The organism is Blastococcus sp. OS1-29 (genome assembly GCF_057628075.1).
Window position 1 is genome coordinate 1 of sequence record NZ_JBXXJK010000007.1, and the last position, 109,788, is coordinate 109,788.

Here is a 109,788-nt window from a genome sequence, read left to right on the forward strand (position 1 = left end):
TCGCCGCCAAACTCAACGGGCGCCCCCGCAAGACCCTGGGCTTCAAGACCCCAGCCGAAGTCCTCGCCCGACTACTCTCCGAAGATCAACAAGCTGGTGTTGCGACGACCAGTTGAATCCGCCCCTCTGATGACCACGACTTCGTATGACTGGACGAAGCGGACCCGGGTCCGGGCGGGGGTCAGACCCGGGCGAGCGGTGCGGCCACGGCCGCGAGCATGGTCACCAGCAGCTCGTCGAACAGCTCCACGTCCCAGGTGGGCACGTCCAGCTGGTTGGACATGAACAGCCCGTCGAACAGGGCGATCGTCAGCAGCGACATCGCGGCGGGCAGCCCGGGGTCGGCGTCGGCGCCGAGGACGTCGGCGTACCACTGCTCGGTGACCAGCCGGGCCTGGCGGCGGACGGCGACGAACCGGGTGCGCGCGGCGGGCGGGTCGGCACGCTTCAGCAGCAGGAGCAGGTGGCCCATCCGCAGGAACAGTGGCCGCTCCGCGAGGCTGCGCAGGGTCACCGAGTAGTGCTCCAGCAACGCCTCCTGCCACGTCGTGCCCGGAGCCGGGGGCCGCCACGAGGGCTGGGCCACGTACCACTGCTGGTAGGAGTGCTCGATGACGGCGGCGAGCAGGTCGTCCTTGTCCTTGAAGTGCCAGTAGAGGGAGCTGGCCGGCAGCCCCGCCCGCTCGCAGATCCGCGAGATCGAGGCGCCGTCGTACCCGCTCTCGGCCGCGATCTCGGCCGCGGCCCGGAGCAGCCGGGAGCGGCCGGAGTCGGGATCGGCGTCGACCAGGTGCGGCGCCGGTGCCGGCACGCGGCCGGACCGCGGCAGCGACTGGCCGCTGATCAGGTGACGGGCGACGGCGTCCAGGCCCACGGCGAGCAGCCGGACCGGTGGCTGGAGGTCCTCGCCGGAGTCGGACTGGTGGGCCAGGAAGAGCCCGTCCATGGCGACGAGCGTCAGCAGCGCCAGCGTCCGCGCCCGGTCGGCGCGGGTGGCCTCGTCGCCGTCGTCCTCCGTCGCGAGCGACTGCGCCCACCACCCGGACAACCGGGCCAGCGCGGCGGCCCGGACCGCCAGGAAGCGCTCGCGCGGCCCCTCGCCGACGGCGGGGCCGGTCTCCAGCGCGATCATCAGCCCCATCCGCCAGAACCCGGGTTCCTCGTCCAGCCGGCGGGAGAGGGTGCCGATCTCGTCGACCAGGGCGTCGACCCGCGGGCGGGTGGCGTCGAACTGCGACCAGGGCGGTGTGGTGTCGTCCCAGATGCGGAACCCGTGCTCGAGGGCGTCGGCGAGCAACTCGTCCTTGTTGCGGAAATGCCAGTAGACCGAGCTGGCCGGAAGACCGCTGGCCTTGGTCACCTGCGCCAGGGTGGTGCCGACGTAGCCGCGCTCCCCGGCGATGCGCAGCGTCGCGTCCAGGATGGTGCGGCGCGAGGCCTCGCCCTGCGCATGTCGTCGGTCGGTCTGCCTGGCCATGTCCTGCTTCCCGGGTGGGGTCTTGCGGTACGACGGTGGCTTCGATCTTAGTGAGCGCAGCGGCGGATCACCGGTCCCGACGGCGGAGCGCCAGGCGCAGCGCTCCCAGCAGTCCGATCCCCGCGACCGCCATGGTCAGGCCCATCGTGGGGCCGGAGGCGCCGGCGAGCGAGACCAGCGGCGGAACCGCGGCACCGAGCAGGAACGGGCTGGCGCCGAGCAGAGCGGCCGCGGCCCCGGCATCCGCGGGGTGCGGGGTGAGCGCGAGGGCCGTGCTGGTGCCCAGTGACATGCCCAGCCCCGCGAGCACGAGCCAGAGCGGGAGGACCAGCACGGCCAGCGGTGCCGAGAGCACCAGGGCTCCGCCGGAGACCACGGTCGCCGCGGTGGTGACGAGCACGCCGCAGGTCAGGGTCGCGCCGGCGCCGATGCGGCCGACCAGCCGGACGCTGACCTGGCTGCCCAGGACCAGCCCGACCCCGTTGGCGCCGAAGAGCCAGGCGTAGGCGATCGGCCCGAGCCCGTACCCCTCCTGCAGCACGAAGGCGCTCATCGAGATGTAGGTGAACAGCACGACCCCGAACAGCGCGCTCATCGCGAGGAAGCCGCGCAGGTGGGGGTCGGCCAGCAGCGAGCGCAGCGCACGGCTCCGGTGGGGGACCGCTGCGCGGGCCGCGGCCGGCCGGGTCTCGGGGACCAGCCGCCAGCACGCGAGGAGCAGCACCGCGGCGATGACGCCCAGCGTGAGGAAGATCCCGCGCCAGTCGGTGAAGGCCAGCAACTGTCCGCCCACCATCGGCCCGACGATCGGTGCCAGCCCGGTGACCAGCATCAGCTGGGAGAACACCACCGCCGCGCGCGACCCGGCGTAGACGTCACGCACCACCGCCCGGGCGATCACCATCGCGGCGGCGCCGGACAGCCCCTGCACCAGCCGGAGGACCAGCAGCAGCCGGATGTCGGACACGACCGCGCACAGCAGTGACGCGACGAGTAGCACCAGCACGCCGCAGCGCAGCGGAACCGTCCGCCCGACCCGGTCGCTGAGCGGACCCGCGACCAGCTGGCCGAGCGCGAGACCCACGAGGCAGACCGACAACGTCAGCTGCGCCAACGCCGGGGACGTGCCGAGCGACCGGGCGAGCTGGGGCAGCGCAGGCAGGTAGAGGTCGGTGACCAGCGGGGCCACCGCGGTCAGTGCCCCGAGGACGACGAGCACGTGGCGCCGCAGGGCTGCCGGCACCGGCTCCTGGGCGACAGGCGCGGCGCGCATCGTCTCGCTCACCGGCGCAGTGTTTCCGGCTCGCGACCAGGTGGTGTCCGGCCGCGGTCCACTCTGCGGCACGCATAGCTGTGTGACCGAGGCAACTGATCAGCAAGGTCTGCCTGCCGACGTCTGGCGACCGGAGCCCGGTCACCCGGCGGCGGTTCCCGCTCGTGGACCACACCTAGCGGTCGGCCAGGCCGACGGCACCGACGGAGGAACATCGATGTCACGTCAACGCACGACCGTCCGGAGGAGCGCAGCGGCCGTCGCCGCGCTCGCGACCGTGGCCCTGCTCGGGGCCTGCGCCCAGGGCAATGCCGGTAAGGCGAACACGGGTTCCTCCGGGGACAGCGCCGCCGGCATCGCCCAGGCCAAGGAGGCGGTGGCCGGCTGGAGCAAGCCGCTCACCGAGTACCCGGAGGAGCCGGCGCTGTCCAAGACGCCGGACATGAAGGGCAAGAAGGTCACCATCATCCCGCTCGGTGACAACATCCCGGTCATCCACGGCGTCGCCGTCGGCGTGCAGGACGCCTTGCAGAACGTCGGCGCCACGGGGTCGATCTGCGACGGCAAGTTCAACCCGACCGCCGTCGCCGACTGCCTCAAGCAGGCCGGCGACCAGGGTGCCGACGCGGTCGTGACCCTGTTCATCGACTACGCGATGGCCGGCACGGCGTTCGACGCCCTCGCCGACAAGGGCGTGAAGGTCCTGGTGGGCGCGGTCGCGGAAGACCCTGCGCGCAAGTCCGACGGCACCCTCGCCTTCTACGACAACACCGGCCGGGTGAGCAAGCTCTACGACGCGCTGTCGATGGCCGCGCTCGCCGACGGCGGTGAGAAGACCAACGCACTCTGGGTGCGGCTGATGGACTCCACCACCACCCGGGGGGCGAGCGAGAGCGGCGTCGCGTCGTTCAAGAAGCTCTGCCCGACCTGCGGCGTGGCGACGGCGGACTTCACCACGGCGAACCTCGACAAGCTGCCCTCGGCGGTCAGCGCGGCGCTGGTGGCGCACAAGGACACCAACGTGATGATCGTGCCGGTCGACAGCTTCGTCGGTCCCGCACTCCAGGGCCTGCAGAGTGCCGGCCTGGCGGACAAGGTGAAGATCGTCTCGTCCAGCTCCGACGTGGCCGGCCTGCAGCGGGTGAAGGACGGACAGCAGATCCACGACCTGGGCACGCCGGTGATCTACGAGGGCTGGAAGGTCACCAACGGCCTGATGCAGCTGATGGCCGGCGACCAGGTGAAGAAGGCCGACGTCCTGGTGACGCGCGACTTCAACGCCGACAACGTCGGTGAGCTGCAGCTGACCGACCAGGCCTACTTCACGATGGACTGGTTCGGCGACGACAGCTTCAAGGCCAACTTCCTCAAGGCCTGGGGCGTGAGCAAGCCGTGACGACCCCCCGGCTGGAAGCACGCGGCGCGAGCAAGACCTTCGGCTCGGTGACGGTGCTCGACGGCGCGCATCTCGTGGTCCAGCCGGGGGAGATCCACTCACTGGTGGGTCAGAACGGCTCCGGCAAGTCGACCCTGGTGAAGATCCTCACCGGCTACCACGGGCCCGACGCCGGAATGACGCTCGCCGTGGACGGGCAGGCGCTCTCCCTGCCCGTCCACTGGCGGGCCGCCCAGGCCGCCGGGGTGTCGGTGGTGCACCAGGACCTCGGCCTGCTCGACCACCTCACCGTCAGCGAGAACATCGGCATCGGCGGCTTCGTCCACTCCCGGCTCACCGGCCGGATCGACTGGCGCCGCCAGGACCGGGTGGCCGAGGCCGTGCTGCAGCGGCTGGCGATCCCGGTCTCGCCCCGGGCGCTCGTCGGCGAGCTGTCGGCCGCGCATCGGGCCGGGGTCGCGATCGCGCGCGCGCTGCGAGCCACCGTCCCCGGTGAAGGACTCATGATCCTGGACGAGGCGACCCGCGCTCTGCCGCGCGACGATCTCGCCCGGATGCACGCGCTGTTGCGGCGCGTCGTCGACTCGGGCACCTCGGTGCTGATGGTCAGCCACAACCTCGAGGAGGTGCTGTCCCTCAGCGACCGGGTCACCGTGCTGCGCGACGGGCGGGTGGCCGGCGACGGGCTGGCCACCGCCGACCTGACCGAGGCCGACCTGGCGCGGCTCATGCTCGGCAAGACCGTCGACGCCGTCGTCCGGCCGGTCGGGACCCCGCGCGAGCAGGTCGCCGCCGAGGTGCGCGGGCTCGCGCTGGACGGGCATCCGCCGCTGTCGGTGACCATCCGCAGTGGCGAGGTCGTCGGCATCACGGGGCTGCCGGGCACCGGCTTCGAGCGGGTGCCCTATCTGCTGGCCGGTGCGGTGAAGGCGCAGGCCGGCACGGTCCGCACCCCCTCGGGCCAGGTCGACCTGGCCCGCGGCGGCGTGTGCGAGGCACTGGCGGCCGGCGTCGCGCTGGTGCCTGAGCGCCGCGGGCGGGACGGCGTCGCCGTCGAGCTGAGCGTCCGAGACAACCTCGCGCTCCCCAGCCTGCGTCGCCGCGGCCGGAGCTGGCACGTCGGCCGCGGCTGGCAGCACCGGCTCACCGCCGACTCGGTCGCGAAGCTCGGGATCAAGTCCCGCTCCGGCGACGACCTGGTCAAGGAGCTCAGCGGCGGCAACCAGCAGAAGGTGCTGTTCGCCAAGTGGCTGTCCACCGACCCCGACCTGCTCGTGCTGCACGAGCCCACCCAGGCGGTCGACGTCGGGGCGCGGGCGGACCTGCTGCGGGCCGTCGGCGACGCGGCGGCCGCCGGGCGCGGCGTGCTCTTCGTCAGCACCGAGCCCAGCGACCTCGCCGAGATCTGCGACCGGGTGCTGGTCCTGCACCCCGGTCAGGAGCCGGTCGAGCTCCGCACCACCGACCCCGACGTCGTCCTCGACGCCGTCTACTCAGCCCCCCTCACCTCAGCACCGATCCCCTCCGGAGCCAGCCATGCCTGAGACCACCCAGCGCAGGACCGACGCCACCGGGTCGCCCGTCGACGTCGGGGTCGACGACGCGCAGACCCGGCAGCGACTGGTCGCCGACAGCCCCGAGGTGCCGGCCGGCAGCGAGCCGGTGGTGACCGGGGAGCAGCCCGCGCGCCGCCCCGGCGGGCTGCTGCGCGCCCTCTCCGCGAAGTACGCCCTCATCGGCGTGTGGGCGCTGATGGCGCTCTACTTCTACGCGCAGGTGCCGGCCACGTTCGGCACCTCCGGCACATTCTCCTCCATCTTCGGTTCCCAGCAGGTGCTGGTCTTCCTCGCGATGTCGGCGCTGATCACGCTCGTCGTCGGAGAGTTCGACCTCTCCGTGGCCGCGATGATGGGCATCACGGCGACCACGATCCCGGTGCTGGCCGGCGTGCACGGCATGAACATCGTGCTGGCCTGCGTCCTGGGGGTGGGCGCGGCGGTGGTCGCCGGTGCGGTGAACGCCTTCTTCGTGGTCGTGCTCGACGTCTCGTCCTTCGTGGTGACCCTCGGCATGGGCACGCTGCTCACCGGCATGGCCCAGATGGTGTCCGGGTCGACGATCGTGTCGGTGCGCAGTCGCGGGCTGGCCAAGATCTTCATCGGCGAGCTGTTCGGGCTGCCCTACGCCTTCTACTACGGCATCGTGCTCGCGCTGCTGCTCGCCTACGTGCTGGCCTGGACCCCGCTGGGTCGCGCGATGATCTTCGTCGGCGCCAACCGCGAGGTCGCCCGGCTGGCCGGCGTCCGGGTGCAGCGGATCCGCTTCGGCGCCTACGTCGTCGCCGGTCTGCTGGCGGGGCTCTCCGGCCTGATCCTGGTCGCCTCGGTGGGCGGCTTCGACTCCTCGACCGCAGCCACGTTCCTGCTGCCGGCGCTGGCCGCGGTCTTCCTCGGCACGGCCGTCGTGCACCCGGGCGCGTTCAATCCGATCGGCACCATGGTCGCCATCTACTTCCTGGCCACCGGCATCTTCGGGCTGCAGCTCCTGGGCTACGCCGGCTGGATCCAGAACGTCTTCTACGGCGCCGGCCTGGTGGTCGCGGTCGCACTGGCCAAGATCGTCCGTTCCCGCTCCCGGACGGCCTGACCCGCGCCGGCGCGGCCCCGCCGTGCCGGAGACCGGAACGCGGCCGTTGTGGCCCGGGCCACACCCTTTCTAGCCTCTCTGTAGTGATCGTCCCAGAATCGAGGAAACCAATGCACGAGGTCGTGGAGAAGGTCCACAAGGCGGCCGACGTCCTGCGCGAGGAGGCCGTGCCCAGCGACCAGCTCGGCCGGCTGACCGACCGCAGCGTCGCTGCGCTGCACGAGACCGGCCTGGTCCGGCTGCTCCAGCCGAAGGAGTGGTCTGGCTACGAGGCGCACCCCAACGACTTCCTCGAGGCCGTCATGGCGGTCGGCAACGCGGCGCCGTCCGCGGGCTGGGTCTCCGGCGTGGTCGGCGTGCACCCGTGGGAGATCGCCATGATGGACCCGCGGGTGCAGGAGGAGATCTGGGGCGAGGACCCGGACACCTGGACGGCGTCGCCGTACGCGCCCTTCGGCCGGGCCAGGAAGGTCGACGGAGGCTTCCTCTTCACCGGGCAGTGGCCGTACTCCACCGGCACCGACCACGCCAAGTGGGTGATCCTCGGCGGCATCGTCCTCGAGGACGACGGCAGCGTCGGCATGCCGCCGGACATCCGGCACTTCGTCATCCCGCGCGCGGACTACGAGATCGTCGAGGACTCCTGGAACGTGCTGGGCCTGGAGGGCACCGGCTCCAAGGACGTCCGCATGACCGACGTCTTCATCCCCGACTACCGCGTCGTCGAGGCCGCCAAGATGCTGGCGGGTGACTACGAGGGCCGCCAGGAGGGCAAGGCGCTCTACCGGCTGAAGTTCCCGCTGGTGTTCTCGGCCGCCATCGGCGCCGGCACCCAGGGCATCGCGCAGGGCGCGCTCGCGGCCTACCGCGACTACCTCTCGACGCGGGTCTCGGCCGACGGCACCGTGGGGCGCACGGACCCGACGCAGCTGGTCACCTACGGGGAGGTCGCGGCCGACATCGCGGCGAGCCGCTCGCACCTGCTCACCTCGACGGCCGAGCTCTACGACTTCGTCTCCAAGGGTGGCGAGGTGACCCGCACCCAGCGGCTGACCTTCCGCCGCGACCAGGTCCGGGCCACGCGCCGTTGCGCGGACGCCATCGACCGGCTCTACAAGCTCAGCGGCGCGGCCGGCATCCGCAAGGACTTCCCGAACGAGCGGTACTGGCGCGACCTGCAGGTCGGGCTGAGCCACATCTGCAACGTCGCGGAGAACGTCTACACCGGCTGGTCGACCGACGACCTCGGCGGCGAGGCGTCCCCGGCCCTGTTCGTCTGACCCTCACCCCGACCGAAGGAGAATGCACATGATCACGTCGCTCGCCTACCTCGGGGTGCGGTCGCCCCGGGCCGAGGACTGGCGGGAGTTCGGCACCGGCTTCCTGGGTGCCGAACTTGCCGCGGACGGCCCGGACGGCTCGGTGCGCCTGCGGGTCGACGACGCCGCCTGGCGCATCCAGATCCACCCCGCCGAGACCGACGAGGTCGCCTACTTCGGGTGGGCGGTCGACCACGAGGAGGACCTCGACCTCGCCACCGAGCGGCTCGCGGCGGCCGGGATCCAGGCCGAGCGCGGATCGGACGAGCTGGCCGCCGCCCGCGCGGTCAACCAGCTGATCACGTTCACCGACCCGTGGGGCTTCCCGCACGAGATCACCTGGGGACAGCACTTCTTCCCCTCGACCTTCCGCCCCGGCCGGGCCATCTCCGGCTTCGTCACCGGGACGCAGGGTCTCGGGCACGTGCTGCTGCTCATGCCGGACATCGAGGCGGGCCACCGGTTCTTCCACGACGTCCTGGGCTTCCAGCTGTCCGACAAGATCATCGTGCCCGGCCGGCTGAACGCGCGGTTCTACCACGTCAACCAGCGGCACCACACGCTCGCGCTGGGCCAGTGCCCGCCCGGCGTCGCCGGCTTCAACCACCTGATGCTGCAGATGAAGTCGATCGACGACGTCGGCTCGGCCTACGACATGATCGAGGAGAAGAACGTTCCCCTCACGCTGAGCCTGGGCCGGCACACCAACGACAAGACGTTCAGCTTCTACTGCGCGACGCCGTCACTGTTCAACGTCGAGGTCGGCTTCGACGGCATCGAGGTCGGGGAGGGCTGGGTGCCCTACACCTACGGCGAGGCCATGATCTGGGGCCACAAGCTCGACCCGGAGGCCAAGAACCGCCCGCCGGGCATCATGCACCCGCTGGCCGACTGAGGCCCGACGCCACTGCCCCGGACGCTCCGGCGTCCGGGGCAGTCGCGCGTCCGGGGCCCCATGATGATCAGGTTCCCTGATCATCATGGGTCCTCCCTCACGGTCGACCGCGGGGGAGGACCCGGAACGGTGGGGGAGGACGTCGGCCGGAGCCCGTTGGGCCTCCGGCGGGCACGTCCCGCTGTCAGAGCCCGCCGTCAGAGCGGGAAGTCGGCCTCGTACCAGTCGCGGTAGTCCAGCGCCCGCGCGGCGCCGGTACCCACGGCCAGGTCGCGCTCGACCGCTGCGGCGCCGGCCCGGAGGCTCTCGATCCAGGACTCCACGGTGCGCCCGGGCACGCCGGCCGGCAGCTGGGTCACCCGCAGCACCATGGCCACGGCGCCGTCCGGCCCGCGGACCGGGACGACGATCGACCCGACGTCGTAGGTCGTGTCGGGCTCCACCTCGGTGTCGGCGAACACGTGTCGGGCGCCGGCGAAGGCGGCGCGCACGGCGCGTTCCCGCGCGGGGGTCAGTTCGCCGGCCGCGTACTCGGCGAGCGCGGCGTGCATCCGGTCGTAGTCGGCACGGACGTCGGGGCCCACGAGGGTCAGTGCGACGCCGCGGCGGGCGACCGACGTCAGACGTTCGCGGTAGCAGGCGACGACCTCCGGGTCGGGCGGCGTGATCCGGCCCAGCCACCGTTCGGTCAGCTCGGGGTTGCCGGCGACATAGGCCTCGCCGAGCGGGGGGATCAGCGGGATCCGCTGGCCCAGGGGCTCGGTCATCGCGGCCTGGCCGCCGTACGCCGTGACGGCGGTGGTCAGCTCGCCGGGGCTGACCGCGACGAGCGCCGCGGCCTCGCAGCCGAGCCGCCGCGCGAGCCCCTCCACCTGGGTGCGCGCGCGGTCGCCCAGGCGGACGGCGGCGATCAGGTCGGCGTCGGCCTTGGCCGCCATGCCGCCGGGGGAGAAGCCGCCGTATCCGCCCTGGAAGAACAGCAGTGGCGTGACCGGCCGCGAGACCTCGACCGCCTCGACGGAGCACAGCACGATCCAGTGGTCGCCGGCCTCGACGGTCGACTGCTGGCGGCAGTGGACGTGGGCCACGGCGCCGGTGAGCGCGGGCGCGCCGAGTGCTGACGGCGTCCACTCCACCCCCTCGAACTTGTCCTCGCGCGGCACGGCCATCACGCGGCAGAGCCCGAGCTGGTCGTGGGCCAGCACGTTGATGCAGAAGGACGGCGCCTCGGCCAGCTGCGCCCAGGTGCGGGAACCGACCTGCGGCATGAACGCCACGAGGGGCGGGTCGAGGGAGACGCTGCTGAAGGTGCCCACGACCATGCCGACCGGCCGGCCGTCGACCATTCCGGTGACGACCGTGACGCCGGTGGGGTAGTGGCCCAGCACCTCGCGGAAGTGGCCGGGGGTCATCTCGGCCTGGACGGTCGCGGTCTCTGCTGTCGACACACCCCGAGGGTGCCGCCGGCCCGGGGCCGGGCCAAGCGGGGCATGCCGCACGACGGCACGACGGGGCCTGCCGGGGAACGATCCGACCGCCGGCTCTTGTCATCGGGGTCACACCGTGCTTCCCTTTCCTCTGTAGCGATCGATACAGGGAATCGCTGACCCAGGAGGCACCATGGACCACCGGCGTGAGCTGTCCACCGCGACCGTGCAGCGGGCAGTCGCCGCGCTGGCCGACGGAGGCATGGTGGTCGTCATCGACGACGCCGACCGGGAGAACGAGGGCGACCTCGTCGTCGCCGCCGAGAAGGTCACGCCCGAGCAGATGGCGTTCCTCGTGCGGCACACGACCGGCATCGTCTGCGCGCCCATGCCGGCGGAGCGGGCCGACGAGCTGCGACTCCCGCAGATGGTCACCCACAACACCGACGCCCACAGCACGGCGTTCACCGTCACCGTCGACGCCATCGGCACCGGAACCGGCGTCTCGGCGACCGATCGTGCCGTGACCTTCCGCGCGCTGGCCGATCCGGCCACCCGGCCGGCGGACCTGCGCCGGCCCGGTCACGTCTTCCCGCTGCGTGCCCGCGACGGCGGGGTGCTCGTGCGCGCCGGCCACACCGAGGCGGCGGTCGACCTGCTGCGCATGGCCGGCCTCTCGGGCGTCGGCGTCATCGGCGAGATCACCGCCGAGGACGGCGGCATGCGCTCGGGCGCGGACCTGCGCGCGTTCGCCGCGGCCCACGGCCTGCTCGTCCTCGACGTGGCCGACCTCGTGCGCCACCGGCGGGCGACCGAACGGCTCGTCGAGCAGGTGGCCGCCTCGGAGATGCCCACGTCGTTCGGGGAGTTCCGCGCGGTGGCCTACCGCAACGTGCTGGACGGCGTCGAGCACCTCGCGCTGGTCATGGGCGACGTCGCGGCCGCCGGCCACAGCGGGCGCGGCGTCCTCGTGCGGGTGCACAGCGAGTGCCTCACCGGCGACATCCTCGGCTCGCTGCGCTGCGACTGCGGGGCGCAGCTCGAGCAGGCGCTCGCCGAGATCGCGGCCGAGGGCTGCGGGGCCGTGGTCTACCTGCGCGGCCACGAGGGGCGGGGGATCGGCCTCGGCCACAAGATCCGGGCCTACGCGCTGCAGGAGGCGGGCCTGGACACCGTCGACGCCAACACCGCGCAGGGGCTGCCGGTGGATTCCCGCAGCTACGGCGTCGGGGCCCAGATCCTCGGCGACCTGGGGATCCGGCGGTTGCGCCTGATCACCAACAACCCCGCCAAGTACGGCGGCCTGGACGGCTACGGTCTCGACATCGTCGGCCGGGTGGCCCTGCCGGTCGTGGAGACGCCGCACAACGTGCGGTACCTGCGCACGAAGCAGGAGCGCATGCACCACGACCTGGTGCTGGCGACCGACGCCGCGGGACGGTGATCGACCGAGGTCACCGGTGGGCCGCCGTGCATCGGGTCGAAGCCGAAGTCGCCGACGAACGCCTGTTCCGCCGCATCCGGACCCTACGGCGCGGAGACGTCCTGCACAGGGCCGCGTTCGCGGGGACGTGATTGGTCTGCCGTTCGTTCGGGCATCTGACCCGTAACCGACACGAAGGAGGCGATCATGGGAATGATCAAGAAGCTCATGGCGTCCGGTATCGCCGCCAAGGTGATCCAGGAGGCCCGCAAGCCGCAGAACCAGGCCAAGATCAAGCGGGCCATCGCGGACTTCCAGGCAAAGCGCGCCAACCAGACCCGGCGTCCCGGCACCCGCTGAGCCCAGCGCACGTCCCGGCCCCCGTCCGCATCCGCGGGCGGGGGCCGTCGCGCGTCCCGACCTGGTAGACCCACCGCATGACCCGCATCGCCGTCCTCGACGACTACCAGTCCGTCGCTGCCGACTTCTGCGACTGGTCGACGGTCGCCGCGCCGGTCGACGTCACCACGTTCTCCGACACCCTGCCCGACGAGGAGACGCTCGCCGAGCGCCTGGAGCCGTTCGACGTCGTCGTCGCGATGCGTGAGCGCACCGCCTTCCCGCGCACCATGCTCGAGCGGCTGCCGAACCTGAAGCTGCTGGTCACCACCGGCATGCGCAACAAGTCCATCGACACGGCCGCGGCCGCCGAGCACGGCATCACCGTCTGCGGCACCGGGTCCCAGCCGACCGCCACGGCCGAGCTCACCTGGGCGCTGATCCTGGCGGTCACGAGGCACATCCCGCAGGAGGACGCCGGGGTCCGCGCCGGCGGCTGGCAGCAGACCATCGGCGGCGACCTCGCCGGCGCCCGGCTCGGCGTGATCGGCCTAGGCCGCCTCGGCACGCAGGTCGCGCGGATCGGGCAGGCCTTCGGCATGGACGTCGTCGCCTGGAGCCAGAACCTCACCGACGAGCGGGCCGCCGAGCACGCCGTCCGGCGGGTCGACCGGGACGAGCTCTTCGCGACGTCGGACGTCGTCACCGTGCACCTGCTGTGGTCCAGGCGCACCCGCGGCCTCATCGGCGCCGAGGACTTCGCGCTCATGAAGCACACCGCGGTGTTCGTCAACACCAGCCGCGGCCCGATCGTGCAGACCCAGGCGCTCGTCGACGCCCTGCGGGAGGACCGGATCGCCGGCGCCGGCCTCGACGTCTACGACCAGGAGCCGCTGCCGGCGGACTCGCCGATCCGGAACCTGCCCCGCACCGTGCTCACCCCGCACCTCGGCTACGTCACGCGCAACACCTACGAGGTCTTCTACGGCGAGGCTGTCGAGGACGTCGCCGCGTGGGTCGCCGGCCTGCCCATCCGTGTCATCGAACCGGGCTGAACCCCGGGATACCCACCCGTGCAGGCGGGCACCCCGGGGAGTTCTCAGGTCAGCCGGCGAGCCGAGTTGAACCCCGGCATGTAGGCGAGGTCGGTGACCGCCACCGGCTGTCCGTAGGTCGAGGCCTGGACGATCTGGCCGTTGCCGATGTACATGGCGACGTGGCTGACCGGGCTGTAGAAGAAGACCAGGTCACCCGGCTGAAGGTCGGTGTACGCCACCGGCGTCCCGATCGTCGACTGCATGCTCGACGAGTGCGGCAGGTCGACGCCCGCCGCGGCGTAGGCGTACTGCACCAGGCCCGAGCAGTCGAAGCTGTCCGGACCGGCGCCGCCCCAGACGTAGGCGTCTCCCAGCTGGGCGAGGGCGGTGTCCACCGCGACCTGCGCGGCCTGCGTGGGTGCGGCGACGGGGGCCGCCGCGACGGCTGCGGTGGTGACGCCGGTGCTGGCGAAGGCCGGCAGGGGAGCGAGGGTAACGCCGGCCGCGGTGAGCACGACGAAGGCCGCGCGACGGACCGGACCGGACGAGGGCGTGCGGGTACTGGGCACGGACGGGGATCTCCTGTTCTCCGCAGCCGCCTACCGAGTTAGCTGACGGGTTCGGGCGGGGAACGTGCGCCCGGCGCGGCCGGAGGGTCTCCGGCGCGCGCTTCACCCCACTACTGCGATGGGTCCCCGGCCCGGGCACGCACTGATGCACAGCGCCCGGTTCGGCGGCGTCCGGCCGGGGTCACACGGTGCGTGACTGAAGGGGCCGACCGGACGCGACGACGGTAGGTGCGCCCTCGAGCCCGTGCAGGTGAGGAGCTACCTGTGACCCCCGATAGCCGGTCACGATGGGTGGTCACCCCGGCCGTGCCTCGACCTGCGGCCTCGACGAGGTGCGGCCCGCGGAAGGACCGTTTTCCGGCTCCCACGGTCGCGCTGCGTGACTTCTCGAGCAGCGGCGCGGCGGCCACGCCGCGTGAGGGACGCCGCCGGCGGGCGCGGTCGGGCGCGGGCCGTCTCACGCCTCTGCGGCGCGGGCCCTTCGACCCCTCGCCCGCCCGACCGGAGCGCAATAGCGTCGGTGGAGTCGATCCCGAGGGGAGCGGTCATGGCCACCGCCGTCGTCGTCTACGAGTCCCTGTTCGGGGACGCCGAGAAGATCGCCCGTGCCATCGCCGACGGCCTGTCCGGCCACCTCCAGGTCGAGGTGATCGCCGCGCAGGACGCCCCCCGCCAGATCGGCCCCGACGTCCGGCTGCTCGTCGTCGGCGGGCCCAACCACGCGATGGGCATGCCCCGGCCGTCCACACGCAAGGGTGCGGTCGAGCAGTACGGCGCCGGAGTGGTCGCGGACCCGACGACCGGTCTGCACGAGTGGCTCGACGCAGCGGCGGTGCCCGCGGGGATCTCCGCCGCCGCCTTCGACACCCGCATGGACCATCCGTCGATCGTCACCAAGCTCGACCACGCCTCCAGGACCGAGGAGAAGCTGCTGCGCACGCTCGGCGCGACCCTCGCCGCGCCGGCCGAGCACTTCTTCGTCGTCGACGCGCGGGGACCGCTCGCCGACGGCGAGGAGGACCGCGCCCGTCAGTGGGGCGCGGCGCTGTCCGAGATCGTCACGGCCGGCTCGCGGCGCTGACCGTCAGGTCGGCAGCAGCCGCAGCTTCGGCGAGGCGTGGAGGCGCTTCTCGAGGGTCACCCGGTGCCGGCCGTCCTCGTCCTGGACGAAGTCGAGCCGGTCGACCAGCGCGCGCATGAGCACCAGGCCACGGCCGGGCTCGAGCGGGGAGCGCTCCTGCTCCATCGCCGTCGCCGCGGGGTCGAAGCCGTCGCCGTCGTCCACCACGCTGATCCGGCAGTTCTCGTCGTCGATGGCGATGTCGACCTGGTACTCCTCGTGCTCGCCGGCGTGCTGCACGACGTTCGCACACGCCTCGGTGAGGGCGAGCACGATCTCCTGGATGCCGGTCTCGGGGACGGCGAGGTACTGGAGCGCCTGCCGGAGCAGGCCCCGCACCAGCGGCACGCTCTGCGCGTCGGTCGGGAGCCGCACGCTGAAGTGCACGTTCACGGCAGCTTCCCTTCCTGTGAACCGGGTGACCTACCCTCAGTACGCCGAACGACGTGACGAGGGAGCCGATTCGTGCTGTTCGAAGTGGAACGGACGACGGTTGCCGGGCGTCCGGGGATCACCGTACGGGGTGACCTCGACATCGCGACGGCGCCGCAGTTCGCGCAGGCCGTCGACGCCCTTCTCGAGGCCGGCCACGTCGCCGTCCTCATCGATCTGACGCCGACGACGTTCCTCGACTCCTCCGGTGCCCGCGAGCTCATGCGCGTCTCGCGCAAGGCCGCGGCGGCAGACGTGACGCTGCACGTCGTCGCGCCGCGGTCGAACGGCCCGGTCCGGCTGACGGTCGATCTGCTCGATCTCGGCCGGCTCGTGCCGATCGTGACGTCGACGGCGGAGATCCCGACCGGCGTCGCCGGGTGGGACGCCGGCACGTAACGTCGCCGGGGTGAGCAGCCCGGCCGGTGGTCCCGTTCCCACCGACCCGGAAGCCCTGCTCCGCTGCGCGGACGAGCCGATCGCCATTCCCGGCGCGATCCAGCCGCACGGCGTCCTGCTCGCCCTCACCGAGCCCGACCTGGCCGTCGTCGTCGCCTCGGCCAACACGGCGGAGGTCTTCGGGCAACCGGTCGCCGCGCTCGACCAGCTCCTGTCCGACGGCGACCTGGGCCGCCTGCGCGCGGGACTGGCCGGCGACCTCGCCGAGGTCAACCCCCTGCGCGTGCAGATCGGCGGCGACGACGTCGACCTCGTCCTGCACCGCGCCGACGGGCTGCTGATCGCCGAGTTCGAGCCCGTCGCCGGCGCCGAGCAGGCGGGCGCCGCCTGGCACCGGCGGCTGCCCACCGTCCTGCAGCGGCTCTCGGCCACGGCGACGCTCGAGGACCTCACCGCGGTGCTCGCCCGCGACGTCCGCACGGTCACCGGCTTCGACCGGGTGATGGTCTACCGGTTCGACGCGGAGTGGAACGGCGAGGTCGTCGCCGAGGACCGCCGTCCTGACCTGGAGCCGTTCTTCGGCCTGCGCTACCCGGCCAGCGACATCCCGGCCCAGGCCCGGGCGCTGTACGCGACCAACTGGATGCGGATCATCCCCGACGCCACGTACACCCGGGTGCCGCTGGACCCGCCCATCGACCCCCGCACCGGCCGCCCGCTCGACCTGTCCGGCGCCATGCTGCGCAGCGTCTCGCCGGTGCACCTGGAGTACCTGGCCAACATGGGCGTGCGCTCGTCGATGTCGGTCTCGCTGATCGACCGCGGAAAGCTCTGGGGCCTGATCGCCTGCCACCACTACGCCGGCCCGCACCGCCCCTCGTATCCCGACCGGGTGGCGGCGGAGTTCCTCGGCCGGACGGCGTCGCTGCTGCTGCACACCACGGTGACCGCCGCCGAGCAGGGCGACGTCGTCGGCACCTCGCAGCGGCTGGCCTCCCTGGCCGGAGCGGTCGGGCTCAACCCGCGCGCGCTGACGGCCGCGCTGACCGACGGCGACGCCGTCCTCGGTCTGCTGCCCGCCGCCGGCGCGGCGGTGCGGATCAACGGCCAGCTGCAGCTGCTGGGCACGACGCCGCCGGCCGAGCGCGTGGTGCCGCTCGTGCGCTCGCTGCTCGACGGCGGCACCCCGGTGACCGACGCCGCCTCGCGCGTGGTCCCCGAGGCCGGTGACCTGGCCGACACCGCCAGCGGCGTGCTGGCCGTCGAGGTCGCCGGCGGGCGCGAGGACTTCCTCGCCTGGTTCCGGCCGGAGACGCTGCGCGAGGTCACCTGGGGTGGCAACCCGTACGCGTCCAAGACGGTGACGACGGACGACGGCCCGCGGCTGAGCCCCCGCCGGTCGTTCGACAGCTGGAGCGAGACGGTGCGCCGGACGTCGCGGCCGTGGCGCGAGCACGAGGTCGCCGCCGCGCGGTCGTTGGCCGCGCGCGTCACCGACGCCGCGCTCAGCCGCGCCGCCGAGGACAACCGGCTGGCGAGCACCCTGCAGCGCACGCTGCTGCTCGAGGAACTGCCGACGGTGCCCGGCGTCGCGCTCGCGGCGCGGTACCTCCCGTCGTCGGACGACGTCGTCGGCGGCGACTGGTACGACATCGTCCCGCTGCCGGGCGGGCGGGTGTCGATCGTGCTCGGGGACGTCGCCGGGCACGGGCTCGCCGCGGCCGCGATCACCGCGCAGCTGCGGCACGCCCTGCGCGCCCACCTGCTGCGGGCGGCCGGGCCCGCCGTCGCGCTCAGCGGCCTCAACCAGGTGATCTGCACGCTGCTGCCCGGCGAGATGGCGACCGCCGTGATCGCCGAGTTCGACCCGGCGACGGGTGAGGTGGTCGTCGCCAGCGCCGGGCACCTGCCCGTGCTGCACGCCGGCGCCGGGGGAGCGGACTACGTGATGGCCGGTCGCGGGCCGGCGCTCGGGGTGCTGGACGAGGCGCAGTACGCCGAGGCGCGACTGACCCCGGCCGGCGACGACCGGCTGGTGCTGTTCAGCGACGGTCTCGTCGAGCGCGGCCGGGGCGGGCTCGGGCAGGGCCTGGACGACCTGCGGACCGCGGTGGCCGCCGGGCCCGTCGACCCGCACGCGCTGCTCGACGCCGTGCTCGCCGACCTCAACCCGCCGGGCACCGACGACGTGACGCTGCTCTGCCTCGCCCGAACCTGATCAGGGTCGCTTCTCGCAGCCGATGCCGTCGCCGTCCCGGTCGAGCTTCGGGCTGTAGCCGGGGTCGCCACGGTGGACCGGAGCAGCACCGGCGGCCCAGGCCTCGGTGCAGTTGGCGAACGAGACCGACGGGGCGGGGGCAGGGGCAGGGGCTGGGGCCGGAGCGGGCGCCGGCTTGGGGGCGGGAGCCGGCTTGGGTGCCGGCGCAGGCGCGGGCGCGGGCGCGGGTGCCGCGACCGGCTCGGGGAGCTGCGCCACCACCCCGCCGGGCAGCGGCTCGTTCGGGCACGTGGCGAGGATCGTGGCGATGGCGTTCTTCTCGGCCTGGGTCATCCAGAGCCCGTAGCTCACCTTGACCGCGACCTGCCGCGCCACATAGGCGCATCGGTACGCCTTGTTCGGCGGCAGCCAGGTCGCGGCGTCGCCGTCCCCCTTCGACATGTTCAGCGGCCCGTCGACCGCCAGCAGGTTCAGCGGGTCGTTGGCGAACGCGGTCCGGCGGGCGACGTCCAGGCCCTGGGCGCCCTTCTGCCAGGCGTCCGACAGCGCGACGACGTGGTCGATCTGCACGGCTTCGCTGGTGCCCTGGCCGCGCTGGAAGCTGATCGCGCGGCCGGAGTACGGGTCGGCCAGCGAGCCGGTGAGCACGACGCAGTTGCGGGTGCCGGGCTTGAACGTCTCGCCGGTCAGGTCGCGCGCGAGGATGTCGTTGCGGGTGTCGCAGCCGTTGTGGTCGGTGTCGACCCAGCCGGCGCCGAACTGGTCGCGCGTGTAGCCGGTGCGCGGCGCGCGGCCTTTCACCTCGACGGCGGCCAGTGCCGCGAGGGCCGAGGTGCGGTCGGCCGCCGTGACGGCCGACGTGGTGGCGGCGTCGGAGAGCAGTCCCGCGGTCAGCCCGTCGGCCAGCACGGCGCTCTCGGAGGTCTCGGCCTGCTCCAGTGCCTTCTCCGCGGCATCCGCCGCGCGGGCCGCGTCTTCTGCCGACGTGTCCGGTGCGGCCGACGTTCGCGTGGGGGCCACCTCGGACGACGCGGCCGTGGGGGTGGTCGGCGGTGCCGCGATGCCACCCGCGGCCAGCGCGACGATGCCCGCCGCGGCGACGTAGGCGGCGATCCGCCGGCTACCGATGAAGGCCCACTGCGCCCGTCCCGCGATCGCGGCACCGGCGGCGATCAGCAGGGCCGCCGTCCCGAGCACGGCGAGCGCGCCCGCGATGCCCTGGCCGGCCGCGCCGGCGATCACCAGCACGAGGACGACGGCACCGACCACCCCGGGCAGGATCCAGCGTGATCGGGACGGCGACTCGGCGGCCATTGGGACTCCTCCACGGGAACGGCGACGAGCCGGAACCTAGGCGCGTGGCGAGCCGCCCGGGTGGTCCGACACGGAGCCCTTCCTCGCGCGTCCTCCCTGGCCACACGCGCATCGCAGGCACCGGCGATCCGGTCCTCAAGCTCTGGCGTGGTTGTGCCGATCAACCAAGGGACGACACGTCGAGAAGGGGGAGAGCACCGTGCTGCTCAGCTGTCGGGCAACGTCGCCCGCACCGGATTCGCAGATCGTGGCCGAGATCCAGCAGGTTCTCGACCGGCGCGGTTCGATGAAGCACGCCCCGGTGTCCGTGGCGGTGTCCGACGCCGTCGCCCTCGGGATCGCCGCCCTCTTCAGCAGCCCGACCGAGTCGGGTCAGGTGCTGGAGCGCTTCCAGCGTCGCGGTGCCATCGACAGCGCCGTCCTGCTCCAGGCCGTCGAGTTCGAGCAGGGCTACGCCTCGCCCGAGGGTCATGCCGCGCTCTACTGCCTCGCGGGCTGGATCCGCGCGCAGGTGCACAAGAGCAGCGCCGACTCCTAGATTCAGCGGCATGACCGCCCCGCAGCACGACGCCGCCGAGACGTGGTGGAGAGCGGGCGAGCGCACGGTCGCCCGCCTGGTGGATGACCTGACCGACGACGACCTCGCCGGCTCGTCAGCCCTGCCCGACTGGTCGCGCGCGCATGTCGTCGCCCATCTCGCCCGCAATGCCGACGCCCTGATCAACCTGCTCGACTGGGCGCGGACCGGCGTCGAGACGCCCATGTACCCGTCCCGCGAGGCCCGCGACGCCGGCATCGAGACGACGGCCGCGCTGCCGCCGGCCGAGCTGCGCGCCGACTACGCGGCCGCCTGCGCCCGCTTCGCCGGGGCGGTCGACGCCATGCCGGACGACGCGTGGACGGCAATCCTGCGCAACATGCAGGGTCGCGAGCTGCCGGCGTCCGGGGTGCCATGGATGCGCGCGAAGGAGATCTGGGTGCACGGCGTCGACCTCGCCGCCGGGCTCACGTTCGCCGACGTCCCCGCCGACTACTGCACCGCGCTGGTCGACGACGTCCACGGCCTCTTCGCCGCCCGCGGCGAGACGCCCGACGCGACGCTGGTGGCCACGGACGTCGACCGCACCTGGGGCTCGGGCGCAGCGCAGCTGCACGGCCCGGTGGGCGCGATCGCCGCCTGGCTGACCCGCGGCGACGCCTCGGGGCTTCGCGGTGCGGCGCCGGCGGCACCGACCTGGCTCTGAGCCGCCGTCAGCTGCCGGCGCCGTCGACCGACCGGATCAGCAGCTTGAGCTGCTCGATCTCCTCGCGCAGGGCGGTGTGCCCGGCCTTCGTCAGGCTGATCCAGGTGCGGGCGCGCTTGCCCGCGTAGCCCTTGTCGATCGTGATCAGCCCGGCGTTCTCGAGCACGCTCAGATGCTGGGAGAGGTTGCCCGCGGTGAGTTCCAGGCTGGTGCGCAGATAGCCGAACTCCACCTGTCGCGCCTCGTGCGCGACGGTCAGGATGCCGAGGCGGACCCGCTGGTGGACGACGTCGTTGAGTCCGTTGGCCGGATGACCGGTCACCGCCGGCCCTCCCGCCGCGGCCGCTGGACGAACGCGAACGCGATCGCGCCGAGCAGCAGCAGCCCGCCCTCGACCAGCAGTCGGGGGAGGAAGGCCCACACGGAGACGTGGCCGCTGATCCGGTGCAGGAACACCGCGGGCCATAGGGCGACCGCGAGGTAGGCGGCGGTCAGCACCACCAGGCCCCAGCTGCGCTCGACGCCGGCGAGGAAGAGCAGCGCCAGTCCGATGGCCGTGGCCGGACCGGCCAGCCCGGCGAAGGCGGCGAGCTGCGCACCGCGCAGCGGCAGGCCCAGGACGTTGTTGCCGATCGGCGGGTGCATGGACATCCACACGGCGGCGACACCCATCAGCAGCGCCAGGACCACGCCGGCGACGACGTACCGGATCACCCGGGTCCCGACGCCCCGGGCCTGCGCGTGACGCACGTAGAAGGTGGCGATCAGCGCGTAGGCGATCACCAGCGCCACCGGCCAGTACACGAGTCCGGCGCCTGAGTAGACCAGGCAGACCCGGGTCCCACCCTGCCCCGTCCGGCAGGTGAGGGAGGGGTGGACGTAGCGGTACACGGGGATCGCGGCGAACGTCGCGAAGGCGAAGACCACGAGGGGGAACCACGTCGCCCGCTGGGCAGCCCTCACCCGCCGGGCGAGCTGTCGGCTGTCCTCGAGGAGACGCCGCGGGCCGTCGTCCGCAGTCGCCGAGGAAGTTGCCATGGCAATCAGGTTTGCACTACAAACCGGTCGGCGCAAGAGCCGGCTCGGACGCCGAGCCGTGGCCGGAGCTCCCGGAGGAGCGCCGGCCACGACGTTCAGTTGCCCTTGACGTTCACGATCTGACGCAGGGTGTGCCGCACCTCGACGAGGTCGGCGGCGTCCGCCATGACCTGGTCGATCGGCTTGTACGCATCTGGGTGCTCGTCGAGGAACGCGTCGGAGTGACCCCACGCGATCCCGGCCATCCGCGCGTCCAGGTCCTGCCGCGTGAACCGCTTGCGCGCCGCCGTGCGCGAGAAGTTCCGTCCCGCGCCGTGCGGCGACGACATCAGCGACGGCACGTTCCCCTTGCCCACCACCACGTAGGACGCCGTCCCCATCGAGCCCGGGATCAGGCCGAGCTGGCCCTCCCGAGCCGAGATCGCGCCCTTACGCGACAGCCACACCTCGCGGCCGAAGTGCGTTTCCCGCTCGGTGTAGTTGTGATGACAGTTGACCGTCTCGTGCCGCTCGACCTCGGTGCCCACGAAGCGGCCCAGCTGGTCGACGCAGCGGTCCATCATCTCCTCGCGGTTGAGGTAGGCGAACCGCTGCGCCCACCGCAGCGCCTCGATGTAGGCGTCGAACTCCGGCTCGCCCTCGACCAGGTACGCGAGGTCGCGGTCGGGGAGCTGGATGTGCCGCCGAGCGCACTGGTCCTGCGCGACCTTGATGTGCTTCTGCGCCAGCCGGTTGCCGACACCCCGCGAGCCGGAGTGCAGGAACAGCCAGACCCGGTCCACCTCGTCGAGCGAAAGTTCGGCGAAGTGGTTGCCGGACCCGAGCGATCCCAGTTGCTGCGGCCAGTGCGCCGTCGCGGCGTCCGCCTGCTCGACTCCGGGCGTCGCGCGCAGCTCGGCGATCCGCGGCTCCGCACTCGCCCGGATCTTCTGGTTCCGGCCGCCGGCCGACAGCGGGATGGACCGCGAGATCTGCCCGTGCAGCACGTCGAGATCGCGCCCGGCCACGTCGTCGGCGGTGAACTGCGTGCGGACGGCGATCATCCCGCAGCCGATGTCGACGCCGACGGCGGCCGGGATGATCGCGCCGTCGGTCGGGATCACCGAGCCGACGGTGGCGCCCTTCCCCAGGTGTGCGTCCGGCATCAGCGCCAGGTGCGGGTAGATGAACGGCATCGAGGCAGCCCGTTCGGCCTGCTCCCGGGTCGTGTCCTCCAGGATCGACGCCCAGTTGAGCAGGCGTGCGTTGATCTTCTCCATCGTCCTTTCGATTCGTGTGGATGCGGTCAGGGGTGCTGCGCAGCCGGTGCAGTCAACACGTGCATCCGGAACCGCGCAGCTCCTTTACGCCCCGCTCGAGGAGGACGGGATCAGACGGTCAGCAGGCCGTTCGGCTGCTCGGTGAGCCGGCCGCGGTGCAGCGCCCACGTCAGCGCCGCCTCCAACGCGGGGGTGGTGGCCGGCGTCCGCCGCTTGTAACCGAACACCGCCGCGGCCGCCGTCAGCAGCTCCTCGCGCCGCATCCCGGCCGAGGAGCGACACAGCGCCGCCATCGCGTTCGCGATCTCCTCCGGCGCCACGTGGTCGATCGGCCGGTCGGTGCTCGACACCTGCCGGCGGAACCCGGTCCACGACGCGGGGTCGACGCCCTCGGGCCAGAGGTAGCCGTCGATCACCGCGGAGGGCGGCAGGGTCGACAGCAGCGCCTGCTTGCGCGCCTCGCTCGACCGGTTCAGCCCGAATGCGCCGACGGAAAGCTTCGTCAGCCGGTCGACGTGGATCGGCCCCTCCGCCTTCACGCCGGCGGTCAGCACCTTGCGCACCGCCCGCGCGGCCTTCGCCGTCGGCAGCTCGTCGAGCACCGACTTCTCACCGGCCGTCTTCGGGATCCAGGGCACGAACGCGGCCTCGCCGTCCATCGGCACGGGGCCCGAGGCCTTCTTCGGGGCCGGCGCCTTCTTCGGCGCGGGCACGGCCACCGACGTCACCGCCGAGCGCAGCGCCGCCACGCCCTTGAACGACTCGACCGCCGCCGTCGGCAGCTGGATGGGCTCGGGCACCTCGCCGGGCAGCTCGACGGGCACCGTGTCCACCGACGCCTTCAGGTGGTCGGCGATGCCCGCCGGGTCGGCCAGCCACGAGGGCAGCCACACCCGCTCGACCGCGGGCCAGCGCAGCATGTCGCCGAGCACCTCGACCGGCAGTCCGTCGCGGTCGCCCACCGTGCCGCGCCGTGCCCACGCCGGACCGTCGAGCAGCACCGCCATCACCGGCGTCTCCGGGTCCACCGGCCGCGAGATCGACAGGTCGACGCGGAACTCCGACAGGCCCACGTCGGTGCGCACCATCAGGCCGCGGGAGCGCAGGGCGTCGGCGATGTCCTCGCGGTGCCGGTCGATCACCGCGGCCGAGCGGGCGTCGCGGGGCAGCACGTCGGTGCCCTGCGCGGCCAGGTCGAGGTAGGCCCGCAGGTGCTTGATGCCGACCGAGGAGGTCTCCTCGGCCCGCAGCTGCTCCGGGTCGAACGACGAGAAGACGACGACCTGGCGTCGGGCGCGGGTGATCGCGACGTTCAGCCGCCGCTCGCCGCCCACCCGGTTCAGCGGGCCGAAGTTCAGCGGCAGGTCGCCGGCAGCGTTGGGGGAGAAGCCGGTGGAGAAGAAGACGACGTCGCGCTCGTCGCCCTGCACGTTCTCCAGGTTCTTCACGAACAGGCCCTCGCCGTCGGCCCGGTCCAGGGCCGCGGCCAGCCGGTCGTCGTCCGCGTCGCGGAGCAGCGCCTCGATGTAGGCCCGCTGCTGCGCGTTGAACGTGACGACACCGATCGACGGGACGACGTCCGACCCATCGCCGTACTTCGGCACCAGGTCGAACCGCCGGCGGATCTCCGCGACGATCGCCTTCGCCTCGATCGGGTTGGTGCGCAGCAGCCGCCCGGCGTTGGTGCGGTGGAACGTGCCGGGCACGCGCACCAGCGAGACGCCGCGGCCGTCCGGCTCGCTCGACGCCCGCCCGTGCGTGGGCGCCGGGAACGACGACAGCCGGTTCTCGTAGTACTGGTTGTTGCTGAACGCGATCAGCGACTCGTCCTGGCTGCGGTAGTGCCACGACAGCCACTGCCGCGGCACCCGCGCCTGCACGCACTCGCTGAGGATCGACTCCTCGTCCTCGACCGTGGTCTCGGGGAAGTCGTCGCTGCCGGACGACGGCTCCGCGAACGACGTCGGCGGCATCTGCTTGGAGTCACCGACCACCACCGCGGCCCGCGCGCGACCCAGCGCGCCCACCGCGTCGGCCACCCGGATCTGCGACGCCTCGTCGAAGACCACCAGGTCGAACTGCGCCGCCTTCGCGGGGAAGAAGCGGGCCACCGAGTCCGGCGACACCAGCACGCACGGCATGACCTGGGTGATCAGCTCGCCGTACTGCGCCAGCAACTGGCGGACGCCGAGCCCCCGCCGCTGCTTGGCCAGCTCCCGCTGCAGCGCGCCGACCTGACCCGAGCCGGACGCCGCGTCGAACGGCCGCGCGGCCAGCACCCGGGCCGGCAGCGCCGTCGTCAGGTGCTCACGCACCGATCGGGAGGCGGAGGTGAACCGGCGGATCGCCTTCTCGTGCACCTGCGCGTCGAACAGGTCCAGCCCGGTCGCGTCCAGCCGCTCCCGCACCGACGCGGTGGCGATGCCGCGGTCGAAGGCACGCACCGCGTCGTCGGCCCGGATCTCTCCGGTCACGAGCAGCCGGCGCGCGTCGAACAGCCCCGCGTAGCGCAGCGGCTCGAGGGTGTCGAGGAAGCTGATCCACCGGCGCAGCGACATCAGCGTCGGGCTCTCCACCCCGCGCTCCGGACGGGTCATCGACCAGCGCAGCACGAAGCCGTCGTCGCCGGCCCAGGTCGAGAGCTGCCCGGCGCTGCTGCGGCACACGGCCAGCATCGCGACGACGCCGTCCCGCAGCCGCGCGACCTCGTCGTGCGCCGCGGGCAGCCCGTGCACGATCAGCCGGCGCAGCTCGACGTGGAATGGCGTCGAGCCGTCGACGGCCGCGCCCGCCCGGCGCAGCCAGCGGACCTGGTTCTCGAGCAGCTCGGTGTGCAGGAACGGGTTCCAGCCCTCGGGCACCGTGAGACCGGGGATGGAGGCCGCCCGGACGGCGATCGCCTGCACCGCGGTCTGTACCCGCCACAGCGCCTCGACCAGCGCCGGAACCTCGGGCGGCTTGACCTTCGCCTCGGGCCGGATGAACGGTGCGAGCCGGTCGCGCACGGCGATCAGCCGGCGCCGGCGGCCCCACCACGAGGAGGCGGCCGCGGTCTGCGCGGCGACGTAGACCTCGGCGAGCGGCAGGCTCAGCGCCTCGGGCGTGCAGACGTCGAGGCCCGGGTGCCGGAACGCGGTGAAGGCCGCGATCTCGCCCATCACGGCCGACGTCATCGCCGTCCAGAGCTCGGTGAACGTCTCGTCGACGATGTCCAGCCCGACCGCCATGCCGGTGCCCGGCCCGCCCAGCACGTGCGCGAGGTCGTCGAGCTCGTCGGTGGTCCGCGCCCGCCGGAGGACGCCGGCGAGCTCCGGCACCGCCGCAGCGGCCCGCACCGCGGCGTCCACCTCGGCGGCGGCCGCCTGGGCCGCGGGCAGATCGATGGCGGGGGAGTCGACGAACGCCCACGGGTGGCACAGCGACGGGCGGGTGAGGTCGGCGATGTCGGGCAGCAGCGCGAGCGCCGTCCGCACCTGCTGGAGCACCTCGGCCGGCGCGTTGGCGACGAACGGCTCGGGCACCGGCAGCGGCTCGACGTCCGTTCCCGCCGCGAGCTCCGACGTGCGCGCCGAGTACAGCGACAGCCCGGCGGCGTTGTCGTCGTGCAGCCGGTCGGTGTAGCGGGCGAGCATCCGGCGGGCCGAGCGCAGGGTCTCGGAGTCGGCGGCCAGGCCCTGCTCGTCGACGGCGACCGCGTGCTCCAGGGCCAGCCGGATCTGCGCCCGCACCATCGAGGCGCGCGAGCCCTTGTCGTGCAGGTCGAGGGCGAACATGCCCATGCCGACGGCGTCCAGGCGGCGGGCGACGACGTCCAGGGCCGCCCGCTTCTCGGCGACGAACAGCACCTTCTTGCCCGCCGCGACCGCGTGCGCGAGCAGGTTGGTGATGGTCTGCGACTTGCCGGTGCCGGGCGGGCCCTCGAGCACGAACGTGCGGCCGGCGTCGGCCTCGGCGATCGCCCGCAGCTGCGAGGCGTCCGCCGCGGCCGGCAGCGACGCGGCGAGCTCGTCGAGGTCGGCGAAGCCGCCCGTGTCGCGCGCGGGGTCCTCGAACGCCTCGGTCGGCTCGTGCACCAGGTGGCTGACCAGCGAGTTCTCGGCGAAGTCGGCCCAGTGCTCGTCGAGGTCCTTCCACAGCCGGAACTTGGCGAACTGCAGGATCGCCAGGTCGGCGGTCGCCTCGACCCGGTAGGGAAGGCCGTGCCCGACCAGTGCCGTGCGCATCGACTCCAGCGCGGTCTCGAGGTCGAGCACGCCGTCGGCCGGCTCGGTCAGCGTCGGGACGGCGAGGCCGTGCAGCTGGCGCAACTTCTCCAGCAGGCAGTAGTTCGGGGTGCTCGAGCCCGACTCGTCGAGCGTCACCCGGTACTGCCCGGTGCGGCCCAGCGGCGCCAGGGTGACCGGGATGAGCACCAGCGGGCTGCGCAGCGGGCGGCCGTCGAGCTCCCACACCAGGCTGCCCAGCGCCAGGTAGAGATTGTTCGCGCCGGTCTCCTCCTGCACGGTCTTGGCCTTGTAGGCCAGTCCGCGCAGCCGCGGCAGGTAGCCGCCGGTGGTGACGTCGGCGTGCACCTCGCGGCGCTCGACCAGGGCGTCGGCGAGCTGCTCTTCGGGCAGTTCGCGCGCCGTGGCGATGCCGCGTTCCTTCTGGACGGCGGCCAGCTGGTCGGCCGGCAGCAGCGTGATCGGCGTCCCGTCGTGGACGAAGTTCTCCAGCGCGTCGAGGCTGGTGCCCGGGATGACCAGCGGCAGCCCCGACCGCTCGGTGTAGTTGATCAGCCGGTTGCGCAGGCTGAGGTCGAGCAGCGCGTTCTTCCACTGCTGCACCCGCGGCGGGGCGTCGGGCTTGGTGGAGGGCGCCGGCGCCGCGGGCTCGGGCTTCGCGGGCGCGCTGTGTTCGGCGGGGCGGTACTCGACCACCTGCAGCACGCCGGCGGCGTCCCGGGCCCGCGCCGGCAGCGGGAAGATGCCGTCGCGACGGGCGCGGTGCACGTCCGTGACACCGATGATCTTGTCGAGCTCACCGGACAGCCAGCCGGTGTAGGCCGGGCGGTGCAGATCGGCACCGACCTCGCCCATCGACGTGAGCAGCGTGGTCTCGACCAGGCCGATCAGGCCGAGGTCCACGAGGTTGACCAGGCTCGCCGCGTCGGTGGTGGCGGCCGATTCCGCCGACCGCTCCTCGCGCCAGTACCCCAGGAAGGCGTGGCCGTCGGCCAGCCACAGCAGCGGCCGCAGGCCGGCCTGCTCCAGGGCGGCGGCCAGGACGACGACCGTGTCCAGCGGCGTGCCCACCCGCCAGGTGAGGACGTCGCCCGGCGAGCGCACCTGCTGCCCCAGGTCGGACCAGGAGACCGGCGGCTCGCTGTAGCGGATGCCGCGAGCGTGCATGGCCTCGGCGATCGCGTGCACGACCTCGTCGACCCGCTCGGGGGTGGCCGCGTAGCCGACCAGGGCGCCGCTGCCGGTCTTCTGCTCGAGCAGGTCGGCGGCCTCGCTCACCAGCGCGGTGACCGCCGGGTGGTTCGGCATCACGTAGGCGGCGAGCATCTCCAGCGCCAGTGGCAGGGGAGTGGCCAGCCACTGCTGGGCGGCCAGTACCTGGACGACGCGGCTGCCCTCGCCGAGCACCTCGCCGTCGGCCAGCACCTCGACGTCGATGACGCCCGGGCGCTGCTCCTCGACGTGCAGCATCGCGGCGGGGTCCATGACCAGGCCGAGGTCGGTGAGCACCGTCGTCCGGCCCTCGTCGAGGTCGGCGAGCAGCTCGACGGTCCGCGCGATCGGGCCCTCGGCGTCGCGGACGCCCAGCCGGACCGTCGCGGCGCGGACGGGGCCGCCGGAGTTCGTGAGCGCCAGCCGGGAGACCACGGGCACACAGTTGTGGGCCAGCGCGTAGCTCAGCACCGGCGTGGACGTGATCTCGATGGAGACGGACGCCGGCGCAGCGACGACGTCGCCGACCTCCATGTCGGCAGTGCTCTCCATGGCACCAGTTAACCGGAGCGGACGGATCGGTCACTTCATGCTCCCCGACGGGAGGGGCGGATGTGACGGGTGCGGCGGTTCGTTGCCCGGGATCACAGGGATGGGGCCCGCCCTGCCGATCGCGAGCGCGCACACCACGGAGCGATGTGCACCCGGGGCGCATTTCGGCCCGAGGGCGCGCCCTGGGCGCACATTGCTCATCCGCGCCGGGTACGCCCGAAGGCGTGTTCTTGCGGTTTCGACCTCCCCGGGCCCCGTTTTCCGGGGTTAACGTGCGGAATGAGCACAGCCGGCCTGCCCACGATCTGGGAGCTGGTGGCCGAGGGCGCCGCGACGCTGCCTGAGCCGTTCAGCCGTGCCGCTCTCATCAACTGGGTCAGCGCGCGGCGTCCCGAGGTCGGCGTCTCCTCGATCGCCGCGCACATCCAGTTCGCCACCGCCAACGCCACCCACACCGGGCACAACCCGTTCGCCGACCGGACGCCGCTGCTGCACCGGGTCGGCCGGGGGCAGTACCTGCGCTACCGGTCCGTCGACGGCGAGGAGCTGCACGGAGACGTCGTCCGCGCCGGGCGGGTGGTCCTCGTCGGCTCCTCCGGGGCGACCGCGGACGCCCCCCGCCCCGCCGGTGAGCTGTTCGCGAGCGACGGCTTCGCGCGCGCCCGCGAGCACGCCCGCCACTCGCGGCTGCCGTGGTTCGTGCTCAGCGCCAAGCACGGGCTGCTCGATCCCGGCGAGGTGATCAGTCCGCACGGGGTCCAGATCGACGACCAGCCCGCCGGCTACCGCACCGCGTGGGGCGAGTGGGTCGTCGCCCAGCTCGCCGACCGGCTGCACCTGGACGGCGTGGTCGTCGAGGTGCACGGCGGCGTCGACTTCGCCCAGCCGCTGCGCCAGCCGCTCACCCGCCGCGGCGCCGTCCTCGAGATCCCGCTGCCGGGCACCTGGCGCGACGCCGGGCCCGGTGACCACGAGTCCGGCTCGTCGGACGCGCCCGTCCGGGCGGTGGTGGAGCGACTCCGCGGCCTCGTCGGGCGGCACGGCTCGGCCTCCTGACCTGCACGGGAGGGGCGCCTGTGACGCCTGCGCCGACCCGGTACGGGCACGGCCCCGATCTGCCGATGCCACGTGCGCGGCGGTCTAGGTTGACCGTCGACGAGCCGACGACGGAGGACGCATGACCGGGCAAGTGACGGCACTCGTGGCGCTGGCCGGCGCCGTGCTGCTGCTGGGCCTGCTCGTGTCCCTGGCGCTCGGCCGGCGCAAGCGCTCCGCCAGCCGGACCGTCGTGGCCCGCAAGCCCGCCCCCCGGGCCCAGCGCGGTGCGCTTCCGTCGGCTCCCATGCCGGTCGTCCGCGGCGCGGTGCGGGCCGAGCAGCGGCGTCCGGCCGTCCGGATCGCCGTTGCCGAGCCGGGTGTGCGCGGCCCGCTCTTCCAGTACGGCGGCGACGGCGCCGGCTTCGAGATCGACGCCCCGTTCGCGGTGGTCGGGATCGCGACCACCGGCTTCTCCCCGGCCAACGGCGACCGCGTCGTCGAGATCGCGATCGCCCGCGTCGACGCCGTGGGTGGCGTCTCCGACGAGTACTCGACGCTGGTGAACCCCGGCCGCGACGTCGGTCCCGTCTTTCTCCACGGCATCTCCAACAGCGAGGTCCGCGCCGCCCCGACGTTCGCCGACATCGCCGGGGAGCTGCTCGACCGGCTCGACGGCGCGGTCGTCGTCCTGCACGACGGCGCGTTCGTCGAGCGGTTCCTCGACGCCGAGTTCGACCGCGCCGGCGTCGGGCTGCCGCTCACCCCGGCGCTCTGCTCGCAGTGGCTGGCCCGCCGGACGCTGCGCACGCCCGACCACACGCTGCGCACGCTCGCCCGGCACGCCAGCCGCACCGTCCTCGACACGTCGTCCGCGCTGGGCGCCGTCCGCACGGTGGCCGCCCTCCTGCCGCAGATGCTCACGGTCTACGGCGAGGCGCCGCGCTACCTGTGCGGCCTGCGCCCGATGCCCGAGTTCGACATCGCCGCCGACCCGTCGTCCCGCCCGGTCGAGGTGCGCGAGAGCACCGACGCCTGGATGACGACGCTGCTCGCCCGGCGGCGGCTGCCGACCGCGGCGCCCGGCGACATCGACGCCCAGCGCTACCTCGACACGGTCATCGAGGCGCTCGCCGACGGCCGGCTGCTGGGCGGTGAGGCGCAGACGCTCGCCCGGCTGGGCGCCTCGGCCGGGCTCGGCGCCCCACAGGTCGACACGCTGCATGAGCGGCTGCTGGAGCACCTGCGTGCCGCCGCCCTCACCGACACGATTCTCACCACCGGGCAGATCCGTCAGCTCCGGACGGCGGCCGGCGCCCTGGGCCTGGCGACGTACTTCGACGAGCTGCGGCCCACCTCGCCGCAGGACCTGATCGGCGGCCGATCGGTGCCGATGCCCGCCGTGCCGCCCGCCCGCGCGACGTACTCGCGGCCGCCCTCCATGCCCGTCTGAGCGTCGGTCCCAGACGTTCCGGAAGCTCCGGCGTTCGTGCGACGATGCGGGCGTGAGTACGGGACGCGAGCTGATGCGGGTCTCCGACGCCGACCGACAGGCCGCTGCTGACCGGCTGCGCGCCGCCATGGGCGAGGGGCGCCTCGACCTGCTGGAGTACGACGCGCGGCTGGCGCAGGCGTACTCCGCGGTCACGTACGGCGAGCTCGATCAGCTGTTCACCGACCTCCCAGCCCATCCGGCCACCGCGGTGGCTGCGGCGCCGAAGCCTGCGGTGTCCCGGCCGGTCCCCGCCGTCCGCACCGGGTTCGCCGGCCTGCCGCTGGCACTGAAGATTCTCTGGACGATCTGGGTCGGCGCCGTGCTCATCAACCTCACGGTGTGGCTGCTGGTCAGCCTCGGCAACGGCCCCGCGTACTTCTGGCCGATGTGGATGGCGGTGCCGGGGGTTGCGCTGACCGGCGTGACCGCCGCGATCACCGCCGCCCGCTCGCACCGGTGAGCGACCCGCAGCGGCTCGAATCCGGCCTGATCGTCGAGGACCGCGGGCAGCTCCGCGTCCTCACCCTCGACCGGCCCGAACGCCGCAACGCGCTGTCCACCGCTCTGCAGGCCGACCTGGTCGACCAGTTCCTCAGCTGCACCGCCGACGGCGTCCGGGCCGTCGTCCTCACCGGCAACGGACCGGCGTTCTGCGCCGGGTTCGACCTCAAGGAGATCCGCGCCGCCGACGAGCGGGGCGAGCGCTTCCGGCCGCCGATGAACCGGCCCGGGCGCAACGTGTTCGAGGTGGTCACCGAGACGCCGGTGCCGGTGATCGCCGCGCTGAACGGTGCCGCCGTGGCCGGCGGGTTCGAACTCGCGCTCGCCTGCGATCTCCGCGTCGCCGCCCCGGGCATCAAGCTCGGTCTGCCCGAGGCCACGATCGGCATGGGCGCCAATTTCGGCTCCGTCGTCCTGCCCAAGCGCGTGCCGATGGGTATCGCCATGGAGATCCTGCTGACCGGTGACTACGTGACCAGCGAGTTCGCCGAGCGGTGGGGCCTGATCAACCGGATCACCGACGACGTGCTGCCCGTGGCCCTGGAGATCGCCGAGCGGATCGCCGCCAACGCGCCGATCTCGGTCCGCCGGATGAAGGAGACCGCCGTCAAGGGGCTGGAGCTGCCGCTCTGGCAGGCGCTGCGCCTGGACGTGGGCCCGAACCCGTACCTCAGCGAGGACCGCGCCGAGGGCATCGCGGCCCATCTGGAGAAGCGCCCGCCGCGGTGGACGGGCCGCTGAGCGGTCAGGTGGCGATCGCCGGCAGGTGCAGGTCGACGCCGAACAGCACCGCGGGCCAGAGCACCACGGCGATGATCAGCGACAGGATCTCCGACAGCCCGGCGACGCTGTTGTAGCCGTTGCTGAGGGCGACGACGACCCCGATCGCCAGGTAGATCAGGCCGAACAGCGAGATGCGCACCGGGAACTCCCTCGTTACAGCGACAGCAGTCAGAGCAGTGAACCCCAGCGAGCTGGGCGAACCCTGAGGGCACGCCGGGAACACCCCATCGGCGCTCAGCTGCCCGCGAACCTTCGTTCCAGTCGCTGTACCTCCGGCAGCCCGATCAGGTCGGTGAACTCGTCGAAGGCCGGCAGGCCGGGCAGCGCCGACACCGGGGTGCCCTCGGCCTTCAGCGTGGACAGCACCGCCCGCATGCCGGCGGTCGCGGCCAGCAGGGTGCCGATCGGGTAGATCACCAGCGAGAAGCCGAGCTCGGTGATGCGCTCCAGGGACAGCGGGGGAGTCCTGCCGCCCTCCGCCCAGTTGAAGACCAGCGGCGCGACCTCCCGGAGCTCCTTCGCGACCCGGGTGATGTCGTCCTCCGACGTGGGGGCCTCGACGAACAGCACGTCGGCCCCGGCGTCGGCGAACGACCGTGCCCGGGCGATCGCGTCCTCCACACCGGTCACCGCGACGGCGTCGGTCCGGGCGATGATCAGCAGGTCGGGGTCGCGCCGCGCCTCGGCGGCGGCCCGGAGCTTGCCGACCATCTCGTCGACGCCGATCAGCAGCTTGCCGCTCATGTGCCCGCACTTCTTGGGCATCACCTGGTCCTCGAGCTGGATGCCGGCGACGCCGGCCTGCTCGTAGAGCTGCACGGTGCGGACGACGTTGATCGCGTTGCCGTACCCGGTGTCGGCGTCGGCGATCACCGGGACGTCGACGGCGGAGACGATCCGGCGGGCGTTGTCGACCATCTCCGTGCCGGTCAGCAACCCGACGTCGGGCCGGCCGATCAGCGACGCGGTCGTGCCGAACCCGGTCATGTAGACGGCGTCGAAGCCGGCCTGCTCGATCAGCCGGGCGCTCAGCGCGTCGTACGCGCCGGGGGCGACCAGCGGCGCGGAGCCGCCCATCAGCTCGCGCAGCCGAGCCCTCGGTGTGCGTCCCTCGCTCAGCAGATCAGCCACCTCGCGCCCCCTTCTTGTATGCAGTCACGCGGAATTTACGCCGACCCGTTGCCTCCTGGAACCGAACAGCCCTACGTTTGCACACAATCTGCCAGGGAGTGTGACGGGTGACACGGTCTCTCACGTCGGGCGAGCGGGCGCTGGAGGCGCTGCGCGAGCTGATCCTGAGCGCACAGCTCGCGCCCGGCTCCCGGCTGGGCGAGGTGGAGCTCGCCGACCGGCTGGGAGTCAGCCGCACCCCCGTTCGCGAGGCGCTCACCCGGCTCGCCGCGGAGGGCCTGGTGGAGATCGTGGCCAACCGCGGAGCCCGCGTGGCGACCTGGACCGTCGCGGAGCTCGAGGGCGTCTTCGACCTGCGCGCCTCGCTGGAACCGCAGCTCACCGGCTTCGCCGTCCCGAACGCCACCGCCGGCGACGTCGCCGAGCTCGACGAGCTCGCGCACCGGATGCTCGACGTCGGTCGCCCCGGCCTCGGGCAGGACCTCGACGCGCTCGTGCCGCTGAACCGGGCCTTCCACGACCGGCTGATCGCGCTGGCGGCCCACCCCACGCTGGCCACGGCGCTGGCCGCCGCCATCCATCCGCCGATCGTGCGGCGGAACTTCCACGCCTACGACGAGGACTCGCTGCGCCGGAGCCTCGGCCACCACCTGGAGATCGTCGCCGCGGTGCGCGCCGGCGATCCCGCGTGGGCGCAGGCGGTCATGACCGCCCATCTCTCCAACGCCCGGGCCGTCATGGTCCGCGCCGCCACCGCACAGACCGCGCAGCACCCCAGCACTGAGGAGGCCTCATGAGTTACCGGCTCGGAGTCGACGTCGGCGGAACGTTCACCGACGTGCTGCTGGTCGAGGAGGGCAGCGGCAGCACCTGGCGCGCCAAGACCGCCTCCACGCCCGCCGACCAGGCCGTCGGCGTCATCAACGGGATCGGTCAGGTCTGCGAGGCGGCGGGGATCGAGCTGTCCGAGGTCGCCCAGGTCCTGCACGGCACCACGGTCGCGACCAACGCGATCCTCGAGGGCAAGGGTGCCGTCGTGGGGCTGGTGACCACGAAGGGCTTCCGGCAGGTCCTGCAGATCGCCCGCTCGTACGTGCCCGGTGGCTTGGCCGGCTGGATCATCTGGCCCAAGCCCGAGCCGCTGGCCGACCTGGAGAACACCGTAGAGATCGACGAGCGGATCGCCAGCGACGGTTCGGTGATCCGCCCGCTCGACGACGCCGACGTCCGGGCGCAGCTGGAGAAGCTCGCCGGCCGCGGCATCCAGGCGCTCGCGGTCGCGCTGATCAACTCCTTCGCCGACCCGTCCCACGAGAAGCGGATCGCCGCGATCGCCGCCGAGGTGCTGCCGGGTGTCCCGGTGTCGCTGTCGTCGGACGTGCTGCCGGAGCTGCGCGAGTACGAGCGGACCCTCACCACGGTCGCGAACGGCTACGTCCAGCCCCAGGTGCAGCGCTACGTGCGCACGCTCTCGGACAGGCTCGGTGAGGGCGGCATCGCCGGAGAGCTGTCGATCCTGCGCAGTGACGGCGGTTTGCAGTCGGCCGACGCGGCGATCGGCGCCCCGGTCACGATGCTGCTGTCCGGCCCGGCCGGCGGCGTCACCGGCGCGGTCTGGGTCGCCGAGCAGTGCGGTCACCGCGACCTGATCACCTTCGACATGGGCGGCACCTCCACCGACGTCGGCCTGGTGCAGGACCTCAGCCCACGGATCGGTCGGGAGACCAAGGTCGGTGACCTGACGGTCCGCGCGTCCAGCGTCGACGTCCGCACGGTCGGGGCCGGCGGCGGCTCGATCGCGCACGTGCCCGAGCTGACCAAGGCGCTGCGCGTCGGCCCGCAGTCGGCCGGCGCCGACCCGGGGCCCGCCGCCTACGGCAAGGGCGGCGCCGAGCCCACGGTCACCGATGCCAACGTCGTCCTCGGATACCTGCCGACGTCGCTGGCCGGTGGTGAGATCACCCTGGACGTCGAGGCGGCGCGGGCCGCCGTCTGGAAGATCGCCGAGTCCATGGGGCTGGAGTCGGCGGAGGCCGCGGCGGCCGGGGTCGTCGACATCGTCAACGAGAACATGCTCGGCGGGCTGCGGCTGGTCTCGGTGCAGCAGGGCTTCGACCCGCGCGACTTCGCCCTCGTCGCGTTCGGCGGCGCCGGACCGCTGCACGCCAACGCGCTGGGCAGGCTGACCGGGGCCTGGCCGGTGATCGTGCCGCCGTCGCCCGGCGTGCTGTGCGCCCTGGGCGACGCCACGACCAGCCGCCGCGACGAGTCCGCCCGCACCGTGCTGCGCCGATTCGCCCAACTCGAGGGTGGGGACCTCGCCCAGACGCTGCGCGAGCTCGCCGACGAGGCCGGGCAGCGGCTGGCCGACCAGGGGCTGCCGCGCGACCAGCAGACCGTCGGCTACCAGGTCGACGTCCGCTACCACGGGCAGGGCTTCGAGATCCCGGTCGACGTGGACGACCCCGACACCGATCTCACGAGCCTGGGAGAGCGCTTCGACGCGGAGCACAACCGGCTGTTCTCCTTCCTGCTCGACGTCGACCACGAGGTGGTCAACGCCCGCGCCACGGTCACCGGGCCGAAGCCGGACGTCGCGCCGGTGCGCCTGGAGGCCGGCGACGGCGACCCCTCCGGCGCGAAGGTCCAGGACCACGAGATCTACGTCGGCGGCGAGCACGTGCCCGCGGGCGTCTACGACCGCGCGAAGCTGCGCGCGGGCGACGTGGTGCGCGGTCCGGCCATCGTCACCGAGATGGACTCCACGACCCTCGTCCTGCCCGGGCACGCGGCCACCGTGCACCCGTCGGGCTCCCTTCTCATCAACCCGTCGGAGGGCTGAGGAATGGCGCAGATCATCGAGACCGCGACCGGCACGATCGAGAAGGGGGACGTCGACCCGGTCACCCTCGACCTCATCGAGAACGGGCTGCGCAACGCCCGCTACGAGATGGACGAGGTGCTCTTCCGGACGGCGCTGTCGCCGGGCATCCGCGAGCAGCACGACGAGTTCCCGCTGATCGCCGACCCGGACGGCAAGATGGTGGTCGGCCAGTTCGGGCTCTCCATCCCCGACTTCCTCGAGGGGTTCGACGACACGATCGAGGAGGGCGACGTCCTGCTGACGTCGGACCCCTACGCCTGCGGAGCCGCGATCAGCCACGCCAACGACTGGCTGGTCGTCGTGCCGATCTTCGAGGCGGGCCGGGTCGTCGGCTGGGCGGCGATGTTCGGGCACATGTCCGACGTGGGCGGCAAGACGCCGTCGTCGATGCCCACCGACGCCCGGACGATCTTCGAGGAGGGCGTCATCATCCCGCCCTTCAAGCTGTACTCGAAGGGGAAGCTGAACGAGGACGCGCTGCGCATCGTGCTCAACCAGGTGCGCAAGCCCGACTGGAACCGTGCCGACCTCAACGGCCTGGTCGCCGCCTGCCGCACCGCCGCCCGCCGGGTGGTGGAGATGTGTGACCGGTTCGGCACCGCCACCTACCTCTCGGCGCTGGACGCCCTGCTGCAGCGCAACTACGACGCCATGAAGGTGCTGCTCGGGATGGTGTTCGAGGAGGGCCGGACGCTGTCGTTCACCGACTACATCTGCGACGACGGCATCGGTAACGGCCCCTACGAGCTGAAGCTCTCGCTCACCCGCGTCGGCGACAAGGTGACGCTGGACTTCACCGGGTCCTCACCGCAGGCCGCGGGGCCGATCAACTACTACATCAACGAGAACCTGACCCGGATGTTCTTCGGGATCTACATGATCACCGTGGCCGATCCGCAGATCCTCTGGAACGACGGCTTCTACCCGCTGGTCGACGTCGTGATCCCCGACGGCTCGTACTGGAAGCCGAAGTTCCCGGCGGCGCTGAGCGGCCGCAACCACGGCATCGGCCGGGTCTTCGACCTGTTCGGCGGGCTGCTCGGGCAGACCAATCCGGCGCTGCTCAACGCCGCCGGGTTCTCGTCGTCGCCGCACTTCATGTACTCGGGCTTCTACTCCGACGGTGAGCGGAAGGGGGAGTGGTTCCAGCTGTACTCGATCGGGTTCGGCGGCATCCCCGGCCGCCCGCTCGGCGACGGGCCCGACGGCCACTCGCTGTGGCCCTCGTTCGTGAACATCCCCTGCGAGTACCTCGAGTCGTACTACCCGCTGCGGATCGAGAAGTGGGAGACCGTCGCCGACACCGGCGGCGCGGGCCTGCACCGCGGCGGCAACGGCGTCGACGTCGCCTACGTCTTCGAGGAGCCGGGCACGATCGCCATCCACGACGACCGCTGGCTCACCTATCCGTGGGGGGTCAACGGCGGGCACCCCGGCGCGCGCGGCACCAAGTGGGTCGAGCGCGCCGACGGCACCCGCCAGGTGCTGCCGAGCAAGTGCCACGACGTGCCGGTCTCGCCGGGCGACGTGCTGCACTTCGTCACCTGGGGCGGTGGCGGGTGGGGCGATCCGCTCGAGCGGGACCCGGAGCTGGTGGCCAAGGAGGTGCGCCGCGGCCTGGTGACCACCGAGGGAGCCAAGCGGTACGGCGTCTGCGTGGCCGACGACGGCACCGTCGAGGCCGAGGCCACCGAGACCCTGCGCGACCAGATGCGCGCCGACCGGCCGGCCGACCTGCCGGTGTTCGACATGGGTCCGCCGATCGAGGAGCTGCTGGCCAACTGCGAGGCCGAGACCGGGCTGCCGGCACCGAAGCGGCCGGTCTGGGTCGGATGAGCGGGCCGCACGGGTCGGCGTTCTCCGGCCGGGTCGGCTGGGGGACGACGCCCGCGGTGCTGGTCATCGACCTGGTGCGTGCCTACACCGACCCGGCCGGGCCCTTCGGGCTGCCCGACAGCGGCCCGGCGGTGGCGGCGACGCGGGCGCTGGTCGACGCCGCCCGGGCCGGCGGGCACCCGGTCATCTGGACCGCCGTCCGGTATGCGCCCGGGCTCGAGGACGGCGGCCTGTTCGTGCGCAAGGTGCCGGCCCTGGCCTGCTTCGCCGACGGTGCACCCGGGGGTTGGGGCGAGCTGACGCTGACCCCGGCGCCGGGGGAACCCGTGCTGACCAAGCAGTACGCCTCGGGTTTCTTCGGCACGTCGCTGGTGTCCACCCTGCAGGCCGCCGGGGTGGACACCGTGGTCGTCGCCGGGGTCTCGACGTCGGGCTGCGTGCGGGCCACGGCGATGGACGCGCTCAACGCGGGCTTCCGGCCCCAGGTGGTTGCCGATGCGTGCGCCGACCGCACCCCGGCGCTGCACGAGAACAACCTGGCCGACCTGGACGCGAAGTACGCCGACGTCACCGACCTGCGGGACGCGCTCGCGCACCTGTGATGCTCCGTCGGTGAGGACGAGCGCGGGGATCCTGCTGTGGCGTCGTGCGGACGCCGGCCCGGAGGTGCTGATCGGGCACATGGGCGGCCCGTTCTGGGCGAAGAAGGACGACGGCGCCTGGTCGATCCCCAAGGGCGAGTACGGGCCGGGGGAGGACCCCTTCGCGGTTGCCCTGCGGGAGTTCGCGGAGGAGCTGGGGACGGCGGTGCCGGCGTCCGACTTCGTGCCGCTCGGGGAGCTGCGGACGACGAGCAGCAAGGTGCTCACCGTCTGGGCGGCCGAGGGCGACCTGGACGCCGGCTCGTGCGTGAGCAACACCTTCGAGCTCGAGTGGCCGCCGCGCTCCGGCCGGATCCAGCAGTTCCCGGAGATCGACCGCGCCGCCTGGTTCCCCGTCGCGGAGGCGCGCACCAAGCTGGTCAAGGGCCAGGTGGGCTTCCTCGACCGCCTGCCCATGTGACAGTCGGGTTACGGCACGTCCCACGGGTACGAAACTCGCCAGTTTCGTCGTCCCGACCTGTCATCCTGCGGCCGGACCCACCCGGGGGACGAGTTCGAGGAGGCACCATGTCGTCGTCGTGCGCGCACTGCAACGCCGTCGAGCAGCGCGGCCGGTACTGCGTCGGCTGCGGGAAGCTCATGCCGCCGTCCCAGCTCCCCGCCCGCCGCGTTCCCCTGGCGGCCGTCTTCGAGAACGACGACACCCAGCCGGTCCTCCGGCTCCGCCACGCGGTGCCCCGGCCGCGCGTGCCCCAGCAGGAGCCCGCCGCCGTCTGACCACCCCAGGGGGACTTCGTGTACACGAAGTCCCCCTGCCGTCAGTGGGCGGGAGCGAGTTCGCGGCCCGCCTCGGCCGTCGCGTCGCCGTCGGACTCCCGGATCCCGTACCGGGCGTAGAGCCCGCGCAGCGGGCCCGGCGCGTACCAGTTCGCCCGGCCCAGCAGCCGCATGGTCGCGGGCACCAGCAGGATCCGCACGATCGTCGCGTCGACCACGATCGCGATCAGCATCGCGATGCCGATCATCTTGATGAAGGTGATGCCCGACAGCGAGAACGCGCCGATCACCACGAGCAGCAGCAGCGCCGCGCTGGTGATGATCCCGCCGGTCCGCTGCAGCCCGGTCGCGACCGCCGCGGTGTTGTCGCCGGTCAGGTCGTACTGCTCGCGGATCCGGGACATCAGGAAGACCTCGTAGTCCATCGACAGCCCGAACACGATCGCCAGCACCAGGATCGGCTGGGTCGCCTCGACGAAACCTGTCGGCGTGAAGTCCAGGAACCCCGAGAGATGGCCTTCCTGGAAGATCCACACCAGGGCGCCGAACGACGCGCCGAGCGACAGCACGTTCATGAACACCGCCTTGACCGGCAGCACGACCGAGCCGAACGCCAGGAACAGCAGCACGAACGTCGTCGCCCCCACTATCAGCGCCATCCACGGCAGCAGGTGGCCGAGGCTCGCCAGCAGGTCGGCGAGGACCGCGCTCTGACCGCCGACCAGCACGCGGGCGCCGTCGGGTGCCGGCACGTCGCGCACCGCCTGCACGAGATCGCGGGCCGCCTTGTCCACGGGGTCGCCGCGGTGGGTGATCGAGATGCGGGCGGTGTCGCCGGCGGCGCCGGTCACCGTCGCGCCCTGAACACCGGGCACGTTCGCGACCGCGCCGACGTAGGACTGCAGCGCGGCCCGTCCGGGAGGTGAGGCGACCGCCTCGGGCAGCGTCACGATCGCGGTGATCGGGCCCTGCTGGCTGGGCGGGAAGTCGCGGTCGATCGTCTCCGACACGATGCGGCTCTCCTGGTCGGCCGGCAGCACGCGGACGTCGATCCCGCCGAACTGCACGTTGCGGAACGGCAGCGCCAGGGCCACCAGCACGCCGATGACCACCACCGCGTACACGACCGGACGGCGCATCACGCTGTGCGCGATCCGGGCGAAGGCGCCGGAGTCGCTGCCGGCCGGGGCGGCCACCGGGCGGCGCACCAGCCGGCGCAGCCACGGCCGCACCGACAGCGCGTCGACCTTGGGGCCCAGCATCGCCAGCAGTGCCGGCAGGAGCGTGAGGGCGGCGATCATGGCGATGAGCACCGCGCTCATGCCGCCGAAGCCCATCGAGCGCAGGAAGACCTGCGGGAAGATCAGCAGGCCGGCCACCGAGATCGCCACCGTGATGCCCGAGACGGCGACCGTGCGGCCGGCGGTGGCCATGGTGCGGGCCAGCGCCGCCTCGACGGTCGGCTGGCGCCGGATCTCCTCGCGGAACCGGCTGACGATGAACAGCCCGTAGTCGATCGCCAGGCCCAGGCCGGTGATCGTGACGATGTTGACCGCGAAGATCGAGACGTCGGTGAACAGCGCGAACGTCCGCAGCGCGGTGAACGCCCCGAGGATCGCCGTCACACCGATGGCCAGCGGCAGCGATGCGGCCGCGAAGCTGCCGAAGATGAAGACGAGCAGCACGAGCAGGATCGGCATCGAGATGGTCTCGGCGCGCGCGATGTCGGAGCTGACGCGCGAGTTGATGTCCTGGTTGACGACCGCGTTGCCGCCGATCTGCGTCTCCAGGCCCGGCGCGTGCACCTGGTCCCGGACCGTCGCGATGGCGTCCTCGTCGTTCACCCCGTCGGCGAACTGGAGCACCGCGTAGGTCTCGTGCCGGTCGGTGCTGACCAGCGCGGGAGAGCCGGTGGACCAGAAGGTCGTCTGCTTCGCGAACATCTTCTTGGGAAGGCCGGCGAGGGAGTCGGCGACCGCGCTCCGGTAGGCCGGGTCGTCGACGGTCAGGTCGTCGCTGCGGTAGAGGACGACGGCGTCGGAGGAACTGCGGCCCAGCGCCTGCTCGGCGACGGCCGCGGCCTTCGAGCTCTCGCTGTTCGGGTCCTCGAACCCGCCGCCGGTCATCGCGCCGAACACGCCGGTGCCCCACACTCCGGCGAACACCACGAAGACGACCGCGACCGCCACCACCCAGCGGCGGCGGCGGTACATCACTCGGCCGAGGGCCTCGAACATGGCGTCTCCCGTGCTGGCGTGGTCGAATGGTGAACGGCGTTAGCTAACGGCGGTCACTTTGCTAACACCGTTCACGGTTGTCAAGGGGGCGGGCGCGGAGTCATGGCAGAGCCGGTCGAGGAACCGCTGAGCAGGCGTGAGCAGGCGCGTGTCGACACGGTCCGCGAGATCAAGGCGACCGCCCGGCGGGTACTGGTCGAGCACGGCGTCGACGGGCTGGCGCTGCGGGCGGTCGCCCGGAGGATGGGCATGACCGCGCCCGCGCTGTACCGGTACTTCGCCAGCCGCGAGGAGCTCGTCGAGCACGTGGTGGCCGACCTCTACGCCGAGCTGGTCGACGACCTCGAGGCCGCCCGTGACGCCACGGAGCCGGCGACGCCCGGCGCCCAGCTCATGACCCTCAGCCGGCGGTTCCGCACCTGGGCGCTGACCCACCACGCCGAGTTCAACCTGCTGTTCGGCAGCCCCGCGGAGAGCATCGGGACGACCGCGCAGCAGGCGAAGGAGGGGCCGGCCGGGGGAGCGGCGCGGCGGTTCGGCGAGACGTTCGGCGTCCTGATCGCGCAGATCTACCTGGAGCGGGGCTTCCCCATTCCGGCCGACGACGAGCTCGACCCCGCCTACCAGGAGCAGCTGCGGCTCTGGTGCGACACGTTGCCCGTGCCGCTGCCGCTCGGGGTCATGCACGTCTTCCTCTCCTGCTGGATCCGGCTGTACGGCACCGTCTGCATGGAGGCCTTCGGGCACCTGCGCTTCGCCCTCGACGACGCCGAGCCGGTGTTCGAGGCCGAGCTGCACGCCCTGGGTGAGGTGCTCGGCCTGGCGGAGGAGTATCGCCCGCCGTCCGACTGACCCAACGAACCTCGCGGTATGGCCCCCGACCTCGCGCTGCAGCGTGAGGTTCGAGGCTCTACGGCGAGGCTCGCGTGACGAGGCTCACTGCTAGCAATCTGCTTGCAGGAGTTAGCAATGCGGTTGGGCGGGGCATGAAGACCTCGTCAGGTCATCCCCGATCTCTGGAGTTGTTTCTTCGTCATGACCGACAACAACAAGCTCATCCACCAGTTGCGCGCCCTCGCCCTGCTCACGCAGACCGAGGAGCAGGTCGCTCGGACGCGGATCTCGCAGGCACGTACCGACGCCGTCCGTCGCGAGCTCACCCAGAACGCCGACAACGCGGCGGCCCGCTCGCTCGAGATCACCGAGGCGCTGCGCGCCATCGGCGGTGTCCCGGACGTGCTGACCCCGACCATCGGCCGGCTCTCGGCGATCCTCAAGGCCACCTTCGAGCAGGCCGCCCCGATCGAGGAGGCGCTGCTCACCGACCTGCAGCTCGAGCACCAGCTGCTCGACCGCGCCACCTACCTCAAGGTGCTGGCCGACCAGGCGAAGAAGGCCGACGTACGCCGGCTCGCCGAGAAGCTGATCGCCGCGCACGAGGCCACCGTGGAGTGGCTGACCGTGGTGCTCGCCGAGGAGGCCATGGGTGGTCCGGCCGCCCTCGTCGCCACCCCGGTGCAGAAGGTCGCCGGTGGCGTCGCCCGCGCCGTCAACGCTCCGGTCCGCTTCTGGGCGAACACGGTGAACAACGCCGTCGACACCGTGAAGCAGGCCGGCGAGGAGACCGGTGACCGCCTGAGCGCCGTCACCGAGCGGGCCTCCGCCCTGACCGACGCCGTCCGCGAGACCCTGACCGCCGGGCGCAGCGCCACGCTGCGCCGCGCCGAGCAGGTCGCCAACCGGGAGGGCAACCGGACTGCGGCCAAGGCCGCCAAGTCCGCCCGCGAGGAGCTCGGCGACGTGTCCGCCGCCGAGCTGCCGATCAAGAACTACGACAATCTCGCCGTTGCCGACGCGATCAAGGCCATCAAGGGCCTGAAGACGCCGCACGACCTCCACGTGGTCATCCACTACGAGGAGGCGCACAAGAACCGGTCCAACGTGGCCAGCGCCGCCCAGACCCAGCTGGCCGAGCTGGCCAAGGAGGCCGTCGGCGTCAGCAGTTGACGCAGACAGCTCCGAACGGAGGCTCGCATCCCACCGGGGTGCGGGCCTCCGTGCGCTCTGCGTAGCGCCGCGCGCAGGACGCCCCCGTCAGATGTCTCACACGGGGTGGGAGCTTTGCCGACCCTCGCCAGCGGGGAAGTCTCAGGGCATGAGCATCACCCCCGAGGCGCTGGCGCCGGAGTTCACCCTGACCACGGCCGCCACCCGCCTGGACTTCCTCAGCCGCCGCGACAACGGCGAGACCACGCTCAACACCGTCCGTGACGAAGACGAGAACGGCTGGACCTCGTTCCGTGACACCTCGCTGGACACCTACGAGGCGCTCGAGCTGCTCGCCCTCGGCGAGGTGGTCGCCCGCAAGGCGCACGACAGCCAGCTGATCGGCATCCGCGCAGCCCTGCGCGGGGGAGCGAGCTGGGACCAGATCGGCGAGGCCCTCGGAGTCCCCGCGGACGTCGCGTGGGAGTCCTTCAACGACGCCGTCGCCGAGCAGCTGGACGCCGACGCCGCGGCCGCGGCCCGTGAGCTGGCCGGAAGTCGCCCCGGTCGCTAGGTCAGCGGACCTCGACCCCGTGCCAGAACGCGACGCGGTCGGTGATCTCCTTCGCCGCGTCCTTGGGCGTCGGGTAGTACCAGACGGCGTCCTTGTTGACGGCGCCCTCGACCTCGAGGTCGTAGTAGGACGCGGTGCCCTTCCAGGGGCAGACGGTGTGGTGGTCGGAGGGTCGCAGCACGTCCTCGCGGACGGTGTCCCGGGGGAAGTAGGCGTTGCCCTCGACGGTGACGATGTCGTCGGACTCGGCGATCACGACGCCGTTCCAGCTCGCAGTGGTCATGCCCGTGCGAACGTCCGACGGCGCGGTGGTACTCCCGGCATCACCAGCGCAGCGGGTACATCTCCCGGGACTGCGCCGTCCGGCAGGCGCGGCAGTGCCCCCACGTGACGATGCTCAACGGCGTGGTCGTCGCCCCGCACTCGGGGCATTCGACGGCCTGACCGCCCTCGGCCCGCGCCTGAGCGATCGCGGCCGACCGCTCCTCGTGGATGGACTGGTCGCCCCGGCAGGGGCAGCCGAGGTGCGCTTCCGCGCAGCGTCCGTGGGTGCTGGCGACGGGGTGCCTCCTGGAGATGAGAGTGGTGCCCCTCCCACGCTACTCAGGTGCGCCAGTACCGGCCTCCCCCGAACCGGGGGGACGGCGTCGGTCGCAGGTCCGAGCGCGCGTGACGAGCCGGTGCCCGGCGTCAGCCCGCCTGCCGGAGGTAGTGGTCGAGGAAGGTGAGGGTGCGCCCCCTGGCCTCGGCGGCGGCGACGGGCCGGAAGCCCCTGCTCCCCGGCTCCTCGAAGGCGTGGCCGGCGCCGGGGTAGCGGTACACGCCGTGCGGACCGCCGGAGGCGTTCAGCTTCTCCTCGAGGTCGTCGACGTCCCGGCTCTCCGCCCAGACGTCGACCGTCCCGTAGTGGGCGAGGACCGGAGTCGTCGTGGTGCCCAGCGAGTCGAGCGGGTCGGACCCCTTCGCCGCGAGCGGCCCACGGTGCCGGAGGACGCCGTAGTAGGCCACCGTCGCCGTGATGCGATCGGACTGCTCCGTGGCGAGCAGCCCGAGGGTGGCGCCGATGCAGTATCCGAGGACGGCGACGGGCTTGTCCGCGGAGAGCTCCCCGGCCAGCTCCGCGACCACCTCGGCGATCGCGGCGTCGTCCAGTGCCGCGACGGCCGCCCCCGCATCCGCCGGGGAGTTGACCTCTCCCCGACGCGACGCCTCGCAGAAGAAGTCGCCGACGACGGACTCGAAGCCGCGTTCCCCGAGTCGTGCGCACACCTCCCTCAGGTGCGGGGTCTGGCCGTGGATGCCCGGCAGCACGATGACCCGTGCCTGCGCACCGTCGCGCGGCGTCATCGTGGTGGCCGAGCCCTGCCCCCCGGGCAGCTCGATGGAACCGATCACCAGGTCCTCGTTCACGTGGCTCCTCTGCCTTGTTCGGGTTCGTCCAGGTCCCAGGGCTTGCGCCGGATGCGGGTCCGTGGCGTGAGGTCGACGACGAGGTGGTCGCCGTCCACCCGCACCGGGTAGGTCGTGAAGGACTCCAACGGGGAGTCCTCGGCTTCGACTCGGCCGCTGCGCAGGTCGTACTTCCAGTGGTGCCATCGGCACTCCAGGACGGTGTCGCGCTGGATGGCGGCCGAGAGGCGCACCCCCGCGTGCAGGCAACGGTCCTCGCAGGCGAACCGGTCGTCGCCCGAGCGCACGATCACGAAGGCCCGCCCGCCGGCCGCCACGGTCCGTCGCCCCCCGTCGGGCGGGTTCTCGACGTCCGGGATCCGGAAGCAGAGGGCCCGCCGCCCCGGCGCAGGCGGAGGGACCGCGGGGCGGGCATCGCCGGCCGTCTGCGCGCTCCCGGGCCGCCGGGCGTCGTCCTCGGACACCCCTTCGCCCACGGTCCCTCTTTTCGGTGCTGAGAAGTATGTTCACTCCCGCGAAAACTCAGACTGGTCAAGGAGTCCCGTGTCTGTCAAGCGAACGATCATCACCGAGCGCTCGCGGGTCCGCGCCGTGACGCGGGACGGTGCGGTGCGCGGCCGGTGACCGACAGCCTTCCGAGGCCGCCCGGAACGGCGGCCCTGCTCGGGGACCGCAACTTCGCCCCGTTCTTCTGGGGCAACGCCGCGTCGACGGTGGGCATGTGGGGCTACAACATCGCGGCCGTCGTCCTGGTCTTCCAGCTGACGCGGTCCCCGCTCCAGGTGGGGCTGGTCAGCATCGTCCAGTTCGCCGCACCGGTGTTCCTCGCCCCGCTGGGTGGCGCGCTGGCCGACCGGCTGGACCGGCGCCGGCTGTTCATGGCGGCCCAGGGGGTGTCGTTCCTCGCCGTGGCGGTGCTGGCCGGTCTCGCCCTGGGTGCCGGTGGCCAGGGTGTGTCGAGCGCGCTGCCGGTGCTCCTCGTCAGCTCGGTCCTCGGCGTGTGCACGGCGCTCGCCGATCCCTCGAGGCAGGCTCTCCTCCCGGCCCTCGTGCCGACCGGTGCGCTGGGAGCCGCGGTCGCGCTCAACAGCGCGACGTTCAACCTGGGACGAGCCGTGGGCCCGGCCCTCGCCGGACTGCTCCTGCCCTCCCAGGGTCCCGGGATGGTCTTCGCGGTCAGCGCGGCGGGCTACCTGCTCCAGGTCCTGGCGCTGCTGGTGGTGCGACCACGGGAGGTGGCGGCACCGCAGCCTGCGGAGGGCGACCGTGGGCTGGCGGCCGGCCTCCGCTACGTGCTCGCCGACCGCAGGCAACTCTTCCTCCTGATCGGCATCGGGGTGGCCGGCTGCGGCAGCGACCCCGTGCTCACCCTGGCCCCGCTGCTCGCCGAGCAGTTCACCGGCGCACGGCCCGAGCTCGCGGCCGGGCTGCTGGCGTCGTCCTTCGGTGGGGGAGCGGTGCTGACCCTGCTGGTGATCCGGGCGCTGCACACGCGGATCGGCTTCCGGGCCGCGGGGCTGTGCGGGATGGCGGTCCTCGCGGGCATGCTGCTGGCCGTCGCCGGGAAGCCGGGACTCCTACTCAGCTGCACCCTGCTCCTGGGGGCCGGTGCGGGCTACTTCCTGGCCGTCACCTCGCTGACCACGCTGCTGCAGATCGCCGTCCCGGATCATCTGCGCGGACGGGTCATGGCGCTCTGGGGCGTCTGCTTCTTCGGCTCCCGACCCCTGGCCGCCTTCATGGACTCCAACCTCGCGTCCCTGTTCTCCCCCCAGGTGGCGGTCGCCGTCATCGCGGCGCTGGTCGCGCTCGCGGCGGTCGCGGTCCGTGCCACCACGGCCGGCCTCGACCCCGCGCCCCACCGTTGACACGGACCAGAAAGCGTCGCGGAAGCCATTGACGGGATCCGGCCACGGTGTTTCTCTCTGGAAGAACACATTTCCTATGGAGAAAGTGGATCCGACCATGACGACGATGGACCAGGCGCAGCAGGAACAGTTCGCTGGTGTGGGGGTGGACGGCGTCATCACGCCGACAGGGTCGGCCGACGGCGTCGCTCCCGGGTCGGTGATCATGGACCCGGACGCCTTCTTCAAGCGGATGGTCCAGCCGGACACCGCGCCGGGCGTGTGGCGCTGGGACGACATCGAGGACGTCCTGCAGGAAATGAAGAAGCGGCCGAAGCGCTACCCGGCGTACCGCCGGTTCGCCGCGCTGGTCAACCAGCAGTGGGACGGTGCCCCCGGCGCATCGCCGATGATCTTCGTCGGCGTCCAGCGCATCCACAAGGGCGAGACGCTGCCGGGTCACCGGCACAACTCCGTCGCGATCTACTACTGGATCGACGGCGAGGGCATCGCCACCGTCGACGGCAAGGAGATCCCGTTCAAGGCCGGTGACTTCTTCACCTGCCCCGCGTGGCACGACCACTCCTTCGTCAACACCGGTGACGGGGACATGACCATGATCGCCATCCACGACCTGCCCCTGCTGGCCCAGATGCGCGCCCTGTTCTGGGAGGAGCCCGTCGGCTCCGAGAACATCCAGCACATGGTCCGCGAGGGCGCCGGCTCCTGGAGCGCCCAGGAGGAGGCCGAGGTCCTCGAGGCGGCTCCGGCCATCGTGAAGTCGTCCGGCCACTGAGGAACCGTCGGCTCGGCAGGTGACGGGGGCCTCGCCGTGCCGGTGCTGATCACGCGGCCTGCCGCCCGTCGTCCCCCCGGACGGCGGGCGGCGGGTCCCGTGCGCTCCGCGTGCCCCGTGACGGCAGCGGCCGACCGGCGTCCGCCGCAGGCGTCGGGCGGGCTCGTGGGAAGGTGGAGATCGTGACGAGCACTGGGCCCAAGAGGGTTCCCGCGGTGCAGAACGCGCTGGCGATCCTCGAGTTCCTGAGGTCTGTCGGCAACGAGCCGATGACCCTGAGCGCGATAGCGCGGGGGACCGGACTGAACGTCTCGACGTGCTTCAACATCCTGAAGACGCTCGAGGACGGCCTCGTGGTCTCCCTCGACCCCGCCCTCAAGACCTACCGACTCGGCCTCCGTCTCGCGGAGTTCGGCAACCTCGTGGACGGGCGGTCGCAGGCCCTTCCGCTCATCCTCGAGGAGGCGCGGAGGCTGACCGACATGATCGGCCTCGGGTGCTTCGTCATGGCGCTCAACGAGGCCGACCACTTCGAGGTCCTGGACAAGGTCGAGAGCTCGCACCCGATCCGGGTGACCATCGACCGGGGTGCCACCTTCCCCCTCACCGGCGCGGTCGCCGCGAAGGCGTGGTTCGCCTGGTCGCCTCCGGACGTCGTCGAGCAACTCGTGGCGCACCACCAGCTGCCGCACCGCACGGCCACGTCCATCACCGACACCCGCGCCTTCCGCAAGGAGCTGGCGACCACGCGGGAACGGGGCTACTCGACCAGCCTGGGGGAGTACTACCCAGGGCACAACGCGGTCGCTGCACCGGTCTTCGGGCCCGGGCGCACCCCCCAGTTCCTGCTCGTCGTGGTCGGCGCGGAGGCAGAGCTGACAGGGTCGAGGATGGCCGAGGTGGGGGCCGAGACCAGGGTCGCCGCGGAGCGCGCGACCAAGCGGATCGGCGGGGAGCCGCCGCAGCAGGCCTCGTAGACCGGGTCGGCGCGACGACGGGGGCAGGTGGTCCTCGGTGAGTCCGGTCGCCGGGTCCGCCGATGGGCTCAGGGCGCGGTGCGCAGCATTCGGGTGATCCGTTCGCGAGCCTGGAGCAGCAGGGGTGCGAGCGCCTGGCCGGTGTCGGCATCGTGCAGCCGCCCGGCCGGGACGACGATGGCCACCGCCGCCAAGGGCGTGCCGTACAGATCCGGGACGGACGTGCCCACGGCGCTGATGCCGCTCTCGCCCTCTTCGATGTTGATCGCGTAGTTGTTGTCGCGGATGCTGTCCAGCTCGGTGACGAGTTCGTCCCAGGTGGCGATGGACGCGTCCGTGCAGGCGCCCAGCTCGCCGTCGGGATAGAGCCGCCGCAGGTCGCCGACGGACATCCCGGCGAGGATCGCCTTGCCCGCTGCCGTGCAGTGCGCGGGCATGACCACACCCGTCCGATCCCCGACGCGCACGGCCCGGGGACTCTCCACGCAGTCGATGAAGCGCACGCTCCGGCCCTCCAGGAGGCAGAGGCTCACCGTCTCCTGGGTGGACTCCGCCAGCTCCTCGAGGACCGGTCGCGCGATCCGTCGGATGTCGATCCGGCCGATCGCCGCCAGGCCGATCGCGTTGAGTGCCGGCCCCGGACGGTAGGCGCTGTTGGGCTTGTCCTGGAGCACGAAGCCGCGCTGCCGCAGGGCCGTGAGGAGCCGGTGCGCCGTGGACCGCGCCACACCGAGGGCGTCGGCGGCCTCGGCAACCCGCAGCACCTGGCGTTCGCCGACGAGGTGGAGCAGTCGCAGCGCGTTGTCCACGGACCGTAGGCCCCCAGCATCGGAAGCCGAATTCGCCATAGCAGAATGCTAGCAGGTGCCCTTCCCCTTCATGGAAGCCCCGCACGGCGACCCCGGCCCCTGCCGATGATGTCGCGAGGCCGCAGGGCCGGGACCGGACGCTTGGTCGCGACACTTATTCCTCATAGCGGAACGCTGTCGAGGTTCTTGCCTCGCTCGGGAAGAGTGAGCTAGCTTACGCGAATCCGGGTCGTGCGCCCGTGCGACCGAACGGAGGAGCGGGTGCTGCGGTGGCGATGCGCGTAGAAGCGAAGGCCCCGGCTGCGCCAGCCGCTCCGGCCGACCGGCTTCCAGCGGCCCGACGCCGGGGCGCCGGCACCCTGCGGGGGCGCACCTCGGACTGGCTCGTGCGATTGGCGGGGATCGCCGCGGTACTGGTGGTGCTCGAGATCGGCTCCCGCACCGGCGTGCTGCCGCGCGAGTCCTTCCCGCCGGTGAGCGAGATCTACAGTTCACTGCTGGGCCTGCTGACCGATCCGGGGATGTGGATCGAGGTCGGCCGGACCATGAAGGGCTGGGCGGTCGGGCTCTTCCTCGCGGCCGTGCTCGCCGTGCCGCTGGGCATGCTGCTCGGAGCCAGCCGCCTCGCCTTCCAGCTGAGCCGGCTGGTCATCGAGTTCCTCCGCCCGGTGCCGTCGGTCGCCCTGATTCCGCTGGCCGTGCTGGTGTTCGGGACCGGTCAGGACATGAAGGTCTTCCTGGTCGCCTTCGCGTGCTTCTGGCCGATCCTCTTCCAGGCGATCTACGGGGTGCAGGACGTCGACCCGGTGGCGACCGACACCGCGCGGTCCTACGGATTGCCACTGCTGGCGCGCTTCACCCGCGTGACACTGCCGAGTGCCGCGCCCTACATCGCCACCGGCATGCGCATCTCGTCGGCCATCGCCCTGATCCTCGCGCTCACTGCGGAGCTCGTGGTCGGCGCGCCCGGACTGGGCCGGGCCATCGTCGTCTCCCAGGTCTCGGGGGCGATCACCCAGATGTACGCCCTCATCCTGGCCACCGGCCTGCTCGGATGGCTGCTCAACACCGTCTTCCAGGCCGTCGAGCGGCGGCTGCTGCGGTGGCACCCCTCGCACCGGCAGGTGGCGCTGTGAGGCCGGCGTCCCGGGCGGGCAACTTCCTGGTCCAGTTCCTGCTCCCCATTGCCGTCCTCGTCGGCTACGGGGTGTGGAGCGCCGGGGCGGGCAGTTTCTACTTCCCACCGCTGAGCAAGATCGCCGGTACGTTCGCCGACACCTGGCTGTTCGAGCGGGTGCCCGTCGACCTCGTGCCCAGCCTGTCGCGGCTGGCTGCGGGCTACGGCCTCTCGGTCATCGTGGGCGTCGCGGGCGGGATCGCGCTCGGTCTCTCGCGTCGCGCGCGCCTGGCCTCGGAGCCGGTCGTGGAGTTCCTGCGGGCGCTCCCGGCTCCCGCGCTCATCCCCTTCGCACTGCTGCTGTTCGGGACCGGTAACAACTCCAAGGTCTTCATCATCGCTCTCGGCACCGTGTGGCCGATCCTGCTGAACACCATCGACGGGGTGCGCGGACTGGAGAGCCAGCAGCTGGACATGGCGCGGTCCTACCGGATACCCCCGCGCAGCACCCTGCTCCACATCATCCTGCCGGCGGCGAGCCCACGGATCTTCGCCGGCATGAGGACCAGCCTGTCGATCGGCATCATCCTCATGGTCATCTCGGAGATGGTCGCCAGCGACAACGGCCTCGGCTACTTCATCCTGCAGTCGCAGCGGAGTTTCCGGATCCCGGAGATGTGGACCGGGATCGTCGTGATCGGTGTCGTCGGCTTCATCCTGAACTGGCTCTTCCTCCGCATCGAGGCCCGGGTTCTCGTCTGGCACCGGGGCGCCCGCGGCCTGCTCGGTGAGGCTGCCGCCAGGCGCCCCACCGGCGGGGCTGTGACCGGCGGGCCGGAGCCCGACACTGCTGCGACCTCCGCCGTGCCGTCCACCGCGCGCTCGACGCGCCCCGTCTCGTAACCAGCCGGAGGTTCCCGTGCTCGAGGTGTCCCACCTGCGAAAGGTCTTCGGAAGCGAGGAGACGGGCAACGTCGCCGTCGGCGACCTGTCGTTCGTCGTCGGGGAGAAGGAGTTCGTCTGCATCCTCGGTTCCTCCGGATGCGGCAAGACGACGATGCTGCGATGCCTGTCCGGTCTCGCGTCGGCCACCAGCGGGAAGATCCTCCTGGAGGGCAACCAGGTGAGTGGCCCACCGAAGGACCTCGCCTACGTCTTCCAGGACTACAGCCGCTCGCTGCTGCCCTGGATGACGGTGGAGCGGAACGTGTCGTTCCCGCTGCGCTACAAGGGGATGTCGAAGCAGGAGGCCAAGGAGGCCACCGCGGAGGCCCTCGACGCGGTCGGTCTCGGCAACCGGAACAAGGCCTTTCCGTGGCAGCTCTCCGGCGGCATGCAGCAGCGGGTGGCCATCGCGCGCGCGCTGGCCTACCGGCCGCGGGTGCTCCTGATGGACGAGCCCTTCGCCTCGGTCGACGCCCAGACCCGCTCGGACCTTGAGGACCTGCTGCTGCAGGTCTGGGAGCGCTATGCCGTGACCATCGTGTTCGTCACCCACGACATCGACGAGGCGGTCTACCTCGCCGATCGGGTCCTGGTCCTGCAGGCGCCGGCAACGGTGAGCCTGGTGGCCGATGTCGACCTCCCGCGGCCCCGTGACCAGATCGCCACCAAGTCCCAGCCCGAATTCGCCCGGCTCCGCGGCGAACTCCTCTCGGCGCTCAGACATTGACGCGCCGTCCTGCCGCACCGCCGTCCCCCCGCCGGCGCGGCATCTCTGACGTGTGGGCACCGAGCCCTCATGCATGTCCCGAATCCCTTGGAGAGACCGGATGAAGTCCTCGAAGTTCGCATGGACGGCGCTCACCGCCGCCGTGCTCGTGCTGAGCACCGCCTGCGGTGGATCGGAGGGCGGCGGCCTGTCCGACGCACCCGCCAAGGGCAGCAGCGACAGCGGGGGCGGGAACGGCAAGCTGACGTCTCTGACCATGGCCGAGACTCCCGGCGGTCCGCTCTCCTTCATCGCCTACGGCATCCAGAAGGGCTACTTCAAGGACGAGGGCATCGACCTGACGGTCAAGCCCAACCCGGGCGGTGGCACCTCCAGCGTTCCGGCGCTCCTGCAGGGCGACTTCGACGTCATGGGCCTGGATCTCGTCTCGGCGATCACGTCCATCCAGGCCGGCCTGCCGCTCAAGATGGTCGCGGCCGGCAGCGCGACCTCGGACGACGCGAAGGGCGACTTCGCCGGTGTGCTGGTGAAGGCCGACAGCCCGATCAACGGGCCGGAGGACTTCAAGGGCATCAAGATGGGGGTCAACGCGCTCGGCAACATCAACGAGCTGGCCATCGACAGCACCCTCGAGGCCCAGAAGCAGCCCAAGGACGCGATCAGCCCCGTCGAGCTGCCGTTCCCGGAGATCCTGGCCGCTATCGGCCGGGGTGACATCCAGGCCGGCATCCTCATCGAGCCGTTCGTGACGATCGGCGAGAAGCAGGGCCTGCGCGTGGTCTATCGCCCGTGGGTCGGGATCAAGCCCGGTCTGCAGATCGGGACGATGGTCATGTCCGACGCCAAGATCAAGGAGAACCCGAAGGTCGTCGACGGCTTCGCCCGGGCAGTGAAGAAGACGGCGGACGACATCCGCAAGGACCCGGGTGCCTTCCGCAAGGCGATGCCGACCCTCATCCAGATCGACCCGGCGCTGGCCGATTCGATCAACCTGATCCAGTGGCGAGGCGAATCCGACATGGATTCGATCAAGCTGACCGGGCGGCTGATGGTGAAGTACGGCCTCCTGGACAAGGAGATCAACTACGACAAGGCCGTTCTCCACTAGGAGCCCGGCATGCGGGGCGTCACCGGTGCGGCCGGACGGCCGCGCCGGTGACGCCGTCGATGACGGACGACGTGCCGCCCCGTGGCACCACACCTTCCTTCCACACGCCCCCGTAATTCCGTTTAGCGGAACTTCCGCCAGCAGTCTCCCCACAAGTGGAATAGAGATCTAGCGTGAGAGCCATGACCTGGAATCCGGCCTCGGCCACACCGGTGAGCCGTCAGCGACCGGTGGTGGTCGTGGGTGCCGGTCCGGTCGGGATGACCGCGGCTGCCGCGCTGGCCCAGGCCGGTCTGCCGGTGGTGGTCGTCGAACTGCACCCGCAGCCGCGGCCGGACTGGCGAGCGAGCACCTTCCACGCCGCCACTCTCGAGCTTCTGGAGACCATCGACATCACCGCGCAGATGCACGCCGAGGGGCTGGTCGTGCCGACCTACCAGTTCCGGGACCGCCGGGACGGCCTGGTCGCCGAGTTCGACTTCCGGCTGCTGGCGGACGAGACGCGCTTCCCCTACCGGCTCCAGCTCAACCAGCAGCACCTGGTGCGGATGCTCTTCGAGCGCCTGCGGGCCGACAGCTTCGTCCAGCTGCGCTTCGGCACCCAGGTGAACGAGCTGCGGATCGACGCCGACGGCCCGGTGCTGGAGCTGGAAGGGCCGGAAGGCACCTACGAGCTCGCGGCGTCCTACGTGATCGGCGCCGACGGCCCACGCAGCGCCGTCCGCAGTTCGCTCGGCGTCGCCTTCGAGGGCTTCACCTATCCGGAGCGTTTCGCGATCACCAGCACCTCGGTCGATCTCCAGGAGCTGCTGCCGGATCTCGGCCACGTCAACTACGTCGCCGATCCCGAGGAGTGGCTGTTCATCCTGCGCACACCGGAGTCGTGGCGCGTCGTCTGGCCGGTACCCGAGAGCATGAGCCCGGAAGAGGCCAGCGCACCGGAGCGCCTGCAGATGCAGCTCCAGCGGGTGGCCCCGTACGAGCCGGGTTACCCGGTGATCGACCACCAGGTCTACAACGTGCACCAGCGCGTCGCCGCGGCGATGCGGGTCGGCCCGGTCCTGCTCGCGGGGGACGCCGCGCACATCAACTCGCCGATCGGCGGTGTCGGCCTCAATTCCGGCATCCACGACGCGATGGACGCCGCCCGCCGGCTGAGCCGGATCGTGCACGAGGGCGCCGACGCCGAGGCCGAGCTGGCGACCTACGACCGGGTGCGACGCACCGTCGCCGTCGAGTACGTGCAGGCCGACACCCAGCGCAACACCGACCGGCTGCGGGAGAAGGACGACGCCGTCCGCCGCCAGAACCAGGCCGACATGCGCGCACTGGCGGCCGACCCGGAGAAGGCGCGCGCCTACATCCGGCGGGTGTCGCTCCTCGAGAGCGTGCAGCGTTTCGGGATCGGCCGCCCGCCGGCCGAGGTGGAACTGGAGGGAGTCCGATGACCATCGCCCCGCAGACCGGTGCGGACCTCGAGCTCGAGGCCCTGTACCGCGACCTCGCCGCGGTCGACCTACGGCCGCTGTGGACGATCACCGAGCAGTTGCTGACGCCGACGCCGCAGCCGCGAGCCATCCCGTGGTTGTGGGCGGCCGCGACGATGAAGCCCCTGGCGCGACGGGCGATCCAGCTCGTGCCCGTGGAACGCGGAGGTGAGCGCCGGGTGCTGAGCCTGCAGAATCCCGGCCTCGGGGGGAAGCCGTATGCGGCCGGCACGCTGTGGGGTGCACTGCAGTGCCTCGGCCCGCGCGAGACCGCGCCCGCCCACCGGCACACTCCGGGAGCCATCCGGTGGGTGCTGGAGGGGCACGGCGTCTGGACGACGGTCAACGGCGACGCCTGCGACATGCACCCCGGGGACCTGGTGCTCACGCCGTCGTGGAACTGGCACGACCACGTCAACGGCGGCGACTCGGAGATGTTCTGGTTCGACGGCCTCGACCTCCCGATGATCGAGGCCCTCGACGGCGTGTTCTTCGAGGAGTACCCGGGGCCGGGGGAGAACCAGCCCGAGCCTCCGGAGCACAACACCTCGGAGCGCACCCACGCGGGCGGCACGCGCTACGTCGACGGTGCCGTCGAGGGCGCGCTGACCCCGGCTCCGTCGCCGCTGCTGATCTACCGGTGGGCCGACACGGCCGCCGAGCTCGACCGGCGCATCGCGGCCACGGACGACCCGCTCATCGCGCTGGAGTACGTCAACCCGACGACGGGGGCCAGCGTCCTCCCCACGCTGGGGTGCGCGGTGCACCGGATCCGGGCCGGTGCGGGCACCCCCGCGGTCCGCCGGTCGGGCAACGCCGTGTACATCGCCTACCAGGGCCACGGGTCGTCGGTGATCGGCGGCCAGCGCTTCGACTGGGGCCCCGGCGACATGTTCGTCGTCCCGTCGTGGGTCCCCGTGGAGCACTCGGCCACGGAGCAGGCCGACCTCTTCTTCCTCACCGATGCACCGGTGCTCCGTGCCCTCGGCATCTACCGCGAGGAGCAGCTGCCCGGCCCGCAGACCGTCACCGGGGCGTTCAGCCCCCGGTGACGCCCGACCCGCCCGCCGTGCCCCCCCCGCTCCACGGCGGGGGTGGCTCCCGCAGCTGCCGCCTGGAGTTCCTCGTGAAGCTCGCACTGTTCGACGACAACCGGCTGGGCGTCGTCTCCGCCGACGACCGCACGGTCGTCGACGTCACCGCCGCCCTGCCGTGGCCGCACGACCCCGACCCGTTGACCGCGGGCTGGTGGCGGGCGCTGTGCCGGGATCTGCCGGAGCTCGGCCCGGCGCTGCACGCGGCGGCCGAGGCGGGCGCCGGGCGCCCGGTGTCGGAGGTGGCGTTGCGAGCGCCGGTCCTGTCGCCGTCGAAGGTGGTGGCGGCCGCCAGCAACTACGGCGAGCACGTGGCGGAGATGCACGGCGTGCAGGAACGCACCCTGGGCAGGGTCGAGCCCTGGATGATGGAGTTCGACGTCTTCCTCAAGGCGCCCTCCTCGATCGTCGGCCCGGGTGCCGAGGTGGTCCTGCCGCCCGAGGTGGTGCGAGCCGGACACGAGGTGCACCACGAGTCCGAGCTGGTCATCGTGATCGGCCGGGGCGGGAAGGACATCCCGCTGGAGTCGGCGATGGATGCCGTGCTGGGCTTCACCGCCGGTCTCGACATCACGGTGCGCAGCGCCGCCGACCGGTCCAAGCGGAAGAGCTACGACTCGTTCAGCCCGCTGGGCCCCTGGGTGGTCACCCGCGACGAGATCGGCGACGGCGGCGACCTCGACATCCTGCTCACCAGCGGGGGAGAGGTCCGCCAGTCCGTCAACACCCGCGACCTGCTCACCCCGGTCCCGCAGATCGTGGCCTACGCCTCGACGATCATGACCCTGAACCCGGGCGACGTGATCTTCACCGGCGCCCCGCCCGGCGTCGGCCCCATCACCGCCGGGGAGAAGCTCGAGATGACCATCGGCGGCATCGGCTCGATGACCGTCCAGGTGGTGTGAGCGGTCGATGATCAACCACGCCATCACCGGGGGGCGGTCCTCCTGGGCCACACCCGTCCGCGTCGGCGTGGAGCTGGTGGAGCTGCGCCGCGACGACGGGCTGCCGATCGACGGGCTCTGGTATCCGGCGGACGACGCGCGCATCGGGATGCTGCACGTCCACGGCAAGGGCAGCAGCGTCCTCAGCGGTCCGTCGCGATTCCTGCCGCCGCTCCTCCCGGGGATCGCCCACCTGGCGGTCAACATGCGCTGTCACGACCTCGCCTACACGGTCGGCACCGACGACTGGGCCGTCGGCGGTGGCATGTGGGAGGACCTGGCCACGGGGCATCTCGACCTGGCCGCGGGCCTGGCGTATCTGCGCGACCGGGGTGTCGAGCAGGTGGTGGTCTCCGGACACTCCTCCGGGGGCTTCTACGCCGCCGACCTGATGCCGAGGGACGCCGGGATCACCGCCTGGGTGCTGCTGTCCCCGCTGACGACCAACAAGAACCCGTTCCCGCTGTGGTGGCCCGATCCCGGCGACGCCGACCGCGCCTCGGCCCTCGCCCGCAGCATGGTCGCCGAGGGCCGCGGTCACGACCTGATCCCGGTGCCCGGCTGGTTCCACGCCATCAGTGCCGGCTCCCTCGTCCAACGGCTCGAGGAGCCCGACGGCATCTGGCTGTCCAACATCGGGCACGCCACTGCGCCGGTGCTCATGGCGTGGGGGGACGCCGAACCGCGGCACGAGCTCTGGGGCGACCTGTTCTCCGAGTTCGCCGACGGAGGGGACCGGCAGCTGGTCCTCCGCGGCGCGGGGCACTACTACCGGGGGCAGGAACGGGAACTGGCGTGCGGCATCGCGACCTTCCTGGCGGACGTCGTCGGCCCGCCAGGGCCCCGGGCCGTCCGCGCTGGGTGGGGGGCGCACTAACGCGAAGGGCCCGTTCCCGCGGGGGACGGCCGGGAGAGGCCGCCGACGGCATCGACCAGATGACCGGCCCGCTGCTTGCGGGGACCCGGGTCGTTCCGGTCAGCGCCCCCCGACACCACCCCACCCATTCCGATTTCGACAACTCATCGCGGAACGTGCCCACCGTGCAGGACGACGGCCGAGTGGGCGCCGGCCGGAGGTCTGACACATGGCGATCTGCAACCCCACCGACCCCATCACCGAGGACGACGAGACGCTGCGCCGCATGCTGCGCGACGCGGACCTGCCGCCGTTGCTCCCGGCCCTGGCGCACGTCACCGGCGACCTGAGCCTGGTCGCGCCCGACCTGCAGCCGCCACGCCGGGCCAGGGACGCGCTCATCGCGCCGCAGGGCGGCATGGACGAGCAGACCCAGGAGCGGGCGCGGGAGGCGGCGTTCCAGGCGCTGCGCCGGTTCCGTGACGGGGGCTGCCGAATGGCCGGTGACCTCGGGACCGGGGACATGCGGCGGCTCATGCGGTTCCTCACCGGCGAGGTCTCCGAGGACTACGAGCCGCTGCTGATGCAGGAGCTCGGGCTCGCCACCGAGGCCGGGCGTCCGCGCTGGAGCGAGGACGAGGTCGCCCCCGACGTGGACGTCCCGGTCGTCGTCGTCGGCGGTGGCATGTCCGGGCTGGCCGCCGCCCACCACCTGGACCAGGCCGGTCTGCCGTTCGTCGTCTTCGAGCGCAACGACGACGTGGGCGGGGTCTGGTTCGAGAACGACTATCCGGGCTGTCGCCTGGACACCAACAACTTCGCGTACAGCTACTCCTTCGCGCAGAAGGACGACTGGCTCCAGCAGTACTCGCGGCAGACCGCCATCCACGGGTACTTCCAGGACGTCGCAGGCGAGTTCGGCCTGCGGGATCGCATCCGGTTCCGCACCGAGGTCGTGGCCGCCACGTTCGACGAACAGACGTGCCGCTGGACCGTCGTCGCCCGGGACCGCGACGGGAACGAGTCATCTTTGACGGCGCGGGCGGTGATCACCGCGGTCGGGCAGCTGAACCGGCCCTCCTACCCGAACGTGCCCGGCCGGGAGCGCTTCCTCGGACCGTCCTTCCACACGGCGCGGTGGGACCACGACGTCAAGCTGGCCGGCCAGCGGGTGGCGGTCATCGGTACCGGGGCGAGCGCCTACCAGGTCATCCCGTCGATCGCCGACGAGGTCGCCGAACTGCACGTCTTCCAGCGCACACCCCCGTGGGCGCTGCCGGCGCCGGCCTACCACGAGGACATCGCCCCGGGCCTGCTGTGGCTGTTCCGGCACGTGCCGTTCTACGCCCGCTGGTTCCGCTTCTACCAGTTCTGGATCGCGGTGGACGGCATGCACGCCTTCGCCGTGGTGGATCCGGAATGGCGCGAGCCCGGCTCGGTCTCGGCCGCGAACGCCCGCCTGCGGGCCCAGTTGAAGGCACACATCGAGGCCCAGTACACCGATCGTCCCGATCTCCTGGACAAGGTCGTGCCGTCCTACCCGCCGTACGCCAAGCGGATGTTGCGCGACAACGGCGTCTGGGCCGCGACCCTGAAGAAGGACCACGTCTCGCTCGTCACCGAGGGCCTCGCCGAGATCACCGAGCGGGGCATCCGGACCGAGGACGGCGTCGAGCACGAGGTCGACGTCATCATCTACGGCACGGGCTTCACCGCGTCGGACTTCCTCCCGTCGATGAAGGTCACCGGTCGCGGCGGCGTGGACCTGCACGAGCAGTGGAACGGCGACGCACGGGCCTACCTCGGTATCACCATCCCCGGCTTCCCGAACTTCTTCTGCCTCTTCGGGCCGAACACCAATCTCGTCCTCAACGGCAGCATCATCATGTTCTCCGAGCTGGCCATGAACTACGTCCTGGAATGCCTATGGCTCCTCCGGTCCACCGGGCACCGCGCGATGGAGGTGCGCCCCACGGTCTTCCAGGCCCACAACGAGCGGATCGACGAGGCCAACCGCTCGATGGCCTGGGGTCTGCCCGGAGTGCACAACTGGTACAAGAACGCCACCGGGCGCGTCTCGCAGAACTGGCCGCTCCACACCCTGGAGTACTGGCTGCTCACCCGGCGGCCGGCCGCCGACGACTACCGGTTCCTGTGATCCACCGGGGGGTCGAGCCGCAGGCGGAGACCGTCACGGTCGACGGCGTCGTCCTGCACGTGCTGAGCGCCGGGGACGGGCCTGCGCTGGTCTATCTGCACGGAGCCGGCGATCTCGGCGACTGGCCGCCCGGGTTGGGCGCCCTCGCGGCCACGTTCCGCGTCGTGCGACCGGACCATCCCGGCTTCAACCGGAGCGACGACGACCCCGCCGTCGACTCGGTCGGGACCCTCGCGCAGCGGTACCTCCCCCTCCTCGACGCCCTGGGGGTGGCCCGCTGCCACCTCGTCGGCTCGTCCCTGGGCGGCTGGCTGGCCGCCGAGATCGCCCTGCGGGCGCCCGAGCGGGTCGATCGACTGGTGCTGGTGGACCCGGCGGGCCTACCCGCCGAGACGCCGGTGCCCGACATGTTCCGGACGCCGCCCGGGGAGCTGCTCGGGCTGCTCTGCGGGGACCGGGCCTCCCTGGCGGCGGGCCAGCTGCGCGCAGCCGCCGTCGGGGGCGACCCGGTGCTCGCCGGGCGGCGGACCCGGAACTCGGCGAGCGCGGCGCGGCTGGCCGGCGAGCCGTACATGCACGACCCCGGCCTGGGCGGGCGACTGGCCGGCCTGCGCGCGCCGACCCTCGTGGTGTGGGGTGCCCTCGACGGTCTGTTCCCGGTGGAGATGGCGCAGCAGTGGACGGCGGTGCTGCCCTCCGCCCGGCTGCACGTCGTGGAGGGCGCCGGTCACCTGCCCCTCGTGGACCGGCCCGAGGAGCTCGTCGCGGTCGTCCGCGGCTTCCTGTCCGAGGACCGGTCCCGGCCGGGGGAGGGCGGTGGCACCTGAGGACCGTCGGCATCGGGCGCACCGCGTGCGCCGGTCACACCACACCCACCGTTGCGCCTTGGAGGAGCCCATGACCGCACTCGACAACCGCCCCGAGATCGACTTCGACGGCCCGGAGCACCAGGCCCGGCTCGCCGAGCTCTACCGGGACTTCGACGCCGTCGGCATGACGCCGTTGTGGCGCACGCGCGAGGGCCTCATGCCCTTCCATCCGGAACCCCGGGCGGTGCCCCACCTGTGGCGCTGGAGCGAGCTCTACCCGCTCGCCGCGCGCAGCGCCGACCTCGTCCCCGTGGGCCGGGGTGGTGAGCGCCGGGCCATCGGGCTGGGCAACCCCGGCCTCCCCGGTGACCCCTACGCCACGCCCACGCTCTGGGCGGCGATCCAGTACCTGGCGCCCCGCGAGAACGCACCCGAGCACCGCCACTCGCAGTCGGCGTTCCGGTTCGTCCTGGAGGGAGACGGCGTCTGGACCGTGGTCGACGGCGACCCCGTCGCGATGCGCCGCGGGGATCTGCTCCTGACCCCGGGCTGGCACTTCCACGGTCACCAGAACGTCTCCGACACCCCGATGGCGTGGCTCGACGGCCTGGACATCCCGCTGGTGGCCGACACCGACCAGGGCTTCTTCGAGTTCGGTCCCGACCAGGTGCGCGACGCCTCCACCCCCGACCGCAGCCGCTCCGAGCGCCTCTGGGGCGGGCCCGGACTGACGCCGGTCTCCGCCGTCGGCCCGCGGCCGCAGTCGCCGCTGATGGCCTACCGCTGGGCCCACACCGACGCCGCGCTGGCCGCCCAGCTCGAGCTGGAGGACGAGGGGCAGCCGGGCGTCGTCGAGCCAGGGCATGCGGCGATCCGCTTCACCAACCCCACCACCGGCGGCGACGCGCTCACCACCATGCGCACCGAGATGCACCGGCTCCGCGCCGGCGCGCGCACCCGGCCTGGGCGCACCTCCGCCTCCTCGGTCTGGCAGGTCTTCTCGGGCGGCGGGACGGTCACGATGGACGGCGTCGAGCGCGCGCTCGAGCACGGTGACGTCCTCGCCGTCCCGTCCTGGACGGAGTTCAGCCTCCAGGCGGCCGACGAGCTGGACCTCTTCGCCTTCTCCGATGCCCCCGTGCTGGAGAAGCTGTTCCTGCTCCGCACCTCCGCCGACACGGGAACCGCCGTCCGATGAGGCTCGCGACCATCCGGGTGCCGGACGGCACCCGCGCCGTCCGCGTGGACGATGACCGCGCGGTCGAGATCGGCCCTGCCGACCTCGGCGCGCTGCTGACGGACCCGGAGTGGCGGCAGGCGGCCGAGGCGGCGCGCGGCCCCGACCACGAGCTCGCCTCGCTCGACCATGCCCCCGTCGTCCCACGCCCGGGCAAGATCGTCTGCGTCGGCCTCAACTACGCCCACCACATCCGGGAGATGGGTCGCGAGCTGCCGGAGCACCCGACGCTGTTCGCCAAGTTCCCCGAGGCCCTCGTCGGGGCGCGCGACGACATCGTCCTGCCGACCGCCTCGGGGGCGATGGACTGGGAGGCCGAGCTGGCCGTCGTGGTGGGGACGCGAGTGCGCCATGCGGACGAGGCGGCGGCGCAGGCAGCGATCGCCGGCTACGCGGTCCTCAACGACGTCACCGCCCGCGACTGGCAGTACCGGACGCTGCAGTGGCTCCAGGGCAAGACGTTCGAGGCGACCAGCCCGTTCGGTCCCGAGCTCGTCACTCCGGACGAGGCCGGCGAGGGCCTGGAACTGACCTGCGACGTGGACGGGGAACAGGTCCAGCGAGCCGACACCGGCGACCTGGTGTTCGCCCCCGCCGCGTTGGTCTCCTACGTCTCGACGATCGTGCGGCTCGACCCCGGCGACGTCATCGCCACCGGCACGCCCGGCGGGGTCGGCCACGCGCGCACGCCGCCGCGCTACCTCGCGCCCGGATCGGTGATGACCACCGCCATCGCCGGACTGGGGGAGTGCCGCAACACGTGCGTCGAGGAGAAGCTGCCGTGACCGGGTCCGGCCGGCCGCCGACGCTGGCCTGGTGGGCCGACGGCGAGCGGCACCTGGGCACAGCCCTCGGGCGGCTGACCGACGAGGAGTTCGCCGCGCCCTCCCTGTTGCCCGGCTGGTCCCGGGCCACCCTGCTGGCGCACGTCGCCCGCAACGCCGACGCGCTGGTCAACCTGCTGACGTGGGCCCGCACGGGCGTCGAGACCCCGATGTACGCCTCACCGGAGGCCCGCGACGCCGGCATCGCGGAGGCTGCGGCACTGCCGGCGGCGGAGTTGCGCGCGGACGTGCTGGAGGCCACCGTGCGGCTCGCCACGGCGGTTCGGCAGCTGCCGGAGTCCGCGTGGTCCGCCCGGGTGCGCACCGCCCAGGGCCGGGAGGTGGCGGCCACCGAGGTGCCGTGGATGCGGTGCCGGGAGGTCTGGGTGCATGCCGTCGATCTCGACAGCGGGGTCGGATTCGCCGACTGTCCCGACGACCTGCTCGTCGCGCTCGTCGACGACGTCTTCTCCGCGTGGCAACGGCGGGACGAGGTTCCCGGGATCACCGTGTCCGCGGGGGAGCGCACCTGGGGGAGCGGGGCGGTGGCGGTCTCGGGTTCCCCCGCCGCGGTGGCGGGCTGGCTGACCGGGCGCTCGGACGGTGCCGGCCTGCGCAGTGACGCACCTCTGCCGGGCCTTCCTCGCTGGTTGTGAGCCTCCGTGCCCGTCGCGCCGGTGGCCCACGCCGGCGAGCCGCTCAGTTCCGCAGCAGGGCGAACGTCGCGACGGCGTGCACCAGGGTGCGGCCGTCCTGATCGACGTCGGCCTCGCACACCGTCAGGTGCTCGCCGCGGGTGCGCATCCGGGCGGCCACGGTGAGCCGTCCCGGCTTTCCCGGCCGCAGGTAGGTGACCGTGAGCTGGCTGGTCGCGGGGACGTCGCCGTCGTCGGTGGCGCTGCGGGCCGCCGTCCCCATGGCCGTGTCCACCAGGGTCGCGAGGACGCCGCCGTGCACGGTCCCGGCGGGGTTCAGGTGCTCGTCGGTCGCCTCGAACTCCAGCTGCGCCGTCCCGTCGCCGACGTCCGTCACGACCGCACCCAGCCGGCCGGCGAACCCACCCGTGTCCTCGCTCATGGACGACCCGTACCCGTCGGTTCCGGCGCCCACGCGGTCCGTCACTGAGTGGGTGCGTCCATCAGCGTCTCGTCGGGCTCGAAGATCGCCTCGATCGGCTCGCCGAACAGCCGGGCGATGCGGAAGGCCAGGGGCAGGCTCGGGTCGTAGCGGCCGGTCTCCAGGGCGTTGACCGTCTGCCGTGAGACGTCGAGCCGGTCGGCCAGCGCGCCCTGCGTCCAGCCGCGCGCGTCCCGCAGCGCGCGGAGTCGATTTCTCAACGCCGGCCGACGCAGCTGCCCGTGACGGCCCAGCCGAGCATGCCGGCTCCGTAGACGATCCACGGGGCTTCGCGCAGCTCCAGGCCGGCGATGGCCAGGAACCCGAGCGAGATGGAGGTCAGCATCGCCACGGCGAACCCGACCGCGATGGACTGGATCAGCAGCAGCTTCTGGTACTCGTCGATCCGGAGCACGTGCCGGTACACCGCCCGCACCGTCCAGGCCGCGGGAACGACGGGCGCCAGGGCCCAGACGAACCGCCAGGGGCTGTGCCCGTCCAGCCCGCCCCAGGTCAGGACGGCACAGAGCACCAGGGCGTAGCCGGCCATGCCGGGCCAGAACTCGCGGTTGTAGGCGCGGGCCTTCGTCCGGTCGCCCGTGCTGCGTCGGCTGCTGTCAAGCTCGCTTGTCATGGGTCCACTGTGCAGCGCCACCCAGCCCTCTGTCAAGCACGCTTGTCACCGCATGTTCGGCGGATCAGCTGCGGATCAGCCGCCGAGCGTGGTCCTCCTCCTCGGGGAGGACCTCCGCCGGAGCGGCCCACACCAGGTTCCACGCGGTGCGCGCTCCGTCGGGTCCGTCCCCCCATCCGCGCGCGAGGGCCTCGTCGACGAGCGCGCGCACCCTCGCTTCCTCCTGGGGTTCGGCGGCGAAGAGCACTCGCAGGCTCAGTTCGCTGCCCGTCCGGTGGGCGCGGGTGTGGTGCGGCGCGAGCGGGCACGGCGGCTCGTGCGACCAGCTGCCGCACAGGGCCACGGTGATCGCCGCTCCGGGGGCGCCGTCGTCCCCACCCGGCTCCAGGTCGAGGACTGCGTCGTGGGCGTATGCGGCGCGCGCCATGGGGGAGGTTCTAGTCCGGCGGCGCGTTCTCCGCGAGCTGGGTGAGCAGTCGGCGCAGGTCGGCGATCTCGGCGTCGTCCAGGCCGGCCAGCAGTCGGCCCTCGAACGCTGCTGCGGCCCGCCGCAGCCGGAGGAAGAGTGCCTCACCGGCTTCCGTCACAGTGACGAGTTGGACCCGCCGGTTGTCCGCCGTCCGTTCGCGCCGGATCAGTCCCTGGCGCTCGAGTCCGTCGAGGTGGTGGCTCAGCGTGGGCTGGCGGACGCCGATCGCGTCGGCGAGCTCGCCCTGTGTCCGGTGGCCCGTCGACTTGAGCGAGGACAGGACGAGCCAGGTGGAGCGGGAGCCGCCGACGGCGGCCAGCGCGGTGTCGAACTCCCTGCTCAGCAGCTTGGCGGTGGCGCCCACCAGGAGTCCGATCGGCAGCTCGGGGGCGTCCACGGGCCCACCATAGGAATCGAAACGTTAGATGTCTATCGGTCGGCGACCGGTGATTGGCGTGACGTCGCGTCACCTTTGCCGACCCGCGTCGTTGAGTGCGGCAACCGGGCGTGTGGACAACGGGAGGGGGAGCCCTGCGATGAGGAGCTCCATGCAGCGGCGTCGGCGGTTCGCTCTCACGGCGGGCCTCGGTGCGGCCGTCCTGCTGGCGCCGGCGGCATTGCCGGCCGATGCGGCCGACCCGTCGTCGGGGACCGTGACGGATTCGTCGACCGGTGTCACCTGGTCCTCCGGCCCGTTCGCCACCGCCAACCCGACCAACGCCGCGGGCGATCCGATCTGCAACGCCGTGACCGAGTGCGACGACTTCGCCCTGCACGTCAGCACGCCGCCGGGCTACGGCGGTGACCACCAGCTGGCGATCAGCGTGCAGTGGGCCAACAGTGCCGCCGATTTCGACCTCTACGTGCTCGACGCCGCCGGGAAGGTCGTCGGCACCTCGGCGTCGAGCGCCGATCCCGAGCTCGTGCTCCTGCCGCCGGACAGCGGCGACTACACCGTCCGCGTCGTCCCCTACCTGCCGCTCGGCGAGTCGTTCACGGGCAAGGCCGAGCTGACGACGAAGCCGACCAACCCCGCACCGGCCGCCTTCCCGGCGCCCGGATACCAGAACTACGCGGCACCCGAGTCGCTGGCCGCCGCGCACGACGCCGGTGAGCCGTCGATCGGCGTCAACCCGACGACCGGCGCGGTGATGTACCAGTCGTACATGTCGACCTTCACGGTCGGCTTCGACTCCGCGAACGCCGCCAGCTGGGCCGACCGCAGCGCGAACGCCACCAACGGCTGTCCCCTCAACGGCATCAAGAGCCTCGACCCGATCCTGTTCACCGACCAGCAGACCGGCCGGACGTTCGAGTCGCAGCTGGCCGGCAAGGCCGCGCTCACCTGCTACACCGACGACGACGGCAAGACCTGGAACACCACGCAGGGCTCGGGCATCAACTCGGGCGTCGACCACCAGACCATCGGGGGCGGCCGGTTCAGCGACAAGGCGTTCGCCAAGCCGATCGGCAGCTACCCCAACGCCGTTTACTACTGCTCGCAGGACATCGCCGACGCCCTGTGCGCGACGAGCCTCGACGGCGGCCGCACCTACGGGCCCGCCGTCCCGGTGTACGACCTCACCCAGTGCGGCGGCCTGCACGGTCACGTGAAGGTCGACCCGTCCAGCGGCATCGCCTACCTGCCCAACAAGGGCTGCGGCGCCGGCCAGGCGGTCGCGGTGTCCGAGGACAGCGGCCTGACCTGGGACGTCCGGCCGGTCACCGGCTCTACCCCCGGCGACTCCGACCCGTCGGTGGGCATCGGCAGCAACGGCACCGTGTACTTCGGCTATCAGGCCGCCGACGGCCACGCCCGGGTCGCGACCAGCCACGACCACGGCAGGACGTGGGTCGACGGGCAGGACGTCGGCGCGCAGCTCGGCGTCCAGAACGTCGTGTTCCCGGCCATGACCGCCGGGGACGACGACCGCGCCGCCTTCGCCTTCCTCGGCAGCACGACCGGCGGCAACTACCAGGACGCCGCCAACTTCTCCGGCGACTGGCACCTCTACATCGCGACCACCCTGGACGGCGGCGCGACCTGGAAGACCGCCGACGCCACCCCGACCGACCCGGTGCAGCGCGGCTCGATCTGCACCGGCGGCACCACCTGCGGCAACGACCGCAACCTGCTCGACTTCATGGACGTCACCGTCGACGGGCAGGGGCGGACGCTGGTCGGGTACGCCGACGGCTGCACGGGTGCCTGCGCCGCTCCCGGTGGGGCGCAGAACTTCGACTCGCTGGCCACGATCGTCCGGCAGACCACCGGCTCCCGGCTGTTCGCCGCCTTCGACCCGCAGCCGGACCTCACCGTGGCCGCGCCCACGGCCACCCGGAGCGGAAAGACCACCACGTTCAGCGCGGTGGTCACCAACCGGGGCGGCGCGGCCGCGACCGGCGTGACGGTCAGCTTCGGGAGCGGGTCGAAGACCTACGCCACCTCGCAGCCGATCACCCTGGCACCCGGCGCGAGCGCCAGGGTGACGGCGACCAGCGCGAACGTCCCGGCCGGCAAGAAGCAGCTCACCGCGGTGGTCGACCCGGCGAACACGGTGGCCGAGTCCGACGAGGGCAACAACCGGGCCACCCGCTCGGTCAGCAACTGAGCGCCGCAGGCACGACGATGTCGATCATGCGACTGATCCCTGCCTGCGCCACCACTCTGCTGCTCCTGTCGCTCGCGCCGCTCGCCGGCTGCGGGAGCGACACGTCGGACGGCGAGTCGACGGCGTCCGCGGCCGAGCAGGAGTCCGGCGACGGCGAGGGCGCCGAGCAGTCCGGGACGCCGCAGACGGTGGCCTGCCCCGGTGACGCGAAGGCGGTCGACCTCCCGGCGGGCTTCCCGGCCCCGCTGCCGAAGGGTGCGGTCGTGGTCGCCGTGCAGGAGCGCGACGGCGGGCGGACCGTCGTCACGGCCGTGGTGCCCGCCGCGGAGCCCGACGTCCTGGCCGACCTGCAGGCGGCCTATCCCGCGGCCGGGCTGACCCTCACCGAGGGGGAGACCGAGGCGCACGACGCGGAATCGAACTTCACCGGCGACGTGACCGGCCGGTGGGGCATCCGCGAGCTCTCCGACTGTGCTGGACCCGCCACCCGCATCGACCTGGTCGTCCGCGCGTCCTGAGCCGCTGACGTCCGCCTTTGTGCGCTCGGCGGGGTGATGGTCGCGCGATCACCCCGCTGAGCGCACAACCACGCGTCACGACGCCGGTGAGGGCAGCCGTTCCAGCAGGGCGCGGGCGACCGCCACTGCGGCCGGATCGATGTCAGAGGCCGCGGCGGTGGCGCGCAGCCACGCCGCGAGCGGCGGGGCGACGGCGGGGGAGAGGGCGGTGATCCAGGCCGCGGTGCCGGCCCGGGCCTCCGCGACGTGCTCCGTGCCGCCCTCCCGGTGCGCGATGACCTCCGGCCGGGTCGCCAGCAGTCCGCCGGTCCGCCAGTCGCCGGCCGTGGTGCGCGTGGCCAGCGCCTCGAGCCGGTCGGCCGCCGTCCGCAGCAGTGCGTCGTCCTCCATGACGGCATCCTGCCGTGGCAGGCTGGCGGCCAACGGGGCCGGGTTCTGGTCGGCCGACGACGAGGAGGACACGGCGCATGGCAGGCAGGCTTTCCCGACTGGCGGTCGTTCCGCTGGCCCTGAGCGTGCTCGCCGGGTGCACCTCGGCAGCCGGTCACGATGCCGAGCAGACGCACGCCCATCACTCGGCCGCCGCCTCGACGTCCCTGCCGCCGCCGAGCGCCGCCCCGACCACCCCGGCCGTGAACGTGCTTCCGGGCATGCCACCGGTCACCGACCCGAAGAACGTCTACTCCGAGGCCGGCGCCGGCATGCTCAGCCCCGCCGCGGCCGCCGCGAAGCCGCTGGTCTACGTGCCGCACAGCGGGTCGGGTGAGGTCCGCGTCATCGACCCGGCCACGTTCAAGCAGGTCGACCAGTTCCCGGCCGGCCGGGAGGTGCAGCACGTCGTCCCGAACTACGACATGACGACGCTGTACGCGACCGACGACATCGGCAACACGATCACGCCGATCGACCCCAAGACCGGCGCGCACGGTGACCGCATCCCGGTCGTCGACCCGTACAACATGTACTTCCTGCCCGACGGCAGCGCCGCGGTCTCGGTGGCCGAGGCCCAGAAGACCCTGGTCTTCTACGACTGGCACACCTGGCAGGAGCAGGGCCGGCTGCCCATCCCGGACTGCGGGGGCATCGACCATGCCGACTTCACCGCCGATGGCCGCACCGCCGTCTTCACCTGCGAGTTCGCCGGCCGGGTGGCCGTCGTCGACGTGGCCACCCGGACGCTGCTGCGCACCATCGACATGCCGGTGCGGCACACCCACATGGGGCCTCAGGACATCAAGCTCTCCCCGGACGGGCAGCGGTTCTACATCGCCGACTCCGACCAGGGCAGCCTGTGGGTGCTCGACGGCGCGGCGACGCAGGTGATCGGCGAGATCCCGATCGGCGCGGGCACGCACGGCATCTACCCCAGCCGCGATGCCAGCGTCCTGTACGTGACCGCCCGCATCGCCGGCACCGTCACCGTGCTGGATCCGGTCACCGGCGCGGTGAAGGCGACCTGGCCGATCCCGGGCGGCAGCCCCGACATGGGCGGCGTCACCTCCGACGGCAGTCAGCTGTGGCTGTCCGGGCGGTACAACAAGGAGGTCTACGTGCTCTCCACGACCGACGGCCACCTGCTGGCACGCATCCCGGTCGGCAACGGCCCGCACGGTCTCTGCGTCTGGCCGCAGCCGGGGCGCTACTCCCTGGGCCACACCGGCGTCACGCGCTGACGGGCGGCTCCCGGCGCATCGGCACGTGCGGGATGCCGTCCTCGACGTAGCCGGGGCCGCTGCGGCGGAAGCCGAAGCGCTCGTACCAGCCCTCCAGGTGGGCCTGCGCGCCGAGCGTGATCGGGACGTCGCCGCAGAGCGAGATGCCTTCCTCGATCAGCTCGGCCGCGAGCCCCCGACCGCGGAACGCCGTCGCGGTGGCGACCCGGCCGATCGCGCGGCTCGCGCCGTCGTCCAGGACTCGGATCGTGGCGGCGATCGCGTCGTCGGACTCCAGCCACACGTGCACCGTCGCCGGTTCGACGTCCCGCCCGTCCAGCTCGGGGTAGGGGCACTCCTGCTCGACGACGAAGACGTCCACCCGTAGGCGCAACAACCCGTACACCTCGAACGGCGTGAGCTCCGCGAAGCGGGCCTGCCGCAGCCGGAGATCACTCATGGGTCACCTCCTCCTGCGCGTGGTGGGCGCGCATCCAGAGCGGTACCGCCAGCCACCACCAGGCGAGGAGGACGGCCAGGGCGCCCGCCGTCACCCACGCGAGGGTCGTGGTGAACACGGCGTCGACGACGAGCAGGAGCACCGAGCAGATCGCCACCCCGAGCGCGAGCAGCCCGGCGCGGGCGGACCGGTTGCTGCGCCGCAGCAGGTTCTCCTTGTCGTGCTGGCGGAACAGGATGCGGTGCTGGGCGGCCGGGGCGATCAGCAGTGCGGTGGCGAGCGCGGCCGCCGCGAGCGCCACGAAGTAGGCCCCGCGCTGGAACTCGGTGATCTGACTTCCCCGCTGCTGGAACGGCACGACGAGCAGGAAGGCGAAGAGGAACTGCACGCCCGGCAGCGCCACCCGCAGCTCGTTGAGCAGCTCCATCAGCTCCCGGTTGATCCGCTCCTTCCGGGTCTCACCGTCGGAGCCGGCCTCCGGACACTCGCTGGCGGATGTCGACATGTCTCCTTGTTCCCTTGTCGCCGTGTCGGCCGGCTCAGGTGCCGTAGCGCAGCGCGGCGCGCTCACGGGCCTTGAGCGCCTCGACCTCGCGGTCCTTCGGCGGGGCGGTGGTCACCAGCGCGTCCAGCAGCCGGGTGGACGCGGCTGCCACCTCGTCGACGGCGCGGTCGAAGGCCTCGGTGTTGACCCGTGACGGCTTCGTCGTGCCGCTGATCTTGCGGACGTACTGGAGGGCGGCGGCCGCGATCTCGTCGTGGGTCGCCGGCGGCTCGAAGTTGGAGAGCGGGCGGATGTTCCGACACATGCCGTGCAGGTTAGTGCCGGTTCCGTCGATGCCGGCCTATCCCGGGAGGGCGACCAGGCCGACCACCCCGATGACGTAGACGACCAGTACGGCGATGCTGTCGATGCCCATGCGCGCGTGGTTCTTCGACGGCCGGAACAGCAGGCCGGCCATGTAGATGACGGTGAGGAGGGCCCCGAGTCCGGTCAGGTAGATGTCGGAGGCGTGGGCGTTGGGCAGCACGGGCTTCCCGGACACGAGGACGGCCAGGAGGAAGAGCACCGGCAGGAACGCGTTGCCACCGAAGATGTCACCGAACGCCAGCTTGAAGTCGCCCTCGCGGACCGACGTGAGCCCGGTGCTCAGTTCGGGGAGCGACGTCGCGGCGGCCAGGACGGTTGCGCCGAACAGCGCCCCGGAGAGGCCGACGTGGTCCGCTGCCGCGGTGCCGCTCTCCTCCGCCAGGGCGCCTGCGACGAGGGTGGCCAGCGCGGCGACGCCGAACATCAGCCCGGCCCGTGCGGTGCTCATCCCCTTGTGGGTCGCGGTCGTGGCGTGTGTGGTCCGGGAGTGGCCCCGGGGCTCGGGCTGGCTGTCGGGAGCTTCTCCGCTGTCCTCCCACGGCAGTGACTTCCCGGCCCGCTGGGTGAGCAGCAGCCCCACGACCCAGATGATCGCGATCAGGACGACGTCCGGGGTGAGCCGGAACAGAACCAGGGTCTTCGGCAACTGGGTGCCCATGACGACCGCGACCAGGACGGCGAGGACGACCGCGCCCTCGATGACCAGGGTGAGGCTGGCCGCCTGGTAGGTGAGCGGGCGCTTCGCCCGGACGCCGAAGGCGTCCAGGGCCACGAGCACCACGGTTTGGATCGCGATGCCACCGAGGATGTTGCTGACAGCCACGTCGAGTTGGCCGCTGGCCGCCGCGCTGTAGGTGATCGCGATCTCGGGCAGGTTCGTGGCCACCGCGAGCAGGATCAGCCCGCCGAGGGCCTGGCCGAGGTGCAGGCGGTCGGCCAGGACGTCGGTGTTGTCCGACAGGGAGATCCCGGCCACCCAGATGACGACGGCGCTGGCGACGAAGACGAGGAGGTCGGCCCAGAACGGGATGTCGGGGAGCAGGTTCATCGCGGGTCCCCTCGTCGAGCCAGACACTTGCTGTATAGCAACGATAGGACCCCGGGCGGAGCGCTGCAGGCCGGCAGGGAATGGCACGGCCCCGCGCAGCGCAGGGCGCCGGCGGGGCCGTGTGGAGCGAGTGGTTACAGGGCGTCGAAGCCCGCGCGGTCGACCCGGCGGTGGTAGCGGTCGCCGAGCTTGCCGCCGAGCACGGCGCCCAGCAGCGTCACCAGCAGGATCGCGACCAGGGTGATGATCCCGGCGGTCGTCGCGGTGCCCTCGTCGACCGGGATGCGCGGCAGGTTCAGCTGCTCCAGGACGTTGTACTTCGCGCCGAGGATCGCGCCCGCCGCGGCCAGCACGACCACGACGATCAGTCCGACCAGCCACACGGCCAGGCCCTGGCGGACGCCGTCGAAGCGGGCCATCCGCCCCGCGACGTAACCACCGGCCAGGTAGGCGAGGAACAGGACGACGAGGACGGCGATGCCGCCCCCGATGCCGATCTCCGACGCCTGGTTGGCCGCCTCGTCGGCGGTGTCGACGTGGTTCGCCAGTCCCAGGGCCACGCCTGCGGCCGACAGCATCGCGATCAGGATGACGGCGAGACCGTTGGCGGACAGCCAGCCGAAGAACGCCGATCCCCACTTGATGCCGCCGAAGCGGGCGTGCTGGGCCGCGACGGCGTCCCGTCCCGCCCCGCGGGTGACGGTCGCGCCGTCGGTGCGCACCGTGTCCGTGCGTGCGGTGCCGGTGCGTGCGGTGTCGGTGCGTGCGGTGTCGGTGCTCCCGACAGCGGGGGCGACGCGGGTCTCGTCGCGGTCGGTGTGGTCCGTGCCGGCCATGGTGGGCCTCCTCCGAACAGGGTGGGCTGCGGTGATCCCCCAGCAGTCGGCGTGCTGCATGCCCTGCCTCCCCGGCGGCAAACGGGGATGATCACGGTTCGCCCGGACGGGCGACAGGGACCGGGGGTGGCGGTGACGGTGCTGGTCGTGGACGTGGCGAACGTCGTCGGCTCGCGACCGGACGGCTGGTGGCGCGACCGCGCGGGGGCGACCGGACGCCTGCTGGGCCGGCTGGCCGCGCTGCCCGGCGCCACCCTGGCCGGGCCGGTCGACTGCACCGGCGTGGTCGCCGTGGTCGAGGGAGTGGCGCGCGACGTGCCGGCGCCGGACGGCGTCCGCCTGGTCCGCGCCGCCGGCAGTGGGGACGACGCCCTGGTGGACTTCGCGGCCGCGCACGCCGGGGACGGCCTGCTCGTGGTGACCGCCGATCGTGGGCTGCGCGACCGCCTGCCCACCGGCGTGGGCGTGGCCGGGCCCGGCTGGTTGCTCGGAGAGCTCGACCGGATCGATTGCGCACCACCGGTATGAGCCCGACGGACCCCGGGTAGGAGGCGAGGGTGCCCACACCCGAGACCGTCCTGATCACCGGAGGCTCCAGCGGCATCGGCCGTGCGACCGCCCTCGAGCTCGCCGGCCGCGGCGCCAACCTGGTGCTGGTCGCCCGGGGCGAGGAGTCGCTGGACGACACCGCGGAGCAGGCACGCGCCGCGGGCGCCGGCGAGGTGCTGGTGCACTCCGCCGACGTCACCGACGAGGAGGCGATCCGGGCCGCGGTCGACGGCGCGGTGCGGAAGTTCGGCCGGCTCGACGCCGTCGTCCACGCGGCGCAGGTCATGGCCTACGGCACGATCGAGGAGCTCCCGCGGGAGGTGTTCGAGACCGTCGTGGAGACGGCGGTGCACGGCACCGCGGTCGTCGCGCGGGTCGTGCTGCCGCTGTTCCGGGAGCAGGGCGGCGGCCACCTCGTGGTGGTCAACTCGCTGCTGGGCCAGGTGGCCACACCGCTGATGGGCAGCTACGTCGCCGCGAAGTGGGGGCAGCTCGGCCTGGTGCGCGTCCTGCAGCAGGAGACCCGGGACGCGCCGGGGGTCGAGGTCTCGATCCTCCAGCCCGGCGGCGTGGACACCCCGATCTACGTGCAGGCCGCATCGTGGACCGGCAGCACCGGGCGCCCGCCCCCGCCGGTGTACTCGGCGGAGCGGTTGGGACGGCGGGTGGTCGCGCTGCTCGACCGGCCGCGGCGGCAGGTGCAGGCGGGCATCTTCAACCCGCTGATCACCGCGGGCTTCCGGCTGGTCCCGGCGGTCTACGACTTCCTCGTCGGCCCGCTGCTGCAGCGGTTGGCGATCGCCGACGACGACGTGCCCCCCACGACCGGCAACGTCTTCGCGTCACAGCCGGGCGGCAACTCCACCGAGGGCCGCTGGCGCAGCCTCTGACAGCACGGAGGGGGAGGGGCCGGCAGGCACTCTCCCCCTCCGTGGTCTCAGAGCCCGCTCGGCTCCCCGAAGTCGGGCTTCCGGGCGGCGGCCTCGCCGACGTGGCGCTCCACCGAGACGGCGTTGGTCAGCCCCGTGTGGGCGTGCGCCTCCTCGATCTCGTGCGCGGCCTCCTCGAGCACCGACGGCGCCGCCCTGCGGGGGCGGAGCCGGTTGATGATCGGGAACAGCAGGATCAGCCCGACGATGCAGTAGACGACGATCGAGATGGGCTCGAACAGCCCGCTGACGTGGCCGTTGCTGATCTGCAGCGCCTGCCGCAGCTTCTGCTCGGCGAACGGTCCCAGGATCACGCCGATGATCGCCGGCAGCACCGGCAGACCGTAGCGACGCATCATGAAGCCGAGCCCGCCGATGACCAGCAGCAGGAACAGGTCGAACGTGCTGGCGTTCGCCGCGTAGGCGCCGAGGCTGGAGAAGAACAGGATCCCGGCGTACAGGTACGAACGGGGGATCCGCAGCAACCGCGCCCAGACCGGCGCGAGCGGCAGGTTGAGCACCAGGAGCACCGTGTTGCCGATGAAGAGGCTCGCGATCAGCCCCCAGACCAGTTCCGGCTCCTTGCTGAACAGCTGCGGTCCGGGCTGGATGCCGTAGCTCTGGATCGCCGCCAGCATGATCGCCGCGGTGGCCGTCGTCGGGATGCCCAGGGTCAGCATCGGCACGAGGCCACCGGCAGCCGAGGCGTTGTTGGTGGCCTCCGGACCGGCCACGCCCTCGATGGCGCCGTGGCCGAACTCCTCGGGGTGCTTGGAGAGCCGCTTCTCGGTCACGTAGGACAGGAAGGTCGGGATCTCCGCGCCGCCGGCCGGGATGGCCCCGAACGGGAAGCCGATCACGGTGCCGCGCAGCCACGGCTTCCACGACCGCTTCCAGTCGTCGCGGTTCATCCGCGGGTTGCCGACCGGGATGACCTCGACCGGACTGCGGCGCAGGTGGGCCGCGGTCCACAGCGCCTCGCCGACGGCGAACAGGCCGACCGCGATGACGATGACGTCGATGCCGTCGGCGAGCTGGGGGATGCCGAAGGTGAGCCGCTGCTGGCCCGACGTCTTGTCGATGCCGATGATGCCGATGGTCAGCCCGATGCCGAGCGCGGCGAGCCCGCGGACCCGGGAGCTGCCGAGCACCGACGTCACGGCGATGAAGGCGAGCAGCATCACGGCGAAGAAGTCGGCGGGCGAGACCTGGATCGCCAGGTGGGCGACGGTCGGGGCGAGCAGCGCGAGGAGCAGGGTCGCGATGGTGCCGGCGACGAAGGACCCGATCGCCGCGGTCGCCAGCGCCTGGGCGGCGCGGCCGGCCTTCGCCATCTTGTTGCCCTCGATGGCCGTGACCACCGACGCGCTCTCGCCGGGGGTGTTCAGCAGGATCGACGTCGTCGACCCGCCGTACATGCCGCCGTAGTAGATGCCGGCGAACATGATCAGCGCGCTGGTGACGTCCAGGCCCCGGGTGAGGGGGAGGAGCAGCGCGATCGTCATGGCCGGGCCGATGCCGGGCAGCACGCCGATGGCGGTGCCAAGGAGCACGCCGGCGAAGGCGTACAGCAGGTTGCCGGGGGTCAGCGCGGTGCCGAATCCCTCGACCAGTGAGGTCAGTGCGTCCATCAGAGGATGCCCTTCAGGATGCCGACCGGCAGGACCACGCCGAGGGCGAAGGCGAACAGGTACCAGGAACCGAACGACAGGACGAGCGCGATCACCGCGTCGCGGATGACGCGCCGGCTGCCGAGGGCGAAGGCCGAGCCCCAGAAGAGGATCGCGCCGGAGAACGGCCAGCCCAGTGACTCGATCAGGAGGGCGTTCGAGACGAACGCAGCCGCGAGCATCAGGACGGTCCGCCAGTCGCTGCCGCCGGTGAGCTCGACGTCCTCGCCGCCCTCCGGCTCCCCACGGCCTCCGCGGAACACGTCCAGGGCGAGGAAGGCGGCGACGACTACGACAAGCGTGCCGACGACGACCGGGATGGCGCCGGGGCCGACGGGTCCACGGGCGATCTTGCTCTCCGGCAGGAGCAGCGCCGAGACGATGACGAGGAGGCCGAGAGCCCCCAGGAACAGGGCCACTCCGTACTCGGAGCGGCCCTGCTCCCGGGTGCCGCCGGAGGCGGCAGAACTCATACCAGGCCCAGCTCGCTCATCACGGACTTGACCCGGTCGCTCTCGTCGGTGAGGAACGTGCCGAAGTCGTCACCGGTCACGAAGGCGTCGGTCCAGCCGTTGTCCTTCAGGGCCTTCTTCCAGGCGGCGCCGTCGTGCATCTTCTTGACCGCGTCGACCCACTTCTCGGTGTCGGCGTCCTTGAGGCCCGGAGGCGCCACGATGCCGCGCCAGTTGGCGAACACCAGGTCGATGCCCTCGTCGGTCAGCGTGGGGGCGTCGACGCCCTCGACCGGCTTCTCGCTGGTGACGGCCAGGATGCGGACGTCGCCGGCGGCGGCCGACTCGGTCACCTCGCCGATGCCGGTCGCGGCGAACTTGACGTCGCCACCGAGGATGCCGGCCAGCAGCTCGCCGCCGCCGTCGTAGGACACGTAGTTGACGTCGGTCGGCTTCACGCCGACCTCCTTCGCCAGCAGCATCGGGGTCAGGTGGTCGGGGCCGCCGGGGTTGGAGGCACCGCCGACCGGGGTGTTGCCCGGGTCGGCCTTCCAGGCCTTCACCAGGTCGTCGATCGTCTTGAACGGGGAGTTGCCGGGGACGACGATCGCCTCGGACTCCTCGATCAGCTTGGCGACCGGCGTGGTCTCGTCGAGGGTCGCCTGCGACTTGTTGCTGAACTGCGCGCCGACGACGCCGAGGCCCATCTGCATGAGCATGTCGGCGTTGCCCTTCTCGTTCACCAGCCGCTGGAGGCCGACCGTGCCGCCGGCGCCCTCGAGGTTGAACACCTCGACGCCCTTGGCGACCTTGCCGTCCTCCATGGACGCCGCGACCGCGCGGGCGGTCGTGTCGTAGCCGCTCCCGGGGGAGTTCGGCACCATGAACCGAAGGCCGCTGATCGGGCCGTCGTTGCCGCCGCCGGAGGCGGAGCCGCCGTCGGCCGTGGTTCCGCAGCCCGTGAGCACGAGGCCCGCGGCAACGGCGCCGAGGGTGAGCTTCCGCAGGGAAGCCGCACGCATTTTCTGGGGGCGCATCTTGTCCTCCTGTGTGTCCGGCGGATGTCCCGCCGATTGACAGCAAGGTGGCAAGCGGGGTGGTCCGTGTCACGCTTGCGTGCGCATTGAGCTTTGTGGTCCTTGTGGTCACGGTCCGCTCCGGGCGCCCTGCGTGCTGCACTGGCCCTGCCCGAACCCACTGATCCCTGGAGTGACCATGAACCGGCGGCTCTCGCTGGCCGGCCAGCTGTTGGCCCTGCAGGTGGTGATCGTCTGCGTGGTGCTCATCGGGGTGACGGCGGTGTCGGTCGCGCAGTCGGCGAAGAGCGCGCGCGACTTCGAGGGTAGGCGGGCGCAGGCCGTTGCCGAATCGCTGGCCGGGTCCCGGGCGCTGCGTGACGCCGTCGACCGCGGCACGCTCTCCTACGTCCGGGTGGCCGCGGAGACCACGCGGATCAACTCGGGCTCGGCGTCGGTCGTCGTCGCCCAGCCGGACCGCACCGTGCTCGCCAGCGCCGACCCCGCCGAGCTGCACCGGCACTACGACGTGGGGGAGAGCACCGTCCTGCGCGGCGTCGGCTGGCGGGGCGAGCGGTCGTTCAACGGGGATCCCGCCGCGGTGGCGATGGCACCCATCCTCACGGGGCCCCGGCGCGAGATCGCGGGGTTCGTCGCCGTCGTCCGGCTCTACCCCTCGGTCATGGACCTGCTGCGGGCAGCGGCGCCCAACCTGCTCACCTACCTCGGTCTGGCCAGCGTGATCGGCATCGTCGGCTCGCTGCTGGTGGCCCGGCGGGTGAAGCGGCAGACGCTCGGGCTGGAGCCGACCGAGATCGTCGGCCTCGTCGAGCACCGCGACGCGATGTTGCACGGCATCCGCGAAGGCGTGGTGGGCCTGGACCTGCGGGGGCGGGTGACGCTGATCAACGACGAGGCGATCCGGTTGCTGCAGATCCCCGGGGATGCGCTCGGCCGCACGCTCGCCGAGCTGGGAGTGGGGGAGGAGATGCGCGACGCGCTGCTCCGGGACGACGTCGAGATGGACCGCGCGGTGGCCAGCGCGGGGCGGGTCCTGGTGCTCAACCGGCTGCCGATCGCCAGCCGCGGCAAGCCGATCGGCTCGGTGACGACCCTGCGCGACCGCACCGAACTGCTGGAACTGCGCCGGGAGCTCGACCTGACCCGGCACGTCACCGACACGCTGCGGGCGCAGGCCCACGAGTTCAGCAACCGGCTGCACACCATCGCCGGGCTGATCGAGCTGGGCGAGTCGGAGGAGGCCGTCCGGTTCGTGCACCGGGTGAGCTCCAGCCGGTCGGAGTTCAGCGAGGCGGTGACGGCAGCGGTGCGCGACCCGTCCGTGGCAGCGCTGCTGATCGCGAAGGCCAGCCAGGCGGCCGAGCTCGGTGTCGATCTGCGGATCGCCCCGGACTCCTCGCTGCCCGTCCTGGACGGCGAACTGAGCACCGACGTCACCACGGTCGTCGGCAACCTGGTCGACAACGCGATGGACGCCGCGGCCGAGGCCACCACGCGGTGGGTCGAGGTGTCGCTCGGGCTGATCGACGGCGACGTCGACGTCGTCGTCCGGGACTCCGGGCCCGGCGTGCCACCCGGCATGGAGCGGGAGATCTTCCGCCGCGGGGTCTCCACCAAGGCCCTCGCCACCGACGGCGCGGGGCTGGGCACGTCGCGCGAGCGCGGCATCGGCCTCTCCCTGGTGCACCTGGTGTGCACCCGCCGCGGTGGCGACGTGACGGCGTCGTCGGTCGGCGGCTCCACGTTCACCGCGACCCTGCCCGCCGAGCCCTCGCTGGTCGCATCGTGATCGGCGTCCTGATCGTCGACGACGACTTCATGGTCGCGAAGGTGCACGCCGGTTTCGTGTCCGCGCTGGACGGCTTCGAGGTCGTCGGGACGGCGTCGACCGGCACCCAGGCGCTCGAGGACGTCGTCCGGTTGCGGCCGGACCTGGTCCTGCTCGACGTGTACCTGCCGGACATGACCGGCCTCGACGTCCTCCGGCGGCTCCGCGCGGACGGGTGGCCGGCCGACGTCATCGTGATCAGCGCCGCGCGGGACGTCGACAGCATCCGCAGCGCCCTGCACGGCGGCGTCCTGCACTACCTGGTGAAGCCCTTCGACCGGCGCACCTTCGAGGCGCGGCTGCACGACTACGCGCGGCTGCGCGGAGAGCTCGCCGAGCTCGACGAGGCCGGTCAGCACGACGTCGACCGGATGTTCGGCCGGGCCCGCGGCGGCGCGTCCGCGACCCCGGCGCAGACCCCGAAGGGCATCACTCCGGAGACGCTGGAGCTCGTGCGCGGCGCCCTCGCCGCGGCCGGGCCGGACGGGCTCTCGGCCACCGAGTGCAGCCAGCGCACCGGCCTGGCGCGGGTGAGCGCGCGGCGTTACCTGGAGCAACTGGTCGCGGGCCAGGAGGCCGACGTCCGGTCGCGGTACGGCACCGCCGGGCGGCCGGAACGGCGCTTCACCCTGCGGTCGCGCACGCAAGGAACGAAATGATCGTTAGCGCCCCAATGCAGCCGTCGGTGACCGGATCGGCCATGATGCGGCCATGACCATCGTCGTGGGCTATGTCCCCACCCCCGAGGGCGAGGCCGCCCTGGCCGCCGCGATCACCGAGGCGCAGCGCCGCGAGGAGCCGCTGCACGTCGTGAACACCGCTCGGGGGGACACCCTGTCCGACCCCCGCTACGCCACCGAGGACAACCTCGACGAGGTACGCGCCCGGCTCGACCAGACCGGCGTCGTCTACGAGATCAAGCAGTTCGTGCGCGGGCACGAGGCGTCCGAGGAGATCGTCGAGGCGGCCGACCGGCTTCGGGCGAGCCTGATCGTCATCGGTCTGCGTCGCCGCACCCCGACCGGGAAGCTGATCACCGGCAGCCAGGCGCAGCGCATCCTGCTGGACGCGAACGTCCCCGTGCTCGCGGTCAAGGCCGCCCAGTAGCGACCCGGGGGGACTTTCTGTACAGAAAGTACCCCCGGGGTTCAGCCGAGCAGGTCCAGTGCTGCGCCGAGGCCCGTGACGCCTCGAGGCCTACGCGCGCGGGCCGTCCACGGCCAGCCGCCGGGAGGCGACGCCGACCGCCGCGAGGGCGGCCGCCGTGGCCGCGAGAACCCCGGCCGCCCCGACGCCGGCCGCCACGAGACCCACGGTGCTGGGGATCAGCACCTGGCCGAGCCGATTGCCGGTGAGGCGAAGCGACATCGCGCGGCCCCGCTGGCCGGGCGGGGCGACCTCGGCCAGCCACGACATGGTGAGCGGCTGGCCGACCCCCAGGCCCAGGCCCAGGAGGACGACCATCGCGCCCAGGGCGACGACCGGCAGCGGCACCGCGACGACGGCCATCGACACCGCCGCCAGCGCCACGCTGGCGACCATCAGCCTCCGCCGGCCGACGAACGAGACGAGCCGGCCGAGGAAGAACCGCGAGGCCATCGACGCCACGGCCCGCAGCGTCAGCAGCAGCCCGACCGTGCCCGCGGCCAGCCCGCGGTCGGTGCCCAGCGCGGGCAGGTAGACGAGCGTGATGTCGACGGCGGCGAGGACCACGCAGCTGACCAGCAGGGCGCGCAGCAGCCCGGGCAGGCGCAGCAGCGAGCCCATGCCGCGGCTGCTCCCGGCGTTGCCGGAGCGCTCGGCGGCCGGGATGCGCAGGAAGGCCGTCGTCGCCAGCAGGACGGCGCCCAGCGCGGTGGCGGTCAGGAAGATCGGTGTGGTGTCGGGCAGCTCGGCGGACCCGCCGAGCAGCGTGATGAGCGCGGGTCCCGCGGCCTGGCCGAGCGACGCGGCGAACGTGTAGTAGCCGAAGGCGCTGTCGAAGCGTCCCGGCCCGGCGCTGTTGGCGACCGCGGCCTGCTGCCCGACGACCGACAACAGGTGACCGGTGCCCAGGACCACGCTGCCGAGGACGAGGCCGGCGGCGCCACCCCGCTCGAGCGCGAAGACCGCACCGGACAGCGTCATCAGCACCGCGCCGAGGAGCATCACCCGGCGCTCGCCGAAGCGGTCGGTCGCCTGGCCGGAGGGGACCGCCAGGACCAGCGGCACCACGGCGAACGACGCGGTGAGCGCCCCCAGCCACGCCGGCGACACGCCCAGCTCGATCGCGCGGTAGGCCGACGTCGGCCGCAGCACGAAGGTGATGACCTGGGTGAGGGTGGAGTGCAGCAGGAGCAGGGCGAGCAGCCGGCGGCGGTCGCTCACCGGTGACCCGGGTCGGCCAGCCGGTCGGCCGACCGGGCGCCGAGGCTGGTCTCCACGTGCCGGCGCATCAGCTCGGCGGCGGTGTCCGCGGCGCCGTCGTGAACGGCCTCGACGAGCAGCCGGTGCTCGGTGGCGCGGGCCTGCTGCTCCTCCTCGCTGCGGCCGGTCTCCAGTCCGTGCCGCCGGTAGCGGTCGGTCTTCACCCAGAGACCGTCGAGGGTCTGCACCAGCAGGGTGTTGTGGGAGGCGCGGTGGATCGCGGCGTGGAACCGGTGGTGGCTGTCCAGCTGTGCGAGCGACGGGGAGGTGGTCAGTGCCTCGAGCCCGTCGAGCGCCGCGCGGATGTCGTCGAGATCGCCGTCGGTGCGGCGCTGCGCCGCGAGTGAGGCGGCGAGGGGGTCGAGGTTGCGCCGCAGTTCCAGCAGGTCGCGGGCCTCGGTGGCGTCGAGCGGGCGCACGCGCGCGTCGCGGTGGGCGTCGAGGTCGACGAGGCCCTCCTGCGCGAGCCGCCGGAGCGCCTCGCGCAGGGGAGTGGTGCTGATGCCGAGGGTCCGGGCGAGCGAGGCCTGCGGCAGAACGGCGCCCGGCGCGAGCTCCCCCGAGAGGATCAGCCCGCGGACACGCCTGTGGGCGAGCTCGCTCTTGGTCGCGAACCCGGCATCCCCCGGGGTGTCCGGCACGGTGGTCCTTCCGTCGGCGGAAGATCAGGTTATAGGTTATAACGAGGCGAGACATCGACCGAGAGGGAGCTCCGCGTGCCGACCTACGCGACCACCGACCTGTGCGACGCCCACCCCGACATCCAGGTCTGCGATCCGGTGTTCCAGGCGTTCGGCGGCGCCGCCACGTTCAGCGGGGCGATCGCGACGCTGAAGGTCTTCGAGGACAACACCCTGATCAAGCAGGCCCTGGAGAGCCCCGGCGACGGCCGCGTGCTGGTGGTCGACGGCGGCGGGTCGAAGCGCTGCGGGCTGGTCGGGGGCAACCTCGCGTTCGCCGCGGCGGCCAACGGCTGGGCCGGCATCGTCGTCCACGGCTGCATCCGGGACGTCGACGAGCTGGCCCAGCAGCCGGTCGGGGTGCGCGCGCTGGCGGCGTTCCCGCGCAAGAGCGAGCGCGGCCTGCACACCGGTCAGGCCGGCCGGCCGGTGGTCTTCGCGAGCGTGACCTTCCACGAGGGCGCGTGGCTCGCGGCGGACGCGGACGGCGTCGTGGTCCTGCCCGAGGAGCCCGCCGCCGGCTGATATCCGGGCACGCCCACCCGGCCGTAGGGTGGCCCCGTGTTCAGGCGCCCCGGGACGCTGCTGCCGCTGGAACGGCAGGTGCTGGAGATCGCCGTGGAGCGGGGAGCGGACGGCGTGTACGGGTTCTCGCTCGCCCAGGAGCTGGCCGATCGCGGTGGATCGTCCCGGCTGGTTGCGCACGGAACTCTGTACAAGGCGCTGGACCGGATGCGGAAGGCCGGCCTCCTCGTCGCCGACTGGGAGGACGCGGCGGCCGCTGCCCACGAGGGGCGGCCCCGCCGGCGGGTCTACCAGGTGACGGCGGAGGGGCGACGGGCGCTGACGGAGGCGCCGTCCGCGGTGGTCCGGCCCGAGCTGGGACAGGCGCCGGCGTGACCCCCGAGCCGTGGGGTGCGCGGTGGGCCCGCCGGTGGGTCGCCGTCTACACCGCCGCGGCTCCCGCCTCGCAGGCCGCCGACCGGCGCGCGGAGGTGGCGGCGGACGTCGCCGATGAACTGCGCGCCACGGGGCCGGAGGGCTCGGGGCGGGTCGTGAGCCGGCTGCTGCGCGGGATGCCGGCCGACCTCGCCTGGCGGCTCTCCGTCGAGTTCTCGCCGGGCCGGGCCGCGTGGCACCTGGCCCACCCGGTCGCCCTGATCGGGGCGCTCACGGTCCTGTCCGTGCCGTTCATCGCGGTCGGCGACCTGGTTCGGCGGACGGCGACGAGCACGTCGAGGCTCGCCGCGATCGTGCACGGGGCGGTCGCGCTGCTGGCGGCCGCGGTCGTGACCATGGCCTTCACCGGCCTGGTCCGCCGGCTCGCCGATCGCCGCCCGCTGCTCGGGAGCGGGGGGCCGATCCTGGCGCGCGTCCGCCGGCTGGCCGGTGTAGCGGCGTGTGTGGCCTGGGCGGTGGCGGCGCTCTGGCGCTTCGTCCCCGGGTGGGGGAGCCGCGTCTCGGCCGCGGCGTGGGGGGCGTTCGGCGTCTGCGTCGTCGCCTGGGCGGTGCTGGCCTGCGCGGCGCGACTGGCCAGAGGGTGGCGGCAGCGCTCGATGCCTTGACCTTGGGAAGGTAGCTTCCTATTCTCCCGGGTCATCAGCTACCGAGAGGGAGACCGTCATGGCTCGTACGTTCCGTCCGGCAACCATGGTCCTGGTGGGCTGGGGCATGGTGGTCGTGCTGGGGGTCCTCGTGCTGCTCGCGCGGGACGCGGGCGGCGCACTCTTCGTCGTCGCCGGCCTCGCGGCCGGTGCCTGGGTCGCCCTGCGTCCCAGCACGCCTGCGTTCGTCGCCTCGGTCGTCCTCGGGGTGCTGGTGGTCGCGGAGCAGACCGGCTACCTGATCGCCGGCATCGGAGACGGCAAGAGCGACGGGGCGACCATCGCCGCGGACGCCCTCGGCCTCATCGGCGGACTACTCGTCACGGTCGGCGCGGTGCTGGCTCTGGTCCGTCGCCGCCGTCCCGTCTCGGTCTAACGGCGGAGCAGGCGCGCCAGGCGGTGGGTCCGGCCGGCGGTGAGCTCGGCGGGCGAGGCGGGCGAGGCGGGCGTGGCGGGCGGCGGGACCTCGGCGAGACCGGCGTGCCGTTCGTGCAGCCGCGTGCGGACGTCGTCCGGCGTGTAGGCGCGGCGCTGCCGCTCGTTGCGGGCCAGCACCACCCCCGTCGCCGCCACGCCGGTGAGGCCGGCCAGTCCGAGGAGCTTCCAGAGGCGCACGATCCGTAACCTAGCCCGCGTGGCCCAGCTCGCACTCGAGAAGGCAGTCGAACTCACACGCACCGGCGACGTGTGGGTCTTCCGCGGGCCCTCACTCGCCGATCACGTGATCCGCGCGCTGACCAACGCCCCGGTCAACCACGTGGGCATGGCCGTCGTGCTGGAGGACATGCCGCCGCTGCTCTGGCACGCCGAGCTCGGCAAGTCGCTGCCCGACGCATGGACCGGCGAGCACCAGCGCGGCGTCCAGCTGCACGACCTGCGCGATGCCGTCCTCACTTGGCGCCGCCGGTACGGGCAGAACGCGTGGCTGCGCCAGCTGGTCGGGCCGGCCGAGGACGGCGGGGTCACCGAGCCGATGGAGGACGCCGTCCTGCGCACGATCGCGCGGCTGGACGGCAAGCCGTTCCCGACCACCCGCGGCCTGGTGCGCGGCTGGGTCAACGGCCGGCTTCGCCGCAGCACCGCGGCCGAGACCGTGTTCTGCGCCGAGCTGGTCGCGGCCACCTACACCGCCATGGGGCTGCTGCCCGGCGACCGGCCGCTCAACGCCTACGACCCGGGCAGCTTCTGGTCCGGCGACGACCTCGAGCTGCTCCAGGGTGCGCGACTCGGGCCGGAGATCCCGGTCAGCGTCGACCTGTCGATCCCGCTCGCCGACTGACGACGATGGGCGAGGACGACGACACCTACGTCCCGGTGACCTACGAGTGCTGCGCGCACGTCGAGGGCCCGTTCTTCCACGGGACGAAGTCCGCGCTCGCCGTCGGCGACGAGCTCATCCCCGGCTTCGGCTCCAACTTCCAGGCGGGGCGGGTGTCGAACAACATCTACTTCTCCGCGCTCGTCGACACCGCGGTCTGGGGAGCCGAATTGGCCACCGCGCTGGCGGGCGACGGGGAGCGGGGACACGTCTACGTCGTGGAGCCCCTCGGCCCCTTCGAGGACGACCCGAACGTCACGAACAAGCGGTTCCCCGGCAACGTCACGCAGTCGTACCGCACTCGCTCCCCGCTGCGTGTCGTCGGCGAGGTCGAGGACTGGACCGGTCACGACCCGGACGTGCTGAAGGGCATGCTCGACTCCCTGGCGCGGCTGCGTGAGCAGGGCCTCGACGTCATCGAGGACTAACGGGGCCGGACCACGCGATAGGTCGTCTGGACCATCCCGCCCGTGAAGGTGTGCGTGCGCACGTGCTCGAGCGGGATGTCGGCCGCCAGTTCGCCGAACGGCGTGTGCCCGGTGCCGATGAGCACCGGCACCCGCGACAGCGTCAGGTCGGCGATCAGCCCGGCGCGCAAGAACTGGTGGACGGTGCGCCCACCGTCGACGTACACCCGGCGGTAGCCGGCATCGCCGAGCGCCGTCACTGCTTCCTCGAACGACCGGTGCACGGTGATCCGCGAATCCGCGCCCGGCTCGAGCGTCGTGCTGATGACGTGCACGGGTTTCCCCTGGTACGGCCACTCGGCGACCGATTCGATGACCCTGTAGGTGCCCCGCCCCATCACCAGGGCGTCGATGCCGGCGACGAACTCGCCGAAGCCGAAGTCACCGCCCTCGCCGTCGTCCGGGGCGGCGCTGTCGCTGCCGCCGGTCAGGAACGAGAGGTCGTCGTCGAGTCGGGCGATGAACCCGTCGACGCTCATGCCGAGGAAGACCGATCCGGTGAAGGGTGCGTCCATGCGGGCCACCCTGCCCGACCGGTACGACGATTCAGCCGTCCGCGCGCACGGGTTCCCCCGCGGTCAGCCGCAGCACGGTGTCACCGGCCTGCTCGAGGTCGTCGTGGGTCACGCAGACCACCACACGCCCCGCCAGGGCGGCGCGGAGGTCGCGGACGAGGGCGGTGGCGGTCGGCGCGTCCAGGTGGGCGGTCGGCTCGTCGAGCAGGACGACGTCCCGCTCTGCGAGCAGTGCGCGAGCCGCCGCCAGGCGCCGTCGCTCCCCGCCGGACAGCGAGGTGCCGCGCGCGCCGACCCCGGTGTCCAGGCCGTCGGGCAGGGAGTCGACCAGGCTGCCCAGTCCGGCGGCCTGCAGGGCGCGGTGCATCCGGTCCTCCGGGATCTCCCCGCGCGCACCGGCCAGCGCCAGGTTGGCGCGGATCGTCGAGGCGAACACGTGCGCCTCCTGGGGCAGCCACGCCATCCGGCCGCGCAGGTCGTCGCCGGTGAGCTGGTCGGCCGGGACGGCGTCGACCGTGTAGCTGCCGTCGCGCGGACGCAGGGAGGCCATGAGGACGGCGAGCAGTGTCGACTTCCCCGCGCCCGACGGGCCGCGGACGACGAGCCAGCCCGTGCCGGGTTCCGTGCGCGCCGACAGGCCGCGCAGCACGTCGGGACCGCCCGGCCAGCCGGCGGTGAGGTCGTCGACGGCCAGCTGCCTGACCGGCACCGGCACGGGTCGCGGCTGCGCCGGGTCGGCGGCGACGGGTGCCTGGAGGACGGCGTCCAGGCGGCTCTGCGCGTCGGCGAGTGCACCGCGCCGCTGCAGCGCAGCGACCAGGCCGGTGAGCGGCTCGGGCAGCGCGAGCGGCGCCAGGGCGAGGACGGCCAGCGCCGGGCCGGCCAGGCCCTGGCTGCTGCCGACGGCGGTGGCCAGTACCGCCGCCAGGCCCGTGCCGAGCACGACCAGGCCGCCGCCCAGGGCGGCCGCCCGCGACTGGATGCTCGCCGAACCGGCCTGGCGGTCGGCCAGGGCGTCGAGGTCGGCGGCGGCGCGGTCGGCCAGGCCGTGCGCGCGGAGGTCGGGCACGCCCTCGAGCAGCGTCGTCGTCTCCCGCAGCGCCGCGACCCGCAGCGCCGATTCCTGTCGGGCCGCGCCCGCGTCGACCCGGCGGTGCACGAGCAGGACCAGCGCGACCGTCGCCGCCAGCACCAGTCCGACCGCGGTGGCCGCACGGGGGTCGACCAGCGCGAGCGCCGCCACCGTGCCGAGAGTGACCGAGGCGGCGACCAGCATCGGCGGCCGCACCCGCACGGTGAGGTCCTGCACGATCCCGACGTCCCCGACGACGCGGGCGAGCGCGGAACCGGGGGTGCGGTCCGCCGCCAGCCCCTGCCGGGCCAGCGCCGTCCAGAGCCGCACCCGGGTGGCCGCAGCGAGGCGCAGCGCGGCGTCATGGGCGGTCAGTCGCTCGGCCCAGCGGAGCAGCGCGCGGCCCAGACCGAAGAACCGCACGCCGACGATCGCGACCAGCAGGGTGAGCACCGGCGGCATCTCCGCGGCCCGCACGATCAACCACCCCGAGACGGCGGTCAGCGCGATGCCGGAGCCCGACGAGAGCGAGCCGGCCAGCACCGCCTTCGCCAGTGCGCCCCGCACCGGAGCCGTCCCCTCGACCTCCACCCCGACGGGACTTTCTGTACCGAAAGGCCCTCGGCTCCGGGAACTTTCTGTACAGAAAGTCCCCGGTGTGGGGGCGGGGAGGTCGAGGGTGCGGTCGGCGAGGGCGGCCAGCAGGGGGTCATGCGTGACCAGCAGGATCGTCACGGTGCCGCGCAGGGTCAGCAGCACCTCGGCGACCAGCGCGCGGGCGTCGTCGTCCAGGTGGGCGGTCGGCTCGTCCAGCAGCAGCAGCCGGGCGCCGCGTCGGATCCGGACGAGCGCCCGGGCGAGTGCCACCCGCTGCAGCTCGCCGGGGGAGAGGCTCTCCGGGGTCCGCCCGGCGAGCGCGGTGCCGTCCACGCGGGTCAGCGCCTCGACGACGAACGCCTCCCCGACGACGGCGTCGGCCCCCGGCTCCGAGTCGGCGTGCCGGCGCAGCTCGTCGGCCACCGTCGCGCCCGTCGTCCGCGGGAACTGCGACACGGAGGCGACCGCGCCGGCCGGGACGCCGGTCACCACCCCGCCCACGACGGCGTCCGGCGACGTCAGCCCGGCCAGCACGGCGAGCAGCGTCGACTTGCCCGATCCGCTGGCACCCCGCAGGGCCACCAGTTCGCCGGGCCGGACGGCGAGGTCGACGGGCGGCAGCGCGGGCGCGGCGCGGCCCGGGTACCGCACGGTCAGCCCGGTGACGGCGACGTCCGCGCCCCGCGGGTCGTCCTCCGCGGCGTCGGCCGGGGCGGCGGGAACGGCAGCGGCGAGCACCGCCCGGGCCTCGGCGGCCGCGAGCGCGGCGTCCTCGGAGGCGTGGTGCGCCGAGCCCAGGGCCCGCAGCGGCGCGAAGGCCTCCGGTGCGAGCAGCAGTGCGGTGAGGCCCACGGCGAGACCGACGTGCCCCTCCACGAGCCGCACGCCGACGGTCACCGCCACGAGCGCCACCGACAGGGTCGCGATCAGCTCCAGGACCAGCGCGGACAGGAAGGCGATCCGCAGTGTGGCCAGCGTCCGGGTGCGGTGCGCCTCGCCGAGCCGGGCCAGCGCAGCGGTCTGCTCGGCCGCCCGGCCCAGGCCGACCAGCACCGGCAGCCCGCGCACCAGCTCCGTCACGTGCGCGGCGATCCGGTCCAGCGCCCGGGCCGAGTCCGCGGTCGCCGACTGCGTGTACCGCCCGACCAGCACCATGAACACCGGCACCAGCGGGAGGGTGATGGCTACCAGCCCGGCCGACAGCAGGTCGGTCCGGGCCAGGGCGAGCAGCAGAACCGGCGGGACGACGAGCGTCTGCGCCAGCGCCGGCAGGTAGGTCGCCAGCCCCGGCCCCAGGTCGTGCAGCCGGGTGGTCGCGAGCACCGCGGCCGGGCCCGAGCCGCCGGCCGCCTCCACCGCGGCGGGGGACGCGGCCAGCCGGTGCAGGAGCGCACGCCGCAGGACGTCCTCGGCGCGGTGGGCGTCGCGCGCGGCGAGCACCTCGCCCGCCGTCCCGGCGACGGCCCGCAGTGCGACCCCGGCCGCGGCGACCACCAGGGGAGTGGTGGGCGAACCGGCCGCGAAGCCGGCAGCCCGGGCGACCGCATGGGCGAGGCCCGCCGACAGCAGGACCACCCCGGCGGTCTGCACCAGCGCCGCCAACGCTGCCCGCACCAGGGCGGCCCGCAGGCCGGGCACCCCGGCCAGCGCGCCCAGCGGGCCCCGTTCGGTCACGAGTGCACCGGTTCGGCGGTCAGCCGCTTCCGGAACACCCAGTACGTCCACGCCTGGTAGGCCAGCACCACCGGCAGCCCCACGCCGGCCACCCAGGTCATCACCGTCAGCGTGTAGTCGCTGACCGAGGCGTCGGTGACGGTCACGTCGAACGCGCTGCTGATCGTCGAGGGGACGACGACCGGGTAGGCGGCACCGAAGATGGTGGCGGCCGAGGCGACCAGCATGACGGCCCAGCCGGCGAACGCCTGCCCCTCGCGGTCCACCCGGATCCGCGACCAGGTGCCGACGACGGCCAGCGCCGCGACCAGCCACAGCACCGCGGTGGCCGGCGTCCCGTAGCGCAGGTGCACGATCCCGGCCCACGCGAGCAGCGGCACCGCCGCGACCGGCGACCACCGCAGGGCCAGCGCCCGCGCCCGCAGCCGGACGTCGCCGTCGGTCTTCAACGCCAGGAACAGTGCCCCGTGGACGACGGCGAACCCGACGACGGCCACCGCGCCGAGCACCGCGGGCCAGCCCACGCCGGCGAAGCTCCCGCCCACGCGGTTGCCGTCGCCGTCGATCGGCAGGCCGAGGGTGGTCGCCCCCAGTGCCGCTCCGATCCCGAGCGAGGCCACCAGCGAGCCGCCGGTGATGACGTGGGTCCAGGTCGCGTCCCAGCGCGGGTCGTGCGAGGAGTGCCGCCACTCGAAGGCCACCGCCCGCACGATCAGCCCGAGCAGCACGATCACGAACGGCAGGTAGAGCGCGGGCAGCCAGGTGGCGTACCAGCCCGGGAAGGCCGCGAACACCGCGCCGGCGGCGGTGATCAGCCAGACCTCGTTGCCGTCCCACAGCGGGCCGATGCTGCGCAGCATCAGGTGCCGGTCGGCCGGGCGGCGGCCGAGCACCGGCAGCAGCGCCGCGACGCCGAAGTCGAAGCCCTCGAGCAGCAGGAAGCCGGTCCACAGCACGGCGACGGCGGCGAACCACAGGGTCTGCAGGTCCATGTCGGTATCTCCGGGGCTCAGTAGGCGAAGGACAGGACGTCGTCGGCGGGGGAGTCGGCCCGGTCGGGGGCGTCGGGGGTGCCGGTCGGCGTCGGCGTCCCGTCCCCGGTCGTGATGCCGCGTCTCACGAATCGGGTGATGAGCCCCAGCTCGACGACCGCCAGTGCGCCGTAGACCACCGTCAGCACGATCAGCGAGGTCAGGACCTCGGCGGCGGTGACGCCGGGGGAGACCGCCTGCGCGGTGAAGAACCAGATCTGCTGGCCGACCGGCACGTCGGGATTGGGGACGACGACGAACGGCTGCCGCCCCATCTCGGTGAAGATCCAGCCCGTCGCGTTGGCCACGAACGGCGCACCGACGGCGAGCAGCGATCCGTACACGCCGATCCGCGACGTCGGCACCCGCCCGCGCCGGGTCGACCAGAGCGCGTAGGCGGCGACCGCCGCCGACACCGCCCCCATGCCGACCATCAACCGGAAGCTCCAGTAGGTCACCGCCAGCACCGGCTGGTAGTCGATCGGCTCGCCGGCCTTGTCGCCGAACCGCGACGGGTCGTCGGGGTAGGTGGCGCCGTAGACCTGCGAGTACTTCTCCTGGAGGTCGTTCACGCCGGGCACGGCGGTGGAGAAGTCGTTGTGCGCGAGGAAGGACAGCAGCCCCGGGACGGTGATCGAGTGGACGTCGTCGCACTCGTTGGAGCCCAGCTTGTTCCAGGCGAAGATCGAAAAGGACGCCGGCGCCTCGGTCTCGCAGAGCGCCTCGGCGGAGCTCATCTTCAGCGGCTGCTGCTGGTACATGAGCTTGCCCTGCCAGTCGCCGGTGAGCGCCACCAGCAGGAAGGCGGCCAGCGACACCCAGCCGCCGAGCCGCACCGAGCGGCGCCACACCGCGTGGTCGACGTCCGTGGTCGGCCGTCCGGCCAGCTTCCTGCGGCGCAGGTGCCACAGGCCGATGCCGACCAGCAGCGCGCCGGCCACCATCACGGCCGCGACGATCGCGTGGCTGAAGGCCGCGAGCGCCGTGTTGTTCGTCAGTACTGCGCCAATGCTCACCAGCCGCGGCTTGTCGCCGTCCATGACGACACCCACGGGGTGCTGCATCCAGGAGTTGGCCGCGATGATGAAGTACGCGCTGACGACCGAGCCGATGACCGCCGCCCACAGCGTGGCCAGGTGGACCTTCTTCGGGATCCGCCCCCAGCCGAAGATCCACAGCCCCAGAAACGTCGACTCGAGGAAGAACGCGAGCAGCGCCTCCATCGCGAGCAGTGAGCCGAAGACGTCGCCGACGAACCGCGAGTACTCGCTCCAGGCCAGCCCGAACTGGAACTCCTGCACGAGGCCGGTGGCCACGCCGAGCACGAAGTTGATCAGGTAGATGCGGCCCCAGAAGCGGGTCATGCGCAGCCACTCGGGCTTGTCGGTGCGCACCCACATCGTGTGCATGACCGCGACCAGGATCCCGAGGCCGATGGTCAGCGGCACCATCAGGAAGTGGTAGACGGTCGTGATCCCGAACTGCCAGCGTGCGATGTCCAGCACGTCCACGGGCCGGCCCCTTCCTCGGCGAGCTACGATCGACACGTTCTTTCTACGCTGTGTAGAAGACATTTTTCTACGACAGGTAGAAGAGGTCGTGTGAGACGGACGACAGGAGGGCTCGTGGCCTCGCTCGGAGAGCTGGAGCGCGCCGTCATGGAGCGGCTGTGGGCGGCCCACGGGCCGGTCGCGGCGACCGCCCTCCGCGAGGCGCTGGCCGACCGCGGGGTCGCGCTGACCACGGTGCACACGGTGCTCACCCGCCTGGAGCACAAGGGCTTCGTCGTCCACGACGACGATCGGCCGCGCCGGTTCACCGCGCGAGCCAGCCGCGAGGAGCACGCCGCCGAGCTCATGCACGAGGTGCTGGGGCAGTCGGCCGACCGGCAGGCCGTGCTGGCCCGGTTCGTCGGCAGCGTCGACGCCGACGAGGCACGCCTGCTGCGTCAGCTGCTCGCCGCCGCCGACACCGCCCACGACGCAGCCGGCTGACCTCCTCCGTGCTGCCCGCCACCGCAGCGTCCCTCGCCGTCCTGTCCGTGCTGCTGGCGTGGCCGGTCCCGGCGCTGCTGTCGGGTGCCCGCTGGCCGCGCCGCGATCCGCTGGTGGCGCTGGTCTGCTGGCAGGCGATCGGGCTGGCCGGGGGGCTGGCGATAATCGGCGCCCTGCTGGTGCACGGGCTGGCGCCGTGGGGCCATGCGCTGCTGCCGGCCGGGTGGGCGCTGCTGGCCGGGCACCGGGCGGTCGATCCGGTGCGGGGCGATCACTGGGTGACCCTGACGCTGGCCGGCGTGCTGGCGTTCGAGCTGGTCGGCGTCCTCCTGCTCTCCTGGGTGCGCACGACCCGCAGCCGCCGTCGGCACCGCGCGCTGCTGGAGCTCGTCGTCCAGCCGTCGGCGGCGATCCCCGACGCCGGGCTTCTCCAGCACCCGGCTCTTGTCGCCTTCTGCATCCCCGGGGCGCGGCCGCTGCTCGTGCTCTCGTCGGGCATGGTGGCCGAGCTGGACGACGAGCAGCTCGCGGCCGTGGTCGCGCACGAGCGGGCGCACCTGAAGGAGCGCCACCACCTGCTGCTGCTGCCGTTCGTGGCCTGGGAGGCGGCGCTCCCGGTCCTGCCGGCGGCCGCGCGGGCGCACGCCGCCGTCCGGGAGCTGGTGGAGATGCGGGCGGACGACGTCGCGCTGACCTCGCTGGCCGGCCCCGGGTCGCGGCGCACCCTGGCGCGCGCCATCGTCGCGGCCGCCGGCGGCGCGGGGGGAGCGGAGGTGCCGGACGGCGCCCTGGCGGTGGCCGACAGCGCGGTCGGGGCCCGCGTCGTGCGCCTGCTCGAACCCCCGCGGCCGCTCCCGCCGGTGGCCCGGTGGGCGGCCTTGCTGTCGGCCGCCCTGCTGCTGCTCCTGCCGACCGCGCTGCTGCTGCTACCCGCGGTCTGACGGCGCCGCGGCCAGCGCGGCCCCGGCGTAGGCGGCGGCAAGCACTCCGGTCACCCGGGCGGCGCGGCCGTACCGCGCCGACGCGACGAACGGCACCATCGACGCGGCGTGCAGCAGGTCGACCGCCGAGCTCGTCCGGATCAGGGCGGGCGACGGCGAGATGAGCACCGCGCCGTGCTGCAGGACCAGCCGGGCGCCGAGCGCGCGCACCAGCCACCTGCGGTCGGCCGGGAACGCGGGCGCGATCCGGTCGACCGCCTGATGCGGCCGGGCCAGCAGGGCGACGCCGGAGGCAAGTCCTGCCAGGGCCATCGACCGGGAGAGTAGGCGCGCTCTGGATGCCGAGGTCACACCGCGAACGTAGTGCTCGCTGCACAGTTGTGCTCTGCTCCGCCGGTGTGAGCAGAGCACTACTGCGCGGGATCCAGTCGGTCGCGGGCGTTCTCCGCCAGTGGCGTGAAGCCGCGCAGGCGCAGGCTGTTGCTCACCACGAACACAGAGCTGAACGCCATCGCGGCGCCGGCGATCATCGGGTTGAGCAGCCCGGCGGCAGCCAGCGGCAGGGCCGCCACGTTGTAGCCGAAGGCCCAGAAGAGGTTGCCCTTGATGGTGGCCAGCGTCCGGCGGGAGAGCCGGATCGCGTCGGCCGCCGCCCGGAGGTCGCCGCGGACCAGCGTGAGGTCCGACGCCTGGATCGCCACGTCGGTGCCGGTGCCCATCGCCAGCCCGAGGTCGGCCTGGGCCAGCGCGGGCGCGTCGTTGACGCCGTCGCCCACCATGGCCACCGTCCGGCCCTCGTCCTGCAGCCGGCGGACGACGTCGACCTTGTCCTGGGGCAGCACCTCGGCGATGACCGTCTCGATGCCGACCTCGGCGGCCACCGTGCGCGCCACCGTCTCGTTGTCGCCGGTGAGCAGGATGGGGGTGAGCCCGAGGTCGCGGAACTGCCGGATGGCCGCGGCGGACGTCGGCTTCACCGCGTCGGCCACCACCAGGACGCCGCGGGCGGCGCCGTCCCAGGCCACGGCGATCGCCGTCCGTCCGGCCGCCTCGGCGGCCGCGGCGGCGCGCTCGAGCGCGGGGGGCAGCGGGACCGACCAGTCGGCGAGCAGCCGCCGCCGGCCGACGACCGCTGCCGAGCCGTCGACGACGCCCTGCACGCCCAGGCCCTCGAGGTTGCGGAAGTCGTTCACGGCGGGCAGGGGGCCGCACCGCTCGGCGGCCGCCCGGGCGACGGCTTGGGCGATCGGGTGCTCCGAGGCCGTCTCCAGGGCGCCGGCCAGGCGGAGGACCCGTCCGGCGTCCTCGCCGTCGCCCGGGACGACGTCCAGCAGCGTCATCCGGCCGGTGGTGACCGTGCCGGTCTTGTCCAGGACGATGGTGTCCACCCGGCGGGTGCTCTCCAGCACCTCCGGCCCGTTGATCAGGATGCCCAGCTGCGCACCTCGGCCGGTGCCGACCATGAGCGCGGTCGGCGTGGCCAGCCCCAGGGCGCAGGGGCAGGCGATGATCAGCACCGCGACGGCCGCGGTGAACGCCGCGGGGAGGCCCTCGCCGGTGCCGATCCAGAACCCGAGCGTGCCCGCCGCCAGCGCCAGGACCACCGGGACGAAGATGCCGGAGATCCGGTCGGCCAGGCGCTGCACCTCGGCCTTGCCGTTCTGCGCCTCCTCGACCAGCCGCGCCATTTGGGCGAGCTGGCTGTCGGCCCCCAGCCGCGTGGCCCGGACGACCAGCCGGCCGCCGGCGTTGATCGTCGCGCCCGCCACGGCGTCGCCCCGCCCGACCTCGACCGGCACCGACTCGCCGGTCAGCATGGAGGCGTCGACAGCCGAGCTGCCGTCTGTCACCTCGCCGTCGGCGGCGATCTTCTCGCCGGGGCGGACGACGAACCGGTCCCCGACGCGGAGGTCCTCGACCGGCACCCGGTGCTCGACGCCGTCGCGGAGCACCGAGACCTCCTTGGCGCCCAGCTCCAGGAGGGCGCGGAGTGCGGCCCCCGCCCGGCGCTTGGACCGCGCTTCGAACCAGCGTCCGGCCAGGATGAACGTCGTCACCCCGGCGGCCGCCTCCAGGTAGATGTTGCCGCTGCCGTCGGTGCGCTCGATGGTCAGCTCGAAGGCGTGCACCATGCCCGGCACGCCGGCGGTGCCCCAGAACAGCGCGTACAGCGACCAGCCGAAGGCCGCGAGCGTGCCGAGGGAGATCAGGGTGTCCATCGTGGCGGCGCCGTGCCGCAGGTTCGTCCAGGCCGCCCGGTGGAACGGGAGCCCGCTCCAGACGACGACCGGGGCGGCGAGCGTCAGCGAGAGCCACTGCCAGTACTCGAACTGCCAGGCCGGCACCATGGCCAGCGCGATCACCGGCACGCTCAGCAGGGCGGACACGACCAGCCGCACCCGGAGAGCGCGTGCGGAGTCGTCGGCCGGCTCCGCGGGCGGCTCGGCCCGCGGCGGCTGGGGGAGGGCCGCGGAGTAGCCGGTCTTCTCCACCGTCGCGATCAGGTCGTCGGTCGTCACGCCGTCGGGGAAGGTGACGTGCGCCTTCTCGGTCGCGTAGTTGACGGTCGCGGTGACGCCGTCCATCCGGTTCAGCTTCTTCTCGACGCGGGCCGCACACGAGGCGCACGTCATGCCGCCGATGAGCAGGTCGACGCTGGCGGGCGCGCTCACGGGTGCTCCTCCGCGGTCAGGGTGAAGGCCGCCGTCCGGACCACCGAGCCGTGCCGGAAGTCCAGGAACAGGGCGTAGGTACCGGCGGTCGGCACGGTGGTGGCGAAGCGGACGTCGGGGCCAGGGGTGCCGTCGCCCGGGTGTGCGTGCAGGTAGGCGAGGTCGCCGTCGCGGAGCACCACGAGGTGTCCGTAGGCGCCGAGGTAGGGCTGCAGGTCGGTCACCGGCTGCCCGTCCCGGCTGATCGACAGGGCCAGCTGCGACGCGTGCCCCGGGTCGAGGGCGCCGGTCAGCTCGACGGTGTAGCCGTCGACCTCGGCAGTGCGGGACTCGGGCAGGAGCGGTGCGGGCGCGTAGTCGCCGGCCACGGCGACGTCGGCCCCCAGGGTCACCGTTGTCCCGAGGTCGGCGGGCACGAAGTCGGCGATCAGCCGCCAGCTGCCGGGGCCGAGCGCCAGCGGCACGCGCCAGACGCCGTCGATGCCCAGTTCCGGGTGGACGTGCTGGAAGCCGGACACGTCTCGGCGGACGGCGATCAGGTGCAGGTCGACCTCGTGGTCCAGGACGTACTCCCGGACGGGCAGGCCGTCGGGCCCCAGGATCCGGAAGGCGACCGGCGTCGCCGCGCCGGCCCGCAGGGAGCGGTCGGCGAGCTCGAGGGTGTAGCCGTCCTGCGACAGGGCCAGCCCGACGGCCAGCGCCGTCCCCGGGTCGCCGTCCTCGTGGCCGGCCGCCATGCCCGTGTGCGCGGCCGGCGGCTGCGCGCCGACCGGGCCCACGGCTGCGCCGACGCCCACGGCGGCGCCGAAGACGGCGACCAGCCCGAGGGTGAACACGGCGAGCCTCATCGGTGTGTTCATGGCCTGCCGGGCCTCAGCGGCCGGCCACCTCGTAGCCGGCCTCCTCGACCGCGGCGCGGACGGCGGTCTCGTCCACCGCGGCCTCGGCGGTGACGGTCAGTCCGCCGCTGGCCAGGTCGACGTCGACGGCGGTCACGCCGGGGACCTGGGAGACCTCCTCGGTCACGGCGTTCACGCAGTGGCCGCAGGTCATGCCGACGACGGTGTAGGTGCTGGTGCTCACGGGAGTCCTCTCAGAGGCTTCAGGGGGTCGGACGGGTCAGGAACGGACCAGGCGGGCGATGGCCTCGGAGGCCTCGCGCACCTTCTCCTCGGCCTCGCGGCCACCGACCGCCGCGGCTTCGACCAGGCAGTGGCTCATGTGTTCCTCGAGCAGGCCGAGGGCGACCGACTGCAGCGCCTTGGTCATGGCGGAGACCTGGGTGAGGATGTCGATGCAGTACTTCTCGTCCTCGACCATCCGCTGCAGACCGCGGGCCTGGCCCTCGATCCGCCGCAACCGCTTGAGGTAGTCGTCCTTGCGGTGGATGTAGCCGTGCTGGTGCTCGTGCGCGCCCGACTGCTCGTGTGTCTCCACGAGAGGGAACTATACCCCCCTAGGGTTTATGGTCGCGAGCGGCAGGGTGGGCGGCGTCCCGGCGCAACCGGTCGACGTCGGCGCGGGCGGAGGCGAGCTCGTCCTGCAGGCCGACGATCGCCTCGGCGGACGCGAGGGGGTGTCCGTCATCGAGGAGGCCGCGCAGCCGCGCGGCGAGGGCCAGTTGCTGGCGCGAGTAGCGGCGGTGGCCGCCGGGGGAGCGGTGCGGTTCGAGCGCTCCGGAGCTGTCGAGGCTGCGCAGGAAGGCCGGCTGCACACCGAGCAGTTCCGCGGCCTGGCTCATCGTGAGCGCGGGGAAGTCGGGGTCGTCGAGCCGGTCGATGGGATCGCTGGTCATCGACTCGTCTCCCGTCCTGGAGCGCGCGCGGGGGCCGGCGCGGCCGCCGGCCCCCGCATCGCCTCGCTCAGCTCTCGACCGCGCGGGTCTCGGCGGACGACGACTCACCCTCGATCGTGCGCGGTTCCACCGATGCCGGTGCGTCGGCCCGGGTCACCGTGATCTTGCGGGCGCGCGCCTTCTCTGCCACCGGGATGCTCAGCGTGAGCACACCGTCGTGGTAGCTGGCCTCCAGCCGGTCGGTGTCGAGACTCCGACCGAGGACCAACTGGCGGGTGTAGCTGCCGAACGGTCGCTCGGCGATGGCCCATTCGGCGTTCTCCAGCTGGGGTGCCGAGCGCTCGGCGCTGACGGTGAGCGTGTTGCCCTCGACCGAGAGATCGATCGATCCGGGGTCGACGCCGGGCAGGTCGAAGTGGGCGACGAAGTTGTCGCCGACCCGGTAGGCGTCCATCGGCATGCCCGACAGCGCGCGGGCGGTGGTCATCCCGCCCTGCCGGCCGGTCAGCTGGTCGAGGGCGCGGAAGGCGGCGGAAGCGCCGGAAAACGGGTCGTAGGCGGTCAGCATGGTTCTGCAACCTCCGTGGTGCGCAGTTCTGGAGTTCTGTGCCCTCGAGGCGGAACCTCTAGCGGCGACTACAGATTACCTCTACTGTGCGGCGAGGTAAACACCGTGCGCGGGGGAAAATCTCAGTGAGTGGCTGGGAAGTCGATGCCGGTCAGCCGGGCCGACTCCTCCCACAGCCGGCGGGCGAGCTCCGGGTCGCCGGCCGCAGCGGAGCGGCCCACGAGCGTCGGATGGCCGCGCAGCTCCTGGAAGCCGTCCGGGCCGAGGTAGCTGCCGCCGGGCAGGTCCCGCGTGGCGGCGGCCAGGGTGGGCAGGGCGCCGCGCTCGTCGGACTGGGCGAGGAGCAGGTTGCCCAGCAACATGGCGCCGTCGACGAGCCGGCTGCCCGACCGGCCCTGCAGGTTCGTGGCGGCCCAGCCGGGGTGCGCAGCCAACGCCCGCACCCGCGACCCCGATGCGGTGAGCCGGCGCTGCAGATCCAGGGTGAACAGGAGGTTGGCCAGCTTGGACTGCGCGTAGGCCCCGCTGGCCGAGTACGGACGGCGCTGCCAGTTCAGGTCGTCCAGGTCGACGATCCCCGACCGGTGCAGGTTCGAGGAGAGGGTGACCACCCGGTCGGTGACGTGCGGCAGCAGCAGGTTGGTCAGCGCGAAGTGGCCCAGGTGGTTGGTGCCGAACTGCAGCTCGAAGCCGTCGACGGTGAGCCCAGCGGGCACCATCATGATCCCGGCGTTGTTGACCAGGACGTCGAGGTCGCCGGTCCAGCCGGCCGCGAACCCGCGCACCGAGTCGAGGTCGGCAAGATCCAGCCGGCGCACCGTGACGTCGCCGTCGATCGTCGCGGCGGCCGCCTTCCCCCGGGACTCGTCCCGGACGGCGAGCACCACGGTGGCCCCGGCGCGGGCGAGCTCCCGCGCCGTCACCAGGCCCAGACCACTGTTCGCGCCGGTGACGACGACCGTCCGCCCCGCCTGGGAGGGGAGATCGGCGGCGGTCCAGCGGCTCGGCATCTCCCGACTGTAGGCAGCGAGGTCCCCGCCCCCGGCGATGCGGCCTCCTAGCCTGTCCGGGTGCCGCCCAGCCACAGCCACAGCCACGGTCCCGACCCGGACGCCCCCCCGCCCAGCGAGGAGGCCCTCGGCCTGCGGCGACGGGCGGTCTGGCTCATGCTGCTCCTCCTCTTCCCGGTGGCGCTGGCGACGGTGGTGGGCCTGTTCGTGCTCTGGCCCAGTGGGGAGCCGACCCCCGCCCAGCAGGCCGCGGACATCCAGCTACCGCCCGGGATGACCTATCCCGAGGGACGGGTGGTGTCGGTGGAGCCGCTCGCCTGCGGCAGCGAGGCACCCGGTCAGGCGCCGCAGTGCGCGACGGTCGTCGTCGAGGTGCTCGACGGCGAGGGCAAGGGGGACTTCCAGCAGATCGAGCTGTCCGCCGACGTCGTCGGCGGTGGGGTCGAGAAGGGCGACACGTTCGTGCTCACCCGGGACGCCGCGGCCGAGGGCGGACCGAGCTACGGGTTCTTCGACTACGCCCGCGGGACGCCGATCGTCGTCCTGGCGATCGCCTTCGCCGTCGTCGTGGGCCTGGTCGCCCGGCTGCGCGGGCTCGCCTCCCTCGTCGGGCTCGGCTTCGCGTTCTTCATCCTGCTCCGGTTCGTCATGCCCGCGCTGCTGGCGGAGGAGTCGCCGACGCTGGTGAGCCTGGTCGGGTCGGCGGCGATCATGTTCGTCGTCCTCTACCTGGCGCACGGCTTCTCGGCCCGGACGACGACCGCCCTGGTCGGCACGCTCTCCGGGTTGCTCCTGGTCGCCGTCCTCGGGTCGATCGCGGTGTCCGCCGCCCGGCTCACGGGCATCACGAGCGAGGAGACCGTCCAGCTCCAGGGCTTCGACCCGACGCTGAACTTCTCCGGGCTGGTGCTCGCCGGGGTGGTGGTCGCCGGACTCGGCGTGCTCAACGACGTCACGATCACCCAGGCCTCGGCCATCTGGCAGCTGAAGGAGGTCTCGCCGGGCATCACCTGGCGGGAGCTCTATCGGCGGGGAATGGCGGTCGGCCGTGACCACATCGCCTCGACCGTGTACACGATCGTCTTCGCCTACGCCGGGGCCGCGCTGCCGCTGCTGCTGCTCTTCGAGCTCTACAACCGTCCCGTCCTCGTCTCGCTGTTCAGCTCGTCCGTGGCCGAGGAGGTCATCCGCACGCTCGTCGGCGCGATCGCGCTCGTCCTCGCCGTCCCGCTGACGACCGCGGTCGGGGCCTTCTTCGCCCTCGCCGCGGGCAGCGAGGTGGGCGTCGCGACCGACCGCCGGATGAGTGCGCTGCGGGCCCGCTTCGCCCGATGAGCGAGGCTGTGCGGGTGAGTACGGACCTTCTCGCCGCCGCCCAGGCCGCTCCGGGCTTCATGCCCGACGACGAGGGCCGCGCCCTGTTCGAGGCGGCGCGGGCCGTCGCCGTGCCCGGACCGCTGCTGGAGGTGGGCAGCTGGATGGGGAAGTCGGCGCTGTACCTGGCCGCCGCGGCGCGGGAGACCGGCCGGCAGGTCGTCACCGTCGACCACCACCGGGGCTCGGAGGAGCACCAGCCGGGTTGGGAGTACCACGACCCGGCGCTGGTCGACCCGCTGGTCGGCCGGATCGACACCCTGCCGCACTTCCGCCGCACCATCGCGGGGGCGGACGCCGAGGACGTCGTCGTCGCCGTCGTCACCCGCTCGGAGGTGCTGGCACCGCTCTGGACGACGCCGCTCGCCCTGCTGTTCCTCGACGGCAGCCACACCGAGGAGTCCGCGCGCCGCGACCAGGACGCCTGGGTCGCCAAGCTCGCCGTCGGCGGCACGCTGGCCATCCACGACGTGTTCCCCGACCCGGCCGACGGCGGCCAGGCGCCCTTCGGCGTCTACACCCGCGTCGTGGCCTCCGGCGATTTCGAGGAACTGCCCGGCACCGGATCGCTGCGGTTGCTGCGGCGGACGCGATGAGCGACCCGCTGGGGGAGGAGCGCGCCGCGGCGCAGGCCCAGATCGAGGCGCTCACCCGCGAGTTCGACGAGGTCGTGGCGGCCTCCCGGGCGTCCAACGCCGACGACGAGCACGACCCGGAAGGCGCGACCATCGCCTTCGAGCGGCAGCAGGTCGTGGCGCTGCTCGAGCAGGCCCGACGGCGGCTGGCCGACGTCGAGGCGGCGATCCGCAACGTCGAAGGCGGCACCTACGGGATCTGCGAGACCTGCGGACGCCCCATCGCCCCCGAGCGGCTGGCCGCCCGGCCCGCGGCGCGCACCTGCATCGACTGCGCGCGCTGAGCTCCTAGTGCCGTGCCAGCCAACGTTCGCCCTTGAGGGGCTGGGTTGGCTGATCCTCGCCGGCGGGTGCCGGTGAGCGACTTCCCGCAGCCATAGCAGCTGGGGGGCGGGCCACGGCGGGCCAGATGGACTCTCCGTCGCGCCCCACCGGATGGGTGGGTGCCCGGGACCGGCCGGGTGGCCGGGTGAGCAGTGCGCGGCGGGGGTCACGCCGGGACCGGCCGGCGCCGGGCAGGTGCCGGCCGGCTCGACGGTGCGTGGTCACCGGCGGGCCGCCGGTGACGAGGCCGTCACCCGTGCCGGGACCACCGGGGGTGGTCGTGGCGCGGGCGGCGATGTTGGCGGCACCGACCAGGTCGCGGTGCCCGGTGAACCGGCAGGACCGGCAGCTGAAGACCCGCCCGCGGGGCTTGGGCACCCGGGCGCGGCAGGCGGGGCAGGTGGAGGAGGTGCCCCGCTCGTCGACCACCTCGACGGCGATGCCGGCGACCTGCGCCTTGTCGGTGAGCGTGGCCAGCAGGTGCCCGACAGCCCAGTCCCGGACGGCCTTGTTCTGCCGCCGCCCGGCCGACCGGGCCAGCAGCCCGCGGGGGTCACCGACGACCAGGGTGCCGACCCGGTGCGCCACCGCCCAGGACACCACCTGGGTGGCGGCCTCGTGGCGGGCCTGGGCGAGCCGCCGGCGGTGTCGGCCCTCCAGCTGTCGGCTGCGAACCCGGTAGCGCTTCCATCGCCGGGAGCCCCGCTGGCCCGGCCGGGGGGCGCGGGCGGCGGTCGCGCGGGCCCGGGCCTTGCCCTCGGCCAGGTGTAGCCGGTGTTCGGCGCGCAGCGCCCGCCCCGACACCAGCAGCGCCGCATCGGCCCCGCCCTCGCCACCGCGGGGGGCGAGGACCGCGTAGGGGTGGATGATGCCCAGGTCCACCCCGGCCACCCGGGTGCGGTCGGGGCCGGCCCCGCCGGCATAGGCGGCGACCCGCACCTCGGCGGTGACGTCGAGGAACAACCGCCGTCCCTGGTGGACCAGTCGCACCGAGCGGACCGACTCGACTGGATAGGGCAGCGGCCGGGCCGGCCGCACCCACAGCGGCCGACCGCCCCGGGCCACCGGCAGCCGCACCTTCCCGCCGTCGGCGTCGAGGCTGAAGGTTCCTGCGTAGAACCGCACCGGCACCAGCGCACGGCGTCGGCGCGGGAACCGGGCCGCGCCCTCCCCGGCCCGCCGAGCCCGGGCGGCGGTCATCCACGCGTCGGAATAGGCCCGCAGCACCGACCGGGCGCCGACGCTGGACAACTCGCCGAACACCCCCTCCCCGGCGGCGGCCAGTTCCCGGCACAGTTCCTGATACCCGGCCAGCGGCCGATCCCCGCGACGGCGCCGCCATCGGTTGATCTCCAGCACGGCCGCCCACACGTCCCCGCCCGACCGCAGCAGCCCGAACAGCCGGCGCCGCTGCCCAGGCGTGGCCCGCAGCGCCACCCGGGCGGTGCGATACACCACCGCAGGCGTACCCGGATCCCGACGACGAGGCATGACCACGACCGTGCCCCACACCACCGACAGAAACGAACGAGGCGAACGTTGGCGGCCGCGGCACTAGCTCACGTACCGCCGGGCCGCCGACCGGCGCTGGGCCTCCTCGAGAGCGGCGAACCGCGCCTCCGCGTGGGGCGGCAGAACCCGGCGTTCCCGCACCACCCAGGGGATCCCGCCGACGGCCTCGAGCAAGCCACGGGCGGTCACCCGGTCGCGCGGCACGCTGTGGAGCAGGGAGAGGGTCCGGCGCAGCGCCGGCCGGAGCGGCCGCCGCAGCCACGTCGTCCAGAGGGTGTTGCGGATGCCGTCCCGGCGTCGCCGGTGCGGATCCCGGGCCCGGCTCGCCATGTGGTGCGCGGTGAGTTCCGGGAGGTAGCACAGCTCCCATCCGGCCGCCGCCAGGTCGCCGGCGACGAGCTCCTCCTCGCCGCCGAGCCAGAGGCGTTCGGAGAACCCCCCGACGGCCAGGAAGGCCTCCCGGCGCAGCACCGAGGCGCCGGCAAGGAAGGAGCCCAGTGCCGGCCCCGGGAGCCAGCTGGCGCCGCGGACCGGGGAGTCGCGCAGCTCCGGGACGATCGGGTCCTCGGTGCCGGCAGGCTCCACGAGGATCCGTGCGGTGACGACGGCGAGGCGCGGATAGGCGTCGAGCACGTCGGCCGCTGTCCGCAGGGAACCCGGTTCCCACCAGGTGTCGTCATCGCAGAACGCCACGTACGGGGTGTCCAGCCGGGCGACGCCGACATTGCGTCCCACGGCGCCGAGGTTCTCCGGGGACGCGATGAGATCCACGCCGGGGAACGCCCGGCGCACGGCCGCCGCTGTCCCGTCGGTAGACCCGTTGTCGACGACGACCACCTGCGGCTGCTCCGGCAACGCCGTCAGGCGGGCCAACGCCACGAGCACCTCCTCACGTCGTTGATGCGTGATCACGACCACGGCCAGCCGCGGGTCGGAGGCGCAGGTCATGGCTTCATCCCTCCGCCAGCCGACGGAGCTGGGCGCGCAGCGCCGGAGGCACCGGTCGCCGGCGGCGCAGCGCAGCGAGGACGTCGGGTAGCGCACGTCCGAGGCCGGCGACACCGGGGCGCCCGTCGACGAGCGCAGCGCCGACCAACCGGACGACGTCGCCCACGGGCAGTCGCATGACCGCCGTCAGGAGCCGGCTGCGCCAGATGCCCGCCTGCCGCCGGATCGGAGGGTCCCGGCGGGCCGACGGATGGTGATGCACCGTCACCGAGTCGACGTAGGCGAGGCCCCACCCGGCGACGGCCAGGTCGAGGGCCAGCCGCTCCTCCTCGCCGGGAAACCGGACAACCGGGTCGAACCCGCCCACCGCCTCGAACGCCTCGGTGCGCACGAGTGCGCCACAGGCCACGAAGCCCAGCAGTGCCGGTCCGGGCATGTCCGGCGGCGTCCCCAGCGGGCTGCCGGCCATCTCCTCGCAGACCGGGTCGAGGCGCGCCTCTGGCCCGACCAGGATGCGGGCGTTGAGGACCGCCAGACGAGGGTGGGCACGCATGATCGCTACTGCCCGTTCCAAACCTCCGGGGGCCCACCAAGAGTCGTCGTCGGCGAACGCGACGAAGGGGGTGCCCGCCTGGGCCACGCCGCGCGTGCGGGCAAACGCCCCCTCGTTGCGGTCCAGTTCCAGGACAGCGACGTCGGGATGGGCCGTGCGTACCGCGTCGGCGGACCCGTCGGTCGAGGCGTTGTCGATCAGGACGACCGGCGCTTCATGCCGGGGGATCGTAGCCAGCAGCTCGGCCCGTCGGTTGCGGCTGGCCACGACGACGGTCACGACACCGGGTTCCGTCACGGGTGGACGGTGCCCGCCTCTCGGGCCGGCCAACCGGCGGTCGGGTCGTCGAGCTGGGGAACTCCGGCTGGAGGCAGCGTGGCGGGGTGGGCGAACAGCGCGGCGGCCGGCGTCGCCCCGGAGATCGCGTCGGCGGCCAGCACGACCGCGGCCGCCGTCCACGTCGTGCGCTCGATCGGCCAGCGGGCGTCGTCGGCGAACACGTAGCCGGTCCAGTAGGAGCCGTCGTCGTCGCGGAGGTGCTGCATCGCCGCGACCTGCTCGATCGCGGCGTCACGCTGGCCGGCCGCGGCCAGCGCGAGGGCCAGCTCGCACGTCTCGGCCCCGGTCACCCACGGCCGGTCGGAGACGCAGCGGGCACCCAGCCCCGGGACGACGAACCGGTCCCAGTCGGCGGCCAGGCGATCGCGGGCCGCGCCGCCGGTGAGCGCCCCACCGAGCACCGGGTAGTACCAGTCCATCGAGAAGCGCGACCGGTCGGCGAACGCCCCGGGCCGCTCGCGCAGCGCCGTTCCGAGGTCGGCCGCGGCCACCTCCCAGTCGGGCTGCGCCTCGTCGCGGAGCCCGGCCAGCGCCACCCCGCAGCGCAGCGCCTGGAAGAGGCTCGCGTTGCCGGTCAGCAGGGCCGTGTCGTCTGCGGTCCCGTCGGGGCGCAGGGCCCAGCCGATCGCGCCCCCGGGCAACTGCATCCGCGTGACCAGGTCCAGCCCCGCCCGGACGGCCGGCCACAACTCGTCCACCAGCTGCTCGTCGCCGGCCAGCAGCCAGCTGTGCCAGGCGCCCACGGCGAGGTAGCCGGCATGGTTGCTCTCCGCGGCGGGCGCCGACTCGACCCCGTCCCGGTACTCGGCGGCCCACGACCCGTCCGGGCGCTGCCGGTCGGCCAGCCAGCGGTAGGCCGCGGCGGCCCGCTCGTGCTCGCCGCCCACGTCCAGCGCCATGGCCGCCTCGACGGAGTCCCAGGGGTCGAGCTGGCCGCCGGCGAACCAGGGCAGCGCGCCGTCGTGGTCCTGCTGATCGGCGATCCAGGCCACGGTCGCCCGCACCTGCTCCCCGGTCAGGACGCCGGGCAGCTCCGGCAGGAGCTCGCCCGGCTCAGCGCGCGGCAGCGGTCCGCTCCCACGTCGCGAGGTTCCCGCCCGCCCCGCCGCCGGCCGACGCCGAGCGCTCGGGACCGGCGGGCTTGTCGGCGTACACGACCACGCTCTTGCCGAGGATCGGGTCCAGGAGGCGCTCGGCGGTGCGGGTGAGCCACGGCCGCTTGGTGAGGTCCCAGACCAGCATCCGGTGGTAGGCGCGCACGATCGCCGCGTCGCGCTCCACGCCGACGGCGCACTTCAACCACCAGTACGGCGCGTGCAGCGCGTGCGCGTGGTGGGTCTCGCCTGGAACCAGGCCGACCGACGTCAGCCGGGTGCGGACGACGTCGCGCCGGTAGATGCGGATGTGGCCGCCCTCGTTCGCGTGGTACTCGTCCGACAGGGCCCAGCAGATCCGCTCGGGGCCGTAGCGCGGCACGGTCACCGCGACCCGGCCGCCCGGCTTCAGCACGCGGAAGATCTCGGCCATCGCGGTGACGTCGTCGGGGATGTGCTCGAGCACCTCCGAGGCGATCACCCGGTCGACGCTGGCGTCCGGGACCGGCAGGTGCAGCAGGTCGCCCCGGACGACCTCGTAGCGGGCGCCCGCCGGCGCCTCGCCGGCCTCCGCGATCGCGCCGAGCCAGCGCTTCGTCGTCTCGACCTCGGGCTGCCCCCAGTCGACGGCGACCACTTCGGCGCCGCGGCGGTAGGCCTCGAACGCGTGCCGGCCCTCGCCGCAACCCAGGTCGAGCACGGTCATGCCCGGCCGCAGGTCGAGCAGCTCGTAGTCGACGGTCAGCACTGCTGCTTCTCCTTGCGGTCCAGGGTCTCGGCGTACCAGTCGGCCGTGCGCTGCGCCGTCGACCGCCAGGTGTAGTTGTCCAGCACCCGGCGCCGGCCCGCGCGGCCCAGCTGCTCGGCGAGGGACGGCGAGTCCAGCACCAGCTGCAGCGCCGCCGTCAGCTCGCCCACGTCACCGGCGCGCACCCGCAGGCCGGCCTTGCTGCCGACCACCTCGGGGAGCGCTCCGGCGTCGGTCGTCACCAGCGGGGTGGCGCACGCCATGGCCTCGATCGCGGGCAACGAGAAGCCCTCGTACAGGGAGGGGATGGCCACGACCGACGCCCGCTGCAGCAGGTCGACGAGCTCGGCCTCGGGCACCGGCCCGGTGAAGCGGACGGCGTCCCGCAGGGCGAGCCGGTCCAGCGCCGCCTCGGCCGGACCGCCCGGGCGGGCGGTGCCGACGACGGTCAGCCGCACCGGCCGCTCGGTCCGCAGCTTGGCCAGCGCCTCGAGCAGGTGCACCAGGCCCTTGAGGGCGACGTCGGCGCTGGTGATGACGAGGATCGAGTCGCGGTCGCGGGGCCGGTCCGGCGGCGGCGCGCGGAACTCGTCTGGATCGATGCCGACCGGGATGACCTCGATGCCCTCGGGCGCCAGGCCCATGTGCGTGGCGATGTCGCGCCGGGAGTTCTCCGACACCGTGGTGATTGCGTCGAGGCGCGCCGCCACCCGGGCCTGCATGCCGGTGAAGCCGTACCAGCGGCGCAGCGTCAGCCGCCGGCGCAGCGACGGCGTGGCGGCCAGCTCCAGCTGCCGGTCGATGGCGATCGGATGGTGGACGGTCGCGACCGTCGGGACGCCCGCCCGGGTCAACCGCAGGAGACCCCAGCCGAGCGACTGATTGTCGTGCACGACGTCGAACTCGCCGGCCCGGGAAAGGAGGTGGCGGGCCGCTCGGAGGCTGAACGTCATCGGCTCGGGGAACCCGGCGGTGCACATGGTGGCCCACTCGGCGACGTCGATCCAGTCGCGGAACTCCGAGGGCCGCGGGGTGCGGAACGGATCCGGCTCGCGGTAGAGGTCCAGGCTCGGCAGCCGGCGCAGGGCGACGCCGTGGTCGAGCTCGGGATAGGGCTGACCGCTGAGCACCTCGACCCGGTGGCCGAGGCCGGTCAGCTCGCGGGACAGCGCCCGCACGTAGACGCCCTGGCCCCCGCTGTGCGGCTTGCTCCGGTAGGACAGCAGTGCGATACGCAGCGACCGTCCCATGAGCGGACTCTAACCAGCGGGCGGGACGCGGTGCCTACCAGCCGGTAACCGCCCGGCCTGCGGCCCCGTCCCGGGGACTGGAAAACTCTGCGCCATGATCCGTCACGTCGCCGTGTTCTCCTGGTCCGCCGACGCCGATGACGACCGCCGGGCGTCGACCGTGGCTGCGCTGCGCAGGCTCCGTTCGG

114 protein-coding genes and 1 riboswitch (1 of these 115 only partly in view) are annotated in these 109,788 nt (G+C 72.9%); of the genes, 62 read left to right on the plus strand and 52 right to left on the minus strand.

All coding sequences use genetic code 11. From position 1 onward, the window contains the following. Positions 1–181: 181 nt before the first annotated feature. Together AC2H4J_RS17810 and AC2H4J_RS17815 are read right to left on the minus strand one after the other, a co-directional pair. The gene (locus AC2H4J_RS17810) at positions 182–1,477 is read right to left on the minus strand and encodes a TetR/AcrR family transcriptional regulator (protein WP_487466224.1); all 1,296 of its coding nucleotides are present in this window, start codon (positions 1,475–1,477) and stop codon (positions 182–184) included. A gap of 67 nt (positions 1,478–1,544) precedes the next feature. Then, on the minus strand, positions 1,545–2,762 hold the full coding sequence (locus tag AC2H4J_RS17815; protein WP_487466225.1) for a multidrug effflux MFS transporter: 1,218 nt from the start codon (positions 2,760–2,762) through the stop codon (positions 1,545–1,547). Between the two features lie 205 nt (positions 2,763–2,967). Between AC2H4J_RS17815 and AC2H4J_RS17820 the strand changes: the two genes are divergently transcribed. The 5 genes from AC2H4J_RS17820 to AC2H4J_RS17840 all read left to right on the plus strand — a co-directional run bounded on the left by AC2H4J_RS17820 (position 2,968) and on the right by AC2H4J_RS17840 (position 9,006). Continuing rightward, entirely contained in the window at positions 2,968–4,146 is a 1,179-nt protein-coding gene (locus AC2H4J_RS17820; RefSeq protein ID WP_487466226.1) for a sugar ABC transporter substrate-binding protein, read from the plus strand. Then, on the plus strand, positions 4,143–5,690 hold the full coding sequence (locus AC2H4J_RS17825; protein WP_487466227.1) for a sugar ABC transporter ATP-binding protein: 1,548 nt from the start codon (positions 4,143–4,145) through the stop codon (positions 5,688–5,690). The genes AC2H4J_RS17820 and AC2H4J_RS17825 overlap by 4 nt, the downstream gene beginning before the upstream one ends. Beyond that, positions 5,683–6,792, plus strand: a complete 1,110-nt coding sequence (locus tag AC2H4J_RS17830) for an ABC transporter permease (RefSeq protein WP_487466228.1) — start codon at positions 5,683–5,685, stop codon at positions 6,790–6,792. Before AC2H4J_RS17825 ends, AC2H4J_RS17830 begins: the two co-directional genes overlap by 8 nt. 110 nt (positions 6,793–6,902) lie before the next feature. Continuing rightward, the gene (locus AC2H4J_RS17835) at positions 6,903–8,072 is read left to right on the plus strand and encodes an acyl-CoA dehydrogenase family protein (RefSeq protein WP_487466229.1); all 1,170 of its coding nucleotides are present in this window, start codon (positions 6,903–6,905) and stop codon (positions 8,070–8,072) included. A 28-nt stretch (positions 8,073–8,100) separates the two neighbouring features. Then, a complete protein-coding gene (locus AC2H4J_RS17840; protein ID WP_487466230.1) occupies positions 8,101–9,006 on the plus strand; it encodes a VOC family protein in 906 nt (301 codons plus the stop codon). A gap of 197 nt (positions 9,007–9,203) precedes the next feature. Here AC2H4J_RS17840 and AC2H4J_RS17845 read toward each other — a convergent pair whose 3' ends face one another. Further along, positions 9,204–10,454, minus strand: coding sequence for a flavin reductase family protein (locus AC2H4J_RS17845; protein ID WP_487466231.1), 1,251 nt, complete (start codon positions 10,452–10,454; stop codon positions 9,204–9,206). Between the two features lie 172 nt (positions 10,455–10,626). On the opposite strand from AC2H4J_RS17845, the gene AC2H4J_RS17850 reads away from it, so the two are divergent. From AC2H4J_RS17850 to AC2H4J_RS17860, 3 genes are all read left to right on the plus strand, one after another. Then, positions 10,627–11,877: a bifunctional 3,4-dihydroxy-2-butanone-4-phosphate synthase/GTP cyclohydrolase II gene (locus AC2H4J_RS17850; protein ID WP_487466232.1), complete on the plus strand. Its 1,251-nt coding sequence runs from the start codon at positions 10,627–10,629 to the stop codon at positions 11,875–11,877. Between the two features lie 186 nt (positions 11,878–12,063). Further along, positions 12,064–12,216: a hypothetical protein gene (locus AC2H4J_RS17855; RefSeq protein ID WP_487466233.1), complete on the plus strand. Its 153-nt coding sequence runs from the start codon at positions 12,064–12,066 to the stop codon at positions 12,214–12,216. Positions 12,217–12,293: 77 nt separating this feature from the next. Beyond that, positions 12,294–13,250, plus strand: coding sequence for a D-2-hydroxyacid dehydrogenase family protein (locus AC2H4J_RS17860; RefSeq protein WP_487466234.1), 957 nt, complete (start codon positions 12,294–12,296; stop codon positions 13,248–13,250). A 44-nt stretch (positions 13,251–13,294) separates the two neighbouring features. Here AC2H4J_RS17860 and AC2H4J_RS17865 read toward each other — a convergent pair whose 3' ends face one another. Then, on the minus strand, positions 13,295–13,801 hold the full coding sequence (locus AC2H4J_RS17865) for a C40 family peptidase (RefSeq protein ID WP_487466235.1): 507 nt from the start codon (positions 13,799–13,801) through the stop codon (positions 13,295–13,297). Between the two features lie 11 nt (positions 13,802–13,812). Beyond that, positions 13,813–13,978, minus strand: a riboswitch (cyclic di-AMP (ydaO/yuaA leader). A 370-nt stretch (positions 13,979–14,348) separates the two neighbouring features. Between AC2H4J_RS17865 and AC2H4J_RS17870 the strand changes: the two genes are divergently transcribed. Continuing rightward, the gene (locus tag AC2H4J_RS17870; protein WP_487466236.1) at positions 14,349–14,882 is read left to right on the plus strand and encodes a hypothetical protein; all 534 of its coding nucleotides are present in this window, start codon (positions 14,349–14,351) and stop codon (positions 14,880–14,882) included. A gap of 3 nt (positions 14,883–14,885) precedes the next feature. Here AC2H4J_RS17870 and AC2H4J_RS17875 read toward each other — a convergent pair whose 3' ends face one another. Then, positions 14,886–15,314 (minus strand): ATP-binding protein, encoded by a 429-nt coding sequence (locus AC2H4J_RS17875; protein ID WP_487466237.1) that lies wholly within the window; start codon positions 15,312–15,314, stop codon positions 14,886–14,888. A gap of 72 nt (positions 15,315–15,386) precedes the next feature. On the opposite strand from AC2H4J_RS17875, the gene AC2H4J_RS17880 reads away from it, so the two are divergent. Both AC2H4J_RS17880 and AC2H4J_RS17885 read left to right on the plus strand, forming a co-directional pair. After that, the gene (locus tag AC2H4J_RS17880; RefSeq protein ID WP_487466238.1) at positions 15,387–15,752 is read left to right on the plus strand and encodes an STAS domain-containing protein; all 366 of its coding nucleotides are present in this window, start codon (positions 15,387–15,389) and stop codon (positions 15,750–15,752) included. Positions 15,753–15,762: 10 nt separating this feature from the next. Continuing rightward, entirely contained in the window at positions 15,763–17,970 is a 2,208-nt protein-coding gene (locus AC2H4J_RS17885) for a SpoIIE family protein phosphatase (protein WP_487466239.1), read from the plus strand. Here the strand turns inward: AC2H4J_RS17885 and AC2H4J_RS17890 are convergent, their stop codons facing one another. Next, positions 17,971–19,284 carry a GmrSD restriction endonuclease domain-containing protein gene (locus AC2H4J_RS17890; RefSeq protein WP_487466240.1) on the minus strand — a complete coding sequence of 438 codons (1,314 nt, stop codon included), beginning with the start codon at positions 19,282–19,284 and terminating at the stop codon, positions 17,971–17,973. A 199-nt stretch (positions 19,285–19,483) separates the two neighbouring features. Between AC2H4J_RS17890 and AC2H4J_RS17895 the strand changes: the two genes are divergently transcribed. Beyond that, complete coding sequence (locus AC2H4J_RS17895; protein WP_487466241.1) at positions 19,484–19,822, plus strand: hypothetical protein; 339 nt, start codon at positions 19,484–19,486, stop codon at positions 19,820–19,822. 10 nt (positions 19,823–19,832) lie between these two features. Continuing rightward, a complete protein-coding gene (locus AC2H4J_RS17900; RefSeq protein WP_487466242.1) occupies positions 19,833–20,528 on the plus strand; it encodes a maleylpyruvate isomerase family mycothiol-dependent enzyme in 696 nt (231 codons plus the stop codon). 7 nt (positions 20,529–20,535) lie between these two features. Here AC2H4J_RS17900 and AC2H4J_RS17905 read toward each other — a convergent pair whose 3' ends face one another. The 4 genes from AC2H4J_RS17905 to proA form a co-directional block, all read right to left on the minus strand. Beyond that, positions 20,536–20,850, minus strand: coding sequence for a transcriptional regulator (locus AC2H4J_RS17905; protein WP_487466243.1), 315 nt, complete (start codon positions 20,848–20,850; stop codon positions 20,536–20,538). Then, complete coding sequence (locus AC2H4J_RS17910; RefSeq protein ID WP_487466244.1) at positions 20,847–21,566, minus strand: hypothetical protein; 720 nt, start codon at positions 21,564–21,566, stop codon at positions 20,847–20,849. Before AC2H4J_RS17910 ends, AC2H4J_RS17905 begins: the two co-directional genes overlap by 4 nt. 95 nt (positions 21,567–21,661) lie before the next feature. After that, entirely contained in the window at positions 21,662–22,825 is a 1,164-nt protein-coding gene (locus tag AC2H4J_RS17915; RefSeq protein ID WP_487466245.1) for an RtcB family protein, read from the minus strand. Between the two features lie 110 nt (positions 22,826–22,935). Further along, a complete protein-coding gene (gene proA, locus AC2H4J_RS17920; protein WP_487466246.1) occupies positions 22,936–28,812 on the minus strand; it encodes an anti-phage protein ProA in 5,877 nt (1,958 codons plus the stop codon). Positions 28,813–29,091: 279 nt separating this feature from the next. On the opposite strand from proA, the gene AC2H4J_RS17925 reads away from it, so the two are divergent. The 4 genes from AC2H4J_RS17925 (at position 29,092) to AC2H4J_RS17940 (ending at position 32,584) form a co-directional block, all read left to right on the plus strand. Then, positions 29,092–29,868 (plus strand): DUF6884 domain-containing protein, encoded by a 777-nt coding sequence (locus AC2H4J_RS17925; protein WP_487466247.1) that lies wholly within the window; start codon positions 29,092–29,094, stop codon positions 29,866–29,868. A 121-nt stretch (positions 29,869–29,989) separates the two neighbouring features. After that, positions 29,990–31,300 carry a 3'-5' exonuclease gene (locus AC2H4J_RS17930; RefSeq protein ID WP_487466248.1) on the plus strand — a complete coding sequence of 437 codons (1,311 nt, stop codon included), beginning with the start codon at positions 29,990–29,992 and terminating at the stop codon, positions 31,298–31,300. A gap of 52 nt (positions 31,301–31,352) precedes the next feature. Next, positions 31,353–31,802, plus strand: a complete 450-nt coding sequence (locus AC2H4J_RS17935; RefSeq protein WP_487466249.1) for a DUF1707 SHOCT-like domain-containing protein — start codon at positions 31,353–31,355, stop codon at positions 31,800–31,802. Then, entirely contained in the window at positions 31,799–32,584 is a 786-nt protein-coding gene (locus tag AC2H4J_RS17940; protein ID WP_487466250.1) for an enoyl-CoA hydratase/isomerase family protein, read from the plus strand. Before AC2H4J_RS17935 ends, AC2H4J_RS17940 begins: the two co-directional genes overlap by 4 nt. 4 nt (positions 32,585–32,588) lie before the next feature. Here the strand turns inward: AC2H4J_RS17940 and AC2H4J_RS17945 are convergent, their stop codons facing one another. Both AC2H4J_RS17945 and AC2H4J_RS17950 read right to left on the minus strand, forming a co-directional pair. Continuing rightward, positions 32,589–32,765: a hypothetical protein gene (locus AC2H4J_RS17945; protein WP_487466251.1), complete on the minus strand. Its 177-nt coding sequence runs from the start codon at positions 32,763–32,765 to the stop codon at positions 32,589–32,591. Positions 32,766–32,860: 95 nt separating this feature from the next. After that, positions 32,861–33,757, minus strand: coding sequence for an isocitrate lyase/PEP mutase family protein (locus AC2H4J_RS17950; RefSeq protein WP_487466252.1), 897 nt, complete (start codon positions 33,755–33,757; stop codon positions 32,861–32,863). A gap of 107 nt (positions 33,758–33,864) precedes the next feature. Here AC2H4J_RS17950 and AC2H4J_RS17955 point away from each other — a divergent pair, with 107 nt between their 5' ends. From AC2H4J_RS17955 to AC2H4J_RS17980, 6 genes are all read left to right on the plus strand, one after another. Next, the gene (locus AC2H4J_RS17955; RefSeq protein WP_487466253.1) at positions 33,865–34,554 is read left to right on the plus strand and encodes a GntR family transcriptional regulator; all 690 of its coding nucleotides are present in this window, start codon (positions 33,865–33,867) and stop codon (positions 34,552–34,554) included. After that, the gene (locus AC2H4J_RS17960; protein WP_487466254.1) at positions 34,551–36,599 is read left to right on the plus strand and encodes a hydantoinase/oxoprolinase family protein; all 2,049 of its coding nucleotides are present in this window, start codon (positions 34,551–34,553) and stop codon (positions 36,597–36,599) included. Before AC2H4J_RS17955 ends, AC2H4J_RS17960 begins: the two co-directional genes overlap by 4 nt. A gap of 3 nt (positions 36,600–36,602) precedes the next feature. Next, positions 36,603–38,477: a hydantoinase B/oxoprolinase family protein gene (locus AC2H4J_RS17965; RefSeq protein ID WP_487466255.1), complete on the plus strand. Its 1,875-nt coding sequence runs from the start codon at positions 36,603–36,605 to the stop codon at positions 38,475–38,477. Further along, positions 38,474–39,079: an isochorismatase family protein gene (locus AC2H4J_RS17970; RefSeq protein ID WP_487466256.1), complete on the plus strand. Its 606-nt coding sequence runs from the start codon at positions 38,474–38,476 to the stop codon at positions 39,077–39,079. Before AC2H4J_RS17965 ends, AC2H4J_RS17970 begins: the two co-directional genes overlap by 4 nt. 10 nt (positions 39,080–39,089) lie before the next feature. Continuing rightward, entirely contained in the window at positions 39,090–39,539 is a 450-nt protein-coding gene (locus AC2H4J_RS17975) for an NUDIX hydrolase (RefSeq protein WP_487466257.1), read from the plus strand. A gap of 107 nt (positions 39,540–39,646) precedes the next feature. Further along, positions 39,647–39,856, plus strand: coding sequence for a hypothetical protein (locus AC2H4J_RS17980; protein ID WP_487466258.1), 210 nt, complete (start codon positions 39,647–39,649; stop codon positions 39,854–39,856). A gap of 41 nt (positions 39,857–39,897) precedes the next feature. On the opposite strand, the gene AC2H4J_RS17985 is transcribed toward AC2H4J_RS17980, so the two are convergent. Beyond that, positions 39,898–42,093: an MMPL family transporter gene (locus AC2H4J_RS17985; protein WP_487466259.1), complete on the minus strand. Its 2,196-nt coding sequence runs from the start codon at positions 42,091–42,093 to the stop codon at positions 39,898–39,900. 102 nt (positions 42,094–42,195) lie between these two features. On the opposite strand from AC2H4J_RS17985, the gene AC2H4J_RS17990 reads away from it, so the two are divergent. The 3 genes from AC2H4J_RS17990 to AC2H4J_RS18000 all read left to right on the plus strand — a co-directional run bounded on the left by AC2H4J_RS17990 (position 42,196) and on the right by AC2H4J_RS18000 (position 44,653). Next, positions 42,196–42,945: a TetR/AcrR family transcriptional regulator gene (locus AC2H4J_RS17990; RefSeq protein ID WP_487466260.1), complete on the plus strand. Its 750-nt coding sequence runs from the start codon at positions 42,196–42,198 to the stop codon at positions 42,943–42,945. Between the two features lie 183 nt (positions 42,946–43,128). Then, positions 43,129–44,100, plus strand: coding sequence for a ferritin-like domain-containing protein (locus AC2H4J_RS17995; RefSeq protein ID WP_487466261.1), 972 nt, complete (start codon positions 43,129–43,131; stop codon positions 44,098–44,100). 148 nt (positions 44,101–44,248) lie between these two features. Then, positions 44,249–44,653 carry a hypothetical protein gene (locus AC2H4J_RS18000; RefSeq protein ID WP_487466262.1) on the plus strand — a complete coding sequence of 135 codons (405 nt, stop codon included), beginning with the start codon at positions 44,249–44,251 and terminating at the stop codon, positions 44,651–44,653. A 1-nt stretch (position 44,654) separates the two neighbouring features. Here the strand turns inward: AC2H4J_RS18000 and AC2H4J_RS18005 are convergent, their stop codons facing one another. The 3 genes from AC2H4J_RS18005 to AC2H4J_RS18015 form a co-directional block, all read right to left on the minus strand. Then, entirely contained in the window at positions 44,655–44,936 is a 282-nt protein-coding gene (locus tag AC2H4J_RS18005) for a DUF427 domain-containing protein (RefSeq protein ID WP_487466263.1), read from the minus strand. Between the two features lie 407 nt (positions 44,937–45,343). After that, complete coding sequence (locus tag AC2H4J_RS18010) at positions 45,344–46,063, minus strand: dienelactone hydrolase family protein (RefSeq protein ID WP_487466264.1); 720 nt, start codon at positions 46,061–46,063, stop codon at positions 45,344–45,346. Continuing rightward, on the minus strand, positions 46,060–46,539 hold the full coding sequence (locus AC2H4J_RS18015) for a Rieske (2Fe-2S) protein (RefSeq protein ID WP_487466265.1): 480 nt from the start codon (positions 46,537–46,539) through the stop codon (positions 46,060–46,062). The genes AC2H4J_RS18010 and AC2H4J_RS18015 overlap by 4 nt, the downstream gene beginning before the upstream one ends. A 144-nt stretch (positions 46,540–46,683) precedes the next feature. On the opposite strand from AC2H4J_RS18015, the gene AC2H4J_RS18020 reads away from it, so the two are divergent. The 3 genes from AC2H4J_RS18020 to AC2H4J_RS18030 all read left to right on the plus strand — a co-directional run bounded on the left by AC2H4J_RS18020 (position 46,684) and on the right by AC2H4J_RS18030 (position 49,683). Next, positions 46,684–47,931 (plus strand): MFS transporter, encoded by a 1,248-nt coding sequence (locus AC2H4J_RS18020; RefSeq protein WP_487466266.1) that lies wholly within the window; start codon positions 46,684–46,686, stop codon positions 47,929–47,931. Between the two features lie 97 nt (positions 47,932–48,028). Continuing rightward, on the plus strand, positions 48,029–48,706 hold the full coding sequence (locus tag AC2H4J_RS18025; RefSeq protein WP_487466267.1) for a cupin domain-containing protein: 678 nt from the start codon (positions 48,029–48,031) through the stop codon (positions 48,704–48,706). Positions 48,707–48,888: 182 nt separating this feature from the next. Then, positions 48,889–49,683 carry an IclR family transcriptional regulator gene (locus AC2H4J_RS18030; protein WP_487466268.1) on the plus strand — a complete coding sequence of 265 codons (795 nt, stop codon included), beginning with the start codon at positions 48,889–48,891 and terminating at the stop codon, positions 49,681–49,683. Positions 49,684–49,751: 68 nt separating this feature from the next. Here the strand turns inward: AC2H4J_RS18030 and AC2H4J_RS18035 are convergent, their stop codons facing one another. After that, positions 49,752–50,492, minus strand: a complete 741-nt coding sequence (locus AC2H4J_RS18035) for an IclR family transcriptional regulator (protein ID WP_487466269.1) — start codon at positions 50,490–50,492, stop codon at positions 49,752–49,754. A 386-nt stretch (positions 50,493–50,878) separates the two neighbouring features. On the opposite strand from AC2H4J_RS18035, the gene AC2H4J_RS18040 reads away from it, so the two are divergent. The 13 genes from AC2H4J_RS18040 to AC2H4J_RS18100 all read left to right on the plus strand — a co-directional run bounded on the left by AC2H4J_RS18040 (position 50,879) and on the right by AC2H4J_RS18100 (position 64,454). Then, positions 50,879–51,628: an ABC transporter permease gene (locus AC2H4J_RS18040; protein WP_487466270.1), complete on the plus strand. Its 750-nt coding sequence runs from the start codon at positions 50,879–50,881 to the stop codon at positions 51,626–51,628. Then, positions 51,625–52,512: an ABC transporter permease gene (locus AC2H4J_RS18045; RefSeq protein ID WP_487466271.1), complete on the plus strand. Its 888-nt coding sequence runs from the start codon at positions 51,625–51,627 to the stop codon at positions 52,510–52,512. Before AC2H4J_RS18040 ends, AC2H4J_RS18045 begins: the two co-directional genes overlap by 4 nt. A gap of 25 nt (positions 52,513–52,537) precedes the next feature. Further along, positions 52,538–53,281 (plus strand): ABC transporter ATP-binding protein, encoded by a 744-nt coding sequence (locus AC2H4J_RS18050; RefSeq protein WP_487466272.1) that lies wholly within the window; start codon positions 52,538–52,540, stop codon positions 53,279–53,281. A gap of 100 nt (positions 53,282–53,381) precedes the next feature. After that, on the plus strand, positions 53,382–54,389 hold the full coding sequence (locus AC2H4J_RS18055) for an ABC transporter substrate-binding protein (protein WP_487466273.1): 1,008 nt from the start codon (positions 53,382–53,384) through the stop codon (positions 54,387–54,389). Between the two features lie 182 nt (positions 54,390–54,571). Further along, on the plus strand, positions 54,572–55,837 hold the full coding sequence (locus tag AC2H4J_RS18060) for an FAD-dependent oxidoreductase (RefSeq protein WP_487466274.1): 1,266 nt from the start codon (positions 54,572–54,574) through the stop codon (positions 55,835–55,837). Beyond that, complete coding sequence (locus tag AC2H4J_RS18065) at positions 55,834–56,928, plus strand: cupin domain-containing protein (RefSeq protein WP_487466275.1); 1,095 nt, start codon at positions 55,834–55,836, stop codon at positions 56,926–56,928. Before AC2H4J_RS18060 ends, AC2H4J_RS18065 begins: the two co-directional genes overlap by 4 nt. Before the next feature lie 74 nt (positions 56,929–57,002). After that, a complete protein-coding gene (locus AC2H4J_RS18070; protein ID WP_487466276.1) occupies positions 57,003–57,875 on the plus strand; it encodes a fumarylacetoacetate hydrolase family protein in 873 nt (290 codons plus the stop codon). Positions 57,876–57,882: 7 nt separating this feature from the next. After that, a complete protein-coding gene (locus AC2H4J_RS18075; protein ID WP_487466277.1) occupies positions 57,883–58,791 on the plus strand; it encodes an alpha/beta hydrolase family protein in 909 nt (302 codons plus the stop codon). A gap of 208 nt (positions 58,792–58,999) precedes the next feature. Then, positions 59,000–60,928, plus strand: coding sequence for a flavin-containing monooxygenase (locus AC2H4J_RS18080; RefSeq protein ID WP_487466278.1), 1,929 nt, complete (start codon positions 59,000–59,002; stop codon positions 60,926–60,928). After that, positions 60,925–61,755 (plus strand): alpha/beta fold hydrolase, encoded by an 831-nt coding sequence (locus AC2H4J_RS18085; protein WP_487466279.1) that lies wholly within the window; start codon positions 60,925–60,927, stop codon positions 61,753–61,755. Before AC2H4J_RS18080 ends, AC2H4J_RS18085 begins: the two co-directional genes overlap by 4 nt. 70 nt (positions 61,756–61,825) lie before the next feature. Continuing rightward, complete coding sequence (locus AC2H4J_RS18090) at positions 61,826–62,935, plus strand: cupin domain-containing protein (RefSeq protein ID WP_487466280.1); 1,110 nt, start codon at positions 61,826–61,828, stop codon at positions 62,933–62,935. Continuing rightward, on the plus strand, positions 62,932–63,759 hold the full coding sequence (locus AC2H4J_RS18095; protein WP_487466281.1) for a fumarylacetoacetate hydrolase family protein: 828 nt from the start codon (positions 62,932–62,934) through the stop codon (positions 63,757–63,759). Before AC2H4J_RS18090 ends, AC2H4J_RS18095 begins: the two co-directional genes overlap by 4 nt. Beyond that, positions 63,756–64,454, plus strand: coding sequence for a maleylpyruvate isomerase family mycothiol-dependent enzyme (locus AC2H4J_RS18100; protein WP_487466282.1), 699 nt, complete (start codon positions 63,756–63,758; stop codon positions 64,452–64,454). The genes AC2H4J_RS18095 and AC2H4J_RS18100 overlap by 4 nt, the downstream gene beginning before the upstream one ends. Positions 64,455–64,497: 43 nt before the next feature. Here the strand turns inward: AC2H4J_RS18100 and AC2H4J_RS18105 are convergent, their stop codons facing one another. From AC2H4J_RS18105 to AC2H4J_RS18125, 5 genes are all read right to left on the minus strand, one after another. Beyond that, positions 64,498–64,875 carry a PaaI family thioesterase gene (locus AC2H4J_RS18105; protein WP_487466283.1) on the minus strand — a complete coding sequence of 126 codons (378 nt, stop codon included), beginning with the start codon at positions 64,873–64,875 and terminating at the stop codon, positions 64,498–64,500. Between the two features lie 41 nt (positions 64,876–64,916). Continuing rightward, complete coding sequence (locus AC2H4J_RS18110; RefSeq protein WP_487466284.1) at positions 64,917–65,135, minus strand: helix-turn-helix transcriptional regulator; 219 nt, start codon at positions 65,133–65,135, stop codon at positions 64,917–64,919. Continuing rightward, complete coding sequence (locus AC2H4J_RS18115) at positions 65,132–65,548, minus strand: hypothetical protein (protein WP_487466285.1); 417 nt, start codon at positions 65,546–65,548, stop codon at positions 65,132–65,134. Before AC2H4J_RS18115 ends, AC2H4J_RS18110 begins: the two co-directional genes overlap by 4 nt. Before the next feature lie 64 nt (positions 65,549–65,612). Beyond that, positions 65,613–65,975 carry a hypothetical protein gene (locus AC2H4J_RS18120; RefSeq protein WP_487466286.1) on the minus strand — a complete coding sequence of 121 codons (363 nt, stop codon included), beginning with the start codon at positions 65,973–65,975 and terminating at the stop codon, positions 65,613–65,615. A gap of 10 nt (positions 65,976–65,985) precedes the next feature. After that, a complete protein-coding gene (locus tag AC2H4J_RS18125; protein WP_487466287.1) occupies positions 65,986–66,414 on the minus strand; it encodes a MarR family winged helix-turn-helix transcriptional regulator in 429 nt (142 codons plus the stop codon). Between the two features lie 151 nt (positions 66,415–66,565). On the opposite strand from AC2H4J_RS18125, the gene AC2H4J_RS18130 reads away from it, so the two are divergent. Together AC2H4J_RS18130 and AC2H4J_RS18135 are read left to right on the plus strand one after the other, a co-directional pair. Beyond that, positions 66,566–68,629 carry a CARDB domain-containing protein gene (locus AC2H4J_RS18130; protein WP_487466288.1) on the plus strand — a complete coding sequence of 688 codons (2,064 nt, stop codon included), beginning with the start codon at positions 66,566–66,568 and terminating at the stop codon, positions 68,627–68,629. Between the two features lie 26 nt (positions 68,630–68,655). Further along, positions 68,656–69,147, plus strand: coding sequence for a hypothetical protein (locus AC2H4J_RS18135; RefSeq protein WP_487466289.1), 492 nt, complete (start codon positions 68,656–68,658; stop codon positions 69,145–69,147). 75 nt (positions 69,148–69,222) lie between these two features. Here AC2H4J_RS18135 and AC2H4J_RS18140 read toward each other — a convergent pair whose 3' ends face one another. After that, positions 69,223–69,537: a hypothetical protein gene (locus tag AC2H4J_RS18140; protein WP_487466290.1), complete on the minus strand. Its 315-nt coding sequence runs from the start codon at positions 69,535–69,537 to the stop codon at positions 69,223–69,225. A gap of 77 nt (positions 69,538–69,614) precedes the next feature. Between AC2H4J_RS18140 and AC2H4J_RS18145 the strand changes: the two genes are divergently transcribed. Then, positions 69,615–70,820 (plus strand): YVTN family beta-propeller repeat protein, encoded by a 1,206-nt coding sequence (locus tag AC2H4J_RS18145; protein ID WP_487466291.1) that lies wholly within the window; start codon positions 69,615–69,617, stop codon positions 70,818–70,820. Here the strand turns inward: AC2H4J_RS18145 and AC2H4J_RS18150 are convergent. From AC2H4J_RS18150 to AC2H4J_RS18170, 5 genes are all read right to left on the minus strand, one after another. Continuing rightward, complete coding sequence (locus tag AC2H4J_RS18150; protein WP_487466292.1) at positions 70,810–71,259, minus strand: GNAT family N-acetyltransferase; 450 nt, start codon at positions 71,257–71,259, stop codon at positions 70,810–70,812. The genes AC2H4J_RS18145 and AC2H4J_RS18150 overlap by 11 nt on opposite strands. Beyond that, a complete protein-coding gene (locus tag AC2H4J_RS18155) occupies positions 71,252–71,764 on the minus strand; it encodes a DUF6328 family protein (protein WP_487466293.1) in 513 nt (170 codons plus the stop codon). Before AC2H4J_RS18155 ends, AC2H4J_RS18150 begins: the two co-directional genes overlap by 8 nt. A gap of 34 nt (positions 71,765–71,798) precedes the next feature. Continuing rightward, positions 71,799–72,068, minus strand: a complete 270-nt coding sequence (locus AC2H4J_RS18160) for a DUF2277 domain-containing protein (RefSeq protein WP_487466294.1) — start codon at positions 72,066–72,068, stop codon at positions 71,799–71,801. 36 nt (positions 72,069–72,104) lie between these two features. Then, the gene (locus AC2H4J_RS18165) at positions 72,105–73,178 is read right to left on the minus strand and encodes a sodium:calcium antiporter (RefSeq protein WP_487466295.1); all 1,074 of its coding nucleotides are present in this window, start codon (positions 73,176–73,178) and stop codon (positions 72,105–72,107) included. Positions 73,179–73,312: 134 nt separating this feature from the next. After that, positions 73,313–74,014, minus strand: a complete 702-nt coding sequence (locus AC2H4J_RS18170; protein WP_487466296.1) for a hypothetical protein — start codon at positions 74,012–74,014, stop codon at positions 73,313–73,315. A gap of 126 nt (positions 74,015–74,140) precedes the next feature. Between AC2H4J_RS18170 and AC2H4J_RS18175 the strand changes: the two genes are divergently transcribed. Then, positions 74,141–74,542 (plus strand): hypothetical protein, encoded by a 402-nt coding sequence (locus AC2H4J_RS18175; RefSeq protein WP_487466297.1) that lies wholly within the window; start codon positions 74,141–74,143, stop codon positions 74,540–74,542. 29 nt (positions 74,543–74,571) lie between these two features. Continuing rightward, positions 74,572–75,453, plus strand: coding sequence for an SDR family NAD(P)-dependent oxidoreductase (locus AC2H4J_RS18180; RefSeq protein ID WP_487466298.1), 882 nt, complete (start codon positions 74,572–74,574; stop codon positions 75,451–75,453). A gap of 47 nt (positions 75,454–75,500) precedes the next feature. Here the strand turns inward: AC2H4J_RS18180 and AC2H4J_RS18185 are convergent, their stop codons facing one another. From AC2H4J_RS18185 to AC2H4J_RS18195, 3 genes are read right to left on the minus strand one after another with little or no spacing between them, the layout of a single operon-like run. Continuing rightward, positions 75,501–77,123 (minus strand): tripartite tricarboxylate transporter permease, encoded by a 1,623-nt coding sequence (locus AC2H4J_RS18185; protein ID WP_487466299.1) that lies wholly within the window; start codon positions 77,121–77,123, stop codon positions 75,501–75,503. Next, a complete protein-coding gene (locus AC2H4J_RS18190; protein ID WP_487466300.1) occupies positions 77,123–77,635 on the minus strand; it encodes a tripartite tricarboxylate transporter TctB family protein in 513 nt (170 codons plus the stop codon). The genes AC2H4J_RS18185 and AC2H4J_RS18190 overlap by 1 nt, the downstream gene beginning before the upstream one ends. After that, positions 77,632–78,651, minus strand: coding sequence for a Bug family tripartite tricarboxylate transporter substrate binding protein (locus tag AC2H4J_RS18195; protein WP_487466301.1), 1,020 nt, complete (start codon positions 78,649–78,651; stop codon positions 77,632–77,634). Before AC2H4J_RS18195 ends, AC2H4J_RS18190 begins: the two co-directional genes overlap by 4 nt. A 178-nt stretch (positions 78,652–78,829) precedes the next feature. Here AC2H4J_RS18195 and AC2H4J_RS18200 point away from each other — a divergent pair, with 178 nt between their 5' ends. From AC2H4J_RS18200 to AC2H4J_RS18210, 3 genes are read left to right on the plus strand one after another with little or no spacing between them, the layout of a single operon-like run. Next, entirely contained in the window at positions 78,830–80,440 is a 1,611-nt protein-coding gene (locus tag AC2H4J_RS18200) for a sensor histidine kinase (RefSeq protein WP_487466302.1), read from the plus strand. Then, positions 80,437–81,138, plus strand: coding sequence for a response regulator (locus AC2H4J_RS18205; RefSeq protein WP_487466303.1), 702 nt, complete (start codon positions 80,437–80,439; stop codon positions 81,136–81,138). Before AC2H4J_RS18200 ends, AC2H4J_RS18205 begins: the two co-directional genes overlap by 4 nt. Positions 81,139–81,190: 52 nt before the next feature. Then, positions 81,191–81,586 (plus strand): universal stress protein, encoded by a 396-nt coding sequence (locus tag AC2H4J_RS18210; protein WP_487466304.1) that lies wholly within the window; start codon positions 81,191–81,193, stop codon positions 81,584–81,586. 90 nt (positions 81,587–81,676) lie between these two features. Here AC2H4J_RS18210 and AC2H4J_RS18215 read toward each other — a convergent pair whose 3' ends face one another. Both AC2H4J_RS18215 and AC2H4J_RS18220 read right to left on the minus strand, forming a co-directional pair. Next, positions 81,677–82,846 (minus strand): MFS transporter, encoded by a 1,170-nt coding sequence (locus tag AC2H4J_RS18215; RefSeq protein WP_487466305.1) that lies wholly within the window; start codon positions 82,844–82,846, stop codon positions 81,677–81,679. Then, the gene (locus tag AC2H4J_RS18220) at positions 82,843–83,526 is read right to left on the minus strand and encodes a GntR family transcriptional regulator (protein ID WP_487466306.1); all 684 of its coding nucleotides are present in this window, start codon (positions 83,524–83,526) and stop codon (positions 82,843–82,845) included. Before AC2H4J_RS18220 ends, AC2H4J_RS18215 begins: the two co-directional genes overlap by 4 nt. A gap of 75 nt (positions 83,527–83,601) precedes the next feature. Here AC2H4J_RS18220 and rraA point away from each other — a divergent pair, with 75 nt between their 5' ends. From rraA to AC2H4J_RS18240, 4 genes are read left to right on the plus strand one after another with little or no spacing between them, the layout of a single operon-like run. Continuing rightward, positions 83,602–84,090 (plus strand): ribonuclease E activity regulator RraA, encoded by a 489-nt coding sequence (gene rraA / locus AC2H4J_RS18225; protein ID WP_487466307.1) that lies wholly within the window; start codon positions 83,602–83,604, stop codon positions 84,088–84,090. 36 nt (positions 84,091–84,126) lie between these two features. Further along, complete coding sequence (locus AC2H4J_RS18230; RefSeq protein ID WP_487466308.1) at positions 84,127–84,465, plus strand: PadR family transcriptional regulator; 339 nt, start codon at positions 84,127–84,129, stop codon at positions 84,463–84,465. Continuing rightward, positions 84,462–85,130 (plus strand): hypothetical protein, encoded by a 669-nt coding sequence (locus AC2H4J_RS18235; protein ID WP_487466309.1) that lies wholly within the window; start codon positions 84,462–84,464, stop codon positions 85,128–85,130. Before AC2H4J_RS18230 ends, AC2H4J_RS18235 begins: the two co-directional genes overlap by 4 nt. A 58-nt stretch (positions 85,131–85,188) precedes the next feature. Beyond that, positions 85,189–85,545 (plus strand): hypothetical protein, encoded by a 357-nt coding sequence (locus tag AC2H4J_RS18240; RefSeq protein WP_487466310.1) that lies wholly within the window; start codon positions 85,189–85,191, stop codon positions 85,543–85,545. Here AC2H4J_RS18240 and AC2H4J_RS18245 read toward each other — a convergent pair. Then, on the minus strand, positions 85,542–85,784 hold the full coding sequence (locus AC2H4J_RS18245; protein WP_487466311.1) for a hypothetical protein: 243 nt from the start codon (positions 85,782–85,784) through the stop codon (positions 85,542–85,544). The two genes, AC2H4J_RS18240 and AC2H4J_RS18245, sit on opposite strands and share 4 nt — an antisense overlap. Positions 85,785–85,803: 19 nt before the next feature. Here AC2H4J_RS18245 and AC2H4J_RS18250 point away from each other — a divergent pair, with 19 nt between their 5' ends. After that, entirely contained in the window at positions 85,804–86,448 is a 645-nt protein-coding gene (locus AC2H4J_RS18250) for a hypothetical protein (protein WP_487466312.1), read from the plus strand. A gap of 5 nt (positions 86,449–86,453) precedes the next feature. Beyond that, positions 86,454–86,915 (plus strand): NAD(+)--rifampin ADP-ribosyltransferase, encoded by a 462-nt coding sequence (gene arr / locus AC2H4J_RS18255; RefSeq protein WP_487466313.1) that lies wholly within the window; start codon positions 86,454–86,456, stop codon positions 86,913–86,915. Here the strand turns inward: arr and AC2H4J_RS18260 are convergent. Genes AC2H4J_RS18260 through AC2H4J_RS18275 form a run of 4 tightly spaced genes read right to left on the minus strand, consistent with a single transcriptional unit; the run spans position 86,912 to position 93,354 of the window. Beyond that, positions 86,912–87,469 (minus strand): dihydrofolate reductase family protein, encoded by a 558-nt coding sequence (locus tag AC2H4J_RS18260; protein ID WP_487466314.1) that lies wholly within the window; start codon positions 87,467–87,469, stop codon positions 86,912–86,914. The two genes, arr and AC2H4J_RS18260, sit on opposite strands and share 4 nt — an antisense overlap. A 31-nt stretch (positions 87,470–87,500) precedes the next feature. Next, a complete protein-coding gene (gene cydC / locus AC2H4J_RS18265; protein WP_487466315.1) occupies positions 87,501–90,812 on the minus strand; it encodes a thiol reductant ABC exporter subunit CydC in 3,312 nt (1,103 codons plus the stop codon). Beyond that, complete coding sequence (gene cydB / locus AC2H4J_RS18270) at positions 90,809–91,804, minus strand: cytochrome d ubiquinol oxidase subunit II (protein ID WP_487466316.1); 996 nt, start codon at positions 91,802–91,804, stop codon at positions 90,809–90,811. The genes cydC and cydB overlap by 4 nt, the downstream gene beginning before the upstream one ends. Before the next feature lie 17 nt (positions 91,805–91,821). Further along, entirely contained in the window at positions 91,822–93,354 is a 1,533-nt protein-coding gene (locus tag AC2H4J_RS18275; protein ID WP_487466317.1) for a cytochrome ubiquinol oxidase subunit I, read from the minus strand. Between the two features lie 114 nt (positions 93,355–93,468). On the opposite strand from AC2H4J_RS18275, the gene AC2H4J_RS18280 reads away from it, so the two are divergent. Together AC2H4J_RS18280 and AC2H4J_RS18285 are read left to right on the plus strand one after the other, a co-directional pair. Beyond that, a complete protein-coding gene (locus AC2H4J_RS18280; protein WP_487466318.1) occupies positions 93,469–93,837 on the plus strand; it encodes a BlaI/MecI/CopY family transcriptional regulator in 369 nt (122 codons plus the stop codon). An 8-nt stretch (positions 93,838–93,845) separates the two neighbouring features. After that, complete coding sequence (locus tag AC2H4J_RS18285; protein WP_487466319.1) at positions 93,846–94,778, plus strand: M56 family metallopeptidase; 933 nt, start codon at positions 93,846–93,848, stop codon at positions 94,776–94,778. On the opposite strand, the gene AC2H4J_RS18290 is transcribed toward AC2H4J_RS18285, so the two are convergent. The 8 genes from AC2H4J_RS18290 to AC2H4J_RS18325 form a co-directional block, all read right to left on the minus strand. Beyond that, positions 94,764–95,090: a hypothetical protein gene (locus tag AC2H4J_RS18290; protein ID WP_487466320.1), complete on the minus strand. Its 327-nt coding sequence runs from the start codon at positions 95,088–95,090 to the stop codon at positions 94,764–94,766. The genes AC2H4J_RS18285 and AC2H4J_RS18290 overlap by 15 nt on opposite strands. Before the next feature lie 98 nt (positions 95,091–95,188). Beyond that, positions 95,189–97,450, minus strand: coding sequence for a heavy metal translocating P-type ATPase (locus AC2H4J_RS18295; RefSeq protein WP_487466321.1), 2,262 nt, complete (start codon positions 97,448–97,450; stop codon positions 95,189–95,191). Beyond that, positions 97,447–98,298, minus strand: a complete 852-nt coding sequence (locus AC2H4J_RS18300) for a hypothetical protein (RefSeq protein ID WP_487466322.1) — start codon at positions 98,296–98,298, stop codon at positions 97,447–97,449. Before AC2H4J_RS18300 ends, AC2H4J_RS18295 begins: the two co-directional genes overlap by 4 nt. A 25-nt stretch (positions 98,299–98,323) precedes the next feature. Beyond that, entirely contained in the window at positions 98,324–98,533 is a 210-nt protein-coding gene (locus tag AC2H4J_RS18305; protein ID WP_487466323.1) for a heavy-metal-associated domain-containing protein, read from the minus strand. A 36-nt stretch (positions 98,534–98,569) separates the two neighbouring features. Beyond that, positions 98,570–98,887, minus strand: coding sequence for a metal-sensitive transcriptional regulator (locus AC2H4J_RS18310; RefSeq protein ID WP_487466324.1), 318 nt, complete (start codon positions 98,885–98,887; stop codon positions 98,570–98,572). 19 nt (positions 98,888–98,906) lie between these two features. Next, positions 98,907–99,245 (minus strand): MerR family transcriptional regulator, encoded by a 339-nt coding sequence (locus tag AC2H4J_RS18315; protein WP_487466325.1) that lies wholly within the window; start codon positions 99,243–99,245, stop codon positions 98,907–98,909. 67 nt (positions 99,246–99,312) lie between these two features. Continuing rightward, positions 99,313–99,813 carry an Hsp20/alpha crystallin family protein gene (locus AC2H4J_RS18320; RefSeq protein ID WP_487466326.1) on the minus strand — a complete coding sequence of 167 codons (501 nt, stop codon included), beginning with the start codon at positions 99,811–99,813 and terminating at the stop codon, positions 99,313–99,315. A 122-nt stretch (positions 99,814–99,935) separates the two neighbouring features. Next, positions 99,936–100,823, minus strand: coding sequence for an oxidoreductase (locus AC2H4J_RS18325; RefSeq protein WP_487466327.1), 888 nt, complete (start codon positions 100,821–100,823; stop codon positions 99,936–99,938). A gap of 60 nt (positions 100,824–100,883) precedes the next feature. Here AC2H4J_RS18325 and AC2H4J_RS18330 point away from each other — a divergent pair, with 60 nt between their 5' ends. The 3 genes from AC2H4J_RS18330 to AC2H4J_RS18340 are packed head-to-tail and all read left to right on the plus strand — an operon-like array spanning position 100,884 to position 103,116. Then, on the plus strand, positions 100,884–102,158 hold the full coding sequence (locus AC2H4J_RS18330; protein WP_487466328.1) for a YibE/F family protein: 1,275 nt from the start codon (positions 100,884–100,886) through the stop codon (positions 102,156–102,158). 14 nt (positions 102,159–102,172) lie between these two features. Further along, positions 102,173–102,793 (plus strand): class I SAM-dependent methyltransferase, encoded by a 621-nt coding sequence (locus AC2H4J_RS18335; RefSeq protein ID WP_487466329.1) that lies wholly within the window; start codon positions 102,173–102,175, stop codon positions 102,791–102,793. Next, positions 102,790–103,116, plus strand: a complete 327-nt coding sequence (locus AC2H4J_RS18340) for a TraR/DksA family transcriptional regulator (RefSeq protein WP_487466330.1) — start codon at positions 102,790–102,792, stop codon at positions 103,114–103,116. The genes AC2H4J_RS18335 and AC2H4J_RS18340 overlap by 4 nt, the downstream gene beginning before the upstream one ends. 4 nt (positions 103,117–103,120) lie before the next feature. Here AC2H4J_RS18340 and AC2H4J_RS18345 read toward each other — a convergent pair whose 3' ends face one another. The 6 genes from AC2H4J_RS18345 to AC2H4J_RS18370 form a co-directional block, all read right to left on the minus strand. Further along, positions 103,121–104,611, minus strand: coding sequence for an RNA-guided endonuclease InsQ/TnpB family protein (locus AC2H4J_RS18345; protein WP_487466331.1), 1,491 nt, complete (start codon positions 104,609–104,611; stop codon positions 103,121–103,123). A 99-nt stretch (positions 104,612–104,710) separates the two neighbouring features. Further along, on the minus strand, positions 104,711–105,616 hold the full coding sequence (locus AC2H4J_RS18350) for a glycosyltransferase family 2 protein (protein WP_487466332.1): 906 nt from the start codon (positions 105,614–105,616) through the stop codon (positions 104,711–104,713). 4 nt (positions 105,617–105,620) lie between these two features. Beyond that, positions 105,621–106,466 carry a glycosyltransferase family 2 protein gene (locus tag AC2H4J_RS18355; protein ID WP_487466333.1) on the minus strand — a complete coding sequence of 282 codons (846 nt, stop codon included), beginning with the start codon at positions 106,464–106,466 and terminating at the stop codon, positions 105,621–105,623. After that, positions 106,463–107,512: a prenyltransferase gene (locus AC2H4J_RS18360; RefSeq protein WP_487466334.1), complete on the minus strand. Its 1,050-nt coding sequence runs from the start codon at positions 107,510–107,512 to the stop codon at positions 106,463–106,465. Before AC2H4J_RS18360 ends, AC2H4J_RS18355 begins: the two co-directional genes overlap by 4 nt. 49 nt (positions 107,513–107,561) lie before the next feature. Then, complete coding sequence (locus AC2H4J_RS18365; RefSeq protein ID WP_487466335.1) at positions 107,562–108,350, minus strand: class I SAM-dependent methyltransferase; 789 nt, start codon at positions 108,348–108,350, stop codon at positions 107,562–107,564. Beyond that, positions 108,344–109,600, minus strand: coding sequence for a glycosyltransferase family 4 protein (locus AC2H4J_RS18370; protein ID WP_487466336.1), 1,257 nt, complete (start codon positions 109,598–109,600; stop codon positions 108,344–108,346). The genes AC2H4J_RS18365 and AC2H4J_RS18370 overlap by 7 nt, the downstream gene beginning before the upstream one ends. Before the next feature lie 94 nt (positions 109,601–109,694). Here AC2H4J_RS18370 and AC2H4J_RS18375 point away from each other — a divergent pair, with 94 nt between their 5' ends. Next, a protein-coding gene (locus tag AC2H4J_RS18375) for a Dabb family protein (protein ID WP_487466337.1) crosses the window boundary here: on the plus strand, positions 109,695–109,788 show its 5' portion. 200 nt of this gene lie beyond the right edge of the window; only the first 94 of its 294 coding nucleotides appear in the window; its start codon is at positions 109,695–109,697; its stop codon lies off the right edge, out of view.

Excerpts from the sequence above, each read along its gene's own strand:
- AC2H4J_RS18185 (WP_487466299.1), bottom strand. The coding sequence starts at position 77,123 with ATGGACGCACTGACCTCACTGGTCGAGGGATTCGGCACCGCGCTGACC.
- AC2H4J_RS17900 (WP_487466242.1), top strand. The coding sequence starts at position 19,833 with ATGACCGCCCCGCAGCACGACGCCGCCGAGACGTGGTGGAGAGCGGGC.
- AC2H4J_RS18005 (WP_487466263.1), bottom strand. The coding sequence starts at position 44,936 with ATGACCACTGCGAGCTGGAACGGCGTCGTGATCGCCGAGTCCGACGAC.
- AC2H4J_RS18200 (WP_487466302.1), top strand. The coding sequence starts at position 78,830 with ATGAACCGGCGGCTCTCGCTGGCCGGCCAGCTGTTGGCCCTGCAGGTG.
- AC2H4J_RS18055 (WP_487466273.1), top strand. The coding sequence starts at position 53,382 with ATGAAGTCCTCGAAGTTCGCATGGACGGCGCTCACCGCCGCCGTGCTC.
- AC2H4J_RS17970 (WP_487466256.1), top strand. The coding sequence starts at position 38,474 with ATGAGCGGGCCGCACGGGTCGGCGTTCTCCGGCCGGGTCGGCTGGGGG.
- AC2H4J_RS18340 (WP_487466330.1), top strand. The coding sequence starts at position 102,790 with ATGAGCGACCCGCTGGGGGAGGAGCGCGCCGCGGCGCAGGCCCAGATC.
- AC2H4J_RS18105 (WP_487466283.1), bottom strand. The coding sequence starts at position 64,875 with ATGAGCGAGGACACGGGTGGGTTCGCCGGCCGGCTGGGTGCGGTCGTG.
- AC2H4J_RS17960 (WP_487466254.1), top strand. The coding sequence starts at position 34,551 with ATGAGTTACCGGCTCGGAGTCGACGTCGGCGGAACGTTCACCGACGTG.
- AC2H4J_RS18210 (WP_487466304.1), top strand. The coding sequence starts at position 81,191 with ATGACCATCGTCGTGGGCTATGTCCCCACCCCCGAGGGCGAGGCCGCC.
- AC2H4J_RS18195 (WP_487466301.1), bottom strand. The coding sequence starts at position 78,651 with ATGCGCCCCCAGAAAATGCGTGCGGCTTCCCTGCGGAAGCTCACCCTC.
- AC2H4J_RS18170 (WP_487466296.1), bottom strand. The coding sequence starts at position 74,014 with ATGGCCGGCACGGACCACACCGACCGCGACGAGACCCGCGTCGCCCCC.
- AC2H4J_RS18260 (WP_487466314.1), bottom strand. The coding sequence starts at position 87,469 with ATGGACGCACCCTTCACCGGATCGGTCTTCCTCGGCATGAGCGTCGAC.
- AC2H4J_RS18120 (WP_487466286.1), bottom strand. The coding sequence starts at position 65,975 with ATGGCGCGCGCCGCATACGCCCACGACGCAGTCCTCGACCTGGAGCCG.
- proA (WP_487466246.1), bottom strand. The coding sequence starts at position 28,812 with ATGGAGAGCACTGCCGACATGGAGGTCGGCGACGTCGTCGCTGCGCCG.
- AC2H4J_RS17985 (WP_487466259.1), bottom strand. The coding sequence starts at position 42,093 with ATGTTCGAGGCCCTCGGCCGAGTGATGTACCGCCGCCGCCGCTGGGTG.
- AC2H4J_RS18135 (WP_487466289.1), top strand. The coding sequence starts at position 68,656 with ATGCGACTGATCCCTGCCTGCGCCACCACTCTGCTGCTCCTGTCGCTC.
- AC2H4J_RS17910 (WP_487466244.1), bottom strand. The coding sequence starts at position 21,566 with ATGGCAACTTCCTCGGCGACTGCGGACGACGGCCCGCGGCGTCTCCTC.
- AC2H4J_RS18155 (WP_487466293.1), bottom strand. The coding sequence starts at position 71,764 with ATGTCGACATCCGCCAGCGAGTGTCCGGAGGCCGGCTCCGACGGTGAG.
- AC2H4J_RS18095 (WP_487466281.1), top strand. The coding sequence starts at position 62,932 with ATGAGGCTCGCGACCATCCGGGTGCCGGACGGCACCCGCGCCGTCCGC.
- AC2H4J_RS17870 (WP_487466236.1), top strand. The coding sequence starts at position 14,349 with ATGGCCACCGCCGTCGTCGTCTACGAGTCCCTGTTCGGGGACGCCGAG.
- AC2H4J_RS17860 (WP_487466234.1), top strand. The coding sequence starts at position 12,294 with ATGACCCGCATCGCCGTCCTCGACGACTACCAGTCCGTCGCTGCCGAC.
- AC2H4J_RS17810 (WP_487466224.1), bottom strand. The coding sequence starts at position 1,477 with ATGGCCAGGCAGACCGACCGACGACATGCGCAGGGCGAGGCCTCGCGC.
- AC2H4J_RS17930 (WP_487466248.1), top strand. The coding sequence starts at position 29,990 with ATGACCGGGCAAGTGACGGCACTCGTGGCGCTGGCCGGCGCCGTGCTG.
- AC2H4J_RS17835 (WP_487466229.1), top strand. The coding sequence starts at position 6,903 with ATGCACGAGGTCGTGGAGAAGGTCCACAAGGCGGCCGACGTCCTGCGC.
- AC2H4J_RS18320 (WP_487466326.1), bottom strand. The coding sequence starts at position 99,813 with ATGCTGACCGCCTACGACCCGTTTTCCGGCGCTTCCGCCGCCTTCCGC.
- AC2H4J_RS17995 (WP_487466261.1), top strand. The coding sequence starts at position 43,129 with ATGACCGACAACAACAAGCTCATCCACCAGTTGCGCGCCCTCGCCCTG.
- AC2H4J_RS18115 (WP_487466285.1), bottom strand. The coding sequence starts at position 65,548 with ATGACAAGCGAGCTTGACAGCAGCCGACGCAGCACGGGCGACCGGACG.
- AC2H4J_RS18080 (WP_487466278.1), top strand. The coding sequence starts at position 59,000 with ATGGCGATCTGCAACCCCACCGACCCCATCACCGAGGACGACGAGACG.
- AC2H4J_RS18240 (WP_487466310.1), top strand. The coding sequence starts at position 85,189 with ATGGCTCGTACGTTCCGTCCGGCAACCATGGTCCTGGTGGGCTGGGGC.
- AC2H4J_RS18350 (WP_487466332.1), bottom strand. The coding sequence starts at position 105,616 with ATGACCTGCGCCTCCGACCCGCGGCTGGCCGTGGTCGTGATCACGCAT.
- AC2H4J_RS18145 (WP_487466291.1), top strand. The coding sequence starts at position 69,615 with ATGGCAGGCAGGCTTTCCCGACTGGCGGTCGTTCCGCTGGCCCTGAGC.
- AC2H4J_RS18160 (WP_487466294.1), bottom strand. The coding sequence starts at position 72,068 with ATGTGTCGGAACATCCGCCCGCTCTCCAACTTCGAGCCGCCGGCGACC.
- AC2H4J_RS17965 (WP_487466255.1), top strand. The coding sequence starts at position 36,603 with ATGGCGCAGATCATCGAGACCGCGACCGGCACGATCGAGAAGGGGGAC.
- AC2H4J_RS18325 (WP_487466327.1), bottom strand. The coding sequence starts at position 100,823 with ATGCCGAGCCGCTGGACCGCCGCCGATCTCCCCTCCCAGGCGGGGCGG.
- AC2H4J_RS17840 (WP_487466230.1), top strand. The coding sequence starts at position 8,101 with ATGATCACGTCGCTCGCCTACCTCGGGGTGCGGTCGCCCCGGGCCGAG.
- AC2H4J_RS17915 (WP_487466245.1), bottom strand. The coding sequence starts at position 22,825 with ATGGAGAAGATCAACGCACGCCTGCTCAACTGGGCGTCGATCCTGGAG.
- AC2H4J_RS17850 (WP_487466232.1), top strand. The coding sequence starts at position 10,627 with ATGGACCACCGGCGTGAGCTGTCCACCGCGACCGTGCAGCGGGCAGTC.
- AC2H4J_RS17830 (WP_487466228.1), top strand. The coding sequence starts at position 5,683 with ATGCCTGAGACCACCCAGCGCAGGACCGACGCCACCGGGTCGCCCGTC.
- AC2H4J_RS18190 (WP_487466300.1), bottom strand. The coding sequence starts at position 77,635 with ATGAGTTCTGCCGCCTCCGGCGGCACCCGGGAGCAGGGCCGCTCCGAG.
- AC2H4J_RS18060 (WP_487466274.1), top strand. The coding sequence starts at position 54,572 with ATGACCTGGAATCCGGCCTCGGCCACACCGGTGAGCCGTCAGCGACCG.
- AC2H4J_RS18000 (WP_487466262.1), top strand. The coding sequence starts at position 44,249 with ATGAGCATCACCCCCGAGGCGCTGGCGCCGGAGTTCACCCTGACCACG.
- arr (WP_487466313.1), top strand. The coding sequence starts at position 86,454 with ATGGGCGAGGACGACGACACCTACGTCCCGGTGACCTACGAGTGCTGC.
- AC2H4J_RS17820 (WP_487466226.1), top strand. The coding sequence starts at position 2,968 with ATGTCACGTCAACGCACGACCGTCCGGAGGAGCGCAGCGGCCGTCGCC.
- AC2H4J_RS18150 (WP_487466292.1), bottom strand. The coding sequence starts at position 71,259 with ATGAGTGATCTCCGGCTGCGGCAGGCCCGCTTCGCGGAGCTCACGCCG.
- AC2H4J_RS17980 (WP_487466258.1), top strand. The coding sequence starts at position 39,647 with ATGTCGTCGTCGTGCGCGCACTGCAACGCCGTCGAGCAGCGCGGCCGG.
- AC2H4J_RS18065 (WP_487466275.1), top strand. The coding sequence starts at position 55,834 with ATGACCATCGCCCCGCAGACCGGTGCGGACCTCGAGCTCGAGGCCCTG.
- AC2H4J_RS18130 (WP_487466288.1), top strand. The coding sequence starts at position 66,566 with ATGCAGCGGCGTCGGCGGTTCGCTCTCACGGCGGGCCTCGGTGCGGCC.
- AC2H4J_RS18300 (WP_487466322.1), bottom strand. The coding sequence starts at position 98,298 with ATGAGGCTCGCCGTGTTCACCCTCGGGCTGGTCGCCGTCTTCGGCGCC.
- AC2H4J_RS18370 (WP_487466336.1), bottom strand. The coding sequence starts at position 109,600 with ATGGGACGGTCGCTGCGTATCGCACTGCTGTCCTACCGGAGCAAGCCG.
- AC2H4J_RS17890 (WP_487466240.1), bottom strand. The coding sequence starts at position 19,284 with ATGGCCGCCGAGTCGCCGTCCCGATCACGCTGGATCCTGCCCGGGGTG.
- AC2H4J_RS18315 (WP_487466325.1), bottom strand. The coding sequence starts at position 99,245 with ATGACCAGCGATCCCATCGACCGGCTCGACGACCCCGACTTCCCCGCG.
- AC2H4J_RS18290 (WP_487466320.1), bottom strand. The coding sequence starts at position 95,090 with ATGGCCCTGGCAGGACTTGCCTCCGGCGTCGCCCTGCTGGCCCGGCCG.
- AC2H4J_RS17925 (WP_487466247.1), top strand. The coding sequence starts at position 29,092 with ATGAGCACAGCCGGCCTGCCCACGATCTGGGAGCTGGTGGCCGAGGGC.
- AC2H4J_RS18165 (WP_487466295.1), bottom strand. The coding sequence starts at position 73,178 with ATGAACCTGCTCCCCGACATCCCGTTCTGGGCCGACCTCCTCGTCTTC.
- cydB (WP_487466316.1), bottom strand. The coding sequence starts at position 91,804 with ATGGACCTGCAGACCCTGTGGTTCGCCGCCGTCGCCGTGCTGTGGACC.
- AC2H4J_RS18025 (WP_487466267.1), top strand. The coding sequence starts at position 48,029 with ATGACGACGATGGACCAGGCGCAGCAGGAACAGTTCGCTGGTGTGGGG.
- AC2H4J_RS18075 (WP_487466277.1), top strand. The coding sequence starts at position 57,883 with ATGATCAACCACGCCATCACCGGGGGGCGGTCCTCCTGGGCCACACCC.
- AC2H4J_RS18090 (WP_487466280.1), top strand. The coding sequence starts at position 61,826 with ATGACCGCACTCGACAACCGCCCCGAGATCGACTTCGACGGCCCGGAG.
- AC2H4J_RS17990 (WP_487466260.1), top strand. The coding sequence starts at position 42,196 with ATGGCAGAGCCGGTCGAGGAACCGCTGAGCAGGCGTGAGCAGGCGCGT.
- AC2H4J_RS17855 (WP_487466233.1), top strand. The coding sequence starts at position 12,064 with ATGGGAATGATCAAGAAGCTCATGGCGTCCGGTATCGCCGCCAAGGTG.
- AC2H4J_RS18140 (WP_487466290.1), bottom strand. The coding sequence starts at position 69,537 with ATGGAGGACGACGCACTGCTGCGGACGGCGGCCGACCGGCTCGAGGCG.